94 protein-coding genes, 2 tRNA genes, 1 other RNA gene, 1 pseudogene and 1 riboswitch (1 of these 99 only partly in view) are annotated in these 115,343 nt (G+C 39.8%); of the genes and pseudogenes, 48 read left to right on the top strand and 50 right to left on the bottom strand.

From position 1 onward, the window contains the following. Positions 1-1,965: 1,965 nt before the first annotated feature. Positions 1,966-2,253 carry a DUF6520 family protein gene (locus GYM62_RS01995; RefSeq protein ID WP_219958097.1) on the top strand — a complete coding sequence of 96 codons (288 nt, stop codon included), beginning with the start codon at positions 1,966-1,968 and terminating at the stop codon, positions 2,251-2,253. Between the two features lie 42 nt (positions 2,254-2,295). On the opposite strand, the gene GYM62_RS01990 is transcribed toward GYM62_RS01995, so the two are convergent. The 5 genes from GYM62_RS01990 to GYM62_RS01970 form a co-directional block, all read right to left on the bottom strand. After that, entirely contained in the window at positions 2,296-3,654 is a 1,359-nt protein-coding gene (locus GYM62_RS01990) for a RagB/SusD family nutrient uptake outer membrane protein (protein ID WP_219958096.1), read from the bottom strand. A 356-nt stretch (positions 3,655-4,010) separates the two neighbouring features. Continuing rightward, positions 4,011-5,324, bottom strand: a complete 1,314-nt coding sequence (locus GYM62_RS01985; protein ID WP_219958095.1) for a TonB-dependent receptor — start codon at positions 5,322-5,324, stop codon at positions 4,011-4,013. Continuing rightward, the gene (locus GYM62_RS01980) at positions 5,290-7,215 is read right to left on the bottom strand and encodes a carboxypeptidase-like regulatory domain-containing protein (protein ID WP_219958094.1); all 1,926 of its coding nucleotides are present in this window, start codon (positions 7,213-7,215) and stop codon (positions 5,290-5,292) included. Before GYM62_RS01980 ends, GYM62_RS01985 begins: the two co-directional genes overlap by 35 nt. Then, positions 7,212-8,903, bottom strand: a complete 1,692-nt coding sequence (locus GYM62_RS01975) for a thioredoxin-like domain-containing protein (protein WP_219958093.1) — start codon at positions 8,901-8,903, stop codon at positions 7,212-7,214. Before GYM62_RS01975 ends, GYM62_RS01980 begins: the two co-directional genes overlap by 4 nt. A 772-nt stretch (positions 8,904-9,675) precedes the next feature. After that, on the bottom strand, positions 9,676-9,933 hold the full coding sequence (locus GYM62_RS01970; RefSeq protein WP_219958092.1) for a hypothetical protein: 258 nt from the start codon (positions 9,931-9,933) through the stop codon (positions 9,676-9,678). A gap of 52 nt (positions 9,934-9,985) precedes the next feature. Between GYM62_RS01970 and GYM62_RS01965 the strand changes: the two genes are divergently transcribed. Beyond that, positions 9,986-10,189 carry a helix-turn-helix transcriptional regulator gene (locus GYM62_RS01965; protein WP_219958091.1) on the top strand — a complete coding sequence of 68 codons (204 nt, stop codon included), beginning with the start codon at positions 9,986-9,988 and terminating at the stop codon, positions 10,187-10,189. A 155-nt stretch (positions 10,190-10,344) separates the two neighbouring features. On the opposite strand, the gene GYM62_RS01960 is transcribed toward GYM62_RS01965, so the two are convergent. The 10 genes from GYM62_RS01960 to GYM62_RS01915 form a co-directional block, all read right to left on the bottom strand. After that, positions 10,345-10,695, bottom strand: coding sequence for a hypothetical protein (locus tag GYM62_RS01960; RefSeq protein WP_219958090.1), 351 nt, complete (start codon positions 10,693-10,695; stop codon positions 10,345-10,347). Further along, a complete protein-coding gene (locus GYM62_RS01955; protein WP_219958089.1) occupies positions 10,692-11,939 on the bottom strand; it encodes a hypothetical protein in 1,248 nt (415 codons plus the stop codon). Before GYM62_RS01955 ends, GYM62_RS01960 begins: the two co-directional genes overlap by 4 nt. Positions 11,940-12,303: 364 nt before the next feature. Further along, complete coding sequence (locus GYM62_RS01950) at positions 12,304-13,017, bottom strand: toll/interleukin-1 receptor domain-containing protein (RefSeq protein WP_219958088.1); 714 nt, start codon at positions 13,015-13,017, stop codon at positions 12,304-12,306. Between the two features lie 1,339 nt (positions 13,018-14,356). Next, the gene (locus tag GYM62_RS01945) at positions 14,357-15,232 is read right to left on the bottom strand and encodes a hypothetical protein (RefSeq protein ID WP_219958087.1); all 876 of its coding nucleotides are present in this window, start codon (positions 15,230-15,232) and stop codon (positions 14,357-14,359) included. Then, positions 15,229-16,026, bottom strand: a complete 798-nt coding sequence (locus tag GYM62_RS01940) for a HipA family kinase (protein ID WP_370627651.1) — start codon at positions 16,024-16,026, stop codon at positions 15,229-15,231. Before GYM62_RS01940 ends, GYM62_RS01945 begins: the two co-directional genes overlap by 4 nt. Positions 16,027-16,044: 18 nt before the next feature. After that, entirely contained in the window at positions 16,045-19,251 is a 3,207-nt protein-coding gene (locus GYM62_RS01935; RefSeq protein ID WP_219958085.1) for a type I restriction endonuclease subunit R, read from the bottom strand. An 8-nt stretch (positions 19,252-19,259) separates the two neighbouring features. Further along, on the bottom strand, positions 19,260-20,396 hold the full coding sequence (locus GYM62_RS01930) for a UvrD-helicase domain-containing protein (RefSeq protein ID WP_219958084.1): 1,137 nt from the start codon (positions 20,394-20,396) through the stop codon (positions 19,260-19,262). Next, on the bottom strand, positions 20,389-22,011 hold the full coding sequence (locus tag GYM62_RS01925; RefSeq protein ID WP_219958083.1) for an ATP-dependent endonuclease: 1,623 nt from the start codon (positions 22,009-22,011) through the stop codon (positions 20,389-20,391). The genes GYM62_RS01930 and GYM62_RS01925 overlap by 8 nt, the downstream gene beginning before the upstream one ends. A 20-nt stretch (positions 22,012-22,031) precedes the next feature. Next, complete coding sequence (locus GYM62_RS01920; RefSeq protein WP_219958082.1) at positions 22,032-23,447, bottom strand: restriction endonuclease subunit S; 1,416 nt, start codon at positions 23,445-23,447, stop codon at positions 22,032-22,034. Further along, entirely contained in the window at positions 23,440-25,083 is a 1,644-nt protein-coding gene (locus tag GYM62_RS01915) for a class I SAM-dependent DNA methyltransferase (protein ID WP_219958081.1), read from the bottom strand. The genes GYM62_RS01920 and GYM62_RS01915 overlap by 8 nt, the downstream gene beginning before the upstream one ends. 369 nt (positions 25,084-25,452) lie before the next feature. Here GYM62_RS01915 and GYM62_RS01910 point away from each other — a divergent pair, with 369 nt between their 5' ends. Then, on the top strand, positions 25,453-26,013 hold the full coding sequence (locus GYM62_RS01910) for a hypothetical protein (RefSeq protein WP_219958080.1): 561 nt from the start codon (positions 25,453-25,455) through the stop codon (positions 26,011-26,013). Positions 26,014-26,123: 110 nt separating this feature from the next. On the opposite strand, the pseudogene GYM62_RS01905 reads toward GYM62_RS01910, so the two are convergent. From GYM62_RS01905 to GYM62_RS01875, 7 genes and pseudogenes are all read right to left on the bottom strand, one after another. After that, a pseudogene (locus GYM62_RS01905) lies at positions 26,124-27,058 on the bottom strand (transposase). Between the two features lie 57 nt (positions 27,059-27,115). Further along, positions 27,116-27,445 (bottom strand): transposase, encoded by a 330-nt coding sequence (locus tag GYM62_RS01900; RefSeq protein WP_219957401.1) that lies wholly within the window; start codon positions 27,443-27,445, stop codon positions 27,116-27,118. A gap of 198 nt (positions 27,446-27,643) precedes the next feature. Next, positions 27,644-27,728, bottom strand: a tRNA-Ser gene (locus tag GYM62_RS01895). 149 nt (positions 27,729-27,877) lie between these two features. After that, a complete protein-coding gene (locus GYM62_RS01890; RefSeq protein WP_219958079.1) occupies positions 27,878-28,753 on the bottom strand; it encodes a pirin family protein in 876 nt (291 codons plus the stop codon). A gap of 78 nt (positions 28,754-28,831) precedes the next feature. Next, complete coding sequence (locus GYM62_RS01885; RefSeq protein ID WP_219958078.1) at positions 28,832-29,404, bottom strand: Crp/Fnr family transcriptional regulator; 573 nt, start codon at positions 29,402-29,404, stop codon at positions 28,832-28,834. A gap of 85 nt (positions 29,405-29,489) precedes the next feature. After that, entirely contained in the window at positions 29,490-30,560 is a 1,071-nt protein-coding gene (locus GYM62_RS01880; RefSeq protein ID WP_219958077.1) for an acyl-CoA dehydrogenase, read from the bottom strand. 259 nt (positions 30,561-30,819) lie between these two features. Then, positions 30,820-32,337 carry a DUF4394 domain-containing protein gene (locus tag GYM62_RS01875; protein WP_219958076.1) on the bottom strand — a complete coding sequence of 506 codons (1,518 nt, stop codon included), beginning with the start codon at positions 32,335-32,337 and terminating at the stop codon, positions 30,820-30,822. 660 nt (positions 32,338-32,997) lie between these two features. On the opposite strand from GYM62_RS01875, the gene GYM62_RS01870 reads away from it, so the two are divergent. From GYM62_RS01870 to GYM62_RS01860, 3 genes are all read left to right on the top strand, one after another. Next, positions 32,998-33,666 (top strand): DUF2064 domain-containing protein, encoded by a 669-nt coding sequence (locus GYM62_RS01870; RefSeq protein ID WP_219958075.1) that lies wholly within the window; start codon positions 32,998-33,000, stop codon positions 33,664-33,666. 81 nt (positions 33,667-33,747) lie between these two features. Continuing rightward, complete coding sequence (locus tag GYM62_RS01865) at positions 33,748-36,969, top strand: SusC/RagA family TonB-linked outer membrane protein (RefSeq protein ID WP_219958074.1); 3,222 nt, start codon at positions 33,748-33,750, stop codon at positions 36,967-36,969. A 2-nt stretch (positions 36,970-36,971) separates the two neighbouring features. Next, positions 36,972-38,411, top strand: coding sequence for a SusD/RagB family nutrient-binding outer membrane lipoprotein (locus GYM62_RS01860; protein ID WP_219958073.1), 1,440 nt, complete (start codon positions 36,972-36,974; stop codon positions 38,409-38,411). 74 nt (positions 38,412-38,485) lie between these two features. On the opposite strand, the gene GYM62_RS01855 is transcribed toward GYM62_RS01860, so the two are convergent. The 3 genes from GYM62_RS01855 to GYM62_RS01845 all read right to left on the bottom strand — a co-directional run bounded on the left by GYM62_RS01855 (position 38,486) and on the right by GYM62_RS01845 (position 43,950). After that, positions 38,486-39,928, bottom strand: a complete 1,443-nt coding sequence (locus GYM62_RS01855) for a hypothetical protein (RefSeq protein ID WP_219958072.1) — start codon at positions 39,926-39,928, stop codon at positions 38,486-38,488. Between the two features lie 101 nt (positions 39,929-40,029). After that, positions 40,030-42,846: a TonB-dependent receptor domain-containing protein gene (locus GYM62_RS01850; protein WP_219958071.1), complete on the bottom strand. Its 2,817-nt coding sequence runs from the start codon at positions 42,844-42,846 to the stop codon at positions 40,030-40,032. 561 nt (positions 42,847-43,407) lie between these two features. Further along, entirely contained in the window at positions 43,408-43,950 is a 543-nt protein-coding gene (locus tag GYM62_RS01845; RefSeq protein ID WP_255590491.1) for a hypothetical protein, read from the bottom strand. Between the two features lie 288 nt (positions 43,951-44,238). On the opposite strand from GYM62_RS01845, the gene GYM62_RS01840 reads away from it, so the two are divergent. The 9 genes from GYM62_RS01840 to GYM62_RS01800 all read left to right on the top strand — a co-directional run bounded on the left by GYM62_RS01840 (position 44,239) and on the right by GYM62_RS01800 (position 51,645). Next, the gene (locus tag GYM62_RS01840) at positions 44,239-44,862 is read left to right on the top strand and encodes a hypothetical protein (protein ID WP_219958070.1); all 624 of its coding nucleotides are present in this window, start codon (positions 44,239-44,241) and stop codon (positions 44,860-44,862) included. Next, on the top strand, positions 44,859-45,290 hold the full coding sequence (locus GYM62_RS01835; RefSeq protein WP_219958069.1) for a VOC family protein: 432 nt from the start codon (positions 44,859-44,861) through the stop codon (positions 45,288-45,290). Before GYM62_RS01840 ends, GYM62_RS01835 begins: the two co-directional genes overlap by 4 nt. Positions 45,291-45,403: 113 nt before the next feature. Further along, positions 45,404-45,490: signal recognition particle sRNA small type (ffs, locus tag GYM62_RS01830), an RNA gene on the top strand. 290 nt (positions 45,491-45,780) lie between these two features. Beyond that, a complete protein-coding gene (gene fsa / locus GYM62_RS01825) occupies positions 45,781-46,440 on the top strand; it encodes a fructose-6-phosphate aldolase (protein WP_219958068.1) in 660 nt (219 codons plus the stop codon). Between the two features lie 50 nt (positions 46,441-46,490). Continuing rightward, positions 46,491-46,694, top strand: a complete 204-nt coding sequence (locus GYM62_RS01820; RefSeq protein ID WP_144605665.1) for a fructose-6-phosphate aldolase — start codon at positions 46,491-46,493, stop codon at positions 46,692-46,694. 1 nt (position 46,695) lies between these two features. Further along, a complete protein-coding gene (locus GYM62_RS01815; protein WP_091655653.1) occupies positions 46,696-47,406 on the top strand; it encodes a cell division ATP-binding protein FtsE in 711 nt (236 codons plus the stop codon). Between the two features lie 63 nt (positions 47,407-47,469). Then, the gene (locus GYM62_RS01810; RefSeq protein ID WP_219958067.1) at positions 47,470-48,861 is read left to right on the top strand and encodes a S41 family peptidase; all 1,392 of its coding nucleotides are present in this window, start codon (positions 47,470-47,472) and stop codon (positions 48,859-48,861) included. A gap of 159 nt (positions 48,862-49,020) precedes the next feature. Then, positions 49,021-50,247, top strand: a complete 1,227-nt coding sequence (locus tag GYM62_RS01805) for a S8 family peptidase (protein WP_219958066.1) — start codon at positions 49,021-49,023, stop codon at positions 50,245-50,247. A 1,185-nt stretch (positions 50,248-51,432) separates the two neighbouring features. After that, the gene (locus GYM62_RS01800) at positions 51,433-51,645 is read left to right on the top strand and encodes a hypothetical protein (protein WP_091655650.1); all 213 of its coding nucleotides are present in this window, start codon (positions 51,433-51,435) and stop codon (positions 51,643-51,645) included. A 27-nt stretch (positions 51,646-51,672) separates the two neighbouring features. On the opposite strand, the gene GYM62_RS01795 is transcribed toward GYM62_RS01800, so the two are convergent. From GYM62_RS01795 to GYM62_RS01780, 4 genes are all read right to left on the bottom strand, one after another. Then, positions 51,673-52,380 (bottom strand): lipopolysaccharide assembly protein LapB, encoded by a 708-nt coding sequence (locus tag GYM62_RS01795; protein WP_091655649.1) that lies wholly within the window; start codon positions 52,378-52,380, stop codon positions 51,673-51,675. Positions 52,381-52,406: 26 nt separating this feature from the next. Continuing rightward, positions 52,407-53,825: a CCA tRNA nucleotidyltransferase gene (locus tag GYM62_RS01790; protein ID WP_219958065.1), complete on the bottom strand. Its 1,419-nt coding sequence runs from the start codon at positions 53,823-53,825 to the stop codon at positions 52,407-52,409. Continuing rightward, positions 53,822-54,292: a hypothetical protein gene (locus GYM62_RS01785; RefSeq protein WP_255590488.1), complete on the bottom strand. Its 471-nt coding sequence runs from the start codon at positions 54,290-54,292 to the stop codon at positions 53,822-53,824. The genes GYM62_RS01790 and GYM62_RS01785 overlap by 4 nt, the downstream gene beginning before the upstream one ends. Before the next feature lie 322 nt (positions 54,293-54,614). Continuing rightward, complete coding sequence (locus GYM62_RS01780; protein ID WP_091655646.1) at positions 54,615-55,016, bottom strand: hypothetical protein; 402 nt, start codon at positions 55,014-55,016, stop codon at positions 54,615-54,617. A gap of 686 nt (positions 55,017-55,702) precedes the next feature. Here GYM62_RS01780 and GYM62_RS01775 point away from each other — a divergent pair. The 8 genes from GYM62_RS01775 to lepB all read left to right on the top strand — a co-directional run bounded on the left by GYM62_RS01775 (position 55,703) and on the right by lepB (position 64,907). Further along, a complete protein-coding gene (locus GYM62_RS01775; protein WP_219958064.1) occupies positions 55,703-56,701 on the top strand; it encodes an IS110 family transposase in 999 nt (332 codons plus the stop codon). Between the two features lie 351 nt (positions 56,702-57,052). Next, positions 57,053-58,669, top strand: coding sequence for a CTP synthase (locus GYM62_RS01770; protein ID WP_219958063.1), 1,617 nt, complete (start codon positions 57,053-57,055; stop codon positions 58,667-58,669). A gap of 32 nt (positions 58,670-58,701) precedes the next feature. Next, positions 58,702-60,501 (top strand): membrane protein insertase YidC, encoded by a 1,800-nt coding sequence (yidC, locus tag GYM62_RS01765; protein WP_219958062.1) that lies wholly within the window; start codon positions 58,702-58,704, stop codon positions 60,499-60,501. A 293-nt stretch (positions 60,502-60,794) separates the two neighbouring features. Further along, positions 60,795-61,574 carry a ParA family protein gene (locus GYM62_RS01760; RefSeq protein ID WP_091655643.1) on the top strand — a complete coding sequence of 260 codons (780 nt, stop codon included), beginning with the start codon at positions 60,795-60,797 and terminating at the stop codon, positions 61,572-61,574. 3 nt (positions 61,575-61,577) lie between these two features. Beyond that, complete coding sequence (locus GYM62_RS01755; protein WP_219958061.1) at positions 61,578-62,489, top strand: ParB/RepB/Spo0J family partition protein; 912 nt, start codon at positions 61,578-61,580, stop codon at positions 62,487-62,489. Between the two features lie 2 nt (positions 62,490-62,491). Continuing rightward, the gene (locus GYM62_RS01750; protein ID WP_255590487.1) at positions 62,492-63,100 is read left to right on the top strand and encodes a DUF5683 domain-containing protein; all 609 of its coding nucleotides are present in this window, start codon (positions 62,492-62,494) and stop codon (positions 63,098-63,100) included. Beyond that, positions 63,100-63,822: a 4-hydroxy-tetrahydrodipicolinate reductase gene (dapB, locus tag GYM62_RS01745; RefSeq protein ID WP_219958060.1), complete on the top strand. Its 723-nt coding sequence runs from the start codon at positions 63,100-63,102 to the stop codon at positions 63,820-63,822. Before GYM62_RS01750 ends, dapB begins: the two co-directional genes overlap by 1 nt. 11 nt (positions 63,823-63,833) lie before the next feature. Continuing rightward, entirely contained in the window at positions 63,834-64,907 is a 1,074-nt protein-coding gene (gene lepB, locus GYM62_RS01740) for a signal peptidase I (RefSeq protein WP_091655640.1), read from the top strand. 329 nt (positions 64,908-65,236) lie between these two features. Here the strand turns inward: lepB and ung are convergent, their stop codons facing one another. Beyond that, positions 65,237-65,899 carry a uracil-DNA glycosylase gene (gene ung, locus GYM62_RS01735; protein ID WP_091655639.1) on the bottom strand — a complete coding sequence of 221 codons (663 nt, stop codon included), beginning with the start codon at positions 65,897-65,899 and terminating at the stop codon, positions 65,237-65,239. Between the two features lie 63 nt (positions 65,900-65,962). Here ung and apaG point away from each other — a divergent pair, with 63 nt between their 5' ends. Next, positions 65,963-66,349 (top strand): Co2+/Mg2+ efflux protein ApaG, encoded by a 387-nt coding sequence (apaG, locus tag GYM62_RS01730; RefSeq protein WP_091655638.1) that lies wholly within the window; start codon positions 65,963-65,965, stop codon positions 66,347-66,349. A gap of 2 nt (positions 66,350-66,351) precedes the next feature. Beyond that, on the top strand, positions 66,352-67,131 hold the full coding sequence (locus tag GYM62_RS01725) for a class I SAM-dependent methyltransferase (RefSeq protein WP_219958059.1): 780 nt from the start codon (positions 66,352-66,354) through the stop codon (positions 67,129-67,131). Here GYM62_RS01725 and GYM62_RS01720 read toward each other — a convergent pair. Next, positions 67,125-67,712, bottom strand: a complete 588-nt coding sequence (locus tag GYM62_RS01720; RefSeq protein WP_219958058.1) for an SAM-dependent methyltransferase — start codon at positions 67,710-67,712, stop codon at positions 67,125-67,127. The two genes, GYM62_RS01725 and GYM62_RS01720, sit on opposite strands and share 7 nt — an antisense overlap. Before the next feature lie 22 nt (positions 67,713-67,734). Between GYM62_RS01720 and GYM62_RS01715 the strand changes: the two genes are divergently transcribed. The 4 genes from GYM62_RS01715 to rplI all read left to right on the top strand — a co-directional run bounded on the left by GYM62_RS01715 (position 67,735) and on the right by rplI (position 69,918). Then, positions 67,735-68,664: a hypothetical protein gene (locus GYM62_RS01715; RefSeq protein ID WP_219958057.1), complete on the top strand. Its 930-nt coding sequence runs from the start codon at positions 67,735-67,737 to the stop codon at positions 68,662-68,664. 151 nt (positions 68,665-68,815) lie between these two features. Then, positions 68,816-69,184: a 30S ribosomal protein S6 gene (rpsF, locus tag GYM62_RS01710; protein ID WP_144605684.1), complete on the top strand. Its 369-nt coding sequence runs from the start codon at positions 68,816-68,818 to the stop codon at positions 69,182-69,184. Next, positions 69,184-69,435 carry a 30S ribosomal protein S18 gene (gene rpsR / locus GYM62_RS01705; protein ID WP_026955569.1) on the top strand — a complete coding sequence of 84 codons (252 nt, stop codon included), beginning with the start codon at positions 69,184-69,186 and terminating at the stop codon, positions 69,433-69,435. The genes rpsF and rpsR overlap by 1 nt, the downstream gene beginning before the upstream one ends. Before the next feature lie 39 nt (positions 69,436-69,474). Beyond that, a complete protein-coding gene (rplI, locus tag GYM62_RS01700; protein ID WP_219958056.1) occupies positions 69,475-69,918 on the top strand; it encodes a 50S ribosomal protein L9 in 444 nt (147 codons plus the stop codon). Positions 69,919-69,972: 54 nt separating this feature from the next. Here rplI and GYM62_RS01695 read toward each other — a convergent pair whose 3' ends face one another. Next, entirely contained in the window at positions 69,973-70,218 is a 246-nt protein-coding gene (locus GYM62_RS01695) for a hypothetical protein (protein WP_091655633.1), read from the bottom strand. 302 nt (positions 70,219-70,520) lie between these two features. Here GYM62_RS01695 and GYM62_RS01690 point away from each other — a divergent pair. Continuing rightward, positions 70,521-70,593, top strand: a tRNA-Gln gene (locus GYM62_RS01690). Between the two features lie 54 nt (positions 70,594-70,647). Here GYM62_RS01690 and GYM62_RS01685 read toward each other — a convergent pair. Beyond that, positions 70,648-71,367, bottom strand: a complete 720-nt coding sequence (locus GYM62_RS01685; protein WP_219958055.1) for an EcsC family protein — start codon at positions 71,365-71,367, stop codon at positions 70,648-70,650. Here GYM62_RS01685 and GYM62_RS01680 point away from each other — a divergent pair. After that, on the top strand, positions 71,366-72,292 hold the full coding sequence (locus GYM62_RS01680; protein WP_255590485.1) for a dienelactone hydrolase family protein: 927 nt from the start codon (positions 71,366-71,368) through the stop codon (positions 72,290-72,292). The genes GYM62_RS01685 and GYM62_RS01680 overlap by 2 nt on opposite strands. Before the next feature lie 39 nt (positions 72,293-72,331). Here GYM62_RS01680 and GYM62_RS01675 read toward each other — a convergent pair whose 3' ends face one another. After that, positions 72,332-73,069: a hypothetical protein gene (locus GYM62_RS01675; RefSeq protein ID WP_219958054.1), complete on the bottom strand. Its 738-nt coding sequence runs from the start codon at positions 73,067-73,069 to the stop codon at positions 72,332-72,334. Positions 73,070-73,162: 93 nt separating this feature from the next. Next, the gene (locus GYM62_RS01670) at positions 73,163-75,871 is read right to left on the bottom strand and encodes a M14 metallopeptidase family protein (RefSeq protein ID WP_219958053.1); all 2,709 of its coding nucleotides are present in this window, start codon (positions 75,869-75,871) and stop codon (positions 73,163-73,165) included. A 243-nt stretch (positions 75,872-76,114) separates the two neighbouring features. On the opposite strand from GYM62_RS01670, the gene GYM62_RS01665 reads away from it, so the two are divergent. From GYM62_RS01665 to GYM62_RS01650, 4 genes are all read left to right on the top strand, one after another. Then, positions 76,115-77,041 (top strand): ribose-phosphate pyrophosphokinase, encoded by a 927-nt coding sequence (locus GYM62_RS01665; protein ID WP_091655665.1) that lies wholly within the window; start codon positions 76,115-76,117, stop codon positions 77,039-77,041. Positions 77,042-77,065: 24 nt separating this feature from the next. Continuing rightward, a complete protein-coding gene (locus tag GYM62_RS01660) occupies positions 77,066-77,641 on the top strand; it encodes a 50S ribosomal protein L25/general stress protein Ctc (protein WP_091655629.1) in 576 nt (191 codons plus the stop codon). Positions 77,642-77,711: 70 nt separating this feature from the next. Continuing rightward, positions 77,712-78,272 carry an aminoacyl-tRNA hydrolase gene (pth, locus tag GYM62_RS01655; protein ID WP_219958052.1) on the top strand — a complete coding sequence of 187 codons (561 nt, stop codon included), beginning with the start codon at positions 77,712-77,714 and terminating at the stop codon, positions 78,270-78,272. Between the two features lie 57 nt (positions 78,273-78,329). Beyond that, a riboswitch (SAM riboswitch) is annotated at positions 78,330-78,435 on the top strand. Between the two features lie 89 nt (positions 78,436-78,524). After that, positions 78,525-79,700 carry a PLP-dependent aspartate aminotransferase family protein gene (locus tag GYM62_RS01650; RefSeq protein ID WP_219958051.1) on the top strand — a complete coding sequence of 392 codons (1,176 nt, stop codon included), beginning with the start codon at positions 78,525-78,527 and terminating at the stop codon, positions 79,698-79,700. 38 nt (positions 79,701-79,738) lie between these two features. Here the strand turns inward: GYM62_RS01650 and GYM62_RS01645 are convergent, their stop codons facing one another. From GYM62_RS01645 to GYM62_RS01630, 4 genes are all read right to left on the bottom strand, one after another. Further along, positions 79,739-80,200 carry a CBS domain-containing protein gene (locus GYM62_RS01645; RefSeq protein ID WP_219958050.1) on the bottom strand — a complete coding sequence of 154 codons (462 nt, stop codon included), beginning with the start codon at positions 80,198-80,200 and terminating at the stop codon, positions 79,739-79,741. A 107-nt stretch (positions 80,201-80,307) separates the two neighbouring features. Further along, positions 80,308-81,846: a VCBS repeat-containing protein gene (locus tag GYM62_RS01640; RefSeq protein ID WP_219958049.1), complete on the bottom strand. Its 1,539-nt coding sequence runs from the start codon at positions 81,844-81,846 to the stop codon at positions 80,308-80,310. Continuing rightward, positions 81,843-82,586, bottom strand: coding sequence for a copper homeostasis protein CutC (locus GYM62_RS01635; protein WP_219958048.1), 744 nt, complete (start codon positions 82,584-82,586; stop codon positions 81,843-81,845). The genes GYM62_RS01640 and GYM62_RS01635 overlap by 4 nt, the downstream gene beginning before the upstream one ends. A gap of 1 nt (position 82,587) precedes the next feature. Beyond that, entirely contained in the window at positions 82,588-83,568 is a 981-nt protein-coding gene (locus GYM62_RS01630) for an isoaspartyl peptidase/L-asparaginase family protein (protein ID WP_219958047.1), read from the bottom strand. Between the two features lie 83 nt (positions 83,569-83,651). On the opposite strand from GYM62_RS01630, the gene GYM62_RS01625 reads away from it, so the two are divergent. Then, entirely contained in the window at positions 83,652-84,413 is a 762-nt protein-coding gene (locus GYM62_RS01625; protein WP_219958046.1) for a creatininase family protein, read from the top strand. On the opposite strand, the gene GYM62_RS01620 is transcribed toward GYM62_RS01625, so the two are convergent. The 4 genes from GYM62_RS01620 to GYM62_RS01605 form a co-directional block, all read right to left on the bottom strand. Continuing rightward, positions 84,414-87,860 carry a VCBS repeat-containing protein gene (locus GYM62_RS01620; RefSeq protein WP_255590483.1) on the bottom strand — a complete coding sequence of 1,149 codons (3,447 nt, stop codon included), beginning with the start codon at positions 87,858-87,860 and terminating at the stop codon, positions 84,414-84,416. Between the two features lie 197 nt (positions 87,861-88,057). Then, entirely contained in the window at positions 88,058-89,797 is a 1,740-nt protein-coding gene (locus GYM62_RS01615) for a RagB/SusD family nutrient uptake outer membrane protein (protein ID WP_219958044.1), read from the bottom strand. A 12-nt stretch (positions 89,798-89,809) separates the two neighbouring features. Further along, a complete protein-coding gene (locus tag GYM62_RS01610; protein WP_219958043.1) occupies positions 89,810-93,019 on the bottom strand; it encodes a TonB-dependent receptor in 3,210 nt (1,069 codons plus the stop codon). A 493-nt stretch (positions 93,020-93,512) separates the two neighbouring features. Then, on the bottom strand, positions 93,513-95,243 hold the full coding sequence (locus GYM62_RS01605; protein WP_219958042.1) for a tetratricopeptide repeat protein: 1,731 nt from the start codon (positions 95,241-95,243) through the stop codon (positions 93,513-93,515). Between the two features lie 119 nt (positions 95,244-95,362). On the opposite strand from GYM62_RS01605, the gene GYM62_RS01600 reads away from it, so the two are divergent. Continuing rightward, positions 95,363-95,581: a PspC domain-containing protein gene (locus GYM62_RS01600; protein WP_091655618.1), complete on the top strand. Its 219-nt coding sequence runs from the start codon at positions 95,363-95,365 to the stop codon at positions 95,579-95,581. Here the strand turns inward: GYM62_RS01600 and GYM62_RS01595 are convergent. Continuing rightward, positions 95,578-96,573: a glycosyltransferase family 2 protein gene (locus GYM62_RS01595; RefSeq protein WP_219958041.1), complete on the bottom strand. Its 996-nt coding sequence runs from the start codon at positions 96,571-96,573 to the stop codon at positions 95,578-95,580. The genes GYM62_RS01600 and GYM62_RS01595 overlap by 4 nt on opposite strands. A 96-nt stretch (positions 96,574-96,669) precedes the next feature. Continuing rightward, positions 96,670-97,005, bottom strand: a complete 336-nt coding sequence (locus GYM62_RS01590) for a YbaB/EbfC family nucleoid-associated protein (RefSeq protein ID WP_091655616.1) — start codon at positions 97,003-97,005, stop codon at positions 96,670-96,672. A gap of 137 nt (positions 97,006-97,142) precedes the next feature. Here GYM62_RS01590 and GYM62_RS01585 point away from each other — a divergent pair, with 137 nt between their 5' ends. Continuing rightward, positions 97,143-97,424 (top strand): hypothetical protein, encoded by a 282-nt coding sequence (locus GYM62_RS01585; RefSeq protein WP_144605701.1) that lies wholly within the window; start codon positions 97,143-97,145, stop codon positions 97,422-97,424. Here GYM62_RS01585 and hisS read toward each other — a convergent pair. After that, complete coding sequence (gene hisS, locus GYM62_RS01580) at positions 97,405-98,787, bottom strand: histidine--tRNA ligase (protein ID WP_219958040.1); 1,383 nt, start codon at positions 98,785-98,787, stop codon at positions 97,405-97,407. The two genes, GYM62_RS01585 and hisS, sit on opposite strands and share 20 nt — an antisense overlap. 167 nt (positions 98,788-98,954) lie before the next feature. Here hisS and GYM62_RS01575 point away from each other — a divergent pair, with 167 nt between their 5' ends. Further along, on the top strand, positions 98,955-99,101 hold the full coding sequence (locus tag GYM62_RS01575) for a hypothetical protein (protein WP_175557949.1): 147 nt from the start codon (positions 98,955-98,957) through the stop codon (positions 99,099-99,101). A 45-nt stretch (positions 99,102-99,146) separates the two neighbouring features. Here GYM62_RS01575 and GYM62_RS01570 read toward each other — a convergent pair whose 3' ends face one another. After that, complete coding sequence (locus GYM62_RS01570; protein ID WP_219958039.1) at positions 99,147-99,659, bottom strand: metallophosphoesterase; 513 nt, start codon at positions 99,657-99,659, stop codon at positions 99,147-99,149. 65 nt (positions 99,660-99,724) lie between these two features. On the opposite strand from GYM62_RS01570, the gene GYM62_RS01565 reads away from it, so the two are divergent. The 3 genes from GYM62_RS01565 to GYM62_RS01555 all read left to right on the top strand — a co-directional run bounded on the left by GYM62_RS01565 (position 99,725) and on the right by GYM62_RS01555 (position 102,558). Beyond that, complete coding sequence (locus tag GYM62_RS01565) at positions 99,725-100,126, top strand: rhodanese-like domain-containing protein (RefSeq protein ID WP_219958038.1); 402 nt, start codon at positions 99,725-99,727, stop codon at positions 100,124-100,126. Continuing rightward, entirely contained in the window at positions 100,123-101,493 is a 1,371-nt protein-coding gene (locus GYM62_RS01560; protein WP_219958037.1) for an NAD-dependent succinate-semialdehyde dehydrogenase, read from the top strand. The genes GYM62_RS01565 and GYM62_RS01560 overlap by 4 nt, the downstream gene beginning before the upstream one ends. 84 nt (positions 101,494-101,577) lie before the next feature. Further along, positions 101,578-102,558, top strand: a complete 981-nt coding sequence (locus GYM62_RS01555) for a pyruvate dehydrogenase complex E1 component subunit beta (protein WP_219958036.1) — start codon at positions 101,578-101,580, stop codon at positions 102,556-102,558. 262 nt (positions 102,559-102,820) lie between these two features. On the opposite strand, the gene GYM62_RS01550 is transcribed toward GYM62_RS01555, so the two are convergent. Continuing rightward, positions 102,821-105,322, bottom strand: coding sequence for a TonB-dependent receptor domain-containing protein (locus GYM62_RS01550; protein WP_219958035.1), 2,502 nt, complete (start codon positions 105,320-105,322; stop codon positions 102,821-102,823). A gap of 347 nt (positions 105,323-105,669) precedes the next feature. On the opposite strand from GYM62_RS01550, the gene GYM62_RS01545 reads away from it, so the two are divergent. The 3 genes from GYM62_RS01545 to GYM62_RS01535 all read left to right on the top strand — a co-directional run bounded on the left by GYM62_RS01545 (position 105,670) and on the right by GYM62_RS01535 (position 109,392). After that, positions 105,670-106,752 carry a sensor histidine kinase gene (locus GYM62_RS01545; RefSeq protein ID WP_245756456.1) on the top strand — a complete coding sequence of 361 codons (1,083 nt, stop codon included), beginning with the start codon at positions 105,670-105,672 and terminating at the stop codon, positions 106,750-106,752. Continuing rightward, positions 106,749-107,495 (top strand): LytTR family DNA-binding domain-containing protein, encoded by a 747-nt coding sequence (locus tag GYM62_RS01540; RefSeq protein ID WP_219958034.1) that lies wholly within the window; start codon positions 106,749-106,751, stop codon positions 107,493-107,495. The genes GYM62_RS01545 and GYM62_RS01540 overlap by 4 nt, the downstream gene beginning before the upstream one ends. A 1,420-nt stretch (positions 107,496-108,915) precedes the next feature. Continuing rightward, positions 108,916-109,392, top strand: a complete 477-nt coding sequence (locus GYM62_RS01535; RefSeq protein WP_091655607.1) for a nucleoside deaminase — start codon at positions 108,916-108,918, stop codon at positions 109,390-109,392. Between the two features lie 115 nt (positions 109,393-109,507). On the opposite strand, the gene ffh is transcribed toward GYM62_RS01535, so the two are convergent. Then, positions 109,508-110,845, bottom strand: coding sequence for a signal recognition particle protein (ffh, locus tag GYM62_RS01530; protein ID WP_091655606.1), 1,338 nt, complete (start codon positions 110,843-110,845; stop codon positions 109,508-109,510). A gap of 147 nt (positions 110,846-110,992) precedes the next feature. Here ffh and GYM62_RS01525 point away from each other — a divergent pair, with 147 nt between their 5' ends. Genes GYM62_RS01525 through GYM62_RS01515 form a run of 3 tightly spaced genes read left to right on the top strand, consistent with a single transcriptional unit; the run spans position 110,993 to position 114,647 of the window. Continuing rightward, entirely contained in the window at positions 110,993-113,407 is a 2,415-nt protein-coding gene (locus tag GYM62_RS01525; RefSeq protein WP_219958033.1) for a YfhO family protein, read from the top strand. Further along, positions 113,394-114,113, top strand: a complete 720-nt coding sequence (locus tag GYM62_RS01520) for a bifunctional 2-polyprenyl-6-hydroxyphenol methylase/3-demethylubiquinol 3-O-methyltransferase UbiG (RefSeq protein ID WP_219958032.1) — start codon at positions 113,394-113,396, stop codon at positions 114,111-114,113. Before GYM62_RS01525 ends, GYM62_RS01520 begins: the two co-directional genes overlap by 14 nt. Before the next feature lie 3 nt (positions 114,114-114,116). Then, on the top strand, positions 114,117-114,647 hold the full coding sequence (locus GYM62_RS01515) for a peptidylprolyl isomerase (protein ID WP_091655603.1): 531 nt from the start codon (positions 114,117-114,119) through the stop codon (positions 114,645-114,647). A gap of 121 nt (positions 114,648-114,768) precedes the next feature. Here the strand turns inward: GYM62_RS01515 and GYM62_RS01510 are convergent, their stop codons facing one another. Next, positions 114,769-115,343, bottom strand: partial view of an ABC transporter ATP-binding protein gene (locus GYM62_RS01510; RefSeq protein ID WP_219958031.1) — the 3' portion only. The gene runs 385 nt beyond the window's last position; the window shows 575 of its 960 coding nt (coding positions 386-960); its start codon lies beyond the right edge, outside the window — the gene reads right to left on this strand; it ends in the stop codon at positions 114,769-114,771.

Genomic DNA, 115,343 nt, shown 5'->3' with positions numbered 1-115,343 from the left:
GCTTAAGCTCTTCAATTGCCATGCCAGAGGCGCACAGGCCCGAGTAAGGAGGCGGAGGAACGGAGCTTTCAATTCAGCATTTACATCGGCCGTCCCTATGGGACTTCGTCAACAATTCAACACCTTATCTGAATTCCAGAGATTGAAATCTCTGGCTTGGAAATATTTCGTCGCTATGCGACTTATAACTCCTTCGAACTGAAACCTATTTCAAAGCTCCTTTGGAGCGTAAAATGTCATAGCCCCGCCTGAGGACAGGCAGGGGTTTTAACCCCTGGTACGAAAAAACGCAACCCTCCCCCAGCGCTGGCCCTTTTACCCTGTTTGAAAGCGAAATCTCAATGCCAGCAAGAAAGGAAGAGAAATACATTAGAAATAAAAGAAATACGCCTGCGGCGAAATATTCCTAAACTTGAGGTTATCGATAAGATATTTTTTAAGATAAGAGAAGATATGCCTTCGGCGAGATATTTATCCCGTAGGGATTTCAGCTCGGTGGCAAAAAAATGACCACAAACTCTTCACCATGCCGTAGGTATGGCACTACATAGAAATACGGTAGAAATAAATAGAAATACGCCTGCGGCGAAATAATCAAAATATACCTAAAAGATAATTTTTAAGATATGCCTTCGGCGAGATAAACTATCAATCGAACTCGGATCAAAAGCTCCGAAGGAGCGGAGATTTTTTAGCCAGGGGTTTTAACCCCTGGATTCCAAAATGAACCACCCTTCCCCAGCGCTGGCGCAGAATTTCAAATTAGAAACGAAATCACCGTGCCAGCAAGACATTCGAGAAATAAAATGGAAACAGATAGAAATACGCCTGCGGCGAAATATTTCTAAACTCGAGGTTATCGATAAGATATTTTTTAAGATAAGAGAAGATATGCCTTCGGCGATATTTATATGGAAATACTGTGGAACTACATTGAAAAATGCCTGCGGCGAAATAATCAAAATATACCTAAAAGATAATTTTTAAGATATGCCTTTAGCAAGATAAACTATCAATCGAACTCGGATCAAAAGCTCCAAAGGAGCGTAATTTCTTAGCCCTGGGTGCAACCCAGGGTATAAATGCGGACGAAAATCCCCCCAGCGCTGGCCCTTAATCTCCAATTGGAAACAAAATCTCAATGCCAGCAAGACGGCGACGAAATCCAAATTGGATCAATTATTCTCTTTGTTCTTTTTTAGGCAAAAAAGAACCAAAAAGCCTTGTCGTGGCAAAGCTTCCCCCCTTATGCCAGCCCACGCCCCGCTGCCACGACCTCCCACCGCGCCCTTACGAATATTGGTATTGCATTATTCCTAAAAAATATCCGCATTGTGGGTTTCGACCTCCCCCAGCCCCTCCTCTAGGAGGGGAGCAGGTTCTGACCTACCATTAAGCAAAGGAATAAATGGGAACTTTTGGATGATCCAAATTTTTGTTGTGAAAGAAAGCAGATCCTAATCCTCGGAGGATTTTCTACTACTCCAGCTAAAATTTTTTGTTAAAAACGCGCCAAATGGCACATTTTGGCCCAACTATTTTTCAAATGCGCCAAATGGCTTAGGTGATTTTCAATTTTCTTTTTTAAGTTTCTTTTCCAATCACAATCAGATTGACTAAGCAGGGAGAACTCAAGGGCCTGATGCAGAGACTGATAGATTGACCCGGTTTACTTGGGTGTTCTGTTCATGAAACCTTCGAGGTTTGGAAAACCTCAAAGGTTAGAGGAAAAAGAGGGCCAGCTGTGGAAACTGGCCCGGCAGCCTGAAAACCTGCAAGTAAGGCTGCAAAAAGTGAGACAAATATAGTTAAAATACGGAAGTTCATTTCTCTCGATGGTTTGGGTGAGAGACAAGCCAATACCGATGAACCTCCTCCAGGGAGATGCCGAAAACCCTTGTCAGAGTAGGCAAACAACCAAAACGGTTTGTCCCTTTTTGATGCGTTAAAAAAGGGTCCAGAACAATGAATAAACTTTCAAAACTGCTTCCAGCACTGGCTTTGGTGCTGGGGGCAACTTTGGCCATGGCGATGAATTTCGCCCATAATCCGGAAGTTCGCTATGCAGAAGATCCAGCACCAGGTACCGAGATCTGGTATGATCTTACTGACATCACTCCTGGTCCCAATACCTATGAGTGTAATCAGTCCGTTCAACAAACCTGTTCATTTGAGGAACCTATGGTTACTTCTTCTCAGGTAGAACAAGGTGAGTTTATCAAAAACGGATCGCTTCCGTTAGCTCACCCTTAAAATTCAGGGAGGAACTTTCCGGTGGAGAGTTCCTCCCTCCTTTTATCTGGAATTTTGTTGCATAGGATTCAAGTTAATCTCTGCGGGAGGAATCAAAAAGGCATATCGGGGATCATTGGGAGGCAAAGTCTCTTTTCTTTGGTTAAATTTCCGTTCCAAAGTCACCCTGAGATCGGGATAAAGATTGAATCTTTTTAAGTCCAACCAACGGTTACCTCTAAAAACCAGCTCCTTTCTCCTTTCCTCGATTATTTTTTTGAGCAAATTGCTTTCCGACACATCGGCGATAGGTTCAAAATCATTATCAAAACGATGTTCCAACAAATAATTCAACTGTGAGAGGGCCTCAGACTGCTTTCCAATTCTAACCGCGCTCTCTGCCAAATTCAGGACCACCTCATCTACTGCGATTCCACCAAAATGATAGAAATCCCCGGTATAGTTTCCTTTAAAATTAAACAGTCCCGAACCGGAAGACTGGCTAAAGAATAAAGTTTTTCTTAAATCCCCATCTTCATAAAGTTTGATCAGATCTGGATTCACATAACTACCCCCGTTGGTCGTATGGCGGGCGGTAAGATGTTTTTGATAAAAAATTACTTCCTTATTAAAGATTTCAAAAGAGTAAGGAAGAGAAGAACCTAAGTTCTTGAAATCCATCAGTGAATTATCAATGGTTAAAGCCGCTTTGGAATAGGTATAGGCATTTTCATAATCCAGCATACTCAAATAGACTCTTCCCAGAAATGCATTATTGGCCCAAAGTGAGGGACGGGTAGGAATTTCAGCCTTAGCCGGTAAATAGGCTAAGCCATATTCCAAATCCCTAATGATCTGTTCAAAACATTCCCTCATGGTGGATCTTCCTTTTTTCACATTGATGTCAGAAGTCAAGCGGATGGGAATCCCCTGCTGTTCATTCTGGCTGGGGTCAAAAGGAGGAGCAAAATGCATCAATACCTCATAATGCCCCAAGGCCCGAAAGAATCTCGCAGCAGCTCCCAGTTCCTGAATCCGCTTTCGTTCAACTTCATTGGAAGGCTGATACTTTTCAAGCCCTTCCAGTACCAGATTGGCATAGAGTACCTTTCGGTAGGAAAAGGCAAATCCCGGCTCCCATTCATCTGGAAGAAAGGGTTCAGGTTCCCAGAAATAATGGGCTGATTGACTAAAACTCAGAAGATTTAATAAACCTTCGCTAAAGTAGATATCATCGGAGCTGAACAGTCCATTAATATGGTAGGTATTGAGCCCTCTTTGCTCGGCATCCAACATTTGTTGAAAATCATCCAGGCTCTCAGGAATCACTTGATTTCGGTTGGGTTTGCTGTCCAAAAATTCCGCACAGGATTGAATCCCCAAGATCAGGAATCCAACGAATAAAAGGTGTAATTTTTTCATCTGTTTATAATTTTTTTTTAGAGATCAGATGGAATGCCCTACCCCGATTTATCGGGGCATCCCTTTCCCGATCCGCCGCGGCGGACGGCACAAGTTGTGTGAGATTTTTCCTCATGGGCATTTCTCCTGTTTATATTTTTTTTTCAGTGGTCAGATGGAATCCCTGCCAGCAGGTCGCACAGTTTCCCCGATACATAGGGGCAACCAAGTATGTGTCGTTCTTGTCGTGCTCGATTTCATGAGTAAATATGTATTATGACCAAGTTTGAGAAAAAGCCCGGGGGTGGCTAAACCATAAACCGGGGAGATGAAAGAGAAAAGCTTTATCTATTTCCCTTTTACCCCAGGGCATGCTATCAGAAGGAGGCCCTCAGCCCCACAGCAATAGATCTTAAATTTTGAACTGTTTGAAAATCAGGATCCGGAAGAACTTTGCTGGCTTTCCAAAGTATTCCGAGATTATTGATATAGAGATAAGTTTCCAGACCATTCAAGCCCAATAAAGAGGATTTTTGTGCATTCCAGGAATAAGCCAACCGGATATCCTGAAAGCGGATATGATCTCCCTTTTCCACCAAAGCCCCACTGCTGAGATAAAATCCGTTCATCAAAGGATTGACTGTTCCCGGGTCTGCAGGAACATCTGTGGTACGCTCGTCTCCCGGCTGCTTCCATCTTCTCTCATAATCCGCGTGACCAAAGCCTCCCCGGTTAATGTCCACGTAATCCACTCCTGCTCTTTTGACAAAGTAGCCCAAACGGTAGGTAATATTGGCCGATAGACTGAATCCTTTATAGCCCAGGGTATTTCTGAAAGAACCAAAATGAGTTGGCCTGCCAGCCCCGTGAAATTGGATATTTTCAGGGGTTGCTTCGGCATAAATAGCCGCATACTCCCGACTTGGCTCTCCGTCTAAAATTCCCAGGGGAGCTCCGTCATTGGGGTCCAAACCCGCAAATTCAAAACTGTAAATTGAAAACAATGGTCTTCCTACGGCTGGAGTAGGCAATGCGGGTGTATAATTGATCAGCTGATTGGCAGTCGGTAAATTTTCCACCTCAATCACCTGATCTTTTAAAATGCTGTGAAAGAAATTGGTTTCCCATTGAAAGGCCCCCTTACTGTTGACTGTATTCAAAACCAGATCCCAGCCTTTGGTCAGGGTTGAAGCATAATTGAGAGTAGCCGAAGTAAACCCCGAGGAAATAAAAATGGGGATATTTCCCAAAAGGTCCAGTCCCTTTTTCTGGTAGTATTCTACCGATCCCGAAACCCTCGAAGCAAGGAATTCAAAATCCAATCCTGCATTGATAATTTTGATCCGCTCCCATCGAAGCTCAGGGTTGGGTGGTGTTTCCACTCCCAAAAATGGCAGGCGTGTAATCAGGTTTTGGGCGGCCACAAACCTCCTGGCAGTAGAAACTGCCGTCGCATTGGGATTGGTATTTCCGTTAAAACCATAACTGAGTCGAAGTTTGGCAAAATCCACCCATTGGCTTGACGCCATAAAATTTTCTTCCGATAGGATCCAACCCATCCCTGCTGACCAAAGCGGAACCGACTTCTGATTGGTATTTACACCAAAAAGATTGGATGCATCCCTTCGAAAACTGCCATTGATCAAATATTTATCCTTATAGGAATACCCCAGGTTGGCAAAACCTGACACAAAACGGTTGACCCTTCCTCCGAATTCCTCTGTAAATGGAATATTTCTGGGAAAGGCTGGAGCCCTGGTTGACAAAACGTGTGAGGTAATCAACCGGAAGCGAGGAACCATTTTCTGCGATATATCCATAAGAGGTATTGCCATACAATTCAGACTGAAAATCCTTCAGTTCTCCTCCTCCAAATACGTTCAGACGGTGATTCGTCCAGTTTTTTTGGTAATTGACCTGGGTCCGGAGGGTATGACTATAGGAATCCGAAATCCGCTGATCCAGGGTTCCGCCCAGCGGGATAGGCAATTCCAATTCCCCATTTCCCACCGGCTGGGCAAAAGAATTGATCAAATGGCGGGCTGCATAGGAATCGGGGGAGTTATGGGTCGTGTTTTGATTCCTATTAGTCCAATATTGGTAATTGGTTGACCATTCCAGTCCTTTTGTTAGTTGATAATTTGCCGTAGCAAAGAGTCGGAGGTCTTGGGATCTGTTGACAGTGCTACTTTTTCCTATCTCTTCCATGGGGACATAGGCCCAGGACAAGGGAAGTATGTCTTTGACAGAATTTTTAAAACGAATGCTGTAATCTCTGTAAACTTCCTGTGGATTACCTTCACCGTCAAGCAGTCTTTCATATGGGAAGAGCCCTGCAACCTGAGGCATGCCATTATAGGAATCGCTTTGTACCCAATAGGCCCCGGTCTGAATCCTAAATTTATCTTTGGCCAGTTTCCAGCTTTGCTGGGTAGAAAGGGTCAATCTTGAAAAATCGGAGGCTATTTCCGAACTCAGGTTTTTGTCATAACCTATACTCACCTGATAATTGTGATTAGTTCCTCCCCCACTCACATTGAGTGCATGCTGTTGCTGGCTGGCAGGACGGGTCAGGTATTGGTCGATGTCTTTTCTGATATCCGCATTGCGGAACTGCTCAAGGGCGGCATCTCGCTCCTGGGCTGAAATCTGTCCCTGCTCAAAGGCGTAGAGGGTTTCGGCAAGTGGAGGAATTACGGGATTTCTTCGGTTTCTGATCAGACTGCCAAAAGCTCCGTTTTCATACAACTCGGATTGTTTGTCGATCAGGGAATTGATGGACATTTTAGGATCGTAGAAGGGATCGGCTCGCTGGAAGGTAGTCAGGTTGGAAGTGAAATTGACCTGTATGGGCTTATTGAACGAACCCTTTTTGGTGGTTATCACAATCACCCCATTCCCTGCTCTAGCTCCCCAAATCGAAGCAGCTGCTGCATCCTTCAAAACGGTAATACTGGCTACATCATTTGGATTGATACTGGAAAGGGGTCCGTCATAGGCCAGATTATCGACCACTATCAGGGGCTCAGCCGAAGATATCAAGGTAGCCGTTCCCCGAATGGAAATACTTTCTCCCGATTCCCGGCCACTTATATCTCTATTAAAGATCAAACCGGGAGTCAGGTCTTCCAATCGGTCGATCAGGTTGGTCGAGACTCTCCGGTCCACCAGATCCTGATTTAATCCCACAAAGGAACCGGTAGATCGGGAAAGCGGGAGCTCCTGAAAGCCCGTGGAAACCACCGTGACTTCCTGCAGGTTTAAGTCCAAACTTTCCAGCAGGATATTCAAAGTTGTTTGGTTTTCCCCAAGGAGAATTTCCCGGCTCTGATAGCCAATGTAGCTGACCAAGAGGATGGCTTCCCCATTAGGAATAGGGAGCGTAAATTTCCCCTCATCATCCGATACGGTCCCGACCGTAGTTCCTTTTAGAATCAGATTGACTCCCGGTAAAGGGGATAGATCCTTGGCATCCAGGGTGTTTCCCCGGATTTCTCGTCCTTTTTCCTGGGCCATGGTCCTGCCAAAAATCAGGAACAAAGCCACCAGGAGAGTCAGTGTGTGAGTAAGGCTAGATTTCATAAACTGGTATTGGTTTTAGTGGATAATTCATCGTTAAATTTTTTCCGGAATTCCTGAAGGAGTTCCTTCTGCGTTTCCCCCAAGGGTTTGATGTCAAAGGAGAGAATCCTTGAATCTCTGTCCAGCAACATTACCCGGGGAAAGGAGGTAATTTCATAGAGCTCCTTCCATCGTTCTTTGGAAAGTCCCCTGAGATTGAAATTGGGGATGGAAGGATCCGAGTACTTGAAGATCCGTTCTTTCCACAGATCGGAATCCTCATCTACTGATATGGCTATCAGTTTGATCCCCTCAGCCTCTAGCTCCTGATAGAGTGGGAACAGATAGTTTTTAAAGTAGCTGGCACTGTGTGCGCAGGTGCTGAAATAGAAATAGACCAGGGTCGGCTGATTAGGCAGATCGGAAACGTTTAGGGTATCCCCCGACATACTGATGAGATGGGCGTCCTCGATGGGTTCGCCGGGGATGGTTGCCCGTTTGAGGTTTTCGATCCGGTCCTTCCATGGACTGGATTCGGTTTTTGAGAGGTAGTTGAGGAGGATCTCTTCCTGTCCGGTATGGGAGGCGAGGTAATTGGACAGGTAAGCTGCCTGCAGGCGGTCTGCCAGTTCCCCGGAATGGTTTTCCTGTACCAGCTCGAGAAAGGATCTGTTTTTCCAAAGGGCATTCAGTATCAATCTTTCCAGTTCCAAATCCAGAAAAGCGGCAGAAATCAGCTTGGATTGGGAATCAAATTCCAGATTCCCCACCCGGGTCAGCAGATCAGTCAAGCGCTGTCTATAGTGTTCTCTGTCCTTCGCACTGAATTTATTCTCCACATAGGGATAGTGGAATTTTCGGAAGGTGGACAGGATACTGTAGTAGAAGTTGCCATAAACTTCGGCACGGAGGAGGTCCCAGTTCTTAGGGCTCAGTTTGGGCTGATAGAAGTCCAGTATTTCTAGTTTGGGTTTCAGGATGTCCTCAGCTTGGTCGGCTTGAGCAATCAGGTAATGGAGGCTTTCTTTACCGGGTTTAAGGATCAGGAGTTCGGCTCCGAATTTCCCTCTGAAATAGTCGATCTTCTCCTGGCTTCCGGGCCGAGTAAGCAAAGTGCTGGTTTCCGGGATGATGAGTTGTCTGGGGGAATCAAATTCCCTCCGTTGGTCCAGGCGTTTCAGGGCAAATTGGGCTTCATAGAAGTCTTGGTTTTTGCCTGCAAAGATTATGGCATTTCTACTGAGGTCCAGCTTCAGTTTGATACTATCACCAGGCAAGACCAGATAGTCTTCCAGGAGCGGGCGGTTGCCCAAGAAAAGGGAAAGGTACCCAGGTCGGTCGGAAAGTGAAATCCGCGTGTCAAACTTTCTTGTTCTCGGGTTGACAACACCATCATAGAATTCGCCATTCATTGGATCCAGCAGAAGTTCCTCTTGGAGGAAGGTCGTTCTTGGAGAAATGTAGTATGGCGTAATTTTCAGGGACAATGGACCCAGCGAGTCTGGATTGATGATTTCCCCATAGATGAGGGTGGTGTTTTCCTCCCCCTTTTGGGCGGGAGTGCTGTACTCCTCCCGCCCTGATTGGAGGGAACTGGCATCAACAAGACCATTTCCCGTGGGTGAATCGGCAACTTTCCGCTGACTCAAAAGATTTCCTCCATATAGGAGCGTATAGCCTAAGAAGAAGGTGTATAGAAGTTTGTTCATTGTTTTGGATTTTAGATGACCGATGAGGGATGCTGGAAGACGGGAGACGAAGCCCAGAGACGTCACTGCGAGGAGCCCCATAGGGCGACGCGGCAGTCTCCTTGATGAAATGACAGCTCCCATCTATGAGATTGCTTCGTCGGCTTTGAGATCCTTGATCAGACAAGGTTTTCGTTTGCCTCCTCGCAATGACGTGGACAGACCTCTCCCATCCTGAGTCCAGATCATCATCCGGGTCAGTCGGTCTTGATTAGAAATTGATTCAATGCGATAAGCAAAAATCCTCTGCAGCGGAAGGCTTATCTTTCAGTCGACAGTCAAAAGTCGACAGTCAACAGTGTCGTCACTCCCTGATCATCGGTGGTAGTCCCCTTGGGTAATACAAGCCCCTTGGGAAGCAATCAAGGAGAAAAAATAGGTTCAGGTAGGGTTTTTAATCAGGTTTTTAAAGAGTTGCTTTGGGTAGGACCTAGGCCACAATTCCAAAGCAGGTAGGACTTGAGTTTTCATAGATTTAAGCTTGAAGAAGGGAGACCGAAGGCGGAAGAATATTCCAAATAAGGCTCAATAATCCACTTAATACTTACTCCCTACTCAAAGATGGTAGGATAGCGACTTGATACAAAAAAGAAATCAACGATTTCCACCATGCCAGGTAAATGGCTGCAAATAATAGGTTTAAGAGAAAAGTTTCCTCGGATTAGTATTTGATCCTCCTTCTTATTAAAAGAGCAACCCGAGTAGAAAAGTGTTAAGTTTTAATCAGATTGGTTTAACCAGATTCCGATATTTCCGATATAAAATCTAGGAGCTTATAAATATTCTGAAGATCACTTAAAGGAATAACCCCATTTTTATCTAGATCAATATTTTCCAGTAATTTCAACAAAGATAATTTATACTGAAATGCTTGATTTTTATGAATTTGAAGATTGATTTCCTTTGTATCGCCTTTATTTCTTACCATATGTTGTAGATTTTTAGTAAAAATATATAGAATTTCTACATAATCAAACAAAAATTCTCTCATTTTTCGATATTTTTTTGAAGATTTTCTACATTAGTCTATATAAAATCTACCAATGACACGATTAGGAGAAGTTTTTCAAAGAAAATCAATTAATAAAGCAGAAGTGGCTAGAAAAACTGGATTGAGTGATTCTAGAATCGGACAACTAACTAATAATCCTTCGACCAAACTAACAGCGGCTGAACTTTATCTGATAGCAAAAGCGATTGATGAGGATCCTTGTAAACTTCTGGAATATGTCTGTCAGGATCTATAGAAAATGAATTCAACATTAAAAAATATGGTAAATCTTAAAGGATAAGATAAATAGTGAGTAAGTATTGGTTGTAATGAGAAATACCATAACATGAATGCATGATTATCTAAAAAGTTATTTTTTGAATTTTGTCACCTTTCAGCAAAAAAGAACATTCAAAATAAGAACGTATTGAAGTCTGGAATCCTATCTCTTAAGAAATCAATTACTTTATTAGCTACTTCTCTTAATCCGGCATCATTAAGTCGAATGATAAATTTTTTCCATATTGGCACTTCTGAATGATTCTCCTTAGGATCATCTGAAAGATTTTTCAGACTGACTAAAAGATCTTTCTTTTCTTCTTCAGATTTAAAATTATCAAAAATTAATTCAATTAATTCCTTTTCTGCGCTGGAAAAGTTTTGCTTTGATTCTTTGATAAATTCCTGATAACTACCAAAATAATTATCCCCAAAGTGATGTTCTTCACCTGTTATCTTTCCATTAAATACATACTTACTCATTGATTCAAATAATAAATGTTGTCTCCAAAGTGATGGTTATCTCCAACTACATCTCCCTGAATTATAATTATATTAATTACTGTGATTTGTTTGCCTTTCTCAAAGCCTAAACTAAATTTTTGTATTGGGTTATGGTCTTTGAACTTCTGAAGAGTGGATTCAATCGTGTTTTTAAGGGTGGATAATGTATAATTATCAAGCGGCTCATAAACTCTGAATGGCTGTGCCGATGTAAAAAGTCCGTTATCATTATAATCAATGATTGAAGTTCTAGAAATATTTGCACCAAGTATGGAATTATTAATTAAGGAACCTGAAAGGACTGTTTCAAAACTTAGATTGGAAGCTAACCAAGGATATTCTGTTTTTTTCACCTGAAGCGTTCCAAATTCGGCGTGACAAAGATTGGGACTAACCACTAAATTATTGAAATTGCCTATGTTTACCCCAGTTATGGAACTTAAGTTTGCATAATTGGTACTTTCAGTATAAATAACCCCGTGTGAATAGGGGTTATTGATAGATCCAACCCTAGGACTTCTCAAAATATGTGAACTAAGTTGACTCTTTGAATCCTTTACTGAATATCCAGTACTTTCAATTTGAAAAATACTTTTGTCAAAATGGCTGAGGTTTGTTACTGACCATTGGTTTTTAGAAATGTGTGAATCCAGATGATTTCCTAAAAAAGCTTCTGAAATCCTATCACTGTCAATCTTAAAGTTACCATTCTCAAGAATGTTTTGATTCAAAGGGACCCATGAACTGTTTTGAACATACGACCCTATACCAAGCATTGAATCCGAGACCAATTTGGCTCTTTCAACTTGAAAAATATTTTGACCTAAATCCCTGAATTTAGTTGACTCCCATTGATTTTTTGAAATAAAAGAATTTAGGTGCTCTCCAGAAAAAACTGGTGAATTTATAAAACTCCTTACTTTGCATTTATCAATTCCAATAATGTTTTGATTCGAAACTACCGAGGAACTGCTTACAGCTGTTGACCCCATAGAAATAATCGAATTCACCATTGATTTAGTTTTTTCATTTTGAAAAATACCTCCACAAGGTAAGAAATGTGAATCCTGTATTGCCCATATGGCTAATTCTGCTTTCTTATTTATGGGCTTTTGAAAGCAAAAAATTGACTCTGAATTTTGAATTATTTCACTCCCCATTTTCGGGATAGTTTCTTCCCATACTGTATTAAAACTTTTTATTTGAGGTAACTTTTTTTCCATTGTAAACCATTTAAATCCTTAAAACTACAAAAACCCAATAACGAAGGTTCCATTTATAGAATAATTGTTTTTTAATTCTTAATTTTTCTTTTAAAGCAAAGTATTAATCTTCAACTAGCTTATACATCGCATTAGCCACACCCCTTGTTGAGTCATTTTATTCTTCATGTGGATAGCCGTGCTTTTCGTTTAGCAAGTAAAATTGCTTGCACAAGTCAAAAGGATTTTGTGACCCACTAAATATTGTTTGGACTGGATGGGATTTCAATAATTTGAGGAGAGAAACCCCACCCTTATTTCCAAACAAATTTTCAATTGGGATAACTTAGAACCCACAATTTTTCAAACTGAGATAAGTTATCTTTTAAGCCTCAATCTTTTCACAAGGCTCAACGGAAACCAATTCCGCCAACTTGGCTGCAATGTCTCCCATCGAATCCTCGATAGTACTTAGACCGCTTCGTGAACCAAGAAGTGGACTCACATCCCTTAAAGCTTCAAAAGTGGTATCATGAATTACTGGAACCAATAAATCCCTGGCAAGAAGAGCTGAAAGTTCTTTGTCGGCGATACCTTCTCCTTTTATGCGCTTGAGAAAAGAAGGAGTGACCAATACTATCCCTACACGAGACTTAGCCAATCCCTTGTCAATTTCACGGAGTAATGATGATCCTAACAACACATCCTTTTCGCTAAACCAAACTGAAACACCCTTTGACTCCAATAAATCATGTAGATCCTTTGCAGCATCTTTTCTATCATCCCAAGCATGACAGAGAAAAACATCACGAAGATCAGGCAAATCTGCCCTTTTCTCTACATTCTCTCTCACAGGCGTAAGAGTACGGATCTCTGAAGGTGTATATAAGATCGTAGAGCCTGAAGAGGCCCATCTGACTCTCGTTTTACTTCCTACATTACTACTGCTTCGACTTCTTGAACTATATGAAGAAGAATACGAGGAATAAGATGGGTATGAATAGGAACTACGATAACTTCCTCTTCCTCCACATGCAGGGCAGTTAGCCCTAGCGCTTGCTGAACGGTGACCATGAACTGGTGCTGTACATCTAGACATAATTAGATAATTTTTTAAGGTAAGGTGATTAAATATTTAAAAGGGCGCGACCAATGATCGGCCTGAAGCCAATATGGCTTTAGTTTGGTGTGGATCTTCTATGTCCAGGCACCTTTACTGCTTTGCCGCCCACCTTCTTGGTGTGCGGTTTTACTGGGACGATTTTCTTTCCATCTTCGGTTTTAGCCATTGTAGTAGCATTTAAGTCCTTCTATCAATTAGGTAGAAGGTGTACCTACCGGGAATATCAAAAAACTCCTACCTTTAGGTTGCGAATCCTAGTAAAAGCGGGGGAGCAGATATTCCCAACAGAAGCTCTCCGCTTATTTTTTGACTCAATTGACTAAGCTTTTCCAAGCTTAATTCTTTCTTTTTCATCATGCTTTGTGCCAAAAGTCACAAAAGAATTAAGTTTGACGAATATTGTCGTAATTCAATAAATTTGGCAAAATATTATTCTGAATAATAAGCTATTTGGCAGTTTTACCACTATGATAGTTGTCAGTTTGGCAGTATGACATGCTTTTTTTGACATCCATTATACATTTTTGTCACTATGAACGATTCATTCAGCCAATTTCAACATTGACTTCACTACTGCCCCTCTAAGGATAGTATTTCCTAATCATCTGTAAAGTTCATTGCGGTGCTTCGTGAGATTTGCAATCTCACCTTTAAATCCTTACCATTACGATAGCTATCGAGATTCAATTGGCTTTTGGACCTCACTCTAGCTCCTTCATAATCCCATCCTGCAATCTGGTCTAAACCTAAAATCTTCTACTGAAAGTTTTTATTACGGCTTGTCTTCCGTAATTCTGCAGGACAGGTTTTCTTAAAAAGAGAGCGATCATGCAATAGAAAATCCAAGGTTGGGAATCTATAGGACTTAACCTCTTTACTAGTAGTGATTATCAAAAGCTTCGTTTTGCTAAGGAAGGGATTTTAGCGGAAGAAATTTTGCCCTACAGTCCGGCTTCCCTCAATTTTGCGGGATAAGCTCACTTAAATTAGCCATTTAGGCTAATTTTTTAATGTTCCATTCCCGATACGCTTCGCTATCAGGACAGGCTCTCCTGTATGGGGTATTTTTCACCCAAATTCCCAAAAAACCTACAAAGGCTTTAAATAACTCTTTTTCAAAAGGGGAAAGATCCAGTTGTTTTATTGCTGGCCCATCCCTTGACTTGGATTTGATAAGGGGAAAAATTGATAGGACCTCAAATGAATTGAGAGATGATTAATTCAAAGGGAAAAAATACTTCTAAGAATCAAAACGAAATAACTCCATCGATTACAAAGGAATTTCTTCGATTCACACCAGCCATTCTTAGGGAGCTCACTTTCTAATATCTTCTGTCAGTTTCTCTGCGGAATCAACTAGCCTATCTACATAATTTTTCCATTTTCCCTCCAAGTAGATCTGATGGGGAGCGGCTATGGAATCAATGATTTTTAGTGCTTTATCAAACTCGTTAAAATTACCTCTTGTTTGAGGTTTTGAAATCAAAACATCAATTGTAGCTCTAGAATTGACAAAAGAATCATGATATTTTAACTGTTCTAAGGCACCAAAAATTTGTAATGCTTTATTTTGAATGAATATAGGCTGTTCTAAATCCAGGCTAATCGCTTTTGCAAAATGAGCTCCTTTGGCCCTCCAATAAAAATCAAATGAAAAGTCAATGAGTTGGGTTTTGATCTTACGGTTTCTTTCAATCTTAGCATGAAAGTCGGAATCTCTATTTTTAAGAATTCTGTTTACCTCTCCTAAAATATATTCCTCATTTCTTTTTCGCTTTTCAGTCGGTTCTGACCCTAAATCGACTAAGAAAAGCTGTTTAAGATGTTCTTTGGTATATTCGAAACTGAATTGATCAGAAAAAGGAATTTCTTCCACTGAATCAAAGGTCAATCCTGCAGCATCTGAAAATAAAAGTTCATTGGAAATAAAGTTTTCCAATCTCGAGAGTTCAAATTGAGTAAGAAAGTCCTCATTAGCTTTTTTGATATTTTGTAATAATACCGAAACAGAGGATTTAAGATAGTTGAAATGAATCTCTTGATAAAGAGATGCAATCCTTTTCAAATCACCCAGTTCAAAGGAAAATTTTCGGGTTGCTGGATTAAAAAATAGAATTCCTGCATTCAAGGATTCTCCAAGAACCAGTCCATGTTTATACCTAAGAATCGAATAAAAAAGTTGATTTTTCATTGCAAAGTTCTTTTCAACGCACTAACAAAGATAGCAGGATTCGTTTTTACAAATCTAAAGTAATCTAGTATCATGCCAACTTCCGCCTGATATTCTTTTTGTTCTACTTCACTCAAAACTGATTCGAGTTCTTGAAGGTTTAAGGCTCTCAGGTATTCTAAAAACATTTCAAAATAATTTCTTTTTACAGTGCCATTAGCATTGGAAAGGGCAGAAAAAGCAATATGTGAGGTGGAAAATTTACCCATAATTTCTAAATTTTGAATTTGAGATATTGTCTGATCACTTATGTCAAGCGCATATTCATGGTCTATTAAATAAGCGTCCCTTCCTTTGACTAATAAATTGGGCTTGTGAAGACCTCTATCGTGATTCCTAATTAAGTTGTCAAAAGCATATAGGGTATCGAGATCAAGAAGTTCTTGAAACTTCTTTTTTTTCATCCCTTTTGAGAAGTGTTGAAATGGCCCTACTAATCTTGACCCAAACTTTAACCTTGTATCATCCAGATCTTTTTTAATTGAAATTTCTGGATGCAAAGACAGGAGAAATTGTTGATCCAGTTCAATCCATGCTACATCAGGTGTCATGAAGTCAAATTGATTAGCAAACCAGGATCCTACAAACTCTCCATGGACTCTGGGTTTTTCAGCTAAATGGTCCTCTGTAAAAATCTTCACTACAAATTCCCCCCAACCTTTCTCACCCTCACATAAAACAACCCAGGGCTCGGTATGCCCATATTTGCTGTTAATCTGATTAAGAAATTTTCGGGCTTTATAGATTGGAAACATCCCTTAAAAATTAAATAATTATTTAGAATTATACCTCCTAAAATTCTCCGCCTGCTCAAAGATCTCCTGATAAACCTCGTCCCGATCTACGGGTGGATAATCGTTTTCAGCCAATAGGATAATTAAATCCACCTTCAACTCGGCCTTGATATCTTCCCGCTTGCTCCAATCCGTGTACTTGGCTTTGTCATCGACCACATCTTTGACCAATTGGGCCAAATGGACCAACTTATCCTCTGGATAAACAAAATCATACTTGATCGCTAAGGCCTTTAAAATATCATAAAATGCCTTTTCCTCGAAATCTATGCCCATCTCCGCAAAAGACTCTTTCTCCTTCTTCATTGCATAGTACAGGTCGATAATCTCATTGGTAAAGTCTTCCAAAACCTCGCTCTGCAATACATCGGCCTCTTTCCGCTCATTGTACAATTCCACCAAACGCTGCATTTTCTTGGAAAACTCCACCCCCTTGATCTTATTGACTTTTTTGAATTCGTCAATGGCTCTGGCCAATAGCTTCTGCAAGAGTTTGATCTTGGTATTAGGCAGTTTGATTTTATCGATCTTGGCCAGATAGTCTGCCTCGAATATATCCACCTCTTTCTCATCGGTATCCCCCAACTTAAAGATCTCCTCTACCCCTTCGGAAATTATCGCCTCATGGATCATTTCCCGTACCTTGGCATTCATTTGATCGGTATCAGGAGCTTCCCCTTTGGTGAGCTTAAAAACAATGGAACGGACCGCGATGAAGAAGTGGATGCGATCCTTTTCCGCTTTGGTGAAGACCGAACTACCGGAACAAATATCATAAGCCGCTTTCATCCGCTTGACCAGATTCATAAAGCGCCGCTCCAATTGTTGGGTCAGCTGCACAAACTCCGCAGCCATATTCAAGACATGCAATTGCTCTAAAGGAGATCCAAAAAAGTATTTATTTGCATCAAAGGAATGGAACATGGCTTTCAGTAAGTCCATATGATCTCTGACCACTACGATGGACTGCTCAATATCCTCAAAGTTTTGACTGTCTACCTTGGAGTACTGCTTCAAAGCCAAATTCATCTGTTTCTTGATTCCGATGTAATCTACCACCAGTCCTTTGTTCTTTCCTTCAAACTTTCGGTTGACCCGGGAAATGGTCTGAATCAAAGAATGCTGCTGCAGGGGTTTATCGATGTACATGGTATCCAAAAAGGGCACATCAAAACCTGTCAGCCACATGTCTACCACAATGGCAATCTTGAAATTACTCTTCGCATTCTTAAACTGCCTGTCCAGTTCCTTTCGGTACTCTTGGGTTCCCAACATATTCCAGAGATCTTCTCTATCATCTTTGGATCGGGTCATCACCAGATTAATTCGGGCAATGGGCATCAGCTCTCGCTTATCTTTTTCTGTCAAAGCCACTCCTTCCTCAGCCATAAGCTGTTCCGCCCATTCGGGTCTCAAGGCAATGATTTCCTGATAGAGCAGATAGGCAATTTCCCGGGAACTGCAAACAAACATGGCCTTTCCTAGCAAGGTACTTCCCTCGGCTACCCTTGCTTCGTAATGTTCTACAAAATCCTGAGCAATGGCCTGAATTCGGTGGGGATCGCCCAGGATAGTCCGCATCTGGGCCATCTGCTTTTTACTTTCCTCAATCTGGTATTCATTAGCTCCATCCTCGGCCACCATTTTGTAGTAGTGCTCGATCTCCTGCAACTTTTTATTCTCCAGCATCACCTTGGCTGCACGACCTTCATATACTATACGAACCGTGATTTCATCCATCACCGATTCGGTCATGGTATAGCTGTCCACAATCTCCCCAAAGACATCCATGGTGGCATCGATGGGCGTTCCGGTAAAGCCCACATAAGTGGCATTGGGAAGAGAATCATGCAGGTGCTTCGCAAAACCAAAGCTTTTCTTCACGCCTTTTTCGGTCACACGAACCTTCTGGTCCAGATTGGTTTGGCTGCGGTGGGCCTCGTCGGAAATACAAATCACATTGCTGCGCTCGGTGAGGAGTTCGGTGTCTTCGTTAAACTTATGGATGGTAGTCAAAAATACGCCTCCACTGTTTCTCCCTTTTAATTCTTGACGAAGCTCAGCCCGACTGCTAACACTTCGAATCACATTATCTCCGATAAAGCGCTTGGCATTGGTGAACTGTCCGCTCAACTGATCATCCAAGTCCGTACGGTCGGTGATCAAGACAATGGTCGGACTGGCAAAGTCCACAGACTTCATCAGCAGGCGTGTCAAATACAACATCGTAAAACTCTTCCCGCATCCCGTCGCCCCGAAGTAAGTACCACCTTTTCCATCCGCCTTCACCAAAGCTTCGGCTGACAAGTCCCCTTCTGTTCTTTTTCGATGAACTAGTATATTATCATAGAGTTTTCTAGCCGCATAGTATTGCGGATAGCGACAGACGATCTTTTCTTCCTTCTTGGAAGTATCCGGGAGGTAGATAAAATTATGGATGATATCCAGCAAACGGTGTTTATCCAGCATGCCCTTAATCAGGGTGTACATGGCATCGATGCCATGTACTTGGGTTGATTTCCCGGTCTTGGGGTCGATCTCCCTGTCTAGGCCTTCGATCTTTCTCCAGGCATAAAAGAACTCATAGGGCGCAAAAAAACTTCCAGCCTTGGTATTCACCCCATCGGAAATCACGCAAAACGCATTGTACTTCAATAAGTCCGGGATATCCCGTCGGTAGCGATTGGTTAACTGATCATAGGCGGAAAATAGAGAAGCCTCCTCCCGTATGCTGGACTTAAACTCAAAGACTACCAGCGGCAAGCCATTCACATAGAGAATTCCATCCGGGATGCGCTTCTCAAAGCCCTGAATCTCCAGCTGATTGACCAGTTTGAAAATGTTATTTTCAGGATGGGCATAATCGATCAGGGAAATGTAAAGGTCCTTTTGCTTGCGGTCTTCCCGCTTCAGCAAAAAGCCGTCCCGCACCCAGTGCATAATCGTCTTATTCGTCTCGTAGAGATCTGAGGCAGGAAGCTTCTCCAAATCCCGAACAATCCCAAAGATCTCATTCGGGGTAATTCGTTCCTTGGTATAGGTCTTTTTCAGAAATTCTTCCAAATCCGCCCGAATCAGGACTTCTTCCTTTCCACGAATAATCTCCTCTCCCGGGACATGGGGATAGCCCTGCGCTTCCAAAAGCGAGATAAAAGCCTGTTCGAGTAGGGATTCGGTGAATTTCACTAGTCAAATTAAAATTTTAACATACCATCATAATTCTTATTATCATCATAATCCAAAACTATAGCAGTACTGAATTTAGCCCTCGTAATACCTACGTAAAGTTTAGCTCTTGTTTCATTTGGTAAATCTTTTGAGTTATCCTCAATCCACTCCTTCATTTTATCAGTAGGATAAACTAATACTCGATCAAAAGTTGCTCCTTTAGATTCTCCAAAATTTACTGATTGGAATTCAGAATTGGTTTCTATTGACTTGCTCCACCGCAATTGAATGGGATAATATTTATTTAAATAAGAATCTACATCACTTGGTTTGACCAAAAATACTCCCTCATGAATATTTACTTCATTATGGCAGCAATCACAGGCAATTGTTATGGGGAAATTAGGATATAATTTAGAGGAATAGGTACAGATACTAGATACACATCGATGGGAAACAACCAAGGTAGCCTCATCTATACCGTCCTTAATTAAGTTTTTACATTTGTCTATAAGGTAATTCGCAATTTTACCATTACGATAAGGCTTATTTTTAGCCTCTAAATGCGTCAAATAAGTTACTTGTCTTGGGTCGCCAACCATGGTTACGTTACCACAACTCTTCATCAAGAGCTTTATTAACTCAAGATCGTGCCCAGCTAAATCTTGAACTTCATCAATCATAATGTGATCATAGATTCTAGAAATTCGGTCTATTATATTCCCTTTACTAGCTGCGTTAGTGCTAAATGCCAGCTTTGATAGTTTATCTGAGAAGATATACCCATTTCCAAAATAAAAATTCTTTGGTCTATTTTCTCCAAAATACACCTGCCTTTTATTTTTTTCATCATAATACCATTTGCCCGATTTAGAATTTACCAATATCAATCCTTTTATATCAAAATTAAATAACGGTTCCCAAAGTGAGCCTTGAAAGGGCTTAACTCCATGCTGAATTAAAAATGAAAACCAAGATTGGATTGTTACATTCTTTGGCAAATACCCTAATTTTGCAATAAATTTTTTCCTTATTTCTATCTCATTATTCTCAGTGTAAGTAGTAATAAGAATACGTTGATCTTTATTTTCAATAGCCTTTTTGACTAAGAATGATGTCTTACCAGAGCCAGCAGAAGATATAATTAATTTGTGTTTACTCATTACTCCAGGCAACAACCCTATTTATATAATCAGGATATTCAAACTTTACTTTTGTATTAAAAACTCTCAATGCCCATGTAGTTTTCATTTTCTGCATTTTCTTAGATATTTCATCCTCAGTATTGTATTCCATAAAATCAATACCAATTACCTCGCAAAGTTTCTTCAGTTGATGTTTGTTAGCTTCAACAAATTGAGGTTCTAGAGTTTTTAGTTTATTTCTATTATCCGCAAAAACATTTATAGTAGATATGCAATCAAATTCTTGATATTTCTTAGTGATTTTACTGTCATATTTACCATCATTATCTGTAACTACAGCAACTGGAATATCAAGCTTCTCAGCGATAAAAAGAAATCTTTTAAATGTTAGCCCAACTGAAATAACATCTATGCCCATTTCTATAGGCAATTGACCGTTATTTACTTGCATGAAAGCCTTCTGAACAATTAGCTCATCAGAATCACCTTCAACAAGAATTGCTTTCTTTGAGAGAAGCATTCTTAAAGTATTGTATCCAGGTAATTTTTGAAAAAACTCCTGCGTATCTTTCTTTAAATCGTGAATCCCTATAACCTTTTGATTATGTAAGAGAATTAGATTGTTTAAGCCTAATTTATTTGCAACAAAACTGTCATGTGTAGAAATTATAACCTGCTTCTCTTTTGATTTATTAGAGATTCCTTTGATAAACTGATTAAGCTTTGAATGTGAAAGATGATTCTCAGGCTCTTCAATAAGGATTACACCAGCTTTTTGAGCTGTTTTGTTCCCCAACGAAAGATTAGTTTTAATTATACATTGTTCTCCTTTACCAATGTTTTGAAAAGGTACATCATCTAAAAAGGTTGTTAGTCCAAATTCCCAAGCATCCTTAGTAGCCAAGTTTACTCCGATTTTAACCTCTTTTTGGGAGATATCCGCAAGTGCTGAAATTTTTTTATTTATGTCAATTACAGCTGAATTCTCCTTGAACTGTTCTTTCAAGTTACGATAGGCTTGTGAGATTTCTACCTTCTGACTATCATCCAATTCGTCCCTTACAATTCTAGAAATGTATATATCAGAACCATTTTGAAATCGTGTTGCCGTTGAATCTATAATTGCAGATTTGAATGGTATCGATTGGGCCGTAAGTCCATCACGTGCAAAAGAACGCCAAGTGATTTTATAATACTCTATAGGGATGCTTTTGAGCTCATCACCAGATTCAACCAAGACTTCGTAGGGTTTCTGATACTCCTGATCAAATTCAATTTTCAATGATATTCCAGTAGCCTTCTCTTTGAGTAAATTATTATTGCCCTCAAACAGTGCAGGTCCATCTTTTAAGTAAACTTCTATGGTAATTATTGGTGGTGCTTGTTTATCTGCACCTTTAAGGCTTAGCAAATATTCTTGTTCAATTTGATTATTGAACAAGTATTGTGATAAATGATTTCTAAGGTGCCTTCCATTCATCAGACCTGTTAAACACAAATGTATAGCCTCAATAATTGTAGATTTTCCTGTCTCATTATTACCAACAATAATATTGACATCCTTAGTTAGGGGTAAATTAAACCGTCCTTTGAAACACTTGTAATTTTCTATTATTACTTTTTGGATATGCATAAGGAATATGAGTTTAAAATTTATCTATCATTTAAAAAATTTATTGCTGTTGACTTAGAATCCTTCACTCTCACCCTCCCACTAATCAACTCCGGCAGTAACCTGTCTCGAAGTTGGGTTAGGGTTTCTGTTTGGTTCGTATTTGTTTCAATTTTTTGATCTAGTTTTCCAGCTGCTTTTTCGAACGATTCAATTATTCGGTTTGGGATTTTAATTAAAGGTATCCCCTTTAGGCTGGTTTGATTAATGCTTCCGAAAACTGTTCCTTCACCCTCAAATACATCAAAAACTTCCTTTAGCTGCAAAACCGAATAATAAGTAAAGGATATTGAGTTTGACGCATGCCTAACCGCACACAGTCCTCTGCCGATAATACAATCGCTTGAAGCAAGGTTTGCATTTCCAACAGGAGCTCTAACACTAATCAAAGTATCATTTTTCCTAGCTTCTCTTTTAGGATCAGTACAGTAAATTCTGTTAATAGGAAATCTAAATCCAAAATCAGTTTTCCCTTGAAAGAATGGTTTCCCAATTCCATCCTCGTTATAGGAAGTCCCAGGAGGTGATTGACCCATAGTAATATTAAATTCATCCCCAAAACTCTTCACCTCCCACTCCTCCGGTATCCACTTCCCAAGCGTCTTATTAAAGACAAAGGATGCTGGAAACTGTGCGGCAAGGTTTGGGTTGGTGGAAAGGAGTTTTTTGGAGTCGGATAGGCCTTTTCGCTTTTCTGCACGGGCTTGGAGTTCTTCGGGGATTTCATTGCCCACCTGAAGCGCATTATCGACCACTGGATCGAAGTCCACAAACCAAGAATTAAACAAGCACTGCGCCATGGCTTCCAAGGTTTGGTTCATTTGGCGATTGAGATCGATCTTTTTCTCTAATTGATAAATCGTGTTTCCAATAAATTCTTGTGATTTATAATCAATTATTGGAACTAAAATCTCTAATAAGGTTGATTGCCTAACACCAAAAACAGATGTTCCTGTTGCCCTGCCAGATAATTGTTTTTGAAAACTTTCAGAGCGGATAAATGCATATAAATATTTAGAATTGAGTCGTTTGTTATCTGCACGCAAACAAAAAAGTCTTTGGCTTAAAACAATTGGATAATCATAATCCCAATAAAGGTATTCACCCATTGTTGCTCCTTCAGATGCAAGAAGAATATCACCTCTTTTCACATCTTCTTTCATCCACTTTTTATAAATAGACTTGGAAACACACCTTATATCATCCTTGTTAGTCAGAACCCCATTGTGAACATTTTTTGCCGAGATTGCTGGAATTCCTTCTTTCTCCCAATCTCCTCCAAGTTTTTTTGGAGTTTTACCTCTATGATCAATTACTGTTTCTAGTAATTCACCTAGAGGGACCAGTTCTGCAGATTCAGGAATCCATCCTATTTCGCTAAAAAAACTATTATTCATACCCCAACACTTTTAAATTCTCCAAAATCGCCTGGTCCAATGCTTTAGCTTGGTCCAATTGTGTTTTGAATGTGGCGGTGAGTTCGCTTATTTTTTCTTCGAAGAGTTCTCCGTCTTCCTCCTCTTCGGCGATGCCTACATAGCGTCCGGGAGTGAGCACGTAGTCATTGGCCGCGATCTCGGAGAGGGTGGCAGATTTGCAGAAGCCGGGCTGGTCTTGATACCCCCCCTTGCCCCCCTTGAGGGGGGAATTGGCCTCGTTGCCAGACTGAGTGTTGGATGTATCAGGCTGAGCGGAGTCGAAGCCTTCATTGACGTTGCGCCAATTATGGTAGGTGGAGGCGATCAGCTCGATGTCCTCTTTGGTCAGTTCCTTTTGGGTGCGGTCGATCATGGTGCCGAGTTGTCGGGCATCGATAAAGAGGGTTTCCCCACTTCGGTCCCGAAACTGGATCTCCGGATTCTCCGGATGGGGCCTTTGCTTTTTGTTTTTGGTGATAAACCACAAGCAGACCGGAATTTGGGTGGTGTAAAAGAGTTGCCCCGGCAAGGCAATCATGCAATCCACCAAGTCCTTTTCCACCAGTTCCCTTCTAATATCGCCTTCGCCTGAGGTATTGGAACTCATGGATCCATTGGCCATCACAAAGCCAGCCGTGCCATTTTCCGAAAGCTTATTCAGCATGTGCAGCATCCAGGCATAGTTGGCATTTCCCGTTGGCGGAGTCGTAAAGCCAGCCCATCGAGGATCATCTTCCAGTTCGCTTTTCTCCCGCCACTGACTTTGGTTGAAGGGCGGATTGGCAAGTATAAAGTCCGCCTTCAGATCGGGATGCTGATCCCGGAAAAAGGTATTGGCAGGTACTTCGCCCAGATTCGCTGCGATCCCTCGGATGGCGAGGTTCATCTTGGCCAGTTTGTAGGTCACGGCTGTAAACTCCTGCCCGTAGATGGAGATATCCTTGGTATTGCCCTGATGACTTTGCACAAACTTGATGGACTGCACAAACATGCCACCCGAACCGCAGCAGGGATCGTAGATCTTTCCTTTGTAAGGTTCCAGCATTTCAGCAATCAAGTTCACAATGGACTTAGGCGTGTAAAATTCTCCTCCTCCCTTTCCTTCAGATGCTGCGAAACGGCCCAGAAAGTACTCGTAGATGCGGCCTACCACATCTTCCTCTTCATCCCCGACCGTATCGATATTATTGATGGTGTCCAGCAAGGCAGCAAGCTTGCTGGGATCCATATTGAGTCGGGAAAAGTAATTATCCGGTAAAGCTCCTTTGAGGGAAGGATTATTTTTCTCAATGGTATGCAGTGCCGTATCCACGATCAGGGCAATTTGGTCCTGCTTGGAGTTTTCCATGACATGGGACCAGCGGGATTCCGGAGCGAGGAAGAAGACATTCTTCATGTTGTAGAACTCCTTCATCTCCAGGTATTTTTCCTTGCCTTCGGCGGTCAGTTCAGCCCGCCTTTCTTCGAATTTATCCGAAGCGAACTTGAGGAAGATCAGGCCTAGGACTACGTGTTTGTATTCAGAGCTCTCGACTGTTCCTCTGAGTTTATTGGCCGAATCCCAGAGGGTTTCTTCCATGGATTTGGTATTTTTTTGGGCTGTTTTTTTAGCCATGGGATAATATTGGTAATAAACGATTGTTGAACTGACTCCCGAAATTTCAAAAGGTCCAAAAACACTATTTTGCTGGAATTGAAAAAGTTTCGGAAATGATTTTGAATTAAAGATATAAAACTTGGAACTAATTAAAAGGCAGTTCATCAAAAATAAGTGCTGGATGCTTTCCTGAAAAGTTAGAATCAATAGAACCTAATCCCGTCAATTTATGACAAAGTCATTAAGTGTAAGTTTTTTTTTAAAAAACGAAATAGCTTATTAGTCAAAAGAAGAGATTAATTTTATTTCTAATTATTATTTTACAGAACAAAGGCTTCTTTTTTAGCCATTTAAATTTTCAACCTTACTCTTTAAACATCATTTGTTATGATTCAAAAATTCAAGATGATTCTGTTTGCATTTTTTATGCTGATTCAAATCAACTCTTTAGCACAGAAAGCAAAAATTATTACTCAGGATAAAGAAATTATTACCGTCATTTCTGCTTTGAGTAAAACGGATCTATTCACTGATTATGGAACTCTGAAAATTTCAGACCTCAAGAAAATCATTTTTGAAACTAGAGATGATCAATCCATCTACGTTTCCGAAAAATTAGCCGGGAAAATAGAAATTGAGTTTGGAGATGGAACAAATTTAGGAGAAATCGATGGATATGTTGCGCCAAAGAAAGAGCCCGTATTTTCTAAATTTCCCGAAAAAGAACCAGAGGAATTATTAATTAGCGCATCTCGGAGTGGATTACTTAGTATCGGTATAGGTGTTGTAGCCGGAGCAGTAACTATCATTACCGGGGGAACCGTGCCAGCAATTGGGATAGTTGGTGGCATTGGATCTTTTGGATTCCTAGTAGATGCTTGGTCAAAAATTGGGAAAGCTGGAAAAGCAATGAAAAAGGAAAAAGAAAGAGACAAGAATAAAAACTAATTGATTCCCTACTTCCAACTCTGATAACAAGACTGTTTTGCATCTCAAAGACTCGAAATGAAAAAAGCCAGACTTTCGGATCAGTCTGAATATCTGGGGAGGCTAAAATTTTATCCATAGATATTGGAAAGTCTGAAGAGGAAGAATTCGACATTTGACACACCTCTGAACTGTGCTCTGAACGCTTTGATTTTTGCATTGAATGATTCAGCCGATGCGTTTGTGCTTCTGTTTTCAAAGAAGTTGAGAATGGTTTCGTAGTGATTTTGGATGGTTCTGGATACGGTGTTGAAGGATTTGAATCCTGCCTGCTCCACTTCGTTGTACCATTGAGCTAGTTTGGTGAAGGCTACTCCCTTGATTTTGCTGGTCTGATAGATTCTGGCCAGAGACCTGGACAGTTTATAAGCTTTTTCTAAATCAGGATAGCGATGGAAAAGTATTTCTGCCCGGTGTGCCTGTGAGGGCGTCCAGGAATCCTCTGCCTTAAAAAGCAAATATCTACTCCTTGCCAAAAGCTGTTTTTCAGTATCTCCGTTTTCGAGCTTGTTAGGAATAAATGGCTTGCCACACTCTTTGCTCAGTTCCATTTCTTTGTTTTCCTGCTCGATGGCCTCCCATCTGTGGGCAATTCTCATTTCCTGTACGGCTTCATGAACAAGTTGCTGGACATGGAAGCGGTCGGTAACCAACAGTGCTTTAGGAAAACTCCTGCGGACAATTCGTTCCATGCTGGCAGCCATGTCCAGGGTAACTTCCTTGACTTTCTTTCGTTTGCCCTCAGGTAATTTTCTCAGCACATCAATTACCCGCTCACTGTCAGTCCCTTAATCATAGCAACCAACGCTCCCTTTTTGCCTTTGGCGGCTTTATTGGTCAGTACGGTATAGAGCTCTCCCTGAGAAAGGGATGTTTCATCAATGCTGAGGTGGGTGCCCAGATTTTCCGGAAAGAGAATCCAATCCTTGGCATGGAATTTCTGAGACCAAGTCTGAAAGTCACTGAGATGAAAAACATACTGATGTTCAAGGACCTTTCCATTCACATGGAAGTTTTCAGCAAGACTCTTACAACTTACAGGGGACGAGTCCAGTCGTTCCTTTTAAAAAAGCGCGAATTCCTGTGTCATTCGCGTGCCGTTAGCTACCAAATTCCAGTCCCTGCTTACATTCTTTCCCGTCTCTTCATTCAACCACTTTCTCCGCTTTATTTTCAGGAAACAAGCTTTACCCCTCAGGGGGAAATCCTGTACGGTAACTTCCTCAAAAAAACCTTTGGAAACCAGCTTTACTCCCTGAAGATGTTCAGGATGAATGTTGAGCTCTTCCAAATAAATATGATAAGCATTGTCCTTAAAGGCTGCCGAGGTAACCTTGAAAAATTCCAAAAGCCCCTGAGGCAAAAGTAAACTGAGGTAATCCTTTTCTTCCAATTGTTTTTTTTAACAAAGAAACTCGATTCACTCAAATCCCCCAAGTTTTAGGACTGATCCAGACTTTCGGGGATTGCCTACGGCGATCCCTTACAGTCGATTTCAAACCCAAGGGTTCCGTTCTCATCCCTCCACACCTTTTTTTCCGATTGTGTAGAAACAAGAAAACCAGTTCATTTTATTGAACTGGTTTTTTTGCAGAGGAGGAGGGATTCGAACCCCCGGTACCTCGCGGTACAACGGTTTTCAAGACCGCCGCAATCGACCACTCTGCCACTCCTCTATATTCCCTACAATTCTTATTGTTTGGGATTGCAAAAGTAAGATGAAACTCAACTTTTGCAAAGCCCAAACATAGATTTTATTCTAAACGACTGATTTTTAAGCCATATTTTTTTTCAAGCACTGAAATTTGATTGCTTAAAATCTTACTCAATCCAAATAACCAAACTTCCCAGCCTCAAAATCTCGGAAAGCCTGCATCAATTCCGCCCTGGTATTCATCACAAAAGGACCATGGGCAGCAATAGGCTCTGCCAAGGGCTTTCCACTCAATAACAAAACCAATGAGTCTTCCATTGCCTGAACCCCAATTTCACCTTCTTCATTTTTCATCAGGGCTAATTGATTTTGTTCCAACACCTCTTGACCATTTAACTTCACTTTCCCCTCCAACACCAAAAAGGAAGTATTGAAGTTTTCCGGTAACTCTAACTCTAATTTCCCCCCGGATTTCATCCTAATATTATACAGATAAATCGGAGAGAAAGTATGAGCAGCTCCCCGCTCTTCCTCAAAATTTCCCGCAATGACCTCCACTTCTACCTTACCATCATCCTTACTTACTTTTGGGATGCTATCATTCTTGATTGCCTGATATCCCGGATTGGTCATTTTATGTTCAGAGGGTAGGTTTACCCATAGTTGAACCATCTGAAACAGGCCTCCTTTTTTACTGAATTCCTCTTCATGGTACTCCTTATGCAAAACTCCGCTCCCCGCAGTCATCCATTGCACATCTCCTTCACCGATTATTCCACCACCTCCACTGCTATCATGATGCGCTATTCTCCCTTTATAAGCAATGGTCACCGTCTCAAAACCCCTGTGAGGATGCACTCCCACACCTTTCGGACGGACTGAAGGAGCAAAATGATAGGGAGAGTTATAATCCAGCATGATAAATGGATCCATTCTCTGCATACTCAAACCCTCTTGACTGGGAATGAAATTATGAACCCTAAATCCATCTCCTACAAAATGGGGAGTAGTGGGCTGGGTAATTAATTCAACAGATCTGGTTTTCATGGTATTCCTTTCTTTTTTATACAAAAATAGCCCAGGCAAGCAATCCGGGAATTGATCTAAAATAAGTAATTACCTAAGTTATTCGTGGCTAGCTTCTCTTCGAATTCTGCTCAATGTCTCCGGAGTCATTCCTAAATAAGAAGCGATCATACTTTGCGGAACTCTTCCATACAAGTCCGGATATTGCTTCACAAACTGTAGATATTTATCTCTGGAGTTTAGACTTAACAGATGTTTGATCCGATTTTGAAGATGACGGATATGATTGTGAAGCATCTTGGTATTCAAATCGAAAAAATCCGTGTTTTTCATAGATAGCTCCTGAATAAATTTTTCATCCAAAAAATATACTTTGCTACTCTCTACTGCCTGTATGTAAAATTCGGATGGCTCCTGAAAATAGGTACTGGCCCTATCAGCTAAAATCCAGTTTTCTAATGCAAAAAGCACAATGCTTTCCTTTCCCTCTTCACTCAGAACAAATTGCCTCAATACGCCCTTTTTTACAAAAAAGGCATACGTACAATGCTCACCTGCTTTGAGAAGAAACTCATTCTTAGGGATAACTTTTGAATTACAATTGTAAAATATTTCTTCCAAAAAATTCTGACTTTGAGTTATTTTCTGAATTTCAAAAAGTGATTTGTTCATGACGCACTTAGGCTGGAAAACTGAAAGTATAAAATCTAAGAGAGAAAAAGCCCAATTCGGCTATAAATCTGGCTTTTTTACTCATTTAAAATGGAAATGTCAATAAGGAATGCTGGCTTACGGTATTGAAATCCCTCCAAACCCTATTCAGTTCGGAATCACTTTTTGCAGCTTCCAAGCCTGCCAAAGGATAAATGCTTGCATTGCAGGTTCTGGCAACTTGAACCAATGCTCTACTAGCCTTGGAAACCTCTTGTAAAGTCTTGTCTTTAATTGCTCCATCTCTTTCCAATTCAGACCAGGATTTCTCCACTGCCCCATAAAGAGCAACCTTTCCCTCTCCTAATTGGACAGCAGTATCCTCAAAAAGCTGATTGGCATAAGCCAACTGCTTTTCCGAAAAATGTTTCTTCTCATTTCTTTTCCAAAAGGACTCCCTGATCAACTCTTGTAAATGCAAACTAATTCCCAAAATGTTGACAGCCAGAGTCGCTTCGGCCAACTGAAGAAATGGATACTGAAAAACAGGATCAGGTAAGCTCGCTGATTCAGGCAAAATTTGAAACGCCCTCTGGAATGACACATCTATATTTTCACAATCGAAAGCATAACTTCCGGTAGCAATCATTCCCATATAATGCCAGGAGTCCAAAATCCTAACCTCCTCTTTCTTTAAAATAAAAGCATAGATCAATGGCTCTCCGTTTGAGTCCATTACCGGCTCTCCATTTTCCCATATTTCACAATTGGCAGTCAAGTGAGAAGCATGCAAAGCTCCTGACGCATAAGTCCAATGCCCTGAAACGCGGTATCCTTTTTCCGTTTTAACCGCTCTCCCGCCTACATGTCCACTTCCTGCAAAACATAATTGTGTGTTTGGAAAAGTTTCTTCAATCAGTTTTTGATCTAAAAAGCCTACAAACCAAAGTGCGCCAGCACATAAGGTTACTGTCCAACCCAAGCTCCCGTCCAGTTTTGCCAATTTTTCCTCCACCATCAGTCCTTGTGAAAGGGTCAAACCCAAACCGCCCAGTCTTTTGGGCACGAATAATTGGAACAATTTTTCTCTTTCAATTTCAGCTATCCACTCGGGCAGCAAACTTCCCAGTTTTTCAGCTTGGGCAGCTGATGTGCTATCAAAAAGTTTAGAGTTCATTGGAATCTTTTCGAGTTGTTTTTCAAAGGTATTAGTTATTGGGGGAATGGAAAATTGAGTAACTGGGGAATTGAGTAAAATCTGTTATTGTTCAGAGTTCATTGTTCACCGTTCGAACCCGCACGATAGACATTGGATAAAAACAGAGTTTTCTTTGGATTTCTTAAATCCAATAAAAATCCCCCTCTACTTTCCAGATGGTTGAATTTTCAAGCCAAAAGTAAGCAAAGGGGGATTGCTATGATTTACCGAAACTTTATTAGAATCCTTGTCCAACCGCCATAGCTGTTGGATTGAAATTCAAGTCTGACACTTTGGTAGCTGCTCCAGTCATCAAGTTAATTCTGTAAACAGCAGATGCGTTTCCAACTCTTAATACGGCATAGGCCAAATTACTTGTTCCACCGATATCAAAGCCATTATCCGCATCAAAATCAACTCCCAAAGGCCCAACATCCACCAAAACTCCATCATTTGGAGGGCTTTGCTTTAGTAATCTATTGGATTGACTATCAATGACAAATAGTTCTGTTGAAGTGGTACCAGCAAAAGTATTGGTATAGGCAGCACCGGTCACAAATGGAGAGCCAGGATTCAAGGTTCCATCTACTGCTACTACTGTACCTAAACTTGGATGTAGTCTCAAATTTTGTCCTGTTTCTGTTACTAGTCTGATTCTATCAACAGTTGGATTGAAATCAAATCCCACGAAATTCCCAGCAATTGCAGGGCTTAAAGCTTGTCCGATTGGGTTTAAAGCTGCATTCGAAGGGTTTACCGAGTAAAGTCTACTTCTATTTGAAATAGCTAATAACTGCCCATTTATTGGTCTATAGTCCAACCCTACTATAGTTTCACCCATGGCCAAACCAGTAAATGGAGCCATAGTTTGACTGCTAGGGTTTAATGGATTGAATCTGTAGAAAGTTGCACCTACTGCCGCGTAGGCAATAGGATCTGTTTTGAATGAAATGCTGATTACTGGATCGGTAAATACCCCAACCCAATTGGCTCTCCCTGAAGATAAATCAATGGTGTACAGTCTGCTTTGGTTTAAATATCTTGTAACTGCAAGCGCCAAAGAATTGTCAGGTAAAATATCCATATCACCCTCTCCCTCAAAATCCACCTGTAGGTTTCCTACCTCAACCAAGCCGCCATCATTCGGTGGAACTTGCTGATAAAGTTTATCCTGCTCGAAATCTATATCATATAAAATAGTAGAAGATGCTCCAGAAAAGCTATTGGTATAGGCTACCGCCCCAATTCTTGGCCTGAAACCCCCATTGATATTTCCGTCTGTAGCCACTACTGTTCCTAGTTCTGGATGTAGTCTCAGGTTTTGACCAGATTCTGTAACCAATCTGATACGGTCAACTGTCGGATTGAAATCCAATGAGGGGTTTGCACCTTGAAAAGCTGGACTAAAAGAAGCTTGTCCCAAGGCTGTTGCAACTCCGCTGTTTTCATTGATATGGTACAATCTGCTGGCAGAACTCAAACCGTATAATTGTCCGGTAGCTGGCCTGTAATCTATGGAAACAATCTGCTCTCCAGAACCCAGATTACTCAAGTTCAGTGTTTTCGCAGCATTGGATAGATTTCCTCCTTCAAAGTAAAGAATCCTTCCATCGGAAGTCAGTGCTGTGAAGTTTACCTCAGGTGTAGCATCTGCTCCTTCAAATCTAGGAACCATCGGTTCTTGTTCGCATCCTGTAAATATGGCTAGAGCAGCAAAAATTCCAGGAAGCATCGCTCGTTTTAAGAAATTATTCATATGGGTAGTTGTTGTTAAATAATTCGGATATACGAAGAGTTTTTTTTCTATGGATTGACTATCGAAGAAAATATTGTAGAATTTTTAGATAAAATGAGTAACTACAGAAATGAGTAACTGAGTAATTGTGTATTTGAGTAATTGAAAAAATTGAATGTTCATGGATTGCCATTCAATACTGCCTAAAAATTTTAGAAGCTTATTGAGTAATTGTGGAATCGAGTAATTGAGTAAAAAATCAAGAACTGTTCACCGTTCAAACCCGTTCAAAAGGTGTAATGAGGATAAAATATTCTCTGCCGCTCGTAATTCCTATATTCTTCAAACTCGACTCTAGCATCTCGACTCTAGCATCTCGTTTCTCGGATCTTGCTTCTCGCATCTCGTCTCTCGCATCTTGCTTCTCGTCTCTAGTCTCTTGTCTCTCGTTTCTCGCTTCTCGTCTCTAGTCTCTCGCATCTCGTCTCTCGGATCTTGCATCTTGCTTATCGTCTCTCGCTTCTTGTCTCCTACCCCTCCATTTTCCAAAAAGTATCCTCCACGATAGTTCTTTAAAAATTTTTATAAACTTTAAGCCGATCTCAGAGTTAGCTTCGTAAGTGCAGATGAAATAGGACTTCGTGAGTCAATAGTCCTTATATTCGTACTTAAGCTCAACTGATGGATCAGCCAGTTTTAATGATTTATGCCCTTTCCCCTGCTTATCAAGCTAGGAGAAAAAGCCTTTTTGGGGCAGCTCATCACGCAGACACGGTTAAACTTTTCCAAGATCTTCATCAGAAAACAGAATCCTTAGCTCAAAATTCAGGTTTAAAAACCTTTTGGTTTTTTGATCACCTCCAAGAAGGAAAAAGTTTTGGAGAGCGTTATATCAATGCTTTCAAAGAAGTTTTTTCCAAGGGTTACCGAAAAGTTATATCTATTGGAAATGATATTCCCGAACTGGAATTATCTCATATTGAGCAAGCTAGTAATTCTCTGACCCATTCTAAGGCAGTACTCGGACCTGCTGCAGATGGAGGAGATTACCTAATTGCGCTGACCGAAGAAACTTTTTATGAAGAGGAATTCAAAAATCTACCTTGGAACAAGGGTAGTTTACATTCCAAGTTATCAGAATTACTCTCTTCTTATACTTCAGTCGTGCAACTCGAGTGCCTGGTAGATATAGATGACTTTCAATCTTTAGTTATAGTCAGAAAGAATGTTAACTGGATTGCAATCCTGCTATTTAGTTTAAAATTATTCATTCTCTATACAAAAACTGTTTTCGAGAAATTACTCCTACCCAAGGATAATCCCCTTAGGGCACCTCCCCTTTCCATTTAATCAATTATCAATCTTTTCTTCAAATCAAATCTTCCCTGGAGCTATTCCTTCAGGGACATCTATTCATTTATTCAATTGTATATGAAATTTTCATTTACCCTTTTACTTCTGCTCAGTATGCAGCTGGTTTTTGGCCAGTCTATGACCTATGAGAGTAGAATTTTGGATGTAAGTGGCATTCCTATTCCAGGTGCCACTGTTACCGAACTTGGAACTTCCAATGTGGCTATTTCTGACCAAGACGGTAGATTTAGAATCAGTTCTTCCAAGCAAAATCTGACCTTGAGGATCAGTTTTATCGGCTTCGAAACTCAAGATGTTGTCATCAACGACGGAGTTTTAAAAAAGGAGATCAAACTGCTCGAGTCCACTGAAAGTTTAGAGGAATTTGTCGTAACTGCCTTAGGGGTAGAAAGACAAAGACAATCCCTTTCTTCTGCTGTGACCACCATCGGTGCAAGAGAGCTAAGTGATGTACCTCAAACAAATTTGATCAACTCACTTTCTGGTCAAGTTGCCGGAGTTCAAATCACCAATGGATCTTCAGGCGTTGGATCAAGTTCCAGGATAATTATCCGAGGTGAAAACTCCATCAGCGGCAACAACCAGGCCCTAATCGTAATCGACGGTGTGCCTATTATCAACGAGCAAATTACCAGTGATCTTTTCAATGATGGAGCAAATATCCAGGAAGTAGACTTCGGAAATGGTGCTGCCGAAATCAACCCAGATGATATTGAGTCCATCACCATATTGAAAGGACCAGGTTCTGCAGCTCTGTATGGCGCTAGAGCTGCCAACGGAGTTGTTTTGATTACTACCAAAAAAGGTAGAAAAAAGCAGGGAATAGGTGTAACTACCAGCTCCTTGCTAACTTTTGATGGTCTTTTGACCCTCCCCGATTACCAAAATGAGTACGGAGGAGGTTCTAATGGACAATATTCTTTCCAAAATGGTATTGGCGCGGGGGTCAATGATGGAGGAATTTCCAGTTATGGTCCAAGACTTAATCAAGGCCTTTTAATTGCTCAGTTTGACAGCCCATCTGTAGATATTAATGGAAATCCGGTTAGAGCAGGCGATGTAATCAGCAGAAGAAGACCTGATGGAACCTTTACCGCCATCACCCCTACTCCATGGATCGCAAGACCTGATAATGTGAGGGACTTCTTTAGAACTGGAGTTACTTCCCAAAATAATATTGCTGTTACTTCAGGAAATGAAAAAGGAGGAGCCAGAATAGCTTACAGCAATTTAAGAAATGAGGGTATCCTACCTAATACAGACCTCAAAAGAGATGGTTTGGCACTGAGCATTAACCAAGCATTGACGGAAAAATTCAGAGTAGACCTATTTACCAACTTCATCAATTCCAGAAGTGATAATCGTCCCAACTTAGGTTATGGATATGAAAACGTCATGTATGGCTTCAACTGGACAGGTAGAAATTTTGATATTTCTTCTTTGAGAGATTACTGGCAAGCTGGACAAGTAGGTATTCAACATTTTGATTTCAATTACCTATGGTTGACCAACCCTTATTTGACGCTGTTTGAAAACACCAACAGCTTTGTTAAAAACAGGGTTTTAGGAAATCTTGCTCTTACCTATGATTTCACCAATAAGCTAAGCCTTCGTGTAAGAACAGGAATTGACAATTCATCAGACTCCAGAGCATTCAGAAGAGCATTCAGTACTAATAGACGGGTTTTTGGAGGTTATAGAGAAGATGATGTAAGGCTATTCGAAATGAATTCCGACATTCTCCTTACCTACTCTGATCAATTCAATTCTGACTGGCTGTATTCAGTATCTGCCGGAGCTAACCGCCTAGACCAGAATATCAACTATTCTTACACCGAAGCCAACCAATTGGCTTTACCTGGAATCTATACTATAGAAAACTCAAGAGTGCCTTTGAGAGGAAGCAGTCAGATTTTTGATAAAAGAATCAACAGTGTGTATGCCTTCGGTAACTTCAGCTATAGATCGGTTCTGTTTATTGATCTGACCTTGAGAAATGACTGGAGCAGTACCTTACCGGCTGAAAACAACTCTTTCGCTTATTACTCAGGCGGGTTGAGCTATGTGCTTTCCAAAGGGCTTCCGCTTCCAAAATCCATTTCAAATGCGACTGTTCGATTCAACGTTGCCAGTGTGGGTAATGACACAAATCCTTATCAGCTAAACAATACCTTCCAGTTTAATCAGAATTACGGTTCATTCACTCGAGTAACCAATGGGACCGTACTAAACAACCCAAATCTAAAGCCTGAAAGACTGAACTCTTTGGAGGCGGGAATGGCATTCGGACTTTGGAGAGACAGAATTCAAACAGATATTGCCGTTTTCCAAAACACCAGTATCAATCAGATTATCGGGCGACCAATTTCAACAGCATCTGGTTTCAGTAATATCATTGAAAATGGAGGAGAAGTAAGAACCCGAGGCTTGGAAGCAAGCGTTCAAGCTTTGATGTTTGAAAGAGGAGCTTTCAGCTGGAGCTTGGAAGCAAACTTCACAACTTATAGAAGTGTGGTAACTGAACTTCCGGAAGGAGTGGATCAGTATGTGACTGGCGAGGCCAGCGTATTTAGAGGAGCTGGAGGGTCAAATTCTGTTTTCTACATCGCAAGAAAAAATGGAAGAATCGGAGACATGTATGGATCCGGTTTCCAAGAGTTTGAAGGCCAGACAATTTTCGGATCCAACGGACTTCCTATCCAGGACGGAAGATTGAGGCTTTTAGGCAATTACAACCCGGATTTCTTTGTGGGTTTAACCAATCAATTCCGTTACAAAAAACTTCAGCTAGGATTTGTTTTCGATTGGAGACAGGGAGGAACTATAGTTTCCAGAACCAAAGCATTGGGCAGTACATCTGGTGTCCTTAAAGAAACTTTGGAAGGAAGAGAGACTGGAGTAGTTGGACAAGGAGTCATGAATGTAGGAACTCCTGAAAATCCTCAATATGTGCCAAATACAACTGTAGTACCTGCCAGCTCATTTTACAACAACTTCTTTGACAGAGGAAATGAAGCCTCAGCACTATATGACGCTTCTTACCTGAAATTAAGACAATTGAGCTTGTACTATGACCTACCTCAGCAATGGGTAAATTCTATCGGGTTCAATTACATCAAAGTGGGTTTTGTGGGAAGCAATCTTCTCCTATTCACCGAAAATCCTCACTTCGATCCAGAACTCAACGCCATGCAAGGAAGAAACTTAACCTATGGAGTTGAAGACATGTCTTATCCGTCTACCAGAAGCTTTGGTTTTAGCATCAAAACAGAATTTTAATCATGAAGAATTTATATAAAGTAGGAATATGTGGAATGCTTTTATTTTCACTTTCCTGCACCGAAGATTTTGAAGAAATCAATACGAATCCGAATTCACCGGAAGCGATTGGTCCACAGTTTTTACTATCCAATGTGATTTCTGTGGCAGCAGATGAAAACACTTATGATCAAGGGTTTAGGCTGGCAAATTATCTAGCACAGTTTGCTGCAAGTGTGGAATTTGAGCGAATTGATCGATACGAAATGGGAAGTAACGCCCAGTATTGGAATCAAAATTTCCGCTTATTAAATGATATTAAGTCAATACAGACTAACCCTGCAACCAACGAGGCTTACAATGCGGTAGCCGACATTATGAAATGTTACTTATTCTCTCAATTGACTGATATGTGGGGAGATATTCCTTATTCTGAAGCATTGAAGGCGAGTGATGGCTTGTATAGCCCAAAATATGATACGCAGGAATTTGTATATACAAACCCTGAAATTGGGATTTTGGCTACTTTGAAAAAAGCATCTGAAACTTTGGCATCAACTACCAACAGTATTCAGGGAGATATGATGTTCAACAATGATTTAGTGAAATGGAGAAGATTTGCCAATTCATTAAGGTTCAGATATCTGCTTAGAATCAGTAAAAGGTTGACAAATTTCTCTGAGATGCAGGCACTAGTGGATCAAAACGATATGATGCAAGGGAATTCAGACAATGCGGTAGTTCCTTACTTGGCATCAGCACCAAACCAATGGCCTATGTCCCAGTCCGCTTTGGGTTTATACCAAGAACACAGAATGACACTTACCGTGGATTCTGTTTTGAAAGCTTGGAATGACCCAAGACAGGCGGTTTTGTATAAACCAACCCAGCAAAGTGTCATCAATGGAAATCCTCAGTTTAAAGGTTTGCAAAATGGCCTTAATCGAGAAACCATTAATGAAAGAGGAATACAATTAAACGATATTTCTCTCTTTGGAGCGGTTTTCAGAGATGTGCCAAATGGCGTTGATGGACAGTTTATGCAGTATGCTGAATTGCAATTTGCTCTAGCAGAAGCCGTAGCGAGAGGATACATTCAGGGCGATATGAAAGCATACTATGAAAAGGGCGTTAGAGCCAGCTTTGCCTATTGGAAAGTTCCGGTTCCAGCCGATTATTTCCAGCGGGATAATGTATCTCTGGATACGGGAAATGCTTTGACTAAAATTCTGACTCAAAAATGGCTAGCCTTGATCAATAATGGTCATGAAGCTTGGTTTAATGTAAGGAGAACTGGTATTCCAGCACTCAAGCCGGGACCTGATAATTTAAATGAAGGCCGCTATCCGGTGAGGTATCTTTACCCTGAATCTGAGCAGGCAGTTAATAAGTCAAATTATGATGAAGCTGCAGCAAGAATGGGTGGAGACAACATCAACAGCAAAGTCTGGTGGGAAAAATAAATTTAGCGAACTGACATAAAAAAAACTGCCTCCAAAAGAGGCAGTCTTTTTTTATTTTAAACCATAATCAAGTCTTAATGGAATGGCAAGACCAACTCAGAGGTCTTGTTCTCAACCAAAATTCTATTAATGTTATGTCTGATGGTACAGATTCCAGCAGCAGCATCATAGTCAAAGGCATCTAATTCATCTTTGATAGAATCGATGAATGGAGGGATTACAGGCGAAGTACCTGGACTTCCCGCATCGATATTTGGGTTGGCCAAATATTCCACTTCAGATATCACCAATTTGATTCCCATATCTGCCAATCTTCTACCTTCAGCGATAAAAATCTCCTGACGCATCAAATAAAGAGTTTCCAATGCATCATCCAGATCATTTAAAGCATCGACATCTGCAACAGAAACTGATGTTCCAGAAATAGTCGGCACAGTTACATTTCCGGACTTTCTATCCAAAACCAAACCTTCGATCAAAGGAGCACCTGGAGAAAAACGCACCTGAACATCCGAGTTGTTAGGTCTTGAGCCAGGATTCAATTGGGTTCTGTCTTGCTGATTGTTATTGAAAGTTGACCGCTCACGGCTTCCTACCAAATTAACAATGTCAGTCATTACAGATTTAGCTGAATTTAGATTGTTATCGGAAATCGCAGCTTCAGCTAGAATCAAATGCGCTTCTTCAATTTTAAATATTGCTACAGGGCTGGCCTGACTGGCTCCTCTGAAGTAATACTTTGGATCCAAAAAGTCCATTCTTGGCAATACCTGCAAATCATCAAAATTACCTCTGTCATAAAGGGCTGTTTGCATAGTGTTCACAGGACCTTGAGCTTGATCAAACTGTGCATAATAAACCAAATTTGGAGCTTTGGAAATTGCTGAATTGGCAGCCTGAACTGCTTCAGCTTTATTTCCTAAACGGTAGTTTGCTCTCGCTATTCCCAAGCTTGCAGCAGCACTGATTTGGGTATTGGAAGAAGATTCCGCCAAACGGAATGTTTCAACTGCCATCCCTAGGATGGATCTCCATTCTACTGCCTCTCCTCCTGCCGTCACCGGTAGGAAAGAGAAATACTCACCGCTTAAGAGGTAAGAATAGGCTTTGTAGAAATTCAATTCAGCTTCCTGATCTGCTGTTGTCAGAGGGTCGGCATTTTTTACGACCGTTAGACCATAATCCGCCATTTCTCTCAAACGACCCAACTGAAACTGGAACCCATTGATATCTGCGTCCTGAGGACGGATAGTTAGGTTATCCAGGTTTTGGTTATAGAAAGTTTGAACGTTCTCATAATTATCCGATCCTATTTCCAGAAAGGTAACATGAGCGTTTACCGTCAGAGCCAATTGTCTTTTCACCCCAGCCACCCATGGAGTCATGGGATTATTGGTGTTCAAGATGGCCTCTTCTGTAAGATTGGGGTTGGTAACTTCCGTTGGGTCTACCAAATCACAACCTGAGGACATCAATATTCCTCCCAGTAATAAATATGTTAATGCTGTTTTTTTCATGTGTTTAAAATTTTTCTCAAAGGATAGTTGAAACCCTGATTCAAACAGGAGATATATTCCTCCGAATAATTGATTGCTTTAGGTTTCATCATTCACTTTGATTAGAATGAAATTCTCAAAGTTCCTAGGTAAGTTCTTGGCAATGACTCTGTACCAAAGCCGAAACCACCACCACCAAAGCTATTTTGAGTACCGAAACCAGCACCACTGACTTCAGGATCTACATCTGCTTTGAAAAAGTTGATAGGGTTCAACACATTGAATCCAATAGACATGGACTGGATTGCCTTTCCATAGAATTGACTTGGGATCTTATAGGAAAGGGCGATGTTTCTGATTTTTAGATAATCAGAGCTTTGAACCCATAGACCTGCAAGATCGAAGAAGTTTCCTCCCACCAAATTCTCAGGAATAACAGTAGAAGCTCCAGCGAAATAACGAAGCACATCATCCACTGCTACTGTTTGTCCACCATGCTGATAATCACCGGTAGCAAACAAGCTCAAACCTTTATAATTAACATTCAAGGACATTGAACCGAATCTTGGAGCAATTGGAGAACCCAATGCAGCATTAGGGATCACCTCAGTGATGTTATTATTCTCATCCAAAACCGGTCTGTTACCTCTAAAGTACCCTAATGGCTGACCTTCCCTGATGAAAGAACCAAGGAACTGAAAACCTCCCACGTTAAATTCTGGGGCACCACCTGAGGACAATACTTCGTTTTGAACCGTGTTGTATGAAGCAGTTACATTTACATTCCAGTCATTGGTCTCCAGCACAACGAAGTTGGCTCCTATCTCCCATCCTTTATTTTCGATCTCACCAATATTTCTTAACTGGTTACCTTGACCAAAGGAAGGTGCAAATGGAGCTGAGAACAATGCATCTTCAGTTAACGCCTGATAGTAAGTCACCTGGAATTTGATTCGATCTGAGAATAATCCCAAGTCAGCACCAACTTCTGTAGTGGAAGTTCTTTCTGGCTTCAAAGTAGGATCACCCGGGTTTCCGAAAGTGAAAGAAGGAGCATTCAAATAAGTATTGGAATTGATAATTCTATCATTCGCAAATGGTCTAGGGAAATTACCCGCCACACCATAGTTTGCTCGGAACTTGATTGTAGAAACAGAATAGTTCGGGAAAGCTTTTCTGAAGAAATCTTCATCAGAAAGATTGTATGCCAAACCTACAGATGGGAAAAATTGAAGTCCGATTTCATTACCAAATGCAGTGTTTCCATCTACACGAAGACCTACTTCAGCAAAAAGTTTATCTCTAAATCCAATATTCTCTTTTAAGAAGAAGCCATAGTTTGTCACTGCACTCAAGAAGTCAGTTACGTTTTTCTCACCCGCATTATTGATGGAAATAGATCCTTCTGTCACTTCGCTAGCGTTAATCTGGATTTGCTCATCCTGATTTCTAAAAAACTGACCACCACCAATGGTGAGGAAGGAGAATTTCCCTACGTTCTCTTCCCAGCTTGCATCAATTTGACCAGTTAAGGAGAAGAAGTTTCTTTCAAACAAATCAATTGTACCACGGTCAGTAGTTCCTTCAGGAACGAAACCACGTTGAATCAATTGAGCATTAGTGGTAATATCCTGCTGTCTGGTTGATCTTGCATCGATTCCAAAAAGTGCTCTTGCGGATACTTTCTCAGAGAATTTGAAATCAAATTGCTGAGAGTTGGTAAATCTTCTGACACGCTCAGTGATATTTGTCAATTCGATTGTTCTTCGGATTCTTTGAGTGATTGAATCCAACTCATTACGGTTTAAAGTGGTCAGATCTCCCCATCGCCCTACAGTCTCCAAGTTACCGAACTCACTAAAGCTACTGTTTGCATTGTAATCTCTGGTAAACTCATTGCTGGAGAAACCTGCAGTGGATGAATAAGTAATCCAGTCATTCACTTTGGCGGAAATACCTCCACGGAAATTTCTTCGTGTTTGACCTAAACCATATCTATAACCCTCATCATCATAAAGATTTCCAGAGAAAGAGTAAGTGAACTTGTCATTTCCTCCATCTACTCCCAATCTATAGCTTTGCTGCAAACCAGGTCGGAAGATGATATCAGCAGTTTCCTTGAAAAACAGGTAATCTTCTGTACCTACTTGAGAACCGATTTGAGTTTCAAAATTTACTCTAGCAGCACCGGCTGTACCTTTTTTGGTAAAGATTTGAATCACACCATTCGCAGCATCCGCACCATATAAAGTAGTGGCAGCACCACCTTTTACATATTCAATGCTTTCGATGTTTTCAACTGGAATATCTGCGATCGCAGAACTTTGCGCACCACCTGTTCCTAATGATAATTGTGCAGCTGAGTTAAGGTTATCCACTCTGACCCCGTCCACATAGATAACAGGAGTTGTTCCTACAGCTGCAGAAATAGGTCCTCTTGAACGAATCAAGGAGGCTGTTCCCGGCTGACCAGAACCAAGTCTCACCTGTGCATTAGGCATGTTGGCTCTTAGAATTTGATCCAACTGCACGACAGGCATTTTACTGATCTTATCTTCACCCATCTGATCCACAGTAGTTGAAAGTCTTCTTTTCTCAACCCCTGCACCCTGACCGGTGATGACAATCTCCTCCAATGCTTTCACATCAGACTCCATTACCACATTGATCACGGTTTTATTTTCAACAGGAACTTCTTTGGTACGAAGTCCAACAAAGCTGAAAACCAAAACCGCATCGCTACCTGGTACTGAAAGACTATAGTTACCATCCAAATCGGTAACCGTCCCCTGAGTAGTACCTTTTACTACTACGCTTAATCCCGGAATCCCCGCGGGATCCTCTTTACTTGTCACTTTTCCCGTGACAGTCCTTGATTGGGCCCAAACCAATGATGAACTCATCATCAGCAGGACAAAACCCAGTAAAACTCTTCTCATAGGTTGATTATTTAGTTAATTCAAAAGCCTAAAATGATGAGTATTTCCTTGACATAAAAATTGAAAAAAGTCCAAAATGAGTCGATTTAACATATAAAATTTGGCCTTAATGTTAAAAATCCAAATTACCTATATTTTAAACCATACTATTAAAATTTAATAGAATAATAATTAATAGTACACTAATTAATTTAGTTTATTATTCTCTATTTATAGGTTAATACTGAATGATCTTCTGATTCTTTAAAAAATACTATTTATTTTAAATTTTGCTTTTGGAATAATAGCAGTATTTTATTCTGAATTAATTGAAATAAGTCTTTTATTACAGAATTAAATTTCAGGCATTAGATTCAAGCCTGCTTTAAAAACTAATTATAATTTGGGAAATTCTATAATTAAAGAAATAAAATTTTATTTTTTATTTTTCTATTTACTTACAGATTTTATATAATTATTCTAATTATCCATATTACTTTTTATATTCTAAAAAATGAACTTCTAGTTTTCGTTGCTCAAAATTTGGCCAAACTTAACTCCAACATTTATCAAACACTTAACTCAATCCTTCCCTCCGCTCCCTTTGAACTGGTCTTCTTTATAAGCAAAAAGGACATTGAAAGTGGTCAAGGAACCGTAACAACGAGTGATGTATTGTTGCAAATGCACCCGATCTTCATCATCCAGCTTGGGATGATTGTTGATATTCTGCTCCAGGACCCGAAGCTTTTCTCTTACCATCACAATCTTATGAAAAAACGTGTCCATAGGAATATCTTTTTCCTGAAGGCTTGCGTCACCAGGGTTAAGCGTTACGGATCCTCCGATCCATTTTCCTCCCAAGGGGACTATTGGAGATCGCTCGGAAGTTTGGATTAAAGCCTCTCGGATAGCCTTCTCTACATCCTTTTGTGTCAACATGGGGAAATCCGGTTTTTTCGCTTCTTCAATTTCAAAGCCTTCGTAATCCCTTGCTAGGGTTTTTACTTCCTCTGAATCATAAAAATAGATTTTGTAATAGGTTGCATCTGCCGATACAATCATTCCAGAACCAAATTTAGGATGACGTAATCTGCTGCCTGGGGCTAGTTCACTTGCTGACATAATTTTTAAAATAGTTAAATTCAGTAATACCAAAATAGGAAAAAATTAATCTGGTTTTCCGTAATGATAACTTCTTCCATAATTTCTTTTCCCCACTTGTAAGTATAAGGAAGGCCGTGGACCGAAGCTTTCAGATTCGACCCTATGTACTGATTCGATTCGGCTATTTTTTCTTATTTGAAAATAGGCGGTTTTAGATCTAAATTAAATTGTATTCAACCTCAGGAACAAAATGTGTAACATTCATTATATGAATTCATTAAGTAAACACTTACTCCAAACAGCAGAATGAAATTATTCTCAGAAAAAGCAATTGTACAGCTATTGGCCATATTTCTAGGTTTTACTTTCTTCGGTGCTGGAATGGCCAAACTTTATAATGGACATTCCTATTTTGGTTGGATTGGCCCTGTTTGGCTGATAGAAAGGCTGGAAGAGTATTCTTTGGGGCTTTATGCAAAATTCATAGCCTTATCACAAGTACTGATAGGTTATCTACTTCTTACAAGCAGATTTAAACTTTTGGGAAGTATCATGATGGTGCCCATGATCCTCAATATCTTGATGGTCACTATTTCCCAACAATGGCGAGGCACTCCCTTTGTTTTAGCTGTCTTATTGATTTTTAACTTGATCATTCTTTGGCATTACAGAAGTTTTTTCCCTCCCCTTTTAAATGAAAACCTAAAAAAAGTAAAATCTAGCTCTGTTTCATTAAAATCCTCCTTGGGTCATTTAGTCTGGTTGAGCGGTCTTAGCCTACAGTTCCTTTCAATCGCAATCTCCTATTATTCTCTTCGCTTTGCATTCCTGATTTCATTTGCCGGCTTATCCATTTCCATACTCAGCTTTTTGGTGGATAAAAAAATAAATCTCCGTAACTTAAATGAGGCCAACCAGACAAACTCATGATCATTTACCCACACCTAAGCTTCGATGGCAAGGCTGAAGAGGCTTTTACCTTTTATCAATCGGTACTCGGAGGAAACTTTGAAAGTGGTTTCCATTATTTTGAAGATATACCTGGAGCCCAAATCCCAGACGAGGAAAAAAGGAGAATCATGCATGTGAATTTGATTTTCTCACCTGACCAACAAATCATGGGCAGTGATAGTATGCCCAGTGCAGGTCATCAAATTCATATGGGAAACAATAACCATATTTCTTTAGGAGTTGACAGCAAGCAACAGGGTAAAGAATTTTTTGAAAAGCTTTCTGAAGGCGGAGAAATAGAGTCCCCCTATCAAAAGATGTTTTGGAATGCTTATTTCGCAAGTTTTAAAGACAAATTTGGGGTGAGCTGGATGATCAACTACAACTTGAAAGAAAACGAAGAATAAATCTTTTTTCTACATTCAAAAAGAATAGACTGAGAATCAACTGAGTACTTCCTTTGTGATCAAAGAACTCTTCTGAATATTGGAATCAGCAAATTTTACCGTACCTTTGTGGCCTAGCGGCACGACCAGCTCCTGCTGAATCCCCCAGGTCCGGAAGGAAGCAAGGGTAGGCGGTTGTAGCGGTGCGATGCCGCTTCTTTTTTTGTTTTATTTTCGAACCTTTCATTTTTAAGGTTCCGTATGCTGATTAATCTTTTAACTTTGTCTAGTAGAATAGCTTCACACCTATTTCTCAAATTCAACAATTAAGTAAACCTATTCCTCGGGAAGTAAGTATGGAAAAGGTTTTACCATTTCGGTAAAGTCTATTTGCTACGATTTTCCCATTAACCTAAAATTCAAACCTAAACTCATGAAATGTCCCAAAACGACTTCTGGAAATATGAAGCTTGTTTTGGAACAATTCAAAAACCCTTAAAATTACAACCCTATGAAATTCTTTATTGATACTGCCAATTTGGATGAAATCCGCGAAGCCTATGATTTGGGCGTTTTAGATGGAGTAACAACCAACCCTTCTCTCATGGCAAAGGAAGGAATAAGCGGAGACGCCAATGTAAAGGCTCATTATAAGGCCATCTGCGATATTGTTGATGATAAGGTAAGTGCTGAAGTCATTGCTACTGATTTTGATGGCATGATTAAAGAAGGAAAAGAATTGGCCAAAATTGATGATAAGATTGTGGTGAAAATCCCCATGATCAAAGATGGTGTTAAAGCGATTAAATATTTCCACAGTGAAGGAATCCGCACAAACTGTACTTTGATTTTTTCTTCAGGCCAAGCTTTGCTGGCGGCAAAAGCCGGGGCTACCTATGTTTCCCCATTTATAGGACGTTTGGATGATATCTCTTTTGACGGATTGGAGTTGATCGAGCAGATTGTACATATTTTCCAGACTTATGGCTTTGCCACAGAAGTACTTGCAGCTTCTGTAAGACATAGCATGCATTTAATCAAATGCGCAGAAATAGGAGCCGATGTAGTTACATGCCCATTGAAAGTTATTACCGGCTTGTTGAAACATCCACTTACAGATTCCGGACTAGCACAGTTTTTGGCAGATCATGCCAAGGCAGCAGGTAAATAAGCAAATACAAGGAAGGAGGATAATCACCTCCTTCCGTACTTATACAAAATATGTATATCATTAAGGTAAAGGGAAAAGCAAAAATTCCTGACTACATCCAAATCAGGGACGAAAATTTCGTGTTGGTAGCTTATTTTAGAGCAGATAGACCCATGAAAAACATTGAGAAATTTGGACTGGAGGGAAAAGAAGAAGAGTTGGCAGCGCTGATTGAGCAACTGCCTTTTGGTAAATTGCAAAAACTGGAGTTATAATATGGATTTTAGCACGCAGCCTGTACTGCAGGTAGAGAAAGCTACTATTTTTCAGGGCATTGATCCTGTTCTCACTGATGTGAGTTTTTCTGTGGAGCAACATGAATTTGTTTTTTTGATTGGGCAGACAGGAAGTGGAAAAAGCTCCTTATTAAAAACCCTCTATGCAGATTTGGCACTTAAAAGCGGGAAAGTGGAAATAGCCGGTTTTGATCTGACCAAGGTTAAAACATCCGAAATTCCTTTTTTGAGAAGAAAGCTAGGGATTATCTTCCAGGATTTTCAGCTATTCAATGATAGAAGCGTAGCCGAAAATTTAGACTTTGTCATGAAAGCAACTGGCTGGAAAGACAAAGTAAAAATCAAGGAGCGAATGGCCGAAGTCCTGATGCTCGTAGGTCTCAACAATGCTTCTTCCAAAATGCCCCACCAACTTTCGGGAGGAGAGCAACAAAGGGTAGTGATTGCGAGAGCTTTGTTAAATGAGCCTTCAATACTGCTAGCTGATGAACCAACAGGAAACTTAGATCCGGACGTAGCGGATGGGATATTCAAACTTTTTCAAGAGATCAATAAAAAAGGAACTGCAATCCTAATGGCAACCCATAACCATGAATTGCTTCGTAAATATCCTTATAGAGTTTTAAAATGCGAGGGAGGAAAGTTACTGGATAGCCAAACCCATAATGTCTCCTTCGGGACATCGTATTGATTTAGAGCGCCAAGGAAAAACATCTTAACGAATCCCTCGTTATTTCTGCACAACCAAATGATTATGAGACTACGAAAAATTTTCCCTTTTTTCCTTCTAGGCTTAATGACTATTTCCTTTTGGTCATGTAAAGATGATGAGGATATCTTGCCTGAAGTGGAACCGGGTTCCAATGCGGCTATCAACCGATGGATTTCGGAAGTAATGGAGGAAGCTTACTATTGGTTGGAGAACTTAGGAACTCCCATCAGCGAAAATTCAGATCCTGAAGATTACTTTGAATCCTTATTGTTCAGACCTACTGATAGATTTTCTGTAATCTATCCTGATTACCAAGAACTATTAAACTCCTTAAATGGAGTTACCCTTGAAGCAGGTTACGAGTTTATTCTTTTCCGGGAAAGCCAAAATTCGGATAATGTCATTGCAGAAATCACCTATATCAAGAAAAATAGCCCAGCCGCTACAGCTGGCTTAAGAAGAGGTGATATTATCAGGACAATCAACGGTCAGCAAATGACGGTTACTAATTTCAGAGAGGTGATTGGGGCTATTTCTTCTCAGCATACCATTACTTATCTGAGATATAATGAAGGAAGTCAAGCTTTTGAAAATCAAGGCCAATTACAACTTACGCCTGTACAATTAGCTGAAAACCCAAATTTCCTTGACACGATTTATACTATAAATAATCAAAAAATAGGGTATGTAGTTTATCATTTCTTTGCTCCTGGACCGGGTAACAATAGCAATGCCTATGATCAAGAAACAGATGCCATTTTTGCCAAATTCAAAGCAGAAGGCATCAACCACTTGATTGTTGATTTTAGATACAACGGCGGAGGATTTGTCTCTTCAGCCATCAATCTGGCAAGCTTGATCGCTCCCGGAGTCAGTACAAACGACATCTTTTTGAAAAGAAAATTCAATAGTTTTTTAAGTCGTTTTGATGAGTTCAAAAATGTCAATGCGAAATTTTTGTCTAAATCACAGAACCTTGGAAATACGCTTTCGGGAAATAGAGTATATGTACTCACATCCAGCAGAACAGCTTCAGCATCTGAACTCATTATCAATGGTCTGAAACCTTACATGGATGTATTTATTATTGGCGATGTGACGACTGGAAAAAATGTGGGATCTGTTCCTATTGAAGATGAGGACAACCCCCAAAACAGTTATGGTTTACTTCCTATAGTTTTTCAAAGCTTTAATAGTCAAGATAAATCAGATTATTCCAATGGATTCACACCTAATATAACAGCCAAGGAAACTGCTGAACGATTGAGACAATTTGGGGATGTAAATGAACAATTACTTCGAACTGCAATAACCCAAATCACTGGAACCCCACCTTCAGGAAGGTTTGAAAAGCTAGACCGAATGGACTTGGGAAGCACCTTGGATCGGAAAGTCAGGTCAGGAACCATGGTTGAAAATTTCGAAATCAAATAATTGCAAGTAAGCCTCAAGAAATTGAGGCTTACTTTTTTTTGGGCATATTTTTCAATTTTTATTTAGGATTATTTTGCTTTTAGCCCCATATTAAAACCGTTTATTCTTTATAAACACCACTAATCCTTAAATTATTTTATTCAAACAATCAAAAGCAAAATGAAAAACCTCTGGAGAAAACCAGCAGCGTGCGCAGGAATCCTATTAGGAGCTCTGACGTTTGCCTGTGCCCCTCAAGAAGAAAGTCCACTACTTCAAAGTGATGTATTGGAAGTGATCAAGTACCAAAACGGTGATATTATCCCTGGGAAATACATCGTCAGATTAAACCCAAGCAATCTTAATTTTAGAAAAGGTACAGACTATGCAGCTAATCAGGCTGCCATGCGAAAAGTTGGCAATGAGTTATTAGCCAAATACAGAATCGCAGAAGCGAATTTGGGATATGTATACGGAGATGCCATAGAGGGATTCTCTGTCGCCTTGACCGATGAGCAATACATGGATCTATCCAAAGATCCGTCAGTGAAATTTATTGAGCCAGATAGAGTAGTGATGCTAGCTCCTCCTCCTGGTAAAGGTCCAAAAGATGGCGGAGATGGAGGAGGTAATGAGCCTGCTCAAGCTACCCCGTATGGAATTACAAGAGTCGGAGGCGGAGCAACCTACACAGGAACTGGAGTAGCTTATGTCATTGATTCTGGGATTGAGGCAGGCCATCCGGATTTGAATGTGGATGTTTCTAAAGGCTTTAATGCATTTGATAAAGGAAAAGACTCTAACCTATCTGCAGACGGAAATGGTCATGGAACGCACGTTGCAGGAACGATTGCCGCTATCGATAATAGCTTTGGAGTAATAGGAGTGGCTGCAGGTGCCACTGTAGTTCCGATTAAAGTATTGGACAGCAGAGGTTCAGGATCTTATTCAGGAGTGATCGCAGGAGTAGATTTTGTTGCTGCAAATGGTAAAAATGGCGATGTTGCTAATATGAGTTTGGGCGGACCTCCTTCAACTGCATTAGATATTGCAGTAATAAATATGGCAAGCAAAGGCATTAAAACCTCTCTTGCAGCAGGTAACTCAGCCCAAAATGCCAGTAATTCATCTCCAGCGAGAGCTAATGGACCTAACATTTATACTGTATCAGCGATAGATAGCGATGATGTGTTTGCATCCTTCTCTAATTTCGGAAATCCACCAGTAGACTTTGCAGCTCCAGGAGTTGCGGTGTTGTCTACAGTACCAGGTGGGTATTCTAGCTTTAGCGGAACCTCCATGGCAGCTCCACACGTAGCTGGAATTCTATTAACTGGAAATCCACGAAACGGGGGATCAGCTATTAATGATCCTGATGGAAATGCAGATCCTATAGCAGTCAAATAATAGAGTTTTAAATCAAATTATTTAAAAGCGGCCCATCGGTCGCTTTTTTTGTTATTGGGCTAAAGCCCCGACATCAACTATCACCCATGGAATGAACGGGCTAAAGCACCGTTCCAATTTTTTCAAATTATTAAAATCTCCCAAACCTGTTCAAACAATTTCCACCAGCTTCAGCTGGTGGTCAGCGGTATAATCTGAAACCACCCGTGGCTTTAGCCAAAACCTAAACCCCTTAAGCTAAAGCCACAATATCAACAATCACCCATGCAATGAATGAGCTAAAGCACCAATCCTGTTTTTTTCAAATTATTAATCGCTCAAACCTATTCAAGCGATTTCCACCAGCTTCAGCTGGTGGTCAGCGGTATAATCTGAAACCACCCGTGGCTTTAGCCAAAACCTAAACCCCTTAAGCTAAAGCCACAATATCAACAATCACCCATGCAATGAATGAGCTAAAGCACCAATCCTGTTTTTTTCAAATTATTAATCGCTCAAACCTATTCAAGCAATTTCCACCAGCTTCAGCTGGTGGTCAGCGGTATAATCTGAAACCACCCGTGGCTTTAGCCAAAACCTAAACCCCTTAAGCTAAAGCCAGAAACCAAACATCATCCATGGAATGAACGGGCTAAAGCACCATTCCAATTTTTTCAAATTATTAAAATCACCCAAACCTGTTCAAACAATTTCCACCAGCTTCAGCTGGTGGTCAGCGGTATAATCTGAAACCACCCGTGGCTTTAGCCAAAACCTAAACCCCTTAAGCTAAAGCCACAAAATCAACAATCACCCATGCAATGAATGAGCTAAAGCACCGTTCCTTTTTTTTCAAATTATTAAAATCGCCCAAACCTATTCAAGCAATTTCCACCAGCTTCAGCTGGTGGTTAGCGGAATAGACTGAAACTACTCTGGCTTTAGCCAAACTGGAATTAAATTGGATGAAAATCCGCCTGCTTTTTTCACTAAAATCAAAATTTTATTAAATACAAATTCCTCTATCGAAAAAAAGATTCTTGCATATATAGATGCAGATAGAAATCAATCCTTTGAATTTACATCATGAAACAAAACAAACGATGCTAACAAAATATTTATCAAAAAGATATTTTGTTCATTATCAAATCGTTAACTTTTAAAAAGCGTTTTTAAAGAAATGGGAAATAATGTACTTTCGCAGACATGGAGGCGGTAGCAAGTTATGTGCTTTTATTTTTGGTCTATTTTCTAGGTACCTTATCCCTCGTGCAGGAGGTAATCCGTCCCAGGATCATCCCTGTAAAAATCCCCGGAAAAAACGTAAAAACATTCGTTACCAATTATGCCAAGATCATTTTCTTGAGCTTTGGTATTTCTATCATTACCAGCACTCTGGCTTACAAACTTTTGCTATAAAAAAAACCAGCTTTCGCTGGTTTTAATTTATTGTGTTTTTTTCAAATTCTCTTTGGCCAATTCGAAATTCGGCTCCAGTTGTACCGCTTCCTGAAAAGCTGTTTTTGCTTCTGTCTTTGAACCCTTATCTAAATAAATCATTCCTTTTAAATTCAAGGCCGCAGCTTTCATTCCAACCTCAATGGTCTCTGTTTGGCTTTTTGGGAAACCGATTTTTTCATCAGGCTTGGCATTTTTAATCAACATATTTGCCGAATTCATCGCCTCATCATATCGCTTCAATTGATACTGAAGAAAACCGGACTTATATAAGCTGAAATTATCACCGGTCAATAGATGTAAACTTTCAAAATGAGGCAAAGCCCGATCAATCGCTCCTACTTGCTCCAAAGAATAAGCGGCAATTTCCAAGGCACCCACATTCTTATCATTGATTTGAAGAATATCCAAAGCAACCAAAGCAGCGGAGGTAGATTGGCCTGTTTCAAAATACAGGGAACCCAACGCTTCTTGGAACCTTAGATTTTCAGGGTTTCTTACGATTAAGTTGTAAAGCATAGTTTTAGCCATCTCAGGATCGTTGTACCTCATGGCCAGCTGATAAGCAGCCTGATCTTGGATGTTAAGCACACGCTTGGTTTTAGGATCCAGCTTAGGAATAGAATCATTGGAAGTTTGAGCATATAAGCCTTGAGCTGAAACAGCCAAAAGCAGCATCAATAACACTTGCTTCATTGTTTTACTAGGTATTTAAATTAGAATTATTTTTTAGGTGATAAGCCTTTGGAGATGGCAATTTCAAGCATCAGCTTTCTTGCTTCCTCAGGCTTGTTGTGAATTTTGCCCTCCAATATAGCTTCTTTAATTTCTTCTTTGATATCTCCAACGATTTTTGAAGGCTTCAGATCAAAAGTTTCCATTATTTCTTCACCGCTGATAGGTGGCTGAAAATTTCTCACTTGATCTTTCTCCTCTACCTCTTGGAGTTTGCGTTCCACTTTATCGAAATTTTCAAGGTATCGTTTTACCTTTTTATTGTTCTTGGAAGTGACATCAGCCCTGCAAAGTTTCATCAAATCATCTATTGCATCTCCCGCATCAAATAAAAGCCTCCTCAAAGCAGAATCCGTTACCTCATCTTTTACCAAAGCAATTGGACGTAAATGAAGCCTTACCAACTTTTGGACATATTTCATTCTTTCATCCATTGGCAGCTTCATCCTCTTAAAAATACCAGGAGTCATCCTTGCACCTTTATCTTCATGCCCATGAAATGTCCAGCCTACTTTAGGATTAAACCTTTTGGTAGCTGGCTTAGCAATGTCATGCAGAATAGCTGCCCACCTTAGCCAGAGATCCTCACTGACAGTGGCTACATTGTCTAGCACCTGAAGGGTATGATAAAAATTGTCTTTGTGGGATTTATCATCCACAGAATCTACTCCCTGCAATTCAACCATTTCAGGAAAAAATTCATGTAATAGCTTACTCGCAAAAAGTAGCTTAAACCCATAAGAAGGCTTTGGTGTCTGAATAATTTTATTCAGTTCTGTAAGGATGCGCTCAGCCGAAACAATCTTCAACCTATGAGCATTTTGGCTAATAGCATAAAAGGTGTCCGCTTCTATATCAAAATCCAATTGAGCAGCAAAACGGATTGCCCGCATCATTCTCAATGGATCATCAGAAAACGTAATTTCAGGATCTAAAGGAGTTTGAATATTCTTCTTTTTAAGATCATTCAAACCATCAAAAGGATCTAACAAATCCCCATAATCTTTGGAAGTAAGGGAAATCGCCATCGCGTTAATAGTAAAATCTCTTCGCTCCAGATCTTCCTGTAAAGTTCCATCCTCAACAATTGGTTTCCGACTCTCTGATCTGTATGATTCTTTCCTTGCCCCCACGAATTCCAACTCTGAGTCTTCCAGCTTCAGCATGGCTGTTCCAAAGTTTTTAAAAACTGACAAAGGAACATGGTAATCAAATTGCTTTACTACCTCTTCAGCTAAAGCAATTCCGCTTCCCACGCAAGTAAAGTCAAGATCCTTACAAGGTCTACCTAAAATTAAATCTCTGACATATCCACCAACCACATAGGTCTCTAAACCCAGCTTTGCAGCGGCTTTGGCGACTTTTGAGAAGATTGGATCTTGATCTAATTGGTTTTTAAAATTCATCCTTTGATGATTTTTACGTCTCCTTCAGGTCCTAAGTAGAGCTCTTTCAAAGAAGGGCTAAATAATGGAAATAGTTTTTTGGTCTCTACTTCTGCAGGTCTATCACTTTCAAGTTTAACCAAAACAGGTTGAGAAATCTGAAAAAGTAATTTATTCCAATCCGGTTCTCGGATTAATGAAAAACGGATTTTCCCCTCAACTGGCAAGCCTTCAGGTATTAAAATATTAGCCGGGCTTGTATAAATCGTAGGCTTGCTTGCAAACTCAACGATATCCAGGGAAATTTCAGAAAATTGCTCCGAAACTGAACGAATTTGAAATAAATCAAATAATAGGTAAACCCAGTCAGTGCCCATCTCAGGTTTCCAATGACTAGCCTGCAAAAGAGTGACGACTTTGCCATTTCCTTCTTTAATTGACAAAAAACCCTGATCTCTAAATTGCTTTACAAAGACTGAATGATCCAAAACGCTTAAATTTTTTACAAAAATAATCAGATTATTGAGAGTGCTTAGAAAACAAAAGACAAAGGGCTTCCAGCCGTATCCTAATCAGAGGAGGAAAACTTATTTTAAAATCAAAAAATCTTAAATTTTGAAGAATACTCAAAGCTGATACTAAGTCAATGGACAATAATAGGCTTGTATTAAATAATAAGGATAGGTTTTTTGAAAGTTAACAAAGTATTAACATACTTACTTTAAATAAAAAGCTGTTTCTATAAGTGTTTTTGAAAAAAAATAAAAAAGGGTGGAAACACCACCCCTCTATTTTTTACTAGTTGATTGATCAACCTCTCAACCAGTTGATGAAGGTTTGATAACCTACACCAATTTCTCTAGCAAAAGCAGCTTTGGTTTTTTTACCTGCAGCTTCCACTTTTTTCCATTCTTCTAGAATTTTGCTTTTCTCAGCATCAGTGAATGTTCTTCTTTTTCCTGACTTTCCAGAGGAGCTTCCGTTTATTAATGATACAAGCTCATTCAAATCATTCATAAATCTGCCATCAGTTAGATATAAACCGGCAGATTCTAATTTCTTGATCACATTATCTTTGGGATTCACTGGAGTTACCGCAATACCTCTTGCAGCAGCTTCATGAAGGTCTATTTTTTTTCCTTCTGAGGTTACATAAATAAAACCTTCATTCTTTTTTAGGTCAGCAATAGCTTCTTTTATCAAATCTCTCATAGTAGATAGTTTATTATTTTAAAAACGATTTGCAATATATATAAATTATGTATGTGTTTAGATTAATTATTATTCGAAAATTAAAATTAATATACTGAATCTACATATAAAAGGTTTTAGTTTATTAATATCTCTTTTTCCCCATTTAAGAATTTTCAGAGTCTTCATTAAAAATCAAGCAACATGATCAATCAAAATCCTGAATTAAAACATATATAATTCCATTTTCCATAGGCATGAAAAATCATAACTCTATTCTGCGAGATTTAGCGATAAGCAAATAAAATCCAAAAATCTCAATCATCTAAGCCAATGAATTTGACTAATTTTTAAAAGAGGAAATGAATAAATATTTTTCTGATTATCCGTAATCATGTCAGTTATCTTATTTTCCTTGCTTGACAGGTTGGAAGACCGAAGACCCAGCCACGGCCTTTAGGTTTGCAAAGGAGAATTATTTGGGAAAATAAGAGCTAATATCTTAACGATTATTAAGTGACTCAGATATTGAATAAATTAAAAAAGAATGGGGTGAACTTTCGCCACGGCTAGGCTAGCGACCTCTTGCCTGTATCAGTCCCCATTCTTAGTTGAGTTGCCAGTAACCAGTTAGAATTTTAGGCTTTAGGCCTGTTAAAGGTTTTAGTTTCCGCAACTCTCATTTGTTAAACTTCAATGTCTAAATTATGAAATTCAAATCAATTATTGGAGTCGATGTAAGTAAATCTACACTTGATGCCTATCTGAAGATCAACCAATGCCACGCAGTCTTTGAAAATAATGAGAAAGGTTACCAGGAGCTGGTGGAATGGGTAATGGAAAACTCTGGGTTAATACTCGCAGAAGAACTGCTTTTCGGATTTGAATCCACTGGGATTTATTCTTCAGAACTTGCTTTGTTTCTTGAAAAGCACTCCCTACCATTTTATATCATCTCAGGACTTGAATTAAAGCGATCCTTGGGAATAAGAAGAGGTAAGTCAGACAAGGCAGACTCTAAAGACATAGCTGAATATCTTTATGAAAAGCAGGAGAAGATTATCCCCACTGTTCTTCCCAAAAAGGTCATCCAGGATCTCAAAAAGCTGTTTAATTACAGAGAGCGACTTGTAAAAGACAGAGCAGCTTACATCACCCGTATCAAAGAATATGAAGCTGTAGTTTCAGAAATCAAATTAAAAGTCTATCAAAAATCCAATACCGAAGTGATCGCTTGTTTGGATAAGCAGATCCAAACCGTGGAGAAAGAAATAGACAAACTTTTACGCAAAGATGAACTGTTAATGAACCAATATAAGCTGATTAACTCTATCAAGGGCATAGGCCCACAGACAGCTGTTGCACTTATCGTCTTAACAGAAGGGTTTACCCTATTCGATAGCTGGAGAAAGTTTGCCAGTTATGCAGGAACAGCACCGTTTCCCAACCAGTCAGGTACATCCTATCGAGGGAGAACCAAAATCAGTCCGCTGGCGAATAAGAGAATTAAAACACTGCTGACATTATGTGCAGGCACAGCCATCCAATACAGCACTGAGATGAAGACCTATTACAAGAGAAGAACCGGTGAAGGGAAAAGCAAAATGAGCACACTTAATATTATCAGAAATAAACTTATTGCAAGGGCTTTTGCTGTTGTCAACCGAAATTCCAGCTATGTAGACATACTAAAATATGCCGCATGAAAAAAAACTGAAAATCTTCTTGTTTAAACCTTAGAATACAGGCAGGCGAAGCTTCCGGATTCTGTTCTTTTCAGCAGACAATAAGCCGTATTTTTGTCAATACTGGTAAGAAAGCGGATATCCATAAATTTTTTTCTCAAAATTCTTGACCCCAAATGTTCGCAGAAAAATAAAATCATACTTGAGCAAATCAATTATTTTCGTCTCCACTAGCCTCTGATTACTCTGTGACTTTTTCAAATTTTGAAATTCCCTTCAATGATATTCCAAAAATCTCGGAGAGGTATCAGATAATTTTCCTAATTTTGAGCCCCATAAGAATCCAATCAAATATCATCTCTCACCATTCTTATGGCCTCACCCACAAAATACATATTCATTACCGGAGGAGTAACTTCTTCCCTAGGAAAAGGAATCATCGCTGCCTCATTAGGTAAATTACTTCAAGCGAGAGGTTTTACGGTTACTATCCAAAAATTCGATCCTTATCTAAACATCGATCCAGGGACGCTCAACCCCTATGAGCATGGAGAGTGCTATGTGACCGATGATGGTGCTGAGACCGATTTGGATCTTGGACATTACGAAAGGTTCTTAAACACTCCTACCTCCCAAAGCAACAATATCACCACAGGAAGGATCTATAACAATGTCATCACCAAGGAAAGAAAAGGTGAATTTTTAGGAAAAACCGTTCAGGTAATTCCTCACATCACAGACGAAATCAAGTCAAACTTCTACAAGCTGGGAGAAGATGGAAAGTACGATGTGGTCATCACCGAAATTGGGGGTTGTGTAGGTGATATAGAGTCCCTACCATTTATAGAAGCAGTAAGACAGGCGAGATGGGATCTGGGTCCGAACAACTTTTTGGTAATTCACCTAACGCTTATCCCATACCTAAAAGCAGCAAAAGAACTTAAAACTAAGCCTACCCAACATTCTGTCAAGCAATTGTTGGAAGCAGGTATTCAGCCGGATATCTTGGTTTGTAGAACTGAGCATCATCTTCCATCAGATGTCAAGAAAAAATTGGCTTTGTTCTGCAACGTTCAGTTGAATAGTGTCATCGAAGCGATGGATGCAGACACGATCTACGATGTTCCTCTTTTGATGAAGAAAGAGAAACTGGATGAAAGAGTCATGTCCAAGCTTAAACTTTCCAGCAAACAGAATACAGATCTTGAAAACTGGAAAGATTTCTTAGGAAAACTTAAGAACCCAACTCAGGAGGTAAATATCGGTTTGATTGGAAAGTATGTTTCCCTGCCTGATTCCTATAAATCCATTATTGAAGCCTTTACTCATGCTGGAGCTTCCATAGAATGTCATGTCAATTTAAAATTGATTTCATCCGAAGAGATCAACATGGATAATTTTGAGTCCAAGCTGAAAAATCTGGATGGTATTTTGGTTGCACCCGGATTTGGTGAAAGAGGATTTCAAGGAAAATTGGAAACCGTCAGATATGCCAGAGAAAAGCAAATCCCGTTTTTCGGCATTTGCCTGGGGATGCAAGTTGCAGTGATCGAGTATGCAAGGAATGTCTTAGGACTTGATGATGCAAACAGCACTGAAATGGACCCACAAACGAAAAATCCGGTCATTGCTCTCATGGAAGAGCAAAAGAGAATAGACCAAATGGGTGGAACAATGAGATTAGGGGCGTATACTTGCGAACTGAAAAAAGGAAGTAAGTCCTATTCAGCCTATGGAAAGCTTAAAATCCAGGAAAGACATAGGCATAGATACGAGTTTAACAATAGCTATTTGGAGCAAATGGAAGAGGCTGGCATGAAGGCGACAGGAAAAAATCCTGAAACCGGATTGGTAGAAGTAATTGAAATCAAAAACCATCCTTGGTTTGTAGGCGTTCAATTTCATCCAGAGTACAAAAGTACTGTTTTGAATCCTCAGCCACTTTTTGTCAAGTTTATTCAAGCAGCTATTGATCATAAAGTAAAATAACTAGTTAAATCCTCTCTTGAGGTATTATAATTATGGATAAAAATCAAGCGACAGGTTTGATCCTATTTGCGGCGGTAATCCTGATCTATTCCATTTTCTTCGCAAGTGGTCCGGAAGTACCCGTGACAGAAAACGAAGTTGCTGTTCAAACGGTAGACACTGCTTCAGTTGCAAGCTCTGAAGAGACTCCGGTTTTGGCAGAGAATGATAGCATCGTTGAAGCTGGAAAAGTTGCCAAGTTTGGAGTATTGGCTGGTATGACTCAGGGATCTGAAGAATTAGTCACTCTCGAAAATGATAAAGTTTTCATCAGCATCTCCTCAAAAGGTGGTCTGATTAAAGAAGTTATATTAAAGGAATATAAAAATTGGACTCAGGAACCTTTAAAGCTACTAGATGAGGAATCCTCCAAAATGGATTTCTCTTTGGAAACTAATAGAGGTCCAGTTTATTTAAGCGACTTTTATTTTACCCCAAATGTATCTTCTCAGCAGAATGAAGAAGGTGAGACAGTTCACATTCTAACATTAAGTGCTGAAACTTCCAACGGAAAAATCACTCAAAAATATAGCATCACTGATGGTAGTTATGTAGTTGAAAAGAGTTTTGCAATAGAGCGCTTTTCTGGAGTTTTCACCTCCAATGCAGTTCAGTTCAGCTGGGAAGATCAGGTAAGAGCACATGAAAGAGACTTGGCTGAATCCAGAAGAAAAACCCAAGTCAATTATTATACATCTGCTGGGTCTTACGAAAACCTAGGCGTGAGCGATGATGCAGAAGCAGAGGCAGTTGCTGAACCTGTAAAATGGATTGGTTTTAGCCAACGATTTTTCACAGCTGGAATCATTGCAGACAAGGAATTTCAGAATGTCAATTTAAATCAAAGCACTCCTTCTGACAGCCTTTTTGTAAGAAATATGGGGGCTAATTTTAGCCTACCACTGGAGAATGGTGCCACTTCTTTCAGTTATTATTTCGGACCAGATCAATACAAAACACTCAAGCGAGTAACCGATGGCTTTGAGAAAAACGTAGACATGGGCTACTTTTTTGTAAGCTGGGTGAATAAATACATCATCGTTAATCTTTTCGAATTCCTGGAGAAGTTCTTTGATAACTATGGTGTGATTATCATTCTAATCGTATTGCTTATCAAACTAGCCCTATCGCCACTTACCTATAAATCTTATATAGGAATGGCTAAAATGAGGGTGATCAAACCGGAAATTGATGAATTGAAGGAGAAATACGGAGATGATCCAACTAAAATGCAACAAGAGCAAATGAAGCTTTTCTCGAAATTGGGGGTAAGCCCGATTTCAGGATGTCTTCCGCTTTTGCTTCAAATGCCTTTCCTATTTGCGATGTTCTTCTTCTTCCCAAATGCAATCGAATTAAGACAAGAGTCTTTCCTTTGGGCTAAAGATTTATCGACTTATGATGAGTTCATCAAGCTGCCATTCACCATTCCGTTTTATGGCTCCCATGTCAGTTTGTTTACATTGTTGATGACAGTTTCTCAAATTGTTTATACGCACTTCAACAATCAATTGACTACGGCAACTGGCCCGATGAAAAATTTGGGATATATCATGCCGGTAATGTTTATGTTCATCCTAAACTCCTACCCTGCCGGATTGAGTTTCTACTATTTTGTATCAAACGTGGTAACCTTTGGACAGCAAGCCTTGATCAAGCTATTTGTAGACGATGAGAAAATCCGTCAGAAAGTAGAAGAGAACAAGGTGAAAAATGCCAACAAGAAAAAATCCAAATTTCAACAGAAATTGGAAGAAGCTATGAAGGCAGCAGATAGCAACAGAAAGAAATAAGATTGGGCCTTCGGGCCCTTTTTTTATATATTGGAAAATGACAAGATTCAGAAACTAAGTTTTGATCTGAGCCAAAAGAAATACATCCAGTAAAGAAAATTTAACAGGCAAAAAACATAGACTTATTCCAATAATTAAATCTTTGTAAATCTGAAGATTAAGCCCACTTTTTATGAGATTTAAAAATAGATATTGACATCAAATGTCACAGGGCTATAATTAAAAAAAGCCGTGGACAAGGATAAATAAGACTGGAATTTGCTTAATATTGAGATTAAATCTTAAACTAAACCATGGGAAAAATTATTGCTATTGCCAATCAGAAGGGAGGAGTTGGAAAAACCACCACTGCCATGAATTTGGCTGCCAGTTTAGCGGTGCTGGAGCATAAGACCCTGGTCATCGACGCAGATCCGCAGGCAAATACTACCTCAGGCTTAGGACATGATCCTAAATCCATCAGTACTAGTATCTACGAATGCATGGTGGATGGAATCGATGTAAAGGAAATCATCATCAAGACAGAGATTGAAAATCTGGATTTAGTTCCTTCCCATATTGATTTGGTCGGAGCTGAAGTAGAAATGATCAATATGGACAACAGGGAAGAAAAAATGAAGCATGTCATTTCTTCGCTGAAAGACCTATATGATTACATCATTATTGACTGTTCTCCTTCCTTGGGATTGATTACCATCAATGCATTAACTGCCGCAAACTCCGTAATCATTCCTGTGCAATGTGAATATTTTGCATTGGAAGGATTGGGAAAATTATTGAATACAATTAAAATCATCCAAACCCGACTCAATCCGGATTTGGAAATAGAAGGCATACTGCTCACCATGTACGATATGAGGTTGAGACTTTCCAACCAAGTGGTTGAAGAAGTTAGATTGCACTTTAAAAACATGGTTTTTGAAACTATCATCCCTCGAAACGTTAGACTTTCCGAAGCTCCAAGTTTTGGAATGCCTGCCATAGCGTTTGACGCTGATGGTAAGGGAGCAGTCGCATATTTAAATCTGGCCAGCGAAATCGCAGAAAAAAACGGCCTACAAAAAGTAAGTTAATCCATGGCTGATCAAAAACCCAATAGAAAAAAAACTGCCCTCGGAAGGGGTTTAGGAGCTTTGCTTGAAGACAGCCCTGCCAAAAATAAATCCGAGGAGATATTACCAGAAGTAATCAAAACAGGGATTTTTGAAATTCCTTTGGAACAAATCCAAGTCAATCCATATCAGCCTAGAACTTATTTTGATAAGGAGGCTTTGGCGGAATTGGCAGAATCCATCAAAATTCAAGGTATCATTCAGCCTATCACAGTTCGTAAACTGGATCAGGACGAATACCAGCTTATTTCCGGAGAAAGAAGATTTCAGGCTTCCAAAATTGCAGGTCTTGAAAGAGTTCCAGCCTATGTGAGAACAGCCAATGATCAGCAAATGCTGGAAATGGCTTTGATTGAAAACATTCAGCGGGAAAACCTAAATGCTCTTGAAATTGCTCATTCCTACCAGAGACTATTGGCAGAATGTGACCTCAAACAAGAACAACTTGGGGAGAGAGTAGGTAAAAACCGAACCACAGTTAATAATTACCTTCGACTTCTAAAATTACCGCCTACGATTCAGGCAGCCATTAGAGATCAACAAATCTCCATGGGACATGCCCGAGCCCTCATCAATATTGAAGATGTGGATAAGCAATTGGCAATTTTCAAAAAGACAGTTGAAGAGGAGCTTAGCGTAAGAAAAGTAGAAGCGCTGGTAAAAGCTTTGAACGAAGGAAAACCAGAGAAAAAAGAGAGCTCTAATCTAGATCCGGTTCGTAAATACGAGCTAAATAAGATACAGCAGAGATTGGCTTCCCATTTTGGAACAAAAGTAAATCTCAAAACCAATGAAAAAAACAAAGGGGAAATCAAGATTCCTTTTTCCTCTGCTTCCGATCTGAATAGGATTCTGGAAATATTGGAAATAATTTGACCGTGAAAAGTCCTGCTTTTTTTTCATCACCAAAATTCAAATACCCATGGATCATCCTGGGTCTTTTGCTTTTTAGTGCCTTGTCTTTTCAGCCTCTCTCTGCCCAGAATCAAGGTCAAACTGAGGAGCAAAATCAGCGGGATAATGACAGGCCAAATTTTTCTTCTCTTCCAAAAAACCCTAGAAAAGCAACCATACTATCGGCTGTGCTTCCGGGTGCTGGGCAGGTTTATAATGGAAAGGCATGGAAAGTACCTATTTTATACGCTGGCTTTATTACAGATATTTATTTCATAAACTTTAACAACAAGCGGTATCAGGTTTTCCGTCAAGCTTTATTTAATTTGGACGATGGTGAACCTAATATCTTCCCCAATCTGAATCGACAAGCCTTGGTTAGAAATGTGGATTATTGGAGAAGTAACAGAGATATGACCATCTTACTATTGGGAGCTATTTATGCACTCAATATTATAGATGCTAATGTGGATGCTCATTTATCAGGTTTTGATATTTCAGATGATCTGGCCTTGGGAATAGAGCCGCATTTTGAAACCTTTTCTGCCCAAAATCAATCCTTGGGCATAACTTTAAAGTTAAAATTCAAATAATGAACATATTATTACTAGGGTATGGTAAAATGGGACAGCTCATCGGAGAAATAGCTGAATCCAGAGGCCATAACCTCGCAGGAAAGATAAACATTGATAATCGGGAAGACCTTGATCAGCTCAACTCCTCTAACGTGGATGTTGCTATAGAATTCAGTCAACCTGAAGCTGCTGTTGAAAACATCAAATGGTGTCTTGAAAAAGGAATCCCTATTGTATCAGGAACTACAGGTTGGTTATCTCAAAAGCCTGAAATCGAGGCGATGACGAAAGAAAAAAACGGTACTTTTTTCTATGCTTCCAATTTCAGCATTGGTGTCAATGTGTTTTTCAAGGTAAATGAATTCTTAGCAAAGCTAATGAATGAAACTTCTGGCTATAAAGCCAGCATAGAGGAGATCCATCATACCGCTAAAAAAGATGCTCCTTCAGGAACTGCAATTACCTTGGCAGAAGGAATATTAAACAATAACAGCAGTCTGAAAGACTGGTATTTATTGGAAGGAAATGGAGAAAAGGAAAATGAATTACCTATCGTCTCCAAACGAATTGATCCCGCTCCCGGGACACATATTATCAGATATCAGTCCGAGATAGATGACATTGAAATTAGCCATACTGCCCATAGCAGGCAAGGGTTTGCCCTTGGTGCGATTTTGGTTGCAGAATGGATTAAGGATAAAAAAGGAGTACTTTCTATGAACGACTTTCTGTCTTTTTGATCAAATGAAAAATGAGTACTAAAAAACAAAAGAAATCAGCTGCCCGAGAATGGGTAGACGCCTTGGTATTTGCAGTAGTTGCAGCAAGTTTAATACGCTGGTTATTACTGGAACCCTTTACTATTCCTACCGCTTCGATGGAAAAATCCCTACTAGTTGGTGATTTTCTTTTCGTAAGTAAAATGCATTATGGAACCCGAATTCCTAAAACTCCATTGCAAGTTCCACTAACACATCAGAAAATTTGGGGAACCGAAATCCCATCTTATTCTGATGCTATTCAGCTCCCCTATTATAGATTACCCGGCTTTTCTGAGGTGAAAAGAAATGACGTGGTGGTCTTTAATTATCCGGTAGAATTTCAATATCCGAATGATTTAAAAACCAATTATATCAAAAGAGCTGTAGGTGTTCCCGGTGATGTAATAGAAGTTAAAAACGGCGATTTATATGTGAATGGCGAGCCTGGAATGCATCCGGAAGAGATGCAATATTCTTATGATGTCATCACGAACAGACCATTGAATCAGGACTTTTTCAATGATTATGGAATTAACCCTGACAGCTACTGGGCCTACACAGATGGTGCAGGATATGTAGTTCATGCTACCGATGTAGTCATTGAAAGGCTTAAATCATCTCCGGTGATAACCAGTGTCACCAAACGAATCAGAGGCATTGGTGCTGAAAGAGGGATTTTCCCAGACGAAACCAAGCTTGCTTGGAACAGAGATCAATTTGGTCCTTTAACCATTCCAGGAGAGGGAATGACCATGGAAATGACTCCGGATAATGTGATTCGCTACGGTTCAACCATCAAAAATTACGAAGGATTGGATCAGGTGGAAATCAGGGGCGAACAATTATTTATTGATGGAAAGCCTGTAGACTCTTATACTTTTACCCAAAACTATTACTTCATGATGGGAGATAATAGACATGATTCTTTGGACTCTAGATACTGGGGATTCACTCCGGAGGATCATGTGGTCGGCAAAGCTTGGTTCTTGTGGCTATCCCTAGATCAATTTGAATCCATGTTCAATAAGATCAGATGGAGCAGAATTTTCAAAGGAATTGATTAAAGATCAAAACCATCAAAAAAGCCTCGGGATTTAGATTTCGAGGCTTTTTTGTTGGAATTGGAGATTAGAGACGAGTTGAAAGATATAGGAATTACAAACAGCAAAGAAGACTCTATCCTCATTACACTTTAAAAATATTGAACATCGAACATCGAATAATAAATAGCGAAGTATTTCCAGGCAGGAGAACCTTAATTCTAATTCGAGACCTTTTAAGCGAGCTTGAAGATGAACAGTGCCTGCACGCCGAAAGAGGGAAAGTTGAACTGTTATTGCTTTTTACTCAATTCCACAATTACTCAGTTAATCAATAACCAAATCCGTTCCCCTCACCAGTTAATAGGCCTGATCCCTTTTGAATTCAAATACTCATTAGCTTTGGAGAAATGGCCACAACCCAAAAAGCCACGATGAGCTGAAAGTGGACTTGGATGTGGAGCTTTTAGAATCAAATGCTTATCAGAGTCAATCAAAAGCTCCTTTTTTTGAGCGTAGGCTCCCCAAAGTAGAAAAACCACATGTTCCTTTTGATCACTGATTGCTTGGATCACTGAATCGGTAAATTCCTCCCATCCTTTTTTCTGATGAGAGCCTGCTTGATTAGCCCTTACAGTTAAAGTGGCATTCAGTAAAAACACTCCTTGTTTTGCCCACCTGGACAAATCTCCATTAGCTGGCATATCTTTCCCTAAGTCAGCTTTGATTTCTTTGAAAATATTCAAAAGACTTGGTGGAAAAGGAATACCTGGCTTCACGGAAAATGAAAGACCATGAGCCTGACCTTCTCCATGATAAGGGTCTTGTCCTAAAATCACCACTTTAACTTGATCAAAAGGACAGTAGTCAAATGCATTAAAAATTTCTTTCCCTGGAGGATAAACCTTAGAGGAAGAATACTCGTCTTTTACAAACTGAACTAGCTCATGAAAATAGGCTTGCTGAAAGACTGGAGTTAAAATTTCTTTCCAGCTTGTTTCAATTTTTACATCCATTAGTAATTTTATTGATATTCAAAGAGTTCATTGTATATTTGCTAACTTTTAAAGGCTATAATAATGGTAACTGCAACCACCAACGGAATAGAAGTAAGTGTTGAAGTAACATACCAGGCTGAATTCTCCAGCCCGCTTCAGCATCATTATGTTTTTACTTACAAAGTAACCATTCAAAACAAAAGCGCACAAACCGTTCAATTGTTAAGAAGAAGATGGGAAATTTCTGATGCAGCTGAAAACACCAAAATCGTAGAAGGAGAAGGTGTAGTAGGTCAACAGCCTACTCTTGAGCCAGGTGAAAGTCATTCTTACGTTTCCGGATGCAATTTAAAGTCCGGTTTGGGAAAAATGAAGGGTGTTTACACCATGCAGAAACTTTTTGATGGAAAAATCCTGGAAGTAGCCGTTCCTGAATTTCAAATGATTGCCAATATTTTCCACAATTAATTTTGTACAGGAAGGTATTTCCACTCCTCGCATATTTCCGATACTGGTTAACAAAAGAAGAGAAACACTCTCTTCAAAGTCCCGCCGTATTTCAAATTTATACCGGTTTAAAAAGCTTTGTTCAAGGAAGAAAACAGCAGGATCTTGATTTAGAAGACTTACGAAAAGAATTTCTTAGCAGTAAATCATCAGTTCCTGTACTGGATCTAGGTGCAGGATCCAAAAAAGTAAATGGAAAGACCAGACCTATTTCAGAAGTAACTAGGTATTCAACAAGTTCCAGAAAATTCAACCAACTCTATCAATACTTTGTAAGTCTGACTCCCGCTAAAAGAGTGTTGGAACTAGGAACATGCATGGGTATCAATACCCGGTATTTAAGCCGAATCTGCAAAGGAGATGTTTTTACATTTGAAGGCTCAGAAGACTTATTAAATGTGGCTTTTGAGAAAGACCAGCCCCAAAACCTGCATGCCATTTTAGGGGATATAGCTCTAACCCTACCTGAGTTTTTGAAAGAAAATACTCCTATTGATTTTGCATTAATCGATGCCAATCATACTTATGAGGGAACCATCAATTCATACAATTTAATCAGTCAACATTTTCAAGATTCCAGTATTGTCGCAGTGGCTGATATCTATTGGTCGCCGGAAATGCAGTCCGCCTGGGAAGAAATCAAAAGCCGAAAAGAAGTGACCCTTAGTCTGGACTTTTATGAATGCGGGATTTTGATTTTCAATTATCCCGGTAAAAAATCCCACTACGTACTCTCCTACTGAGCTGACAGATTGATGAAAATCTCAGTTCCTCTTCGTGGAGCAATGGAATTAATGCAAAGCTCCAATTTGTGAATTTTAAAGTATTTTGAAAACAGCGATTGGTATTCCTCCAGACTTCCACCAAAAGGAGGTCCTTGTTTTGAAAATTGCACTCCAAATAACAGACCTACCAAACGGCCGTTAGGCTGAAGTAATTCGAGCATCTTTTGGCAATAAGCCTCTCTAAGTGCTGGATCCAAAGCACAAAAGAAAGTCTGTTCCACTATCAAATCATATTTTCCTTGATGCTGAAAAAAATCTTGGTGGAAAATTTGAGCATGGGGAAAATTGGGGTGATTTGTGCTAAATTTTGTTAACGGATCTTTTGAAATATCCAGAATATGTGTGCCTACAAGGCCCTGATCCCATGCATACGCGGCCTCGTAAGCATTTCCTGCACCTGGAATCAGTATACGGCAATTTTTATTCTGAATTTGGTCTAAATATTGTACTATCGGGGTAGATGGATAACCGATGTCCCAGCCGGTGTAGCCTTGTCTATATCGCTCTGTCCAAAAGTCTTCATCTAATTTAATCATCATACAGCCCTATTAAGTCAAACACATGAACAGCAATTTTGAAAAAGAATCTAGCCAAAAAAAGGATCAGGGAAAAAATATTATCATTATAGTCCTTGTTCTCTTGGTCATCATCAGTGGAATTAAATTATACACTGACTATGTGGACCGAACTAAAAAGACAGAGGAGATTCTTCTTCTCTCCACCGAAAACAATGAGTTAAATCAAAGATTGGACTCAGTCACTTACCAACTAAATCTCAGAATTCAGGAAATTGAAAAACTGGGAGGAGATATCGCTGCCCTGGAGCAAGTGAGAGATCAGTTGATTGCAGAAAGAAACTCGGTTAGGCAGAGAAGTGCCAATGAGATTGCTGCTTTGAATAAGAAAATCAACAGCTACTCCGGCTTACTTGAGCAGAAGGATCAGGAAATTTTGGAACTGCGCGCAATGAATCAGCAGCTTTATGCAGAAAATCAAGACCTAAAAACTACTCAGGCCCAGATAGAGGAAGAAGTAGCCCAGCTCAATATCCAAAAGGAGAATCTGCAGGCAAAAGTCAATGTGGCTTCCATGCTGAAAGCTGAAAACATCGAAATTGCCGCTGTTAATTCCAGAGGAAAAGAGCGTGTAGAAACTACCAAAGATTTTAGAAATCGTCAGATTGAGAAGATCAAGGTAAGTTTCAATTTGGCAGACAATAAAGTGGCTGAAAAAGGTCCTAGAAACGTTTACGTTCAAATCATGGCTCCTAATTCCCAGCCAATCTTTGACGTAGCCAAAGGATCCGGAACTTTCCGTGTCAATGGTGCCGAGCAATTTTACACGGTGAAGCAGGATATCCTATTTGAAAATTCTGGCGAAACCTTAACATTCTTCTACGAGAAGGGATCAGATTACGCTTCTGGCGATCATGAAGTAAGGATATTCGTGGATAATTACTTGGTAGGTTCCAAGACGTTCAGCGTCAAATAAGAGAACTTATTTCAACTTAAGCCTCTTCTTCTCAGGAGAGGCTTTTTTTATGCCATCATGCCATTTAAGAATAGATATTCATTTGGATAACAGAAGTTTTTGACCTACTTTTGCGGTCTGTTTATTCAAATTCCTTAAACACATTAAAAAAATGTTCCAAAGAAATTACGAGACAGTATTCATTTTAACTCCCGTTTTGTCTGATGTTCAGATGAAGGATACTGTCGACAAGTTTGTGAACTTGTTAAAAGAAGAGGGGGCAGATGTAATCAATGTGGAGAACTGGGGTCTGAAGAAAATGGCTTATACCATTGACAAGAAGACAACAGGGTTCTATGTATTAGTTGAGTTCAAGGCTGATCCAACTATCATCCGCAAGTTTGAACTTGAGTTCAGACGTGATGAGAAAGTAATGAGATTCCTGACTACTGTTTTGGACAAGCATGCTATTGTTTATGCCGAAAGAAGAAGAAAAGGAGAGTTTAACAAAAAATCAGAAGCTAAGGAGGAGCAAGCCTAATGACACTATTCAACGAGCCAATCAACAGAGGCGAAATCAAGAAAAAGTATTGCCGATTCAAGAAGCACGGCATCAAGTACATCGACTACAAGGATCCTAATTTCTTGTTGAAGTTTGTAAATGAGCAAGGAAAAATCCTTCCTAGAAGACTGACTGGTAACTCTGCGAAATACCAGAGAAAAGTAGCTCAAGCAGTTAAGAAAGCAAGACATTTGGCTTTGTTGCCATTCGTAACCGATGGTTTGAAATAATTCGGTCTTGTATCGTCCAACCAATAAAGATCATTACAAATGGAAATCATATTAAAAACAGACATCAAAGGTCTTGGCTATAAAAATGATTTGGTAAATGTAAAGCCCGGATACGGCCGAAACTACCTAATCCCTCAAGGCTTCGCGGTACTAGCTACCGGTTCGAACAAGAAAATCCTTGCTGAAAACATCAAGCAGGCAGCTCACAAAGCTGAAAAGATCAAAACTGAAGCTGAGAATATCGCAGCTAAACTTGCTGAAGTAACTTTGGAGATCAAAGCAAAAATCGGTGAGTCAGGAAAAATCTTCGGTAAAGTAACTACTTTACAGATTGCTGACGCTTTGTCTAGCCAAGGATTTGACATAGACAGAAAGAAAATCTCAATCAATACTCCAGTAGACGGAGCAGGAGAATTCACTGCAGAAGTTGACCTTCACAGAGAAGTTAAAACTGACGTTAAATTTGTAGTAGTAGCTGAATAAGCAATACTCAGAAAATAGAAAAGCTCGCCAATTGGCGAGCTTTTTTTGTTTGGATTAGTTTAGAAATTTTTCCAAATCCTCCACTAGTTTCTTAGAGACAGCACGGCTGTTTTTCTCTCTTACTTCTTTGAAAAGTTCTACAGCCTTCTGGCTCTTTTCAATCAAACCAACTGGATTTTGATCATACTTGTAGCTATTCCAGCACCAAGATAATTCAGCAGCCAAAGAATCACCGATCTTTAACTTCTCCAATTTGCTAACCGTTTCGATCACGGTTTTTTCCATCTTTTCTGTTTGCATGGTTTAATAAGGTTTGTGTTTTCTTAAAATTTGAAACAAATCACGGTATTTATTTTAAAATTAACAAAATAAGTATCGAAAATTTAACACAATTACAATTTTCAATCGATTTCGAGATATATTTTTCAATCGATTTTTCCCAAAAGCGCCCAATAAATCCTCCGCATTTCAAAAAATTTCCTCCTGTTATTCAGCACCTTTGGAATAAAGCCAAAATTCTTCCGAAAGGGATTTGGAAAAAAAAGAATGGAATTCTACCTTTGTGACACTTTAAGGAAAGCAGAAGCGTTTTCCACCTAAATTGACCCATGGTGTAACTGGCAACACGTCTGATTTTGGTTCAGAAGAGTCTAGGTTCGAGCCCTAGTGGGTCAACAAAAAAGCCTCATTTCGAAAGATTTGAGGCTTTTTTGATTTTTATAGCTGAAGCTATTGAGTCAATAGGCGCAACCTGAAAGCATTCATAGCATTTCTTCCCAACTGTTCAGTAAGCCTATAATTGGCGATTGCTCCGACACCTGCTCCTATCAAAGGGATCAATTGAGCTAATTTGGCCAGATCTATATAATCGCGGTAATCTAACTGGAAGGTCTTCCAGTCAAACTCATCCATGCTTGCTGGCAAGGATTCTTTATAGGATTCCCAGTTTTCTACCAGCTCAATCAAATTATTTTTTCTTTGCTGACTGGAAAAAGTTAATTGGAAAACATAAAGCAAAAACAATCGCTCCTGATATTCTTTGGTATTCACTCCGTAAAGAGCTGCTATATCGAAGAGCATTTTCATTTTAATAGTCAGAAATGCGGGGAAATCAGCGAAGCCCATGAGTATTCCTCCCGCACCTGTTACAGCACCTTCCACCGAGGCTGTATTTCTATACCATTTGATTCTATTTCGCACCTTAAATTCCCTCACCTTAAATGGCATATTTTCTTCAGGCCTAGGCACAATCCAAGAGGATCCTGTTGAAACAGCCTTAACCATATTTTCAATAGCTGAAGTGATGGCCTTGTGCACTTTTTCAGGAATCCAATCATTTATTTTCTTCTGAACTCCATGCGTCATCTTACTTCCCAGCGAAGGTGGCTTCTTCATTTGAAACAGCCAGGAACCAACCTCAGCCTGTATGTACTGATCATAATTATCCATGCAAACTTTTCATTCCAATTCAGGTTATTCAAGGTATCAATTCCAAAACAATCATCCCATGATCAAGCCAGTTTATTTACTTATTTTAAGCCTGATTGGAGCTCTTTATTTCGGTAATGAAACCAAACCAGCTAAAGACCCTTTCAGCTCCATCACACTTTGCCATAATCCCTCGGATGATATGGCGCAATTCATTGATGCTCCTGGATTCCTTTCATTTCATCCTTCTCCTAATGCAATAAATTTCGATGGAGCTGGGGATATGATCAGCTTCCCTACTCCAGATGGAGAAAATGCAAATGCATACTTCATACCTGCTGAAAACCCTTCAGATCAATGGCTATTCGTGTACCAAGAATGGTGGGGACTGAACGATCATATCAAAAAAGAAGCAGATAAATTCTATGCTGATTTAGGAAAGTCAGTCAATGTACTGGCATTGGATATGTACGATGGAAAAGTGACCAGTAATCCCCAAGAGGCTGGTCAATTCATGCGAAATGTGAAAGAAGAAAGGCTACAAAACATTGTAAAAGGGGCTTTGATGCATGCAGGTGAAAATGCTGAAATAGCAAATGTAGGCTGGTGCTTCGGAGGAAGTTGGTCTTTGAAGTCCGCTCTTTTGACAGGCTCTCAAAATATTGGATCCGTCATGTATTACGGCATGCCTGTCAGAGATGTGGAAACATTGAAAACACTTAACTCAGATGTGCTGGGACTATTTGCCACAGAAGAATATATATCCAAGGAAATCATTGAAGATTTCGCCTCAAAAATGCAGCAGGCAGACAAGAAGTTGACTTACAAAATCTTTCCGGCAGTTCATGGCTTTTCAAACCCAAGCAATCCAAAATATGATCCCGAAGCAAGTAGAGAAGCTTATGAAATGGCTATTACTTACTTGAAAAACAAATTTCAGGGATAATTGAAATGAAAGAATAGGCAGAGTTAAGCAACACTTTGCCTATTCTTCATCAAAACCCGGTCTGATAAACTGATCCAAGTTCGGAAATTCCTTCTCCAATAACTTTCTGCTTTTTTCCAGAAGCGCCAAGATTTCCACGATTCTATCTTGATCCTCTTGCATCTGATTTAACAAATGGATCCATGCCTGCATGCTTCTTTCTATTGCGATTTTGGTGATTTTTGCTGTTCCATTATAGGATTTTTCTGACTCTGGATACTCATCCCAAAAATCTTCCTGTTTCTCCTTGAGTGCTCTGCTACTTTTTACATGGATAAAAAATAAGTACCAATGTATCACCTCTACAGCCTCACTTAAGGCTATGACTTTATCCTCAGCTTCAGAAATAGTAATCAGGCCTAACTCCCCTTTTTCCTCCAGCTTAGAAATAAATGCTTTGAAACTATCCGATTCCAACCAGGCTCTAGCCGTTTTCAGATAGCTATTAGTTATTTGATATAGGGGTTCTTCCCCAACTTTATACTCTTCTTCTTCCTCCTCTTCCAAGGGTATCTCCTCTTCTATTTCATCCAAATTTATCCCGAACTCTTCAGCTGTATTTTTGAGTAAATCAATTGTTTCTTGAAAACTTTGAGAAAGATTCTCCCAAAACTCCTCAGGTTCGGAATTGCTCGTGTTTTCTGTTTTTTCATAGACTCTACAGCGGGAAGTAAAAGAGCAACGTTCACACCATCGATCACACCAATTATATATGCCAGGTATAAAATTCGAATCCATCTCTTAATTTTTTCTTTTAAGATAAAAAATGAATTTCAAAAAATAAGGCCATACCGAAAATCGATATGGCCTTCTTAAGAATTTTTGGATTAATTACTTGTATAGACCGTTGAAAAGCATCTTAAATGTTCCATGGGATTGAGCTCTGAAAGTTATCTCAGGACCGAAAGCATAGAGCTTTCCTTTCCCAATTTTAGCCTCAAATGCTGTCACTCCATTTTTCAGATAGGATTGACCCCAAGCCCAACCACTTCTCAGTGGTTCTTCTTCTCCAAACCAAGCAATAGCTTTTACTCCTTGGTTTGCCGCTTCAGGATCTAATCTGAAGACAGGAGACCTATTAAACATGATGTAGGACTTCTCTCCCATTCCATAATTGATCGGCTGGCTATTATCCACATGCATTTCCAAGACAGAACCCGGGATATAATATTTTTCCCCTGATAGTGGAGTTTCCTTCCCATCTGATCCCATCTCTACCAAGGCATCAGAAACTGGAAGACCTAAATGAAAAGCCAATTCCGTAGCTGAACCTACAGTCAAGACTTCTCCTCCGTTTTCCAAGAAAGCTTTAATCTGTGGTAAGGATTTTTCAGCTGAGAAATTCCCAAGCATGTGGTGGTATTGAGGATCAATTTCAGAAGAATCCGGCTGAGATCTGCCACCACCTCTGCTTCCTACAGAAGGTATGCCCGGACCGATAAATAATAGCACATCATACTTGTCTTTAAGATTGCCCTGATCAATTTCAAGAGGGAAGACTTGCTTATAATCAAAATGGAATTGCTCCAACATCCATCTAACCCAACCGGAAGGCATTGAACCCCCATAATAATCGTATAGCCCAATTCTAGCAGGCTTGATTTCTGTCGCTCCTTTAGGCATGGACGCTGGCTTGGCATAGACTCCATATTCTTGAGCTGCTTTTTCCAAAATCTTTTTACCTCCCGAACCAACATAAAAGGATCCCGCAGGCAAACCATTTACTTCCTGCTGTGTCCTGTACACTTTTACTTTTGCCTTCAGCAAATCATTGACTGCCATGAATGCATTATTCCCTTTGATATCGATTAGATAACCAGATCCATTTGCTAGCGGCTTGGCTGGCGGAGTTTGAATTTGTCCGTAAGGGACTTGCTCAAATGGCCCATCAAAGTCTTGCATGATCCTATCAATCTCCGAACCCATCTGAAATGCCAATGTCCAACCAGCAGCATCATAAGGCCTAATTGGAGGACCTCCAGGATACAGGAAGTCATTTGGATGATCTTGTGGCTCAAACATATCTAAAACATGCGGTCTAAAGGCCTGATCCGTCTTTACAATATAAGAGCCAGCAGGGTAGGATTTCCCATTCACTGAAAAATCAGCAGTTGCCTTTTCGACTCTTATTCCTGATTTAATCAATGCATTTAAAAACTTAATGGCAGTAGGAAAATCGGCCTGGTCTGCCGGAAGAATATAGCCATAAGGATCTTTTCTGGCAGGATCCTGATATACTTGTTCATAAAATTCAACCGGCAAGCCAGATCTCCAACCTGTAGGCCTTTTTGCTTTGCCTTCTTTTCTGGCTTTTTCAAAAGCGTCTTCTATGGCCTGTGCGTTTTTTGGATATAAAGTCCAAGTATCTTTTTGACCTTTCTCAATGGATCTTCTGCCCATCAGATAAATATTTCTCAAAAGTTCATCACCATGTCTAACAGCATGATTTAGAATCGCATAATTCAAGGACACTGAATACTCTATGGAAGACTTAAAATGCCATTCTCTAGGCGTAATTGGGTAAGGTGTTCCGTTATTTGGAATTAGCCTTTCAGGCACCAGAGGAACCTCAGATGGTGTAGGGTTTCCAATAATTTCAGTCAAAATTCCGATTTGATTATGATAGTAAGGGGTAGTTCTCAAACCACCATTCCACCAAGTAGAGAACACTGATCCATCCAATCTGGTATATCCTGGTCTGTCTTCCTGATGCAAACGATTAATCATAGCAGCCCCCAGAGCATCTAAGCTGGTAATAATTAGCGGATCAAAAACATGGTTGAAAGGATCTCGGTAAGGTGGTCCTGCTACGACTGTCCCTGCAGGACCTGACTGATGGTGATTGTAAATAATTTGAGGAATCCATTCCACATATTGCTGAAGTGACATATTAGTCGCCTCAGACATATTATTCATGTAAAAATCACGGTTATTGTCATGCCCTACATATTTTTGATAGAGAACAGGTATGTTCTGATCTCTTTTTGTTGGGTCTTCTTTTCTCATATACCAATCCGACATGATTTCCATTCCATCAGGGTTGGCATGCACCAAAAGAATAATCACTTCATCCAAAATTTTGAGAGTTTCCTCATCATTTCTGGATGCTAGTTCATAGAGTGTTTGAATTAATTGATGGGGGCCCACCACCTCATTGGCATGAAGTCCACCATCGATCCAAACCACGGGCTTACCATCTGAGATTAATGCTTCAGCTTCCTCTCTGGTAATTTCAGCATGAGCAAGTTTTTGAGAAATTTCTTTATACCTGGCAAGCTGAGGAAAATTCTTTGGAGCTGTAACAATAAGCATGGGTTGCTCTCTGCCAAATTCCGTTTTTCCAATACTTGTCATTTGCACTCGATCAGAGGCATCTGCTACTTTTTTAAAATAGGCTTCTGTTTGGCTGAAATTTGCCAATTTGTAATCGTCCCCGATTTCAAAGCCAAAATGTGATTTGGGAGTTGGGACCTGCTGGGCATGAACTTGAATGATCAAGAATGAAAACAGCAAACCCCAAAGGGTAATTTTACTTCTCATAAATTTCAGATTGGTGGACAATGTATTTTGCTCTAAAATAAGATTAAAAAGAGAGCTACTCAGGAGAAAGTCGCTCATTCGTCTAATTTTTACAGGATCGGAGTTTAAGAGAGATTACCTTCCGCCCCACTTATCAAAATAATATTCGGATTAAAGCTATCCCAACTTCCCAACCCATCAAAAATTATTACTTTTGCAATGAAATCCTTATCAAAACTTCCTCCTTAAAACCAAGACTTCATGATATCTGAGGTAAAAATATTTGCAGGGTCCAACACTCAAAATCTCGCTGAAAAAATCGCCAAGAATTATGGTAAAAAACTGGGAGACATCACGCTCTCCAAATTTAGCGATGGGGAAATGTCCCCAAGCTTTAATGAGTCAATTCGAGGTTGTACCGTCTTTGTCATCCAAAGCACCACTCCTCCGAGCGATAATATCCTAGAGCTTTGTTTGATGATAGACGCTGCCAAAAGAGCAAGTGCTTACAAGGTGGTGGCAGTGATCCCTTACTTCGGGTATGCAAGGCAAGACAGAAAAGATAGGCCAAGAGTTTCTATTGCTGCCAAGTTGATTGCAAATATGCTTACCTCGGCTGGAGCTGACAGAATTGTGACTTGCGATCTGCATGCCGGTCAAATTCAGGGATTTTTTGATATACCATTGGATCATTTGAATGGATCAGCTATCTTTGCACCCTATTTGAGCATGCTCAACCTTCCGGATATGATTTTCGCAGCTCCGGATATGGGCGGTGTAGCCAGAGCAAGGGCTTATGCCAAGCATTTTGAAGTAGAAATGGTAGTCTGTGATAAGCACAGAAAAAGAGCCAACGAGATTGCCTCTATGCAGGTAATCGGGGATGTAGAAGGAAAGGATGTGATTTTGGTAGATGATTTGGTTGATACAGCGGGAACGCTTTGTAAGGCCGGAGAAATCATCATGGCAAAAGGAGCTAAATCTGTGAGAGCCATTGTAACACATGGTGTCCTGTCAGGAAAAGCTTATGAAAACATCGAGAATTCTGTTTTGGATGAATTGGTAATCACTGATACCATTCCTTTGAAGCAAAAATCATCCAAAATCAGAGTACTGACAGTAGCAGACCTATTCGCCAAAGCAATTCATGCAGTGACAGGTAATACTTCCATCAGTTCTTTATTTATCTAAGAACCAATTTTAAATAAAATACATATGAAAACGATTGAGATTATAGGGTTTAAAAGAGCAAATCTCGACAATCAAAGTTTGAATGAGATCAGAGAATCAGGTAACGTACCTTGTGTGGTTTACGGACCAGGTATCCCTGAGCAAATTCACTTCTACAGTCCGATTATCCTTTTCCGTGACTTGATTTACACTCCGGAAGTTCACTTGGTAGAGTTAAATATCGAAGGTACTATCGTAAAGGCAGTATTGAAAGATGCTCAATTCCACCCAGTAAGTGATGCATTGCTTCACGTAGACTTCATGGCTTACACTGAAGACAGAGATATCAAATTTGAAATCCCTGTGAAAGTTGTAGGAAGCTCTCCAGGCTTAGCGAAAGGGGGTAAATTGGAAATGAAAACCAGATCTTTGAAAGTAAAAGGTTTGGCAAACAACTTCCCTGATTTCATTGAAGTTGATATTTCCAACTTGGATCTTGGAAAATCATTCAAAGTGAGTGAATTGAAGCCAGAAGGATTTGAAATCCTTACCAGCCCAAATGTTTCTGTAGTTACCATCGGTATCCCAAGAGCATTGAGAGGCAAGAAAGGCGAAGAATAATTCATAGAGCATTTCTTAAAATCCTGCCCCTCAAAGGCAGGATTTTTTATTTTTAAGCCAAATTTGAATCATGAAATATCTAATAGTAGGCTTGGGCAACATAGGCCCTGAATATGAGCTGACTCGACATAATATTGGATTTCTGACAATAGATCGACTGGCGGATCAATACGATGCCAAATGGGAAAGTGGCCGGCTCGCATTTAAGTCCGAATTCAAACACAAAGGACGAACAATCCATCTTATCAAACCCACTACTTACATGAATCTCAGTGGTAAGGCAGTAAACTATTGGATGAAGGAGCTCTCAATTCCCAAAGAAAATATTCTGGTCTTAGTCGATGAGGTAGCGATTCCTTTTGGGAAACTCAGAATGAGAGCCAAAGGAAGTGCTGCAGGTCATAATGGTTTGAAAAATATTGAAGCTTTGACCGGAGGACAGGATTATCCTAGGCTTAGAATGGGTATAGGTGACGATTTCCCGAAAGGACGTCAGGCTGACTATGTGTTAGGCAAATTCAAGCAGGAAGAATTTGATCAACTTCCGGAAATCATGGATAAGGCCATTGACATGGTTTTGGGTTTTTGTACCATTGGAATAGCCCAAACTATGACCCAATACAATGATTGATTTTTTTATTTGGATTTGAATGCCCTACCCTATTTATTTGTAGCACTTCAGGCAACTGATTTATAAAGAAGAGGCGAGAGACTAGGCTCTGAGACCCTCTGGCAACCATCCCGATTAATTCAGGAAAGGTGCCAAATCCTACCCGAAGCGGGAACTATAAATTGGCATTAACTCATCCTTATTCCTTTTTAGTTCGAATCTGACTCGGGTAGATCTATCGGTTTACTGAAAAACCTTAAATCTATTTAGACTATGAGTCAACATTTCGAGACCAATTCCATCAGGATCAACCCTTCCAAGTCCAATCAAAAGGAACATTCCTCTCCTATTTATTTGACTTCCAGCTTTACTTTCGATTCTGCAGAGGAAGCAAGAGCAACATTTGCAGACGAAATTGAGGGCAATATTTACTCCAGATATGCCAACCCTAACTCCTCAGACTTGATTGAAAAAGTCTGCGCTGCTGAAGGCACGGAGGATGGAATAGCAACCGCTTCCGGGATGGCAGCCATGTTTGGAAGTATAGCATCACTTTTACAGCAAGGCGATCATGTGTTAGCTGCCCGATCTCTTTTTGGGTCAACCCACCAGTTATTGACGAGAGTGTTCCCGAAATGGGGAATTACCTCTACCTACGGAGATATCTCGGATTATTTGAATTGGGAAAAGCTTGTACAACCCAATACCAAAATGCTATTCATAGAAACTCCATCCAATCCAGGACTGGAGATTATTGACTTGGAATGGGCTGGAAATTTTGCTAAAGCACATAATCTAATTTTAGTAGTCGACAATTGTTTTGCAACTCCCTATCTCCAACAGCCAGCCAAGTGGGGGGCACATATAGTTACCCATTCAGCTACGAAGTATATAGATGGACAGGGAAGAGTTTTGGGAGGCCTAATACTTGGTACACAGGATTTAATCAAGGAGGTTCAATTTTTCACGCGTCACACTGGACCAGCCATATCTCCTTTCAATGCCTGGATACTATCCAAAAGCATGGAAACATTGGGAGTTAGAATGGATAGACATTGCAGCAATGCGCTAAAAGTTGCTAAATACTTTGAAGGTAATTCCCAACTCAATGCAGTAAAATACCCGTTCTTAAAATCTCATCCTCAATATGATTTGGCAGTAAAGCAAATGAGTCAAGGTGGAGGAATCATCACTTTAGACCTTAAGGGAGGAGGAGAAAGAGCCCAAGGCTTTATCGATGAACTGAAAATGATTTCAGTTACTGCCAATTTGGGAGACAGCAGAAGCATCATCACCCATCCTGCGTCTACCACCCACAGCAAGCTTTCGGAGGAGGAGAGAGAAAGAGTGGGTATAAGCAATGGATTGATTCGCCTTTCTGTTGGATTAGAGCATCACGAAGATATTATTGCTGATGTAGAAAGAGCCTTGGATCTTAGTAGAAAGTAAAAATAAAAAGGTTGTCTCTCGACAACCTTTTTACATATCTACCAGGTTGTATATTTGAGTTTAGGAAAAGCACGAATCACATCTGAAAGACTTATTTGACCTATTAACCTTCCATCCTTCAAAACAGGAAATCTTCTAATTTTTAGTTCTAAAAATTTTCCTGCAGCATCAAATAATGATAAATCAGGAGTTAGGGTAATCACATCTCGGGTCATATACTCACTTACCTTTCCGGGAAACCCAGGGGTATTGGTATATTTTCCTTTGATTATTTCCCGAAGACAGTCCACCTCAGATATAATTCCAACCAGAGCTCCAGACTCATCGACCACAGGCGCTCCGGAAATTTTTTTCTTAGTCAAAACTTCCATTACCTTATCAATGGTGTCATTCGGCCCGAATGTCACAAGATTGGTACTCATATGATCTTTAACCAAAATCTGATCAATAGGAGACTTCTTTGGTTCTACTTCCCTTACTCCTTGAAAACTTTTTACCATAGTCGAAAGAATTTTAGATGAATTAATAAGATACTGAAATTTCATGAAATTTAAAACTCAATATTGAAGAAAAGATATATTATAATTTATTATTCTGTTTAATACACCTAATCCCTAATTTTATTTTTCAACAATAAAATTGGCTTCCATTTTTTATTGGCAGGGGTATATAGATCATCAAAATCAAATGTTCCAGCCAAAATATCCAAATCTCCATCTTGATCAATGTCTCCACTGGATACCACCAAAAGGTTCGCTTTAAAATCAAGTTGAGTTGTGTACGGCTTAAATTTCATTCCTCCATTATTTTGGAAATAAACCAAATCCTGCCTTGGCTCTTGGGCTTTATCTGGAAAAAATGAAATAGCAACAATATCTAAATCTCCATCTTGATCAAAATCGGCAACTTCAACGCCACTTGCTCCATACATGGGATAAAACCATTCTTCCGAGAATCGAAAAGCTCCTTGATTCAAAAAAATTCTTATGCCATGATAATTTTTTAGAATTGGGGAAAGATCGGCATTATCACCATTTACTAAAACTATATCCATTAAACCATCTCTATTCATGTCGACCAGTTTAAAGTCACTGCTTCCAAAAGCCGGCTGAAATCTTAAGATCTCTTTTTCTTGAAAGTTGGCCCTTCCATCATTTTCCCATAAATAAATCCCCTCTTGCGCTTGAGTCATTAATCCAATAATATCTAAGTCACCATCTTTATCGTAATCTAATATATAAGTTTTTCTAGCTCCAGGTAGAGCCTTTAATATTAATTCTCTTTGACCATCTCCTTCAGATATATAGGCACTCAATTTCCCTAAATGATCTCCAAACTGAGCAATTACTTGGTCTTCTATGCCATCTGCATTTAGATCACCAACACTTATATGAACAGGCCTGATCAACTGTTGATGAAGATCTTCCGAGATCCAGTTTTGTCTAGATTTCTTGAATTTCTTGAAGCTACCAAGTGTATCATTAGCAGGATCCATTAATCCCATTGATAGAAGCTTAAAACTCTCATTGTCCTGGAGAACAATGGAAACTGGAGCAATAGGGGTATCTATTGAGTCAAGAATAAAAGGTTCTTTGCTCATGTCCAATCTAAAAATTTTTCTAAACCTATGTCCTATCCAAACATCTCCGGAAGGTGCTACCTCTATCATTGTCGCTAAATTGGAAAATTTGAATTCAAAATCAGGAAATGATTCTTCAAATCCAGGTAGCCCTTTCTGAGGTATTTCCTTTTTTGGCTGTGGCAATGGTGATGTTGGAGACTCTTCTAAATAGTATTTCTTCAACTTCTCCCAATCCTTTTCTTTAATCAAGGGGATTTTAGAATAAATCCCCTCAGGGATCCCTCTATCCTCCGGAAGTGAAACACCAAAATCTTCCTCCAAATAGAGTCCCAACCTATGTCTCATATCCGGTAGCACGCTTTTCTCCCAGGTAGCTTTGTCTAAAATTTCGGGCTCTGGCTTAAGATGACAATTGCCACAATAAACCTCGGCTAGCTGTTTTCCATCCAACTTTAAGTCCATCTGTGAAAGCTGATAGAGGCTGGGAATAGGCTGCTTTCTTTCAGATATGGGATTACAGGAAAAAATGAAACAAATAGAAAGGAGATAAAGAATAAACCTCATGATTCAAACGCTTTCAAGAAACCTTGCACCTGATTGGCATCGACCCCTAGTTGTTCAAATAAACCATTTTCTTCAGAAGAGAATTTAACTGAATGATCTGTAAACTGATTCTTGGAAGGAATTTTGGTTTTACAAGAAGCGTGAATCTCTCTAAAATTCGAGAAACTTCTTAATTGAGCAACATGCTCAGGCTTTGAACCCCCACCTGGCATTATGATAATTCGGTCCCCGGCTTTTTCCAGCATTTTCTCAATCATGGGTAACCCTTCTGACACTGAATTTTTAGCACCCGAAGTCAAGACTCGAGAAAAACCTAACTCAATGACTGCATCTAAACCGGATAAGGGGTCTCTACTAATATCTATTGCCCGGTGAAATGTGCAGGGTTTTCCTGAGGCCTGATCTAGTAAGATTTCACAGCAACGATCATCTATTTCGCCATTCGCGGTCAAAGCCCCAAAGACAAATCCATCAGCTCCCAAATCATTCATCATTGCCATATCCCTTTGCATCACTTCAATTTCCTTAGGGCTATAACAAAAATCTCCTCCTCTAGGCCTGATCATCACGAAAATAGGAATCTTGATCTGCTCTTTAAGAAATTGCAACATCCCGGGTGAGGGTGTTTCTCCCCCTTCCAGAAAACTAGCACACAATTCAATTCTATCCACTCCAAATTGAGCTGCATCTATCGCAGATTGAACATTAAAAACAGGGGCTTCTAGAAGATATTTTGACATTCTAAAAATGGCTTTTAGAATCAATAAGGATATTTCCTTTCAGCGTTCCTTGAGCAAAGTTAAATCCAGGATGCACAGCATAAGCTCCAATATGTCCTTCTTTATTTATTGCCAAAAATCCAGCTTGAATATCTTTAATGTCTTGTTGATTTTTTGCAATCAACCTCTTTACCGCTTCTTCACAAGCTTCCTGAGGTGTTCTTCCCTGCCTCATCAATTCGACAATTAAAAAACTTCCACAAATACGGATGATAGATTCACCTAGACCTGTGGCAGTAGCAGCCCCTACTTCATTATCCACATAGAGCCCTGCCCCAATGATCGGACTGTCCCCTACTCTTCCATGCATTTTGTAAGCAAGGCCACTTGTAGTACAGCTTCCTGCTAGATTTCCCGACGCATCCATCCCGATCATTCCAATAGTGTCATGATTTTCTATATTGATGACAGGCTTGTATTGACTCGTCTTTTTCCATTCATCGTAAGCTTTTTGAGCTTTAGGACTGAGCTTTTCTTCCTCCATAGGGAATCCTTCTTGAATGGCAAATTGCCTAGCCCCTTCTCCTGCCAGCATTACGTGAGGCGTTTTTTCCATCACCGCTCTTGCCAAACTGATAGGATGCTTGACCTGCCTGACGAATGCCACTGAACCACAAGACCCATCCCCTTTCATAATAGATGCATCAAGCGTGGTAATTCCTTCCCTATCAGGTAAGCCCTGCAGTCCTACCGATAAATTATTGAGATCCAATTCAGTATCTTTCACCCCCGCTTCTACAGCATCTACGATATCCCCCGTTTCTTGAAGCTTTTTGAAAGCTGCCTCATTGGCAGGCAAACCATGGTTCCAAGTAGACAAAATCAATGGTTTTTCACCTGGCAAATTTTCTTTGGATCCTTGCGCACAAGCTTGGGTAATTCCAGGTATAAATAGGGCAGACCCTAAAAGGGATTGTTTAAGAAATTTTCTTCTTTGAGACATTAGGCTTATTTTAGGTTTTAGCTTGAAAAACTCATTCAGAATCCTAAATAAGCCTTTTTTTTCACAAATCCTCAGAAAATTCCATGAGACCTTATATCCTAAAAGAAGCAAACTGGAAATCCTTAAAAACCCATAGATTTGACTTGGCAGTTCTCCCTTGGGGGGCTACTGAAGCACATAATTACCATATGCCTTATGGAACGGATATTTACGAAGCAGATGCCATAGGAGAGGAAGCAGGAAAAAAAGCTTGGGAAAAGGGCGGGAATGTCGTGATTCTTCCTTCTATCCCATTTGGTGTCAATACAGGCCAGTCAGATATTTATCTGGATATGAACCTCAATCCAAGTACTCAATTTGCGATCCTCAGGGACCTGATCACTGTTTTGGACAGACAGGGAACCAAAAAGCTTTTGATTCTCAATAGTCATGGAGGAAATGACTTCAAAACTGCACTCAGGGAGCTAGGCCTTCAATTTCCTGAAATGATGCTATTTACCTGTAATTGGTTTCAGGCCCTTGATAAAACCAACTATTTTGAAGAAAGTGGAGATCATGCAGATGAAATGGAGACTGCCTTGATCATGCATCTTCATCCTGAACTGGTTCTCCCGCTCGAAGAAGCTGGAGATGGGAAAGAAAAAAAATCAGTAATCGCAGGAGTAAGAGAGAAATGGGCCTGGGCTGAAAGAAAGTGGTCTCAAGTAACAGAAGATACTGGAATAGGAAATCCAAAAAAAGCCTCCCCTGAAAAGGGAAGGCGCTATTTTGAAGATGTCACAGATAAAGTGGCGGAGTTAATTCTCGATATCTGCTCCGTAAATTCAAATGAACTCTATCGCTGATTAATCCAAAACCGAAAGATCGAAATCTCTCACATTGCCTTTGAAATCAATTACTTTTAAGGATTTCGTCCCTTTGGGGAGTGTAACTTCTTTAGATGACTGAGATAAGAACCCTGATCCGTGATTGATCTCGAAGCGTTGAGTTTTGCCGTTTTCCAGCGTAGCTAAGATTGCTACCAAATCATGACTTGGGTCAATCGCTTGACGCTCCTGAGTTTTTCCTCTGTATACTTTAAGTTTATCTCTGTTTTGAGAGGCAATATACAGTGGCCCGCCATTCACAGAACTTAACTTCACGAGGGCTTTGCCATCTTTAGGGACTACAAATCCACTTTCAGATGAGCTTAGAGGACTGAAATTCCCATTACCATCCCCGAGTAAGACTAACCCATTTAAAGCGTCTAACCTTCCAATAAAAATTTCATTTCCATAATCATTCCCTATTAGCAAGATATCTAAGAAACCATCTCCATTAATATCTTCTGCTAAAAGCCCATTGATTGGGCCCAATTGCGCCATTGCAGGGAGTTCGTGCACTATAAACTTCCCTTTACCATCATTCTCCAAATACACCGAGCGATCATAATTACCCGTCAGTACTAGTGCCTCTTTTTTTTCTTCCTCAGTAAATAAAGTTTGCTCGTTGCTTAAAGCATAAAGTTTATAGCGCTCAAACTTTCTTCTGAACAAGATGCTTTGCCCATACAAATCATCCCAAAAATGACTAGGGAAGGACTCATATTTGCCTTGTTTGTTTTTGTACCAAGCAAAAGTGACCGGATCTACACTTCCGTTTCCATCAAAATCCTTGGCGTAAACTTTGACAGGTCTTTCAGGGGTCGGATGATAATGATTATTAGCTCCTAAATTTCCAACCACAAAATCCATATCTCCATCTTGATCGAAATCACCTGATTGGATGGAATTCCACCAACCTAAATAGTTACCCAAGCCACTTTCCCACTTTATCAACTGTGCCCCATCATTTCGGAAGACAGTGATAGGCATCAACTCTCCCACAACGATTAAATCCATCAAACCATCCAAATCGACGTCGGACCATATCGCATCCGTGACCATTCCAACCTTACGCAATTCTGGAGCTACCTGGTCGGTCACATCTTCCAAAACTCCTTGGTTATTTTTCAGTAAAAAGCTGTTTTCCGGATATGGATATTGTGCAAAGGGGGTACGCCCTCCCACAAATAAATCTACAAAGCCGTCTTGGTCAAAATCGGCCGCTCTGACGGTACTTCCACTCGCTTTGATTCTGTTAAAGTCCAGGTTTAGAGTAAAATTGCCTTTCCCATCGTTGAAATAAACTCTGTCCTGATATTCGGCAGAATTAGCGGGAAACTCATTACTGCCACTGACCAAATAAAGGTCCAGATCGCCATCCTTATCCAAGTCAACCAAAAGAATCCCCATTTCTTCATAATTCGGGTTTTCCCCCGGTAATAAGTCCTTTTGGTCAAAAGTTCCGGCTGAGTTTTGAAGAAATACTTGAGGATTATGCCCTGAAGAAGACCCGACAATCAAATCCTCCAGTTGATCTCCATTGATATCACCTACTGCTAACGCAGGTCCATATTGCGTCAATTTGTGAGGAAGAGTTCTCTGAACGTTGAAGTCAATTTTATCGCTCTCAAGATGGATGAAATCAAGTCCAAGTTGCTCAGCAACATTTTCAAGTAAAAGTTCACCCTTTTGGTTTTCAAGAATCGCTACCAAGTGAGGCCCTTGCGTAGCCTCTTGGTATTTCATTTCAAGAATTGAGTTTAAAGCTGGCTGTGGTATTCGCTGTTCTTTACCATCAGGCCAAATAAGCTGAACCTCCGTCACCGATTCTCCGGAAGGTATTCCAAAATGCAGAATTTCTTCTATGGAGGACATGTATCCTCTGACTACCTGCTGCTCCTGATATAGCTTTGATCCATTGGATAAGGTCAAGATTAGTTTGGCTCCAAGACCCTGGGAATTGGTTTTGGGCCCGAATAATTTAACTCTGAGAAAACTTCCTTTTCCCTTTTTTGCTTCAAGTTTATTTTCAAAAACAAATGCTGGATCATTGATATTATTAACCACATAGTCCAAGTCTCCATCCAAATCCAAATCAACCAGAGCTGCCCCATTGGAAAAAGAAGGTTTATCAAGCCCCCATTCCGTACCAATATCTTCAAAAGTCAAATCTCCTTTATTTCTGAAAGCATAATTCGGAATTTTGACAATCGGAATGGAATCCAGAAGTTGTCTTACACTTGCAATATTGCCTACATCCGCACGGTAATTGGCAAAATCCTTATCAGTAATATCTCTCGGAAAACCATTGGTGATCAACAGGTCACGTTGTCCATCATTATCCACGTCTCCAAATAAAGGCGCCCATGACCAATCCGTCTGATAGACTCCAGCATACATCCCAATCTCGCTGAAGGGTGCGTCATTTCCATTATTTAAATGGAGCATATTTCTCATATATTGATACTCATAACCCCACTTTTCATTATTAAAATATGCGAGGTAAGAGTTTTTTCCAACCGTTGTTTTTTTCCTATAATTACTTTCACCTAACATGTCAAGTGTAATCAAGTCTGGCTTTAAATCATTATTGATATCCGATAGATCAGCACCCATAGAAAAATGGCTTTGATGCTTAAAATTTTTATTTATTTTATTTGAAAACGTACCATCCTTATTATTAATATATAAAATATCGTTAGTTAAATAATCATTAGATATATGAATGTCAGGCCAGCCATCATTATTGAAATCTCCAATAACCAATCCTAATCCGAATCCCTCAATTGTTATTCCTGCTTTTAATGTGACATTTGTAAAAGTATTATCCCCATTATTTCTATATAAAGCATCGTTATTTATAGAAGATCCATCTACAATTTTTTCACGATAATTTGATGACAATAATCCAACTTGGTCATTATTTAGAATATACAAATCCAAATCCCCATCTAAATCATAATCTATAAAAGCAGCCCCCATGCCATTTCCAGGATCAGCAATTCCATAACTCTCCGCCTTTTCCTTAAATGTAATTTGGCCGTCTCCATTTTTCCCCTGATTAACAAAAAGTAGGTTATTTCTTTCTCCGGGACCTTTTTTCATTGCCGAAACTACATAGATATCCATCCAACCATCTCCATTAATATCCACTACCACTGAACCTGTGCACCAATTATCTTTTGCTTCGATTCCTGCTAATGCAGAAACATCAACAAACTTAAAATCTCCTTGATTGAGGTATAATTTATTAGGGACTTGGTTTCCAGTAAAAAATAAATCCGGATATCCATTTTGATCAAAATCCGCTACTGCTACTCCTCCTCCATTAAATATATATTCATCGGTTAAAATATTGAATGAATCTGATTCTACAACCTGATTAATAAAAGAAATTGAGGTCTGATCAGAGCTTAATTGAACAAACAATTTTTCATTTTCCTCACAAGAATAAATCCCAAATGAAAAAAGAACTAAAAAGGATCCAAAAAAATAAATTTTGTACGAAACCTTTTTTTTAATAGAATTTAAATTGATGGACATATATACCTTACTATACTATTTATTTAATTGAAAATAAAAAAACCCACTCTTATACAGAATGGGTTTTTTCTTACATAACTATTTTAGTAGGCTGGATCCTGTTTTAAAGTTGGAACACCATCTTTTAAGGATCGATCTATAGCCTGAATTGGAATTGGATAGAACTCGTTTTTCCCTTTAGTAAATACGGCATTACTTAAATAGACTCTCTTAGTCTTTTCAACATTCAAATATGCGTTCAGGACTTCTGCCGATACACCCCATCTTTGAAGGTCAAAGAATCTATGACCCTCCATTGCAAATTCCAATCTTGTTTCAAATCTGACTGCTTTTCGAGCAGTATTTTTATCAGCCCAAGGTGAATTATAGGTAGAAATTTTATAGTTCGCAGCAGGTTGTCCAGGAACAATAGTGTAATCGTTTCTATTGGATCCTTGAATTGCTTTCGGAACAAATCCCGCTGGGTTAGCGGCTCTTCTTCGAATAGTATTTACCAATTCTCTAGCTCTTTCTAGACTGCCTATTTCAACTTCTGCTTCTGCAAGCCAAAGTAGGATCATACTATACCTCATAATACGATAGTTGTTAGCGGTGAGATTACCCCACCCGCCGACTCCAAAACCAGCAGCTTCTGAGACATGCTTCTTTGAGGAATAGGGTCCTGCATATGAAAGATCGCGAATAAAATCTGTCCCATGAATTTTGAAGTCTTTAAACAAAATACCTGGTCTTCCAAGAGTATGATCAAGTCTTGGATCTAAAGGTCCTGTGAATTCGGTTTGCCAAGTCACATCAGAATCATTAAATGAATCTAATAAAGGGAGCCCCTCACTGTTTGTTTTGTAAGCATTTACTAGATTCTGAGAAGCTTGATAAAACCCACAGCAACCCCACGGATCAGTGTATGGATGAGCCAACCCTACCCCTTGATTGGATGCTTGGTCGTTAGCACTATTTATGGCATACTGGATTTCAAATATTGATTCTCTATTATTCCTCGTAGCAACTAAGAAATTATCTTCAAATTTATCCACCAATGAAAATCTGTTGCTATTTACAATTTGATCCAACAATTGTTTAGCCTCCTGAAGCTTTGCGCTATTTGGATTCCCATTAGCATCCCATCCTTGATACATTTTGGCTTTTGCCAAAAATGCCATTGCCGCCCATTTAGTTGGCCTACCTATTTGATTTTGTACTTCCGGTAATCGATTGATCGCATCTTGAAAATCTGCCTCAATTAATGGCCAAATTTCAATATCGTTAGGTACTTTAGTACTCTCTACGTCATTAATATCAAAAACCTCATCACTAATATAAGGTGGATTTCGCCACATTTTTCGGGCTTCCATGTGGAAGAATCCTCTAAGAAATCTCGCCTCACCAATAATTCTATTCCTTTTTTCATCACTTATTTGCTCCACTTTTTTCAATGTATTCAAGGCATCATTTGCACGGGCAATCCCCTTAAATAACCCTCTCCACTTATTTGTAATGTGGTTGTTAAAAGCCTGAAAATCATAAGCCTCAATAAATGATTGTTCTGGTTGATCACCGGCATCTGTTCCCTTATACGCATCATCGGAAGCGATACCACCAAAAACCCAATTTTGAACATCATTTTCCCATGGGGCCTGTCCATCAAGACCAGTTCCCGAAAGCATTTTATAGGCTCCGATCAAAATTCCATCAACTCCCTCTTCTGTAGCTAGCCCACTTGAACTAAATTGACCTTGAGGTTCATTAGTGAGAAATTCATCAGAACAACTAAAGACCACCAAGACGATGATTAAGCTACTTATTATTTTAATTATATTCTTCATAAACTCCTTTAATTAAAAGTTAACATTAAGTCCAATCAATAAATTTCTGGAGACAGGCATGTACCCCCCATCAAACCCTAGAGTATTATCTGTATTGGTTTGGATTTCAGGATTCAATCCAGAATACTTGGTTATAGTAATCATATTCTGAGCTTGAATGTAAATTGATCCACTTCCTAAACCTATTCTTGACAATAGCTGATTAGGCATAGTGTAAGTCAATTGAATATTTCTAACTCTAAAATAGGAACCATCTTCAATAAAATAACTCGACGGTCTACTGCTGATTTGATCATTTGCATCCATAATTGGAGCTGTCGCATTTGGATTCGCAGCTACCCATTGAGATCTTGGTGCTTGAGGATTTGACGGTTGCCATGCATCATATAATGCCGCTTTAGATCTGTTTCCTTGAAATGTATTAAAGTCAGCGAAATACCTTACGTAATTAAATATATCGTTGCCTACTGATCCGTTACCAAATACTGTAAGATCCCAATTTTTATATCCAAAATTAAAATTGATACCATAGGTAAAATCAGGATGGGGATTTCCGATAATCGTTCTATCATCGTCTGTGATTCTTCCGTCCTGATTAACATCTTCAATTTTAAACTTCCCTGGAGCATTATAAGTACCATACGCAGGGTGAGAGTTAGCTTCTTCCTGCGATTGGAATATTCCCAATACATTAAACCCATAATATGAAGATAATGGGAGACCAGCCTGAGTAAGAGTTACTGATGGAACTCTTGAACTAAAACCAAAGAAGCGAGTATCTTCATTTTCATCTAATCTATCTACCCTATTTCGGTAAGTGGAAAAATTAGCAGATATACCATATCTAAGATCTCCACCTCTTGCTGAATTCTGATACCCAAGGTTTAAATCAATGCCCTTATTTGTGATCTGCCCAACATTAGATGCAGGAGCGGCAGCATCTCCAGCTGAAAACGTAATTGGAATTGTAAATAGCATATCCGATGTAACTCGGCTCCAAACGTCAAATTCCAAATTCACCTTACTCCCAAATAATAAAGCATCAAACCCTAAGTTGTTGGAGGTAGTAGTCTCCCACTTTGCATTAGGATTTCCAAATCTTTGTGCATCAAATCCAATTGTTGGAGAAGACATAGACCCATCAATTGGATAACCAGCATTGAAAATATTAGATCTATAAGTTGTGAATGCATTATAATCTCCAATTGCTTGGTTTCCAGTTTTACCCCATCCATATCTTAATTTCATATCATTTACAAATGGCAAGGCAGAACTAAAGAAATTTTCTTCTGAAATTCTCCATCCAACGCTAAATGCTGGGAAAAGTGCATTTCTAGACGCGGAAAGAAACCGTGAAGATGCATCGTTTCTTAAAATAACCTGGGCTAAATACTTGTCTCCATAAGCGTAATTAAATTTACCAAATTGAGAAAATAAACTGTAGTCCCGGAAAACATTGCCCGAATTACTTGCAGTCGTAGCATCACCGAGGTCCAAATAGCTCAAAATTTCAGTACTGTTAAAAGCGAATCTTTGTCGACTTGCTTGAAAAAACTCTCCAAATTCACGAATAGCCTCTGTTCCAACATAAACATCAATAAAATGGATATCATTTAAGACTTTTTTGTACGACATCACATTAGTCCAAACCCATTGATATTGATACTCGTTTCTTGCAGTGGTACTATTAATGAAATTTCCTTCTACGTATTCTGGTTGAGGTCTACCAAGATATCTTCCCCTTAGGGTATTACCATCTATCCCAAGACTTGTTTTTATTTGTAGGTTTTCGTTAATATCATAAGAAGCAAAAGCATTACCAAAAACCCGGAGACGCATGGTTCTATTATCTTGTTGGCGAGATAAAACCGCGAACGGATTAAAGTTATTCCCTAGATTTGCGCCTCGGCTTCCTGCAAAATTACCGGCAATATCATAAATAGGGAGTAAAGGGTGGTGTTTGTAAGAGCCTGAAACTGCATTTTGTTCCTCTTGATTACCGAATCCTCCTTTTCGGTTATCAAAGGTTACAGATAAATTCTCCCCGATAGTTAATCTATTATTTAAACCTTTAAATTCAGTGTTTGCACGGAGTGAAAATCGTTCATATCCTATGAACTTTACAATACCCTCTTGATTAAAATATCCGGCTGAGAGGGCATATTTACTCGTCTCTGTTCCACCAGTCGCAGAAACCTGGTAATTTCTGATGGGCGCAGTCCTAGTTACCTCCTCCCACCAATACGTATCTGCAGACCTTGTAATTGCATAAATGTTTCCAGGTTCAAGTGCATACAGAGACGGGTCCGTCCCGGGGTCACCTGCCATAGCACCGCTTGGAAAGACAAAGTCAGGAATAGTAACTTCACCATTTGGTCCGAATTTATATTGTCCGTGACTTGGAGTTTTCCCTGCATAAAGATCTGCAAGATATAAGTACCTTCCCAACTCCCTAGCGTTCAAAACTTCAGGTGAGTTTGCTGCTTGTTGAGTACCCTGGTAAGTATTAAATGATATAGTGGGTTTACCAATTTTCCCTCTTTTGGTAGTAATAATAACCACACCATTAGCAGCTCTAGACCCATATATTGAGGCAGCTGAGGCGTCCTTCAAAACCTGTATTGTTTGAATATCCTCTGGGTTTAAGTTTCCTTGACGTTCTGTAGGAACACCATCAATAATATATAGAGGATTATTGTTTCCAATTGTACCAAAACCACGTATTCTAACAGTTGCCTCACCTCCCGGCGTTGCATCATTGACTATATTTACACCAGCGGCCCTACCTTGTAATTGTTGCGCAAAGGTAGTAGCCGGAATTGAAAGCAGGTCTTGTGTATCAACCGTTGCCACAGCTCCGGTAATATCTCTTTTAGACTGTTCACCATAGCCGGTGACCACCACTTCTTCCAGATTACTTGTTGATTGAGATAGTTTGATGTCAATAATACTTCTGTTTCCTATTATTTCTTCTTTTGAATCAAACCCGATAAAAGAAAAGACTAAAACAGAGCTTGATGATGGAGCATTAATTACATATTTGCCATCAGAATCCGTAACTACTCCTGTGGTAGTTCCTTTTACTAAAATTGTGGCCCCCGGTAAGGGCTCACCAATATCGTCTGTAACTGTTCCCCTAATAGTAATTTGGGCAAATGCTGTAGCACTGACCAGTACAAAAAACAGTAAAAACAAACTAAAATTTAAATATTTTATTTTCATAAACATAGATAGATTGGGTAACAAGATTAATCTCAAATACTTGTTTGTTAATTGATTGTGCAATCGTTTGCGATTATTCTTAAAATAATTGCAATAGAGTAGTTCTGAGATTACAGATTTCTATTGCCGTTATACCGTGGTACGAATACCTTCAAAAGGTCAGTTCCTTTAGGTTTGAGTGCATCTAGCGATGCCATTTGAGAGATGGGAAAGTAGCTAGGTAGGATAGGTCATAGGCAGAATTTTGGGTTAATTGTACTCTTAATCGTCAATGTTAATTATTCTTAAACAAATATCAAATTTCTAGAGGTTAAATATTATTTGGCGATTTGAGTCTTTCAGAAAGACATTATTCCACATTTTTAGTAATACTCATAACAATTTAGATGTTTTATAGCTGAAAGAAAACCTGTTTTCGCCCTTTTTTGAAAAATTTCTCCAAAAAAGCGAAACTTTTTACCCCAAAATTCGAAAGAGTTCTATTTCAAAAATTTTATTTACTCCTTCTAAGAATCTGAAAAAATTCAGGAATTCCTCTTAATTCATCGAAATTTGGATCTATCAAGGCTTTAAGATAAAGGGACTCATTGGCAGCAACTGCTTTTTCCAATTGGATCATGGCGACTTCTTTTTGTCCGCTATTTATGGCAACCAGCGCTAAGCCATAATAACCATAACCAAAATCTCTACTTCGAATCACAGATTCTTCAAAGGCAAGGGAGGCCTCTCCGTAATTACCCGCTAAAAAATAAGCCAGCCCCTTATTAAAAAAGTCCGCTGGATCAGTAAATGCATAATCATATCTCAAGGTTGCCAACTTATAATCACCCCTCAATATATCCAAAGCACCTCTCAAGCTTTCGTTTACCATCAAAAACTCAGGATCTCTAGTCAAAACAGATGCCTCTGAAAGATATTTATATGCTTCCCAATAATTTCCTTTCAAGGCATAAATCTGACCCAAGTTGTGGAGTGAATAGGGATTATTTTCAAGTTTGATGGCCTGTTGCAATAACCACTCGGCTTCATTCCAAAGATTTTCCTGAACATCTCTATCCAAGGTTCGCTGAGCCTCTCTTATCCTTACCAGTCCTAAATTATTATAAGGAAGCGGCGACCTAAATAACGTAGTCATTTTAGAATAAATCCTCGCTTTCTCTTCCAATCTCGGAGCAGTCTCTCCAGCAATAGCCCAGTCTAGAAATGAAAGTTTGGAGGTTGCAATATTCTCTTCCAGCTCTTGCCGTAAAATGGCAGTCTTTTCAGTTCCCAATCCTGATCCAGGTTTTGCTATTATTTCCACTTTCGCTACTCTCAACTTGGGAAACAACTGACGAGAAAGCTGATCGAAGCCATTAATTGATCTCAATTGTTCCTGCTGCGTTAAAAAATCTTCCCCATTCATCAAAATCGCATAGTAGCTGTCTTTTTTGGAGGTGGAAAGTTCAGGGAAATCTCTTAAAAGAAGTCGAAGGTCAAACCAATCATTCCATCGTGAGGAGACTTGAATTATGGAATCTCTGAGTAATAAATTTCTTTTGACGATTTCGCTTTTTATAGTAGTCGCTCTATCCATTCCCAATCGACTGCTTCTTCCCTCCCTTTGTTCCGGGGATTGCAAACCCGTAATTTTCACTGAAACGATAGCAGGATTTTCTGTCAAAAAGGAAGTCATATCCCCAAAAACTGATTCATTGGAGGAGTTTTTTAAATAATTCGATTCACCTGGGTTGAAAAAAAACTGAAATTCTCTGTTTCTAACCGCTTCTCGACCTGTCACTCCAACCGGAATAGCCAATCCAACAGTAGGGATTTGTTCATCAGGAACAACTCTTCCTATTTTTGCTAAAAAAGGAGTTGTGTCAACCCCCTTTCTTAAAGTCTTAATTTCATAGGGTTGATTACTGGCTTTTTTACCTTGAAAAAATCGTGCCTCCAAAACCGCTGATTCCATCCAAGGCTTAAATGGGATCTTGAAATCCTTCTCTACAGAATAGTCAGAAAGGTTTTTCTTTAAACTCAACATTCCAAAATTGATGCTATCTGTCTCAGATTTCCACACAAGCTTCAGCTGTGGGTTTCTGGGAGTCATTACAGATTCAATTGGAATTTTTCCTTTCACTGTAAATCTCACAGAGTCTCGCAGATAAACCAGTTTTTCTTGCTTAACATCAATATCATTTAGAAAACGTAAGTCCTGCCCAAAGGAGAACTGAACTAACATACTCAAAATGAGAAAATTGAATATTTTTATTTTCTTTAAAAACAATCGGGCAGACATTTTGCTTTTGTAATCCTAAATTGAATTTTTGTAACTTACAACCAAACTAAACCATCAACGTCATGCAAAAACTGAAACTGTTTTTCGAAGAAAGCGCCTTCGGTGTTTGTTCCAGACTTGGAGAGAAACTTAATTTCCCCATTGATAGTATTCGCTTATTTTTCATTTATTCATCCTTCATAACACTGGGTTCGCCGGTGATCATCTACGTATCCATGGCAATGATGATGAAAATTCGAAAGTACTTTAGAAAAATGAACAACCCAGTTCTTTTTGATTAAAGTCTATCAAAAGTTTTCTTTCGGTTCACCCAAAAGTCCCAGTAAATCCAATAAGAGGGACCTTTTTTGCTAAATTTCTTCTTCCCTTTAGTTTTCAAAAACTGTTCCTTACTTTCAAAAAAATCATCATATCCACGAAAGATAGCTTTACCAAACTCTTTTTTCCCATTTAGGATATAGGCTAGGGCTGCCAATATTTCTACTACAAACTTTAGAATAAAAATTACAGCAAAATTGAAGGTTGATTCTGCCTTATAAATCAAACTAATGCTATTCTTGATGTTTAGGTAGAGTTTTTTGGGGCTGCTTCTGTCAAGAGTTGCACCGCCCAAATGGTAAACAACAGAATCGCCTGTATATGCAATTTTCCAACCTGCTTGCTGCATCCTCACACAGAGATCAATTTCTTCCATATGCGCAAAAAAATGAGCATCAAAGCCTCCATGTTCAAAAAAACAAGCTGATCTAATCGCCAAACAAGCTCCGGAAGCCCAATCTACCAGACAAAAATCATCATATTGCCCTTTGTCCTCCTCAATTACATTCCAAATTCTCCCCCGGCAATAAGGGTAATATAAGGTGTCTAAAAAACCACCGCCTGCACCTGCATAATCAAAAACTTTAGGATTTTGGGCAGATAAGATCTTTGGCTGAAGAGCTGCTATTTTTTCGTCTCTTTGAAAAGCTTCCAGCAGCTTGCAATCCCAACCTTCTGTAACCTCAACATCTGAATTGAGCAAAATAAAAAATTCGTACTTCCCTCTTAGCTGCTCCAAACCCCAATTGTATCCACCTGCGTAGCCGAAATTTTCAGAAAGAGAGATGAGTTGAACTTGGGGAAAATCCTTCTCGAGGATGGCTATGGATTGATCCTGGCTAGCATTGTCAATTACCCAAATTTCAGATTGGGAAAACTTTATAACAGAAGGGAGGAAGCGTTTGAGCATTTCCTCCCCGTTATAATTTAAGATGACAATTGCGCAGTTTTGCATCCTCCTGATGATAGGTTATTGATAAAAAAATCTATAAATGCTCACTCATTAAAACCTTTTCCTTAAAGGCTTTTCATTTTCTGACCTAATCTCATTTTATCCAAACATGCTGCCTAGATCCATTCCGGGAATATTAGGAATCATCCCTTCAGTCGCTGACTTCATTTCAGCTTTTATTTTGACCTCAATTGCTTCCAAAGCAATATTTGTTGCTGCAACCACCAGGTCACTGAGCATTTCCTTATCATTAGGGGTTAACAGTGACTCATCCATTTCAATTTTCATCACTTTACGCTCCCCGTTGACTGTTACTTTTACTAATCCACCACCGGATTCTCCTTCAGCAGTCAGATGAACAAGCTTGGCTTGGGCTTCTTTTATTTTAGCCTGAGCCTCTTTTACCTTATTCATCATGTTCATCAAATCAAACATAGCTCTATAATTTTATTTTATGATTTCTTGAATTTCAAACTTTTATTTCGAATTAAACCCTTTTAGAAATTTTCACTGTTAAAAATGCAACATTAACCAAGTAAACTCTGTCTGTAGGAATATCAAACCATTTAGTTATGAAGTCGATAGTCCAAATTGATAAAGAGCAGGTTAAGAATCTGAGCTTTTCCAAAAAAGAGGTGATCTCTACCCCTGAAGAAAGGAAAATTCGATCTCAAAAACTGGAGAGATCGCAGACCCTTGGCAATTTACTGCATTCGAAAGTACGTATCACTTTCTGTACGGCTGAAGATCAAGTTTACGAAGTCAATACCACTGTTTGGGCTGTTGGGCCAGAATACATAGTACTAAAAGGAGGAGTAACTATCCCCACCAATTCTATCCTTTCTGTGGAATAAACTCCAAAACTGTCTTTATAGCATCCTCAACTCTCAAGTTTTCCTGAACTCCTGTTTCAAGGTTCTTTAGCGCAATAGTTTGGGATTCTATCTCTTGGTCTCCACAAATTGCTGCAAACTGAATCTGATTTTTACTCGCATAATCCAGTTGCTTTTTCATTTTAGCCTGGTCTGGATAGATTTCAGAAACAATCCCTGCTGAGCGTAAACGGGTCAGAATACTTAAGGCATATTGATACCCTTTCTGATCAAAATGGGTCAATAATACCTGCGTGCCCTGTGCAGTTGACTGAGGAAATAAATCCAGCTCCTCCATCACATCATAGATTCTATCTACTCCAAAGGAAAACCCTACGCCGGAAACCCCGTCCATACCGAAAACTCCGGTCAAGTTATCATATCGTCCACCACCACTAACGGATCCTATGGAAACATGATTGACTTTTACTTCGAAAATTGCTCCAGTATAATAAGACAAACCCCGAGCTAAAACCATATCCAATTCCACATGACTCAGATCTTCACCCATGGCCTGTAGAATTCCGAAAGTATCTTTCAATTCCTCCACTCCCTGCAAGCCTACTTCACTACCGGCTAGGAAATTTTTGAGAAAGTCTAATTTTTCCTGCACTCCGCCAGTGAAATTGATTAAAGGAGTAAGCTTCTGGATGGATTCATTTTGGAAGCCTCTTTGAGCTAATTCTTCCTGTACTTTTTCCCAGCCGATTTTATCCAACTTATCAATAGCAACACACAATGGACCTTCTTTTCCCGCTTCGCCGATCACCTCTGAAATCCCGGTTAAAATCTTCCGGTTGTTTATTTTGATATCATAGTCAGCAATATTCAGATTGGAAAAAACCATACGAATCATCAAAACAATTTCTGCTTCACAAACCAAGCTATCTGTGCCTACCACATCGGCATCACATTGATAAAATTCTCTATACCTGCCCTTTTGAGGTCTGTCTGCCCGCCAAACGGGCTGGATTTGAAACCTCTTGAAAGGGAATGTCAATTCATTTCGGTTCATCACCACAAACCTCGCAAATGGCACAGTCAAGTCATATCTAAGCCCCTTCTCAGAGACTTTTGACAAGGTAGCATTTGCCCCATTCTGCAAATCTTCGGGACCTACATTCTTTAGAAAATCTCCACTGTTGAGGATTTTAAATAGCAATTGATCCCCTTCGTCTCCATATTTTCCTGTCAGAGTACTCAAATTCTCCATAGCTGGAGTCTCTATCTGATTATAGCCAAACAACTGAAATGTATCCTTGATTGTATCTAGGATGAAATTTCTTCTGGCCATTTGGAGAGGTCCAAAATCTCGGGTTCCTTTCGGTAAACTCGGCTTTTGCATGCAAGTAATTTTGGTGATTAAAGCCCAAATTTACCGAAAAAAAGCAGAAATATCCCCGAACTCAGAGATAATACACAATTTATTCGCGCAGATTAATAGGCAATCAAAAAATGTTTCTTTACCTTTGCGTTCCGTTTCGAAACAAAAATCTTTAAACACATATAGTCATGGCAGTTACTACTCTGAAAAGAAAGCTAAGAAGAAAAAGACAAAGCCAGAATACACGTATCATCAAAATTAAGCAATTGACTGCTCAGCCGGTGATTAAAAACGTGGATGTAGAGGAATTGAAAAAGTCTTTCGAGAAGAAATAATTTCCCTTCTAGATATTGAGCGGCCTTGAGCCGCTTTTTTTTTGCCTATTCAGTAAGCCTTCCTCTTCTACCAAGCTCTATTACCCGAAGATTGGCTATTTTCCCTGAATTGATTTCAAAAAGGAGCATAGTTCTCATCTGGTGAAAACCTTGCTGCCCAATAGCCCCAGGATTCATATAGAGGCAATTCAAGTCTTTATCCATCTCCACTTTGCAAATATGTGAATGGCCACAAATAAAAACTTGAGGTCTTGATACTTTGATTTTATTTTTCACTCCCTTTGCGTAGCGGGGAGGTTTCCCTCCGATGTGAGTCATTAAAAACCGAACATCTTCAACTTCCCATTCCAACCATTCTGGATATAAATTCTGAGTATTAGTATCATCTATGTTCCCATAAACCGCTCTGATTGTTTTTCCCTCAGGTAATGCATTCATGACAGTCAACTCACCAATGTCACCTGCATGCCAGATTTCATCTACTTCTTCAAGATGTTGAAGAGTTTTGTGATCAATGTAACTGTGAGAATCAGAAATCAATGCGATTTTAGTGGACATTTGAAACGAAAGGCTTTAATTTTTCCTTGATAATGTAAGTCTTACCCCAAAACAATACGATCACTATGAAAAACCTAGCATTTCTTGGCCTCTTTTTTCTGGCAATACTTGGAACCTCCACACTTTCTTATGCTCAGTCTCCTGCAGATTCAGCCAAAGTGGTTTCAGTTGAAAAATTTCAAAAGCTAAGCTCAAAGAAGAAAAATATCCTAATCGATGTAAGAACACCTGAAGAAATGCAGGAGGGTCACTTGGAAGGTGCCTTGAATATCAATTTCCTTTCAGAGGGATTTGAAAATGAAATTAAACAATTGGACAAGACTAAAACTTATTTATTGTACTGTCGAACTGGAAAAAGAACAGCTAAGGCAGGTGCTGCAATGAAAGCAGCCGGATTTAAAAAAGTAATCATATTAGATGTCGGAATTACCGCCTGGAAAGAACAAGGAAAACCCATAGAAGAATGAGTCAAATAAAATCTGTTAATCCCTATTCCGGTGAAATCCTGAAAGAATTTCAACTTTTGACGGAAAATCAAGTTCAGGAAAAACTTCAAAAAGGCGAAAAAGCCTATCAGAAATGGAAAAAATCTCCCTTTTCTGAAAAATCAAAATTGATGCGTAAAGCAGCAGAGGAATTACGGGAAAATAAGGAACATTATGCGAAAATTATTTCCCTTGAAATGGGAAAAATCATCAAGGAATCAGTTTCAGAAGTTGAAAAATGCGCTTGGGTCTGTGAATATTATGCTGACAATGCAGAGGAATATTTGAAGCCTGAACCCATCTCTCTCCCTGATGGAAAAAAGGCCAAATTACTTCACCAACCAATAGGAACTGTTTTGGCTGTAATGCCCTGGAACTTCCCATTCTGGCAGGTATTTCGATTTGCTGCTCCTACCCTGATGGCAGGTAATACGGGTTTATTGAAGCATGCATCCAATGTGCCTCAATGTGCTTTAGCGATAGAGGAGGTATTTACCAAGGCCGGTTTTCCAGAGGGAGTTTTTCAAACACTTTTAATCGACTCGAAGACAACCACGGCAATTTTAGAAAACCCAATCATCAAAGCCGTTACCCTGACAGGAAGCGAAAAAGCTGGCGCAGCAGTTGCCTCAGCTGCGGGCAAACACATCAAAAAATCCCTACTAGAACTGGGAGGCAGTGATCCATTTATCATATTGGAAGATGCTGACATAGAAGAAGCATCCAAAACTGCAGCAAAAGCTAGAATGATCAATTTTGGCCAAAGTTGTATCGCCGCTAAGCGGTTTATCGTTCAGGATACAGTCTATGATCAATTTTTAGAAATATTTTCCAATGAAATAAAAAACCTCAAGGCCGGGGAGCCTCTGGATGAAAATGCAGACTATGTATGCATGGCAAGACCTGATTTAGCACAGGAGCTCTTTGAGCAAATTCAAGAATCTGTGGACAAAGGAGCTAAGGTTTTACTGGGAGGTAAAGCCCCGGAAAAAGGAAGTGCTAAATTTTCTCCTACTATTTTAACAGATATTCCAAAAGATTCTCCGGCATATTCAGAAGAATTATTTGGACCGGTTGCTATCGTTTTTCGGGTTAAATCAGCCGATGAAGCTATTCAAATAGCCAATGATTCTGAATTTGGTTTAGGATCATCTCTCTGGACGAAAAATCCGGAAAAAGCTGAAGCATTGGCTTCAAGGATAGAAAGCGGTGCAGTCTTTATCAATTCATTGGTGGCATCCAACCCACATCTTCCCTTTGGAGGAATCAAAAAGTCCGGTTATGGAAGAGAACTGTGCCGCCATGGAATATTGGAATTTGTAAACACCAAAACAGTATACCTTGGCTGATAGATAAGGGATAATCAATCGGTCTATTTTTGCAATTGCCCGATTCCTTCCTATTTTTACGAGCCAAAATTTTGTCTTTAACTAATGAGAGAAATACAATTTCGCGAAGCCCTCAGAGAGGCCATGTCCGAAGAGATGAGACGTGATAAGAACGTCTTCCTGATGGGTGAAGAAGTAGCTGAATATAACGGAGCTTACAAAGTTTCACAGGGAATGCTGGATGAATTTGGTCCAGAGAGAGTTTATGACACTCCAATCTCTGAATTGGGCTTTGCCGGTTTGGGAGTAGGTGCTGCAATGAATGGACTTATTCCAATCATTGAATTCATGACTTTCAACTTCTCCCTAGTTGCGATCGATCAGATCATCAACTCCGCTGCTAAAATGTTAGCCATGTCAGGGGGAGCCTATTCAGTTCCTATTGTTTTTCGAGGACCTACAGGAAATGCAGGTCAGCTGGGAGCTACACACTCTTCCAACTTTGAAAATTGGTTCGCCAACACTCCGGGTTTGAAAGTTATAGTACCTTCTAACCCTTATGATGCTAAAGGTTTATTAAAAGCTGCAATCCGTGATCCAGATCCAGTAATTTTCATGGAATCTGAATTAATGTATTCTGACAAAGGAGAAGTTCCTGAATCAGAATACCTTTTACCAATCGGAGTAGCTGATATTAAAAGAAAAGGAAAAGATGTTACGTTGATTTCCTTCGGTAAAATGATGAAAGTGGCTCTGGAAGCTGCAGAAGAAATGGCGAAAGAAGGAGTTGATTGTGAAGTAATCGATTTGAGAACTGTCAGACCTATCGATTACGCAACCTGTGTAGAGTCATTGAAAAAGACCAACCGTGCAGTTATTGTAGAAGAAGCTAATCCATTGGCTGCTATTTCCTCCGAATTGACTTACCATTTCCAGAGATATGCATTTGACTATTTGGATGCTCCTGTGATTCGTGTGAATTCAATGGATGTACCTTTAAGTTATGCTCCTACTTATATCGAGGCGACTATCCCTAATGTAGCGAGAACGGTAGCTGCTATCAAAAAAGTAACTTACCAAGAGTAATCATATAATTAATCCAAAAAAAAAGCCCTGACTTACCAAAGTCAGGGTTTTTTGTTACCCAATCTATCTATCTGTTTACTTATTACTAAATCGATAATTCATGAGAAATGTTTCACGATCTTCAAAAAAAATGGCTGTCTCATAAATCGTTCAAATGTAAGCCTGAGTGTAGTCGAAGGCCAATTATATCATCCTGGCCTACATTTCGACTTCGCTCAATGTGACAAAATCACTTTTGAGACAGCCCTTATTTTAAGTTTTTTTAGCGGTTGTTTTGAATCATCTCTCCTCCACCTTCTTCACCGCCTTTCAAATCATCATTAGATACTGACCTTCTTCTTCTAGGTCTATCGTTCATACTTAGCTTACCAATTCTGTAGCTGAAGTTGATCTTGAAATTCATATTTCTCAAAGCACTTGTACTGTTCTGTACAATGGTAGGCGTGATGGTCTCATTTCTGATGATAAATTCCTTCGCTAAGAAGTTTTCAGCACCAAATCCAATGCTTCCTCTTTTTTCATTGAATTGCTTATTGAAGTTTAAGCCATAAGCTGCGAATCCTCCGCTTGAACCTTGAAGTTGTACTCTTCTTCCTCTTGCAAAGGTGAATAGTTGAATCTGCCAGTCTTTTGGTAAAGAGTAGTTTCCAAACATTCTTCCACTGACTACCCATCCCTGATTAGATGCCGCAAAAAGCGGATCAGTCAATCCATTGTCCAACATGGCATAGTAAAGATCAAAACCACCATTTAAAGAGAACTTGTTGCTGATGCTAACATTGGCAAAGATGTTTGTACCTAAAGCCTGCTCCTGACCAATATTCTCGTAGGTCGTATAGATGATATCATCATCCTGAACAGTTCTTACTGCCTGAATCGATCCCGTAGTATTTCTGTAGAATCCGGTGAAGTTTAGCATAGTACCTTTGATGAAGGTACTATATCCCAATTCATAATTATCAGTCAATTCAGGATCCAAAATAGGGTTACCCTGAGAGATTTGAAGTGGATTGGATGCTTCAATGTTTGGATTCAAAAATCTCAAGGATGGTCTTTGAATTCTTCTGTTGTATGCAGCCTTGATCATGTTGCCATTTTTCAATTTGCGGCTAGCATTCACACTTGGCACCAAGGTTCCGTAAGAAGGAATATCAACCTCCAATTCATTGGCAAAATCAGCGGAAATGGTTGTATACTCATATCTCAATCCCGGCTTCAAGGTGTAATTTTTCAAGAAGCTGAAAGTATAAGAAAGGTATCCCGCAGTTACATTTTGATCATAACTGAATTCATTGCTTAAGGATGGGTCTTGCAATTCTACATATGGTCCATCAGCACCTTCTGCTTGGAAATAAGCAAAGTCCGAATAGGCTTTTCTCAAAATGTTTTTAGCCCCGTATTCCAAAATTTGATTTCCTTTATCCCCCAGAGGGTTTACAAAATCCAACTGAACAGTAAATTCTTCATTTCGGCTTGGGTTATCGTTTCTCAGCCTTGAGTCAATAGTTTGAAAATCTTCATTGAAAAGAGTGTTTACAAAGTTATTTTCTCTGTTGTTTCTACTATAAAGAGTCAATAAACTTGCCTCCTTACCTTTCTTCTCGTAGGTTTTGGTGTAGTTCAAACTTACATCAATGGAATTGGACTGATCCTTGGAATTAGTTTCTCTCAAGGCTTCTCTGATCAAATTTCCTCCTACAAAATTTTGTGTTAGGAAGTCATTTTGCCAGTTATTAGAATTTCTGATACCAAAGTTTACTGCACCAGTGATAAAATTGAACTTATCGATTTCATAATCCACACCAAAGTTATATCTACCAAACAGGTCTCTTCTTTCTGTATCTGCTGACTGCAGAATTGTAGTCGTATTTCCTGATGGGTCAATCAACTGCTGCTCGTTGTCGAATCTTCCCAAGATATTATAGCCAGAGCGGCCAAAACCTCCCAGCGAAAATCCAAACTTTCCGATTCTGGCACTTCCGTTCAATCCCAAGTTAGAACCTCTCAAACCAGCACCACTGTTGATACTCATGGTCACACCCTGTAGATTATTCTTCTTTGTAACAATATTGATTACACCGGAAGTACCTTCTGCATCAAATCGAGCTGAAGGTGAAGTAATAACTTCTACCTCTTTAATTTGATCTGCTGGAATTTGCTTCAATGCATCTGTAATGCTGCTGGCAGCTATTGCTGAAGGTCTGTTGTCAATCAATACAGTGATGTTGCTACTTCCTCTCATAGATACATTTCCATCCAAGTCTACGGATAGCATTGGAACTCTTCTCAACACATCCGTTGCATCTCCACCCGCAGTCGTTCTGTCATTCTCTGCTTTATAGATTGTTCTGTCAACACGCTCTTCAATCAATTGTCTTTGACCTTGAACGGTCACTTCCTCCAATGCCAATCCCTCATCGCTCATTGATAGATTTCCGAGGTTGATATCTCCGGTTTTAGATTTTACAGATATGTTGTCAACTACCAGCGTTTCGAACCCAATAAAAGTCAATTGAAGGGAATACTCTCCAGGATCGAAACCTGTAATGAAGAATTTACCTTCCCCGTCAGCGACGGCACCGGCTAAACTCACATCTGACCCTTTTCTGTATAAGGCTGCGGTAGCATAGCCAACAGGTTCGCCAGATTTTGCATCTTTAGCCACACCGATAATTCTGGCAGGCTGTTCTTGGTTTTGCTGGGCGAAGGTTTGATTGAAACCGATGGCTGCAAAAAGAATTAATAAACTGAATAGATTTTTCATCTGTTTTAGATAAATGATTTCAAAATTTTAATGGCACTCGCAAAATTCTTTTGATTCATTTTGCGAGCTTCACCTCAAATTTGATTTCGTGGTTTGTTTTCAAATATTGGGCTGTCACCTCATTGATACCCCAAAATTGAAGGCTTTGTTCAGCAATATTTTAGGTAATAGACCATTCATTGGTATTTGTCGACAAATAGGTCGATTTGCCTGATAAGGCAGAAGAAATCATCGATTAAGCGATTCATCCGCTCATCAGGGAGTTTCGCCGTGAAAAACAGCAGATTGGTAGATTTTCTAACTGAAATACTATTCTTTATATTAGTTTGGACCTGAAAATCAGACGTATGCCATCAATCACCTCCAAAAAAAATCTTTCTTTCCTAGTTCACATACTGGGATGGCTGATGCTATGTATAGTCCTTATCTTACTGTCTCCTCTATCCTGGAGAATGGGAGAAAATGAATTGCCCACAGCTTTCTGGTACAAACAGGTTTTCTTGGTAGCAGTTTTGGTATCCATCTTTTACACCAATGCCTCGATTGGTGTTCCCAAAATATTACTCAAAGGAAAAAATTACATATATCTCCTATTGGTAATAGCTGGAGCTGTAGTCTTTTACTTCACAATTATTTATTTCGAGCAACTCATCAAGTACCCGATGAGAATGCATGAATTTTTCAACCCTGACAAACCATTCGTACCTGGAAGAAGATGGCTGCCTGGAGACGTATTTCAACTTCTACTTTACACCGTTTCTATTGGCTTGAGTACTTCTTTGGCACTGGTTCAAAAATGGCAAAAAGACGAAACTGTACGACAGGAACTGGAAAAACAGCGGATCAACACGGAGCTCTCATACCTTAAAGCCCAAATCAATCCCCACTTTTTCTTCAATACATTAAATAATATCTATTCATTAACCAATCTGGATATTAAAAAAGCACAGGAAGCTTTATTGAAGCTTTCCCGGATGATGCGCTATGTGCTTTATGAAAATCAAAAAGAATCTACTTTGCTGAGTAAAGAGGTAGATTTCATCAGAGACTATATTGAATTGATGAAAATGAGATTGACTGATAAAGTCACCTTAAATATTAGTATGGACGAACCCAAAAACAACCATACTATTGCTCCAATGATGATTTTACCTTTTCTGGAAAATTGTTTCAAACATGGAATCAGCTCTCAACATCCCAGCAAAATTGATATTAAAATGGAAATCATGGGAGACACCTTATTCTTTGAAACCAGAAATCAGATTTTCCCTATCAATCAGGATAGCCCCGAAGCAAAAGAAAGTGGAATCGGATTAGTCAACACCCAGAGAAGGCTAAGTCTATTATATCCCAATAAACACCGCTTGAAATTTGGCAAAGTTGAAGACAAGGACGAATATTATGTCAATCTGACAATCAACTTGGAATGAAACTCAAATGTATAGCCGTAGATGATGAGCCACTTGCTCTCGAACTAGTATGCAAATACATACAGCAGACGGCTTTTCTTGACTTGGTTGGCAAGTTTTCCAGTGCCATTGATGCGCTGGCATTTCTAAATAAAGAGGAGGTTCAATTGATTTTCATGGACATCCAAATGCCCGATCTTTCCGGAATGGAGCTCGCAAGGGTGCTGGATGGCAAAAAGACCTCGGATAAAACCAGAATTATTTTCGCTACGGCTTATCATCAATTTGCAATAGAAGGATATAAGGTAGACGCTTTGGATTATTTGCTTAAACCTTACAGCTATGAGGATTTCCTGAATGCTGCTACCAAAGCTTATAATTACTTTGAAAAGCAGGAAAACAAGATTCCAAATCCGGCTACTACTCCGACAGAAAGCAGTCCCGAGTATATTTTTTTGAAAGTAGAATATCAGTTGGTCAAAGTAATGCTTTCAGATATCACACATGTGGAAGCATACAAGGACTATGTGAAAGTTCACTTAAAATCAAAACCCAATCCACTACTTTCTCTGACCAGTTTAAAAAGTATGGAGGAGCTTTTGCCCACTTCAAAATTTATGCGGGTGCATCGCTCTTATATCATTGGTTTAGATCACATAGAATCCGTTTCAAAAAACGTGATCACCATCGGCACACATCACATCTCGGTGAGCGATAATTACAAGGAACCCTTCTTGGAGTTTATGGGGAAATGGATGAATTGATTGGGGAAATCTGAAAGCTAAAATCTTAAGTCTGAAAAACGGTAGCGTCACTGCGAGGAGGAACGACGAAGCAGTCTCATAAATCTCATCGGCGCAAAGTTTTAATCTCCCGCAAAGTATAGAAGAAGCAAAGTATAGTAGGCAGTAGCAGTAGGCAGCAGGATACTTGCTTGTTACAAATCTAAAGTCGTCACCGCGAGGAACGAAGCGGTCTCAAGGAGAATAACTTCTAAAATCAGAAAATTGAAAATCGTCCGAAAAGAATAAAGATTTATTTAATCCTCTGTGAATTCTTCCCTTAGCTCTGTGGTTAGATTTGAAGCTCGCAACGGCGCAGCGACGCAGAGTTTTTAATCTCCCGCAAAGGATAGAAGAAGCAAAGAAAATTTAAAGTCCCCCTCAAGTCTAATTTTAAAAATTATATCCGCGAAAACCTCTGCGGATTTTGCGTCTTTGCGGTAAAAAAATAGATCAAATGATCAACTTGCACCTCTGGTGCTCCAAACAGGTTTAATTGCTCAAAGCCTCGGAGAGGCATTTTTAATCTCCCGCAAAGGATGAAAGAGGCAAAGTAAAGTAGGCAGTAGCATTAGGCAGCAGGGTACTTGCTTGTTACAAATCTAAAGTCGTCACCGCGAGGAACGACGCGAACTCAAGGAGAATAACTTCTAAAATCAGAAAATTGAAAATCGTCCGAAAAGAATAAAGATTTTTTTAATCCTCTGTGAATTCTTCCCTTAGCTCTGTGGTTAGATTTGAAGCTCGCAACGGCGCAGCGACGCAGCGTTTTTTCTTTCGCAAAAGATAGAAGAAGCAAAGAAAATTTAAAGTCCCCCTCAAGTCTAATTTTAAAAATTATATCCGCGAAAACCTCTGCGGATTTTGCGTCTTTGCGGTAAAAAAATAGATCAAATGACCAACTTGCACCTCTGGTGCTCCAAACAGGTTTAATTGCTCAAAGCCTCGGAGAGGCATTTTGATTGTAGAAAATTGAAGTGAGAATAAACAAGAGCTTCGGAGAAGCGATTTGAAATGAAATTGGACTCCTTTGCTAAAAAAAGCTCGCAGCGGCGCAGCGACGCAGCTTTTTTAATCTCCCGCAAAGGATAGAAGAGGCGAAGAGTATATGAAGCTATGTTTCCTATGTTCCCTCTGTGGTTTTTTAAATTGCTCGGGGAGGCAGGAAAAGTTATTGGTTATTAATGCCGCCTCACTATTCCAAAGACAAGATGGCTTTCCTAGTTCTAAGTCTGACTCTTTAAGCATCAAAGGAAAGTAGGATAAAAATAACCTTGTGCCCTGCGCGTCTCAGCGGTAAAAATTATCTCGCAGCGACGCAGAATCGCAGAAATCAAGCCTTTTTCTTGATTTATTTATTCTATAACCAACTACACTGTTCTTAATTTTTTAACTTTACTTCATGACCGAATCTCAAAAACACTTTTTGCAATTAGCCATCGAACTGGCTCAAAACGGGATGGAAGCTGGGCATGGAGGACCTTTTGGTTGTGTGATCGTCAAAGACGGAAAAATCATAGGAAAAGGCTCAAACAGCGTTCTTAAAAATAACGATCCCACAGCCCACGCAGAGGTGGTCGCTATTCGGGATGCCTGCAAAAACCTCCAACATTTTCAGCTCGAAGGTTGTGAAGTCTACACTTCCTGCGAACCTTGTCCCATGTGCTTGGGAGCTATATTCTGGGCCAGGCCGAGTAAAGTTTTTTATGCCTGCACCAAAGAAGACGCAGCAGATGCCGGTTTTGATGATGATTTTATCTATGAGGAAATCAAGATAGATCCTACGCAACGCAAAATCCCCATGCTCAACGGAATGCGGAAAGAATCCCAAAAAGTCTTTGAGCTATGGAAGAAGAAAGAGGATAAGAAGGTGTATTAGAGATTAGAAACGAGAGATTAGAGGATAGAATTTAGAAGCGAGAGACTAGAAGCAAGAAAAAACCCGATCCTTTCAGGCCGGGTTTTGATTGATTTCTTACTTTATATTTCTGCCTTTATCTTCTTCCCATTCCAGGCATCATTCTGCTCATAGCAGCTTTGGCTCCGCCCATTTTATTCATTTGCTTCATCAGCTTGCGCATATCTGCAAATTGCTTCATCAAATTATTCACTTCTGTAATCGATCTACCTGAACCGTCAGCGATTCGCTTTCTTCTACTTCCATCAATCACATCCGGGTTTTCTCTTTCCAAAGGCGTCATACTGCGAATGATCGCTTCGATCGGCTTAAATGAATCATCATCTATATCCAATCCCTTCATCGCCTTACCCATTCCAGGAATCATCCCCATCAAGTCCTTGATATTTCCCATTTTCTTCACCTGCTCCAACTGAGATAGGAAGTCATCAAAATTGAAGTTGTTCTGACGGATTTTAGCATTGATCCGCTTGGCTTCATCCTCATCAAAAGACTGCTGAGCACGCTCCACCAAGGAGATCACATCACCCATACCCAGAATTCGCTGGGCCATACGATCCGGATGGAACACATCCAGATTCTCCATTTTTTCACCGGTGGAAATAAACTTGATGGGCTTATTAACTACGTGACGGATGGAAATAGCAGCCCCACCACGGGTATCACCATCTAATTTGGTTAATACCACCCCGTCAAAATCGAGACGCTCATCAAATGTCTTCGCAGTATTCACAGCATCCTGACCTGTCATGGAATCCACCACAAACAAGGTCTCAGATGGTTTCAAGGCATTTTTCAAAGCCTCAATTTCATTCATCATCTGCTCATCTACCGCCAAGCGACCCGCGGTATCGACGATTACCGTCTTTTTCCCGCTCTTCTTCGCATAGGCAATCGCATTATTGGCGATTTCCAGGGCATTTTTATTCTCAGGCTCGGCATAAACTTCCACACCGATTTGCTCACCCAATACTTTCAACTGATCGATCGCCGCCGGACGATAAATATCGCAAGCAACTAGCAAGACCTGACGACCCTGCTTTTTCAAATAGCTTCCCAGTTTTCCGGTAAAGGTTGTTTTACCAGAACCCTGCAAACCGGAAATCAAAACAACCGCAGGCTCTCCGCTGAGTTTGATATCCGCCTTGGTACCGCCCATCAATTTGGTCAGCTCCTCTTGGGTGATTTTCACCAATAATTGACCCGGAGATACAGAGATCAACACATCCCGCCCCAAGGCTTCAGTCTTAATGGTGTCTGTGACTTCCTTCGCTACTTTATAGTTAACGTCAGCATCGATTAGGGCTCTTCTGATTTCCTTAACCGTGGTTGCAACGTTGATTTCGGTGATTTTTCCGGTTCCTTTCAGGGTTTTGAAAGCCCGGTCCAGTTTCAAACTTAAATTATCAAACATGTGGTTATTCCGCTATTTGCTGCAAAAGTACTAATTTTCACGCCCGAACGAAAGCCTAAAAGACGCTAATCCATCCACTTTTCAGTTCTTCTTTGCCTTTTAATTCCTAATTTGCATGCTTTCTGTTTCATATACGAAAATCAATTCATGCAGCTGAATTTTCAAAAACAAATCCTCCCGCATCTAATAGGTGTTGGGGTGTTCTACTTACTGATCGTTTTTTACTTTTCTCCATTGGTTTTCGATGGAAAAGTCATCTTTCAAAGCGACATACTTCAATGGGAAGGCTCTGCCAAGGAAGTCTTGGATTATAGAGCGGAAACTGGCGAGCAGGCACTTTGGACCAATTCCATGTTTGGAGGTATGCCGGCTTATTTTATCAGTTTGGAATTTCCCGGGGACATCACCAATGCACTGGTATCTGTTTTGACTTTGGGACTTCCTCACCCTATAAATGGGCTGTTTTTCGGGATGCTGGGCATGTATATCTTATTGTTGAGTTTTCGTGTCCGACCCATCTTCGCCATTGCGGGAGCTATCGCTTTTTCATTCAATACCTACAACCTACTTTCACTCGAAGCAGGACATAATGCTAAAATATGGGCTGTATGCCTAATTCCGCTGATTCTTGCAGGTATTCATTTGGCCTTTGAAAAGAAGCATATTTTGGGCGCCGCTTTATTGGCTGTCGGCCTTTTGCTGCAACTTAAATTCAATCACCTTCAAATCACTTATTACACCTTAATCATCTCTGTGATTTATGTCTTGGTGAGGCTTGTTTTTGATTGGAAAAAAGAAGGAATCGCTCCTATTGCAAAAGCGATTGGATATTTAGCTATTGGAGCCATTTTAGCAGTTGGCGGGAATTTGGGAAGACTGGCTACGGCCCTGGAATACAGTCCTTACTCAACCCGCGGAAAAGCGACTTTGGAAACGGAGTCTGCCGGATTGGATAAGGATTATGCATTCAACTGGTCTAATGGTAAATTGGAAACACTTACTCTTTTGGTTCCTGATTTTTACGGAGGTGGAAGTCAAACTCCCCTTCCCAAAAATTCAGAGGCTGAAAAGGCCTTACGAAGTAATGGAGTGGATCCTGCACAAATCAACGGATTTATTAAATCTGCTCCAACCTATTGGGGCGATCAGCCATTTACGGGAGGTCCTATCTATGGAGGAGTGATATTGGTATTTTTGGCAATTCTAGGTTTTTGGGCTGCTCCAAAGGAAAGTTTGATCGCTTTCGGAGTCATCATCATTTTTTCACTGATGCTTAGCTGGGGCAAGAATCTGGCTTGGTTTAATTATCTCCTATTTGATGTACTTCCGGGATACAACAAGTTTAGAGCTGTGTCCATGGCATTGGGAATGACGCTTTTTGCCATCCCTGTCTTGGGAATGATTTCTCTGGAAAGGTTGGTTCAAAAAGGTGACTTGAAACCCTTGTACCTATCGGGTGCCATTGTAGGAGGCCTGGCATTGCTTTTGGCAATAGCCTCAGGTGCATTTTTCCGTTTTGAAGGAGCGGTAGATTCAAGCTTACCGGACTGGTTAGCATCCGCTTTGCAAAAAGACCGTAAGGCCATGCTCTCTGCATCTGCCTGGAAAAGCTTTGGCTTGATTGCAGCTGCTTTTGCCTTGGTTTATTTCAGAATTAAAGGAAAAATATCGGACATGATTCTGGGAGCAGCTTTGATTCTATTAGTCAGCATAGATTTGTGGAGTATTAATCGAAGGTATTTAAATGAAGAATCCTTTCAGGGAAATCCATCCAGACAGTTTTTCGCTGAAACTCCTGCAGAAAAGGAAATCACTTCGGATCCTGGATACTTCAGAGTTTTGAGTCTAACAGAGTCTTTGACCCAAGGAGCAAGAACAAGCTATAGGTTATATAGCTTAGGCGGGTACCACGGTGCTAAATTGAGACGTTATCAGGATTTGATTGATTATCAATTGCAGGATGAAATTCAGGCCTTTGTTGGAAAAGCTCAGGAGGGTAATTTTGATTGGGAAAGCATTGGAGTTATCAACATGCTCAATACCAAATACCTGATAGCTGGACAGGAGGCTAATGCGGTTTTTCAAAATCCAGAAGCAAACGGTCCTGCTTGGGTACCGCTTCAAGTTTCATCTGTTGCAAGCAATGAAGAAGAAATAAAGGAAATTGGGGAGATTGACACCAAAACCCAAGCTACTCTGAATACTAGTGAGTTTGGATCTGTTGGTGCAGGAGTAGGACAAATAACTTTGACCTCTCAAAGCCCCAACGAACTCCGGTATCAAGCGGAAATGGATCAAGGAGGATTGATTGTATTCTCCGAAATATATTATCCAGAAGGCTGGACCGCTACCATAGATGGAAAGGAAACTCCTATCCTGCGAACCAATTATTTATTGAGGGGGTTGGATGTTCCTCAGGGCAGTCATGAAATAGTCTTTACCTTTGCACCGAGTAGCTATCTTTCCACAAAAACTCCAATGATCATTTTCCAGTACCTGATTTTGGTAGCTTTGATCGGTGGAGTAGTGATGACATTCAAAGAGAAAAATGGAAGATCCTAAAGATAAAGTAGTCAGTTTTTACGACCAGTTTTCCGAAAAGCAGGAGAAAACCGGAATCAATTCCCGGCATCTAAGCATTTTGGATAAGGTGGTAATGGCTGGCTTGAAATCACATCACCGAGTTCTGGAAGTTGGTTGTGGGATCGGAACAGTATCTTATTTACTGGCCAATTTGGTCAAGGACGGAGAAGTTTTGGCTGTAGATATTTCCCCGGAAAGTATTGAAAAAGCCAAGGCTTTATGGAAAGATCAAAGCAACCTGAAGTTTGAAGTATCTGATATGTCTGACTTTCATAAAGTCGGAGAAAGCTTTGATTTCATCGTATTCCCAGATGTATTGGAACATATCCCAGTGGACCAGCATCAAAGGCTTTTTCAGACCATACAACAACACGCTAACCAAGACTCTGTAGTTTTTATACATATTCCCTCCCCGCGTTATCTTCAGTGGATGATTGAAAATGAACCGGAGAAACTACAGGTGATCGATCAGCCTCTAGACTCGGGAGATCTGATCAAAAGTCTCACAGCAAATGGTTTCTATTTGGAGAAAATGGAAACATACTCCGTTTTCTACGAAGAAAAAGACTATCAATATTTCGTTTTCAAGGCTACCAAACCTTTGGAAAGATCAACTCCCCGCAGCAAGTGGGAAGTATTAAAAGAAAGAATCAGCATTCGCCTGAAATACGGCATAATCAAGTAAGAAATGAAAATCACAGAAAACGCAGTGGTAGGATTAACCTACGAACTAAAAGTTAGCAAAGTAGAAGATGATATAGAATCCGTGCCATTCAGCGTGGAAGTGAGAGATGAAGAAGATCCATTCTACTTCCTTTTTGGTCAAAGTGGACTTCCGGAAAAGTTTGAAGAATTATTAGCTGGTAAAAAAGAAGGCGATGATTTTAACTTCAGCCTAACAACAGAAGAAGCTTATGGAGAGCCTGATGACGAATTGTTGATCACTCTTCCCAAAGAGCAATTTTCCAAAGAAAGAGGCTTTACAGAAGAAATGATCAAAGAAGGAGAGTTTTTACCCTTGATGGATGAAAACGGTTATTCCATGCAGGCAAAGGTTCTCAAGGATTTAGGCGAGAATTTATTATTGGACTTTAATCATCCATTGGTAGGTTTCGATCTGCACTTCGAAGGCAGCGTGATCGAGGTAAGAGAAGCTACAGAAGACGAGCTTTCTCATGGACATGTTCATGGAGAGCATGGAGAACATGAGGAAGGGTGAAAGCTAAATTCAGAATACTAAATTTTGAAAGCTGAAAAATAGGCAATTGGCAGTACCGACATTTGACTTGGAAGTATTTGCTCAAAACCCTTCAAGGGATATTTAACCTTTGGAGGGTTTTTTATTTTTTCAAAAGCATCACCTTCTCTTCATCCCAAAGCAAATACACCCGATCACCGACCTGATATTTTCTGGCAGGATCATCCACCTCCCAAATATCTCCACCGTTTCTTAATTGGATTCGAAGAGAATTGTAATGAACCAAAAAACGGGAGTCTACCACATGGCCCAACAAACCTCCCTTAGTCCTCAGTTTGACTTCATTGGGCCTTAAATAATTATTGATCCTGTCTGGAATCAAATTGATTGGAGAGAAAAGGCGGGCCACATATCTTGTTTTCGGATGCTCACAAAGTTCCCGGGAATTACCCTGTTGTATGATTTTACCTTTCTGAAGAATGATCAGATTATCGGTTAATCTAAGCGCATCATCCAAATCATGGGTCACGAAAATCACCGAGGAATTCATTTCCTTCAAGGTTTTGCCCAAATCTGCAATTAATTGATGCTTTTGAATGGTGTCTAAAGAGGAAAATGGTTCATCTAACAATAAGACCTCTGGTTCAATCGCCAAAGCAGAGGCTATAGCTACTTTTTGTTGCTGTCCCCCTGAAAGTTGTCTGGGTAGTCTTTCTC

The organism is Algoriphagus sp. NBT04N3 (genome assembly GCF_019443765.1).
Classification (GTDB): Bacteria; Bacteroidota; Bacteroidia; order Cytophagales; family Cyclobacteriaceae; genus Algoriphagus; species Algoriphagus ornithinivorans.
The sequence above is the reverse complement of the archived record's forward strand: the minus strand, read 5'-3'. Positions and strand labels throughout refer to the sequence as shown.

Bases quoted from the DNA above. Each gene is read 5' to 3' on its own strand.
- GYM62_RS01995 (WP_219958097.1), top strand. From the start codon at position 1,966: ATGAATAAACTTTCAAAACTGCTTCCAGCACTGGCTTTGGTGCTGGGG.
- GYM62_RS01990 (WP_219958096.1), bottom strand. From the start codon at position 3,654: ATGAAAAAATTACACCTTTTATTCGTTGGATTCCTGATCTTGGGGATT.
- GYM62_RS01980 (WP_219958094.1), bottom strand. From the start codon at position 7,215: ATGAAATCTAGCCTTACTCACACACTGACTCTCCTGGTGGCTTTGTTC.
- GYM62_RS01975 (WP_219958093.1), bottom strand. From the start codon at position 8,903: ATGAACAAACTTCTATACACCTTCTTCTTAGGCTATACGCTCCTATAT.
- GYM62_RS01970 (WP_219958092.1), bottom strand. From the start codon at position 9,933: ATGAGAGAATTTTTGTTTGATTATGTAGAAATTCTATATATTTTTACT.
- GYM62_RS01965 (WP_219958091.1), top strand. From the start codon at position 9,986: ATGACACGATTAGGAGAAGTTTTTCAAAGAAAATCAATTAATAAAGCA.
- GYM62_RS01960 (WP_219958090.1), bottom strand. From the start codon at position 10,695: ATGAGTAAGTATGTATTTAATGGAAAGATAACAGGTGAAGAACATCAC.
- GYM62_RS01955 (WP_219958089.1), bottom strand. From the start codon at position 11,939: ATGGAAAAAAAGTTACCTCAAATAAAAAGTTTTAATACAGTATGGGAA.
- GYM62_RS01950 (WP_219958088.1), bottom strand. From the start codon at position 13,017: ATGTCTAGATGTACAGCACCAGTTCATGGTCACCGTTCAGCAAGCGCT.
- GYM62_RS01945 (WP_219958087.1), bottom strand. From the start codon at position 15,232: ATGAAAAATCAACTTTTTTATTCGATTCTTAGGTATAAACATGGACTG.
- GYM62_RS01940 (WP_370627651.1), bottom strand. From the start codon at position 16,026: ATGTTTCCAATCTATAAAGCCCGAAAATTTCTTAATCAGATTAACAGC.
- GYM62_RS01930 (WP_219958084.1), bottom strand. From the start codon at position 20,396: ATGAGTAAACACAAATTAATTATATCTTCTGCTGGCTCTGGTAAGACA.
- GYM62_RS01925 (WP_219958083.1), bottom strand. From the start codon at position 22,011: ATGCATATCCAAAAAGTAATAATAGAAAATTACAAGTGTTTCAAAGGA.
- GYM62_RS01920 (WP_219958082.1), bottom strand. From the start codon at position 23,447: ATGAATAATAGTTTTTTTAGCGAAATAGGATGGATTCCTGAATCTGCA.
- GYM62_RS01915 (WP_219958081.1), bottom strand. From the start codon at position 25,083: ATGGCTAAAAAAACAGCCCAAAAAAATACCAAATCCATGGAAGAAACC.
- GYM62_RS01910 (WP_219958080.1), top strand. From the start codon at position 25,453: ATGATTCAAAAATTCAAGATGATTCTGTTTGCATTTTTTATGCTGATT.
- GYM62_RS01890 (WP_219958079.1), bottom strand. From the start codon at position 28,753: ATGAAAACCAGATCTGTTGAATTAATTACCCAGCCCACTACTCCCCAT.
- GYM62_RS01885 (WP_219958078.1), bottom strand. From the start codon at position 29,404: ATGAACAAATCACTTTTTGAAATTCAGAAAATAACTCAAAGTCAGAAT.
- GYM62_RS01880 (WP_219958077.1), bottom strand. From the start codon at position 30,560: ATGAACTCTAAACTTTTTGATAGCACATCAGCTGCCCAAGCTGAAAAA.
- GYM62_RS01875 (WP_219958076.1), bottom strand. From the start codon at position 32,337: ATGAATAATTTCTTAAAACGAGCGATGCTTCCTGGAATTTTTGCTGCT.
- GYM62_RS01870 (WP_219958075.1), top strand. From the start codon at position 32,998: ATGGATCAGCCAGTTTTAATGATTTATGCCCTTTCCCCTGCTTATCAA.
- GYM62_RS01865 (WP_219958074.1), top strand. From the start codon at position 33,748: ATGAAATTTTCATTTACCCTTTTACTTCTGCTCAGTATGCAGCTGGTT.
- GYM62_RS01860 (WP_219958073.1), top strand. From the start codon at position 36,972: ATGAAGAATTTATATAAAGTAGGAATATGTGGAATGCTTTTATTTTCA.
- GYM62_RS01855 (WP_219958072.1), bottom strand. From the start codon at position 39,928: ATGAAAAAAACAGCATTAACATATTTATTACTGGGAGGAATATTGATG.
- GYM62_RS01850 (WP_219958071.1), bottom strand. From the start codon at position 42,846: ATGAGAAGAGTTTTACTGGGTTTTGTCCTGCTGATGATGAGTTCATCA.
- GYM62_RS01845 (WP_255590491.1), bottom strand. From the start codon at position 43,950: ATGTCAGCAAGTGAACTAGCCCCAGGCAGCAGATTACGTCATCCTAAA.
- GYM62_RS01840 (WP_219958070.1), top strand. From the start codon at position 44,239: ATGAAATTATTCTCAGAAAAAGCAATTGTACAGCTATTGGCCATATTT.
- GYM62_RS01835 (WP_219958069.1), top strand. From the start codon at position 44,859: ATGATCATTTACCCACACCTAAGCTTCGATGGCAAGGCTGAAGAGGCT.
- fsa (WP_219958068.1), top strand. From the start codon at position 45,781: ATGAAATTCTTTATTGATACTGCCAATTTGGATGAAATCCGCGAAGCC.
- GYM62_RS01820 (WP_144605665.1), top strand. From the start codon at position 46,491: ATGTATATCATTAAGGTAAAGGGAAAAGCAAAAATTCCTGACTACATC.
- GYM62_RS01815 (WP_091655653.1), top strand. From the start codon at position 46,696: ATGGATTTTAGCACGCAGCCTGTACTGCAGGTAGAGAAAGCTACTATT.
- GYM62_RS01810 (WP_219958067.1), top strand. From the start codon at position 47,470: ATGAGACTACGAAAAATTTTCCCTTTTTTCCTTCTAGGCTTAATGACT.
- GYM62_RS01805 (WP_219958066.1), top strand. From the start codon at position 49,021: ATGAAAAACCTCTGGAGAAAACCAGCAGCGTGCGCAGGAATCCTATTA.
- GYM62_RS01800 (WP_091655650.1), top strand. From the start codon at position 51,433: ATGGAGGCGGTAGCAAGTTATGTGCTTTTATTTTTGGTCTATTTTCTA.
- GYM62_RS01795 (WP_091655649.1), bottom strand. From the start codon at position 52,380: ATGAAGCAAGTGTTATTGATGCTGCTTTTGGCTGTTTCAGCTCAAGGC.
- GYM62_RS01790 (WP_219958065.1), bottom strand. From the start codon at position 53,825: ATGAATTTTAAAAACCAATTAGATCAAGATCCAATCTTCTCAAAAGTC.
- GYM62_RS01780 (WP_091655646.1), bottom strand. From the start codon at position 55,016: ATGAGAGATTTGATAAAAGAAGCTATTGCTGACCTAAAAAAGAATGAA.
- GYM62_RS01775 (WP_219958064.1), top strand. From the start codon at position 55,703: ATGAAATTCAAATCAATTATTGGAGTCGATGTAAGTAAATCTACACTT.
- GYM62_RS01770 (WP_219958063.1), top strand. From the start codon at position 57,053: ATGGCCTCACCCACAAAATACATATTCATTACCGGAGGAGTAACTTCT.
- yidC (WP_219958062.1), top strand. From the start codon at position 58,702: ATGGATAAAAATCAAGCGACAGGTTTGATCCTATTTGCGGCGGTAATC.
- GYM62_RS01760 (WP_091655643.1), top strand. From the start codon at position 60,795: ATGGGAAAAATTATTGCTATTGCCAATCAGAAGGGAGGAGTTGGAAAA.
- GYM62_RS01755 (WP_219958061.1), top strand. From the start codon at position 61,578: ATGGCTGATCAAAAACCCAATAGAAAAAAAACTGCCCTCGGAAGGGGT.
- dapB (WP_219958060.1), top strand. From the start codon at position 63,100: ATGAACATATTATTACTAGGGTATGGTAAAATGGGACAGCTCATCGGA.
- lepB (WP_091655640.1), top strand. From the start codon at position 63,834: ATGAGTACTAAAAAACAAAAGAAATCAGCTGCCCGAGAATGGGTAGAC.
- ung (WP_091655639.1), bottom strand. From the start codon at position 65,899: ATGGATGTAAAAATTGAAACAAGCTGGAAAGAAATTTTAACTCCAGTC.
- apaG (WP_091655638.1), top strand. From the start codon at position 65,963: ATGGTAACTGCAACCACCAACGGAATAGAAGTAAGTGTTGAAGTAACA.
- GYM62_RS01720 (WP_219958058.1), bottom strand. From the start codon at position 67,712: ATGATGATTAAATTAGATGAAGACTTTTGGACAGAGCGATATAGACAA.
- GYM62_RS01715 (WP_219958057.1), top strand. From the start codon at position 67,735: ATGAACAGCAATTTTGAAAAAGAATCTAGCCAAAAAAAGGATCAGGGA.
- rpsF (WP_144605684.1), top strand. From the start codon at position 68,816: ATGTTCCAAAGAAATTACGAGACAGTATTCATTTTAACTCCCGTTTTG.
- rpsR (WP_026955569.1), top strand. From the start codon at position 69,184: ATGACACTATTCAACGAGCCAATCAACAGAGGCGAAATCAAGAAAAAG.
- rplI (WP_219958056.1), top strand. From the start codon at position 69,475: ATGGAAATCATATTAAAAACAGACATCAAAGGTCTTGGCTATAAAAAT.
- GYM62_RS01695 (WP_091655633.1), bottom strand. From the start codon at position 70,218: ATGCAAACAGAAAAGATGGAAAAAACCGTGATCGAAACGGTTAGCAAA.
- GYM62_RS01680 (WP_255590485.1), top strand. From the start codon at position 71,366: ATGCAAACTTTTCATTCCAATTCAGGTTATTCAAGGTATCAATTCCAA.
- GYM62_RS01685 (WP_219958055.1), bottom strand. From the start codon at position 71,367: ATGGATAATTATGATCAGTACATACAGGCTGAGGTTGGTTCCTGGCTG.
- GYM62_RS01675 (WP_219958054.1), bottom strand. From the start codon at position 73,069: ATGGATTCGAATTTTATACCTGGCATATATAATTGGTGTGATCGATGG.
- GYM62_RS01670 (WP_219958053.1), bottom strand. From the start codon at position 75,871: ATGAGAAGTAAAATTACCCTTTGGGGTTTGCTGTTTTCATTCTTGATC.
- GYM62_RS01660 (WP_091655629.1), top strand. From the start codon at position 77,066: ATGAAAACGATTGAGATTATAGGGTTTAAAAGAGCAAATCTCGACAAT.
- pth (WP_219958052.1), top strand. From the start codon at position 77,712: ATGAAATATCTAATAGTAGGCTTGGGCAACATAGGCCCTGAATATGAG.
- GYM62_RS01650 (WP_219958051.1), top strand. From the start codon at position 78,525: ATGAGTCAACATTTCGAGACCAATTCCATCAGGATCAACCCTTCCAAG.
- GYM62_RS01645 (WP_219958050.1), bottom strand. From the start codon at position 80,200: ATGGTAAAAAGTTTTCAAGGAGTAAGGGAAGTAGAACCAAAGAAGTCT.
- GYM62_RS01640 (WP_219958049.1), bottom strand. From the start codon at position 81,846: ATGAGGTTTATTCTTTATCTCCTTTCTATTTGTTTCATTTTTTCCTGT.
- GYM62_RS01635 (WP_219958048.1), bottom strand. From the start codon at position 82,586: ATGTCAAAATATCTTCTAGAAGCCCCTGTTTTTAATGTTCAATCTGCG.
- GYM62_RS01630 (WP_219958047.1), bottom strand. From the start codon at position 83,568: ATGTCTCAAAGAAGAAAATTTCTTAAACAATCCCTTTTAGGGTCTGCC.
- GYM62_RS01625 (WP_219958046.1), top strand. From the start codon at position 83,652: ATGAGACCTTATATCCTAAAAGAAGCAAACTGGAAATCCTTAAAAACC.
- GYM62_RS01615 (WP_219958044.1), bottom strand. From the start codon at position 89,797: ATGAAGAATATAATTAAAATAATAAGTAGCTTAATCATCGTCTTGGTG.
- GYM62_RS01610 (WP_219958043.1), bottom strand. From the start codon at position 93,019: ATGAAAATAAAATATTTAAATTTTAGTTTGTTTTTACTGTTTTTTGTA.
- GYM62_RS01605 (WP_219958042.1), bottom strand. From the start codon at position 95,243: ATGTTAGTTCAGTTCTCCTTTGGGCAGGACTTACGTTTTCTAAATGAT.
- GYM62_RS01600 (WP_091655618.1), top strand. From the start codon at position 95,363: ATGCAAAAACTGAAACTGTTTTTCGAAGAAAGCGCCTTCGGTGTTTGT.
- GYM62_RS01595 (WP_219958041.1), bottom strand. From the start codon at position 96,573: ATGCAAAACTGCGCAATTGTCATCTTAAATTATAACGGGGAGGAAATG.
- GYM62_RS01590 (WP_091655616.1), bottom strand. From the start codon at position 97,005: ATGTTTGATTTGATGAACATGATGAATAAGGTAAAAGAGGCTCAGGCT.
- GYM62_RS01585 (WP_144605701.1), top strand. From the start codon at position 97,143: ATGAAGTCGATAGTCCAAATTGATAAAGAGCAGGTTAAGAATCTGAGC.
- hisS (WP_219958040.1), bottom strand. From the start codon at position 98,787: ATGCAAAAGCCGAGTTTACCGAAAGGAACCCGAGATTTTGGACCTCTC.
- GYM62_RS01575 (WP_175557949.1), top strand. From the start codon at position 98,955: ATGGCAGTTACTACTCTGAAAAGAAAGCTAAGAAGAAAAAGACAAAGC.
- GYM62_RS01570 (WP_219958039.1), bottom strand. From the start codon at position 99,659: ATGTCCACTAAAATCGCATTGATTTCTGATTCTCACAGTTACATTGAT.
- GYM62_RS01565 (WP_219958038.1), top strand. From the start codon at position 99,725: ATGAAAAACCTAGCATTTCTTGGCCTCTTTTTTCTGGCAATACTTGGA.
- GYM62_RS01560 (WP_219958037.1), top strand. From the start codon at position 100,123: ATGAGTCAAATAAAATCTGTTAATCCCTATTCCGGTGAAATCCTGAAA.
- GYM62_RS01555 (WP_219958036.1), top strand. From the start codon at position 101,578: ATGAGAGAAATACAATTTCGCGAAGCCCTCAGAGAGGCCATGTCCGAA.
- GYM62_RS01550 (WP_219958035.1), bottom strand. From the start codon at position 105,322: ATGAAAAATCTATTCAGTTTATTAATTCTTTTTGCAGCCATCGGTTTC.
- GYM62_RS01545 (WP_245756456.1), top strand. From the start codon at position 105,670: ATGCCATCAATCACCTCCAAAAAAAATCTTTCTTTCCTAGTTCACATA.
- GYM62_RS01540 (WP_219958034.1), top strand. From the start codon at position 106,749: ATGAAACTCAAATGTATAGCCGTAGATGATGAGCCACTTGCTCTCGAA.
- GYM62_RS01535 (WP_091655607.1), top strand. From the start codon at position 108,916: ATGACCGAATCTCAAAAACACTTTTTGCAATTAGCCATCGAACTGGCT.
- ffh (WP_091655606.1), bottom strand. From the start codon at position 110,845: ATGTTTGATAATTTAAGTTTGAAACTGGACCGGGCTTTCAAAACCCTG.
- GYM62_RS01525 (WP_219958033.1), top strand. From the start codon at position 110,993: ATGCAGCTGAATTTTCAAAAACAAATCCTCCCGCATCTAATAGGTGTT.
- GYM62_RS01520 (WP_219958032.1), top strand. From the start codon at position 113,394: ATGGAAGATCCTAAAGATAAAGTAGTCAGTTTTTACGACCAGTTTTCC.
- GYM62_RS01515 (WP_091655603.1), top strand. From the start codon at position 114,117: ATGAAAATCACAGAAAACGCAGTGGTAGGATTAACCTACGAACTAAAA.